We start from the raw sequence: 113,681 nt of genomic DNA on the forward strand, positions 1-113,681 counted from the left end.
TTGAAAAGCTGCAAGATAAAATGCGCGAATTGGCGCGCGAAAAGGGCATGGTTATTCCCGCGTAAAATATTGTCGCATCGGATAGCCCAAAACACACGCCCCCGCAGATATCTGCGGGGGCGTTGTCATCGCAACGGCAGCTCTGCGGGACGAAGCGTGAGAGCTTGCAAAAATTGCAGTAATGGCTGCTGCAATGTAGTCGTTCAACAATCGGTTGTCTTTGGAGGTTGTGCGGAACCCATCGGCGCGTTAATTCAAATACACATAAATTTTAGGAAATGACGGTGTCACTGTCCCATCACGTAAAAATTATAGCTATGACGATGAGTGTATTTTTCATGGCTGCTTGTAAAGATGAACAGCAACGCTCGGGGTTGGCTAATCCTGCGTCCGTTTATTGCCAAAGCCTAGGTGGAGTGCTCGAAATTCGTACCGAAGCCAACGGGCAAACAGGATATTGCACCTTGCCCGATGGTCGCATTGTCGAGGAATGGGAATTGTTCAAAGAAAAATCCTAAAACCCTTGTTTTTGGAACGTCTGACAATCTGCCATTTTCCGCTGCCATAAACCCAGTTCAAAACCAAAGGTGTTGTTGAAGGTTTCAGCCCCTCTTGCGTAGCTGGATGGCCTCGTATCGGGACGCATTCGCCATTACGGGGGCCGGGCGGCCATTGAAACGAACGGACACCACAATTGCGCAGGGCGGCCACTGTTCGCCAGCGCCGCCCCACACCATTTCAAAACCGATACGCCCCGTCCGGCGTTAAACGGTACACCTTGGCCGCCAGTTTGTTGGCCTGCATGAACCGCGCGATGGAACCGAATGTCGCCGTGGCAATCGTTGCCCCGTGGTCGGACGTGGTCAGCGCCGCCGATGCAGCAGGGGCCAGGGCGCGTTTCAGCCCGCCAATCGCAATGACTTGGGGCTTGAAATGCGCCGCCTCGTTCGCCTTGATCTGTGCAATATCGCGGGTGCCATAGAGGGCGGCCATCAGCACATCCAGCGTATGTTCGGTGCAGTTTTGAAACTGTGAAGTGAACGGGTTGGCCAGCACCGAATAGCGCGGGTTGTGCAAGGCGCGGTAGGTGGGGCTTGCGATGACCTTTAGCAGTTTCTTTTGCAGCCGCGCATCGGGAATAATCACCCCTGCATCCAGCCGGTAGGCGCCAGCAAAGAAATCGGCGGGGCTGTCTTGGACCAAATGGCTGCGCGTGCCATTCTTGCCGTCTTGATACAGGTTATAAACGCGGTATCCAGTGCCCGTGCGGCCATCGGCGGCTTTGATCTGCGACAAAACCCAGAAGCTGACATGGGTATAGCGCACACCGTTCGGCAGGCTGGACGGGTTGCGGCCCATGCGCGACACAATCGCCACATGCGCACCGCGAGCGGCGAGATCCTGCTGCACACGGTTGGAAAACGCCGCAACCTGATCTGCGGGCAGTTGCGGTTTGCCCGCTTCGGAACTTCCGGCATGGGCGGGCAGGGCAAGGCATAGGGCCAAAAAGGCAATGATAATATAGCGGTACATGGCTTTTATCCTTTGGATGGGGTTAATCAAGGCGCGGGGCAGGGTTCGGGGCCACGCGGGCCCGCGGCTTGGCCTGACCTGCACGGGCAAGGTCGCTGCCTGCGGCCACCGACCCTGCGCCAACCTCGGCCAGGGCTGCGCCGGAAATGTGGATCCCTGCGCCAAACACGATGATCGGCACGGCCAGCACCGTGGCGGCGCCTTGGGCAATCGCGGCCGACCCGTGGCTTGACGCTTGGCCGCTGTGATAAACGGACTGCCCCGAGTTCTGCGCGCTGCCCCCCGCAAGGGCAGGGGCGGCCATTAGGCCAAGACCGATGGTGGCTGCGATAAGATGTTTAAACATGATGCTCTCCATTTGTGAACGTTGTTCATTGAACATGGTTCATGAATTTCGTTAGGTCAATCGAATTTGTGAACGATGTTCAGTGACGTGGCGTCACGAGGTGGTATTCCCTTGTGGTCACAGCCGCGCTAGGCTGTGCGAAATAGGGGAGAGAACGATGACCAAACCAATCCGCTGGGGTATTCTGGGGGCCGCGAAATTTGCGCGCGAACACATGGCACCGGCCATTCATGCGGCCCAGGGTGCCGAGCTTGCCGCCCTTGCCACATCCGACCCCGCCCGCGCCGATGCGTTCCGCGCCTTTGCCCCCGCAATGGCGGTGCATGCCAGCTATGATGCGCTGTTGGCCGATCCGTCGATCGACGCGGTGTATATTCCGTTGCCGAACCATCTGCATGTGGAATGGACGCTAAAGGCGCTGGCGGCGGGCAAGCATGTGTTGTGCGAAAAGCCGATTTGCCTGAAAGCCGCTGAAATCGCGCAGATTATTGCCGCCCGCGATGCCACAGGTCTGCTCGCCGCTGAGGCCTATATGATCGTGCATCACCCCCAATGGCAGCGCGCGCGTGATCTTGTGCAATCGGGCGCCATTGGCAATTTGACCCATGTGGACGGGGTGTTCACCTATGACAACCGCACCGACCCCGGTAATATCCGCAACAAGGTTGAGACGGGGGGCGGCGGGATTTATGACATTGGTGTCTATACTTACGGGTCGGCGCGGTTTGTGACGGGGGCGGAACCTGTTGAAATGGCCGCCCGTATCCGGCAAGAAAACGGCGTCGATGTCTGGGCGCAGGCCACGGGGATTATGGCGGGGCCTACCGGCCGTTTCACCTATTCCGCCATCACATCCATGCGGCTGCACAACCGGCAGGAAATGACGTTTCACGGCGACAAAGGCGTGATCCGCCTGACAGCACCGTTCAACGCCAATGTCTTTGCCGAGGCGCAGCTGGAACTGCGCCAAGGCATGACCATGACAATGGAGCGCTGGCCCGGCGTGAACCAATATGTCCTGCAAGTGCAGAATTTCGGCGATTCTATCCGTAACGGCACGCCCTATCCTTGCCCGTTGGAATTTACCCACGGCACGGCGGCGATGATTGATATGGTCTTTGCCAATGCCGAAATGATCACGCTGTAACCCTTTATGGCGCGGATATTGTTTCATATGCCGCGCCACATGGCGGCAACGGATGGCAGCGAATTACCGCCGTTTTATCAGCATTTGCGGGATGGTTTCACGGCTTTGGGTGCGCGGGTGGCCGTGGTTCACCGCGATATGGACGCGCTGCAAACCGGCCCCACCGGACCCGATTTCAACTTTGTCCACAATGGCCGGATCGCGCGGGCGGGGCTGCTCAACATCGGTTTGGCCTATATGTACCCGTTTTGGTATGTCGACCCCAAAGGCGTGTTTGCCGATAGCAGCTTGACCGATTTGGCCTTTGACCCTGCGCAAACCCCGCAAAAACCCGCCGCGCGGATGTTTGCGCGATTGCAGGCGCGGCTGAAAGACACCCGCATCTCGCGCTATGCCCAACCCGAAGAGGTGGCGCAGTTCCCCACAGGCGCGATTGCGGTGTTTTTGCAAGACTGGTCCGACCCAGTTGAACGCGCCCGCCATATGACCGCGCGCGACATGCTGGAAACGGTAATTGCAAATGCGGGCGGGCGGTCCGTGATCGTGAAACCGCATCCGCGTGTTAGTGGCTTGGAAACATTCGAGATTCTGGACTGGTTGGCACGCGACCATCCGCAGATCATTGTCACGCAGGCGAATGTGCATGACATTCTGGCCGCGGCTGTCGTGTCGGTGTCCATCTCCTCGGCGGTGTCGGTTGAAGGTATGGTCCACCGCGTACCCGCGATTGTTTTTGGTCGCACCGATTTTCACCACTGCGCCGAAACTGTGCAAACGCCCGCTGCGTTTCCGGCGGCATTGGACCGCGCCCTGACGCGGGATTGGCCGTTCGAGGCTTTTTTGTTCTGGTTTTTCCGAGAAAACTGTATCTCGTCTGGCGGTGATAAAATGATGCCGAACATTCTGGTGCGGATGCAAGGCCAAGGCGCGGATTTCAATGCACTAGGAATTAAGGCGACACATTAACGTCGGCAGCTAATTTCTTACCTCAGCTTGCTTTTTCTTGCTTAGGCCTGCGATCACCATGTCATAAGACGCCTGCAAATGATCGCGCAAACTGTCATCCGACAGGCCCCCGGGTGGCCCGTAATGCTGCAACCACTTCAGGCCCCGAGACGCCATATAAGGGGCCGGGCGAATGCCGGCCTCGGCTTGCAAAATCTCAAACGCCATCGGGCTTGCCTTAAACGTCACCCCTTCATCGCGGACCATGGCGAACACCTTGTCGCCCACCTTCCACACATCGGCCCCGCCCCATTGTACCACATGGGTAACCGCGCGAAGAGAGGCGCAAAAGGCGTTCATCTCTTCGCGCGTCATCCCCTTAGTCCTCCATCGCTTCCAGCTCGTCGATAAAGCCGGAAATCATCGACAGCCCCTTGTCCCAGAACGCGGGGTCGCTGGCATCCAACCCGAATGGGGCAAGCAGTTCCTTATGATGCTTGGACCCGCCGGCTTTCAGCATGTCAAAATATTTCTCCTCAAACCCCGGCAAACCATCGGCATAAGCAGCGTAAAGCGCGTTAACGAGGCCATCACCAAAGGCATAGGCATAGACGTAAAACGGCGAATGCACGAAATGCGGGATATAGGCCCAGAAGGTTTCATACCCGTCCATATATTCGAACACGGGACCAAGGCTTTGCGCCTGAACGCTCATCCACAGCGCGTTGATGTCATCTGGCGTCAGCTCGCCTTCGCGGCGCGCGGCATGCAGCTTGCATTCAAAGTCGTAAAACGCGATCTGGCGGACGACCGTGTTGATCATATCCTCAACCTTGCCTGCCAGCAGGGTCTTACGCTCGGCCTTGGTCTTGGCCCCGTCCAGCAGCTTGCGGAAGGTCAGCATTTCGCCAAATACCGATGCCGTTTCAGCCAAGGTCAGCGGGGTCGAGGACAAAAGCTCCCCTTGATCGGCCGCCAAAACCTGATGCACGCCGTGGCCCAGTTCATGCGCCAAGGTCATGACATCACGGGGTTTTCCCATATAGTTCAGCATGACATAAGGGTGCACTGTGGTCACAGTCGGGTGCGCGAATGCCCCCGGTGCCTTGCCCGGTTTCACGCCTGCATCAATCCAGCCTTTGGTGAAAAACGGCTCGGCCAGTTCGGCCATCTTGGGGCTGAACGCTCCATAAGCCTCGGTCACGGTTTTGCGCGCCTCGTCCCAATCCACCAGACGCGGCGCCTCTTGCGGCAGGGGCGCATTGCGGTCCCAGACCTGCAACGTCTCCAGCCCCATCCACTTGGCCTTGAGCGCATAATAGCGGTGCGAGAGTTTCGGATAGGCCGCCACAACCGCATTGCGCAAGGCTTCAACCACCTCGGGTTCCACATGGTTGGCCAAATGGCGGCCCGATTGCGGGGTCGGCATCTTGCGCCAACGGTCTTCGACCTCTTTTTCCTTGGCCAGCGTGTTATGAACCCGCGCGAACAGCTTGATATGCTTGTCAAATACCACGGCCAGCGCACGCGCCGCCGCTTCGCGCGTATCACGGTTCTGGTCGGTCAACAGGTTCAGCGTCGCCTCAAGGTTCAGCGCCTCGTCCTGCCCCGCCACGTCAAACATCAACCCCGCCATCGTTTCATCAAACAGGCGGTTCCACGCAGCGGACCCAACGGTGGATTGGTCGTGCAAGAACTTTTCCAGCTCATCCGACAGTTGGTGCGGGCGCATGGCGCGCATGCGGTCGAACACGGGCTTATAGCGGGCAAGATCGGCGTTGGCGGCCAAAAGGCCCGACAAATGCGCCTCGTCCAAGCGGTTGAATTCAAGGCTGTAAAACACCAAAGGCGTGGTGAAAGTGGTGATTTTGTCCTGCGCGTCGGCCATAAACTTGGCGCGGTCGCTGTCCATCGTGTTTTGGTAATAGCGCAAGCCCGCATAAGACATCAGCCGCCCCGCGGTCACGTCAATCGCCTCATAGGCATGCACGCAGGCCAGCATTGCGCTTGCATCAAGGCCCGCCAGCTTGCCCTCATATTTGGTGGCAAAATCGGCGCAGGCCGTGTCCAGCCACGTCATATCGCGGGCAAATTCGGGCGCATCGGGGGCGGGGTAGAGGTCGGTCAAATCCCAATCGGGCAGCTTTCCAAACGCCCCCGTCCCGGCAGAATTGGCATCAAACACAGGGGTGCGATTAGAAAGTGTCATGGCAAAAACCTCATAATTCATGTTCCCTTGTATCTAGGGTCACCCCCCCACCCAACGCAACCCCACGCACCACGGGCCCCGCTTTCTTTTCGGTCCAAATATCCCGGGGGGCGTTCCATTGCTTGCAATGGAACCGGGGGGCTGGCCCCCCGCTTGCCCTTCACAACAGCGCGCGCAATTCGTCCAGCGTGCCAATCTCGGCCACGGGTTTATCGCGCCGCCAGCGCAGCATGCGGGGAAACCGCAAGGCGATGCCCGATTTATGGCGCGGGCTTTGCGCAATCCCTTCAAACGCGATTTCAAACACCAATTCGGCCGGCACCGACCGCACGGGGCCAAAACGCTCAATCGTGTTTTTCTTGACCCAATCAGTGATTTGGCGAAACTCGGCATCGGTCAGGCCGGAATAGGCCTTGGTAAACGGCACCAAATCGGGGCCGTCCCAGACCGCAAAGGTGAAATCGGTGAACAGGGTCGCGCGCCGCCCGTGGCCCGATTGCGCATAAATCATCACGGCATCAACGGTATAGGGGTCGAGCTTCCACTTATACCAATCGCCGCGTTTGCGCCCCGTATGATAGGGCGCGGAGAGGCGCTTGAGCATCAGCCCTTCGGCCATTTTGTCCCGTGCGCTGGCCCGCAGACCCGCCAAGCCCACCCAATCGGGTGCGACGACAACGGGCGAGGCGGCGATGGGCAGGCCTGCGGGCAAGGCCGCGATCATGGTGTCCAGCGCCTGTCTGCGCGTGGCCAAGGGGGCCTCGCGCAGGTCGCGGCCCGACAGTTCCAGCAGGTCATAGGCCAGAAAACGAGCAGGGGCATCGGCCAGCAGCTTTTTCGGCACGGTCTTGCGGGTGATCCGCTTTTGCAGCAGGGCAAAGGGTGCTGGCGCGCTGTCGCCCCACACCACCACTTCACCGTCCAAAACGCAGCCTTGCGGCAAGGCGCGGGCCAGCACGTCAAATTCGGGAAAGCGGTCGGTGATCAATTCCTCACCGCGTGACCAGAGCGCAAAAGCGCCGGGGCGATTGATAAGCTGGCCGCGAATCCCGTCCCATTTCCATTCAGCCAGCCAATCGGTCACAGGGCCAAGTTCGGCCACATCCTCGACGCCCGAGGCCAGCGCAAAAGGGTAGGGCCGGGTGCTGGTGGTTTGATCGGCATCCGAAATCAAATCGTCAAAATCGGTTGTCGCGGGGTCCCAATTACCCATCAAACGGTGCGCAAGCTGGCTTTGGTCCACCCCCGTGGCCTGCGCCAGCGCGCGGGTCATCAGGCCGCCGCTCACCCCCATGCGAAACCCGCCGGTGATCAGCTTGTTGAAGAGGAATCGTTCTTCGGTGGCAAGGCTGTTCCACGCGGCCAAAACGCCTGCGCGCCGCGCCTCAATCGATTGCCCCGTGAGGGCGATCAGGGTGTCGATCCAGCCGGTCAGCGAGAGGTTGCTGCGGGTTTGCGTCGGTGGCAGGATAAGGGCAATGGTTTCGGCCAGATCGCCGACGATCGGATAGCTTTCGTCAACCAGCCAATCGGGCAGCCCTGCCGCCTCGGCCGCCCAAGCGCGCAGCTCGGTGGAATTGGCTGCGCGTTTGGGGCGGCGGCCTGATAGTAAGGCGATGGTCCAGACACGGTCGGGTTTGGGCGCATCGCGGAAATACTGCGCCAGCGCCTCGGTTTTGGCGCCGGTTTTTGTCGTGGCGTCGAGCGCGTTGAAAAGCTGGGCGAAGCGGTTCATGGCGTTTCATGCCGATGCGGCGGCGGGGGGCAGTCTGCCCCCCCTTTTTCTTGCGAAAAATTCACCCCCTGAGGATATTTGTGCCGAAAAGAATGCGGAGGATAAGTCATTCGGGGTTGGCCTCTGGTTCGCCCTCGGCTGCCTCACCTTGCCATTCGGTGGCAACGATGCCGGCGTCATAGCCTTGCGCTTCGAGCCAGCGGCGAAATTGTGTGGTGTAGCCGTGGGTTGCAAAGATGCGGGTGGCCCCTGTGGCGCGGATGGCGCTGTTCAGCCCGTCCCAATCGGCGTGGTCGGAAATGACAAACCGTGTGCCCAGGTTCCGGCGGCGGCGCACGCCGCGCAGGGCCATCCAGCCCGAGGCAAACGCCTCAGCATGGGGCCCGAGTTTTGCCGCCCAAGCCGACCCGAGGGCGGAGGGAGGGGCGATGACCAAGGCGTTGGTGGGTACCGGACCTGCGACTTTGGTTGTGGGTGGCAGGCTGTAGCCTTGGGCACGCAAAATCTGCGTAATGGGTTCCACAGCGCCGTGAGTATAAATTGGCCCTTGCAAGCCGTGGTCTGCCAGCATGGCCATGATCCGCTGTGCCTTGCCCAAGCCGTAGGCGCCCATCACCGACACGCGGCCGTTTGCGGCATTCCTGCCCCACCAAGCGGCCATATCGGCGGCGGTTTGCGCTTGTGTCGGCCAGTGAAACACTGGCAGGCCAAAGGTGCATTCGGTGATGAATGTATGACATTTTACCGACTCGAACGGTTCGGACAGCCCATCGGTGGCAAGTTTGTAGTCGCCCGATACCACCCAGACCTCGCCGCCCACCGCCACGCGAATTTGCGCCGACCCCGGCACATGGCCTGCGGGGTGGAATGAGACTTGCGCAGCCCCGATCTGGCGGGGCTCGGCATAGCCTATCCCATCAGCCGTTATTGCGCCCAGCCGGTGCCGTATCACTGGCAAAGCGGCGTGGGTGGCCAAATAAGCGCCATGCCCGGGCCTTGCGTGATCTAAGTGTCCGTGTGTCACCAGCGCACGGGGCACAGGCCGCCACGGGTCAATGTAAAAATCACCTGCAGGGCAGTAAATGCCCTTTTCGGTAAAGCTGAGAACGGGTTTGACTGCCATATCCCAATCTTAGCGCCAGTCGGCAAAAGGGAAAGGGTGCCGCTTTGCCTCATTTATAGGCAGCGTGCGCTGTGTTGCCGACATAAGCCGCGTTCTTTCTTTCCTTTCCGCGTGGCCCCTGTCTAACATGGGCAAAAGCGGAGCGCACACCCGCTGCACCTGACAGGGGGGCTACCAGTACGATGACGACCTATTTTAACGAGATGTACGAAAACGGCGCAGTGCGCGGCCCTTATGGCCAGCTTGACGACTGGATGCGCAATATGCCCGCCGAATTGCGCCAGATGAAACAGGCCGAGGCCGAAGCACTGTTTCGCCGGATCGGGATTACTTTTGCGGTGTACGGCGAAGGCGGCGACCCTGACCGGCTGATCCCGTTTGATATGTTTCCCCGCGTGTTTTCGGCTCTGGAGTGGGGCAAGCTGGACCGTGGTGTTAAGCAACGTGCCCGCGCGCTGAATGCGTTTTTGGCCGATGTTTACGGGCGGGGCGAAATTGTGCGGGCAGGGCGCATTCCGGCCAATCTGGTGTACCGCAATGACGCCTTTGAAAAAGAAGTCGTGGGGATTTTGCCGCCCAAAGGGGTGTATTCCCATATCGTTGGTGTCGATCTGGTACGCACGGGGCCGGATGAGTTTTTCGTGTTGGAAGATAACTGCCGCACCCCGTCCGGCGTGTCCTATATGCTGGAAAACCGCGAGATCATGATGCGGATGTTCCCCGCCCTGTTCCGCGAAAACCGCATTGAACCGGTTGATACCTACCCCGACCTGCTCCGCCGCACGCTTGCATCTGTCGCACCGCCCAAATGCAACGGCGAACCCGTGATCGTGATTCTGACGCCGGGGCATTTCAACTCGGCCTATTATGAACACAGCTTTTTGGCCGATCTGATGGGCGTCGAACTGGTCGAGGGCCAAGATTTGTTTGTCGAAGGCGAATTCGTCTATATGCGCACCACCGAAGGCCCGCGCCGTGTGGATGTGATTTACCGCCGGATTGACGATGATTTCATCGACCCCTTGTGTTTCCGCCCCGATAGCATGCTCGGCGTTCCGGGGTTGATGGATGTCTACCGGTCCGGCGGCGTGGCGATTTGTTCAGCCCCGGGCGCAGGCGTGGCCGATGATAAGGCGGTCTATACCTTTGTGCCCGAAATGATCCGCTTTTATCTGGGCGAGGAACCGATCCTTAACAACGTGCCCACATGGCAATGCGCCAAGCCGGATGATTGCAAATATGTGCTGGAAAACCTGAAAGAACTGGTGGTCAAAGAGGTGCATGGTTCGGGCGGCTATGGCATGTTGGTCGGCCCCAAATGCACCAAGGCCGAGATCGAGGCGTTCGCCCTGCGCATCAAGGCCAAACCGCACAATTACATCGCCCAGCCCACGCTGGCCCTGTCGACCACACCGACCTTCGTGGACCAAGGCATCGCCCCGCGCCATGTCGATTTGCGGCCCTATTGCCTTGTGGGCGAACGGGTTGAACTGGTGCCCGGGGGCCTGACGCGCGTGGCCTTGACCGAAGGGTCGCTGGTTGTGAATTCAAGCCAAGGGGGCGGGGTCAAAGACACTTGGGTTTTGGCGGGGTGATGACATGCTAAGTAGAACCGCAGATAACCTATACTGGATCGCGCGCTATATGGAACGCGCCGAAACGGCAGCACGCCTGTTGCAGGTTGGGGCGCGCAATTCGCTTATCCCCTCATCCAGCGGGCATCGCAGCGAATGGGACAGCTTGTTGCATGCCATCGGCACAGCTAAGGCGTTCAAGGAAAAATACGGCGATCCCGTGCAGCGCAATATCGAAAGCCATTTGTTTTTCGACCGCGATAACCCGTCTTCGGTGGCGTCTTGCATCACTGCGGCGCGCGAAAACGCCCGCATCGTGCGCACGGCCCTGACAAGCCAGGTTTGGGATGCGATCAACGGCGCGTTCGACGAGTTGCGCCAGATGGAACGGATGCCACGCTCGGAACTCGACCTTGCGCGCCTGACCGAATGGACCATGCGCCAAACCGCCATGATGCGCGGCTCGATCGAGGCGACGCAGCTGCGCGGTGATGGCTATCACTTTCTAAACCTTGGTTATTATCTGGAACGCGCCGACAGCACGGCCCGTCTGCTGGATGTGAAATACTACGTGCTGCTGCCGCGCGTCGATTTCGTCGGCTCCGGACTTGATAACTATCAATGGACCACGCTATTGCGCGCCATGTCTTCGCATCGTGCGTTCCACTGGGCCTATGGCGGCGATGTTACGGCCAGAAAAATCGGCCATTTCCTGATCCTTAATCCGCAATGCCCACGCTCCTTGCTGACCTGCGCCGATGGCATGGTCACGCATCTGGAACGGTTGGACCGCGCTTATCACCGCCAAAGCACGGCCCGCACACAAGCGCGGTCTATGCTGGCCGAACTGGCCGAAACCAAAGTCGAGGAAATATTTGACGAAGGCCTGCACGAATTCCTGACCCGCTTTATCCGCGAAACCGGAAAACTAGCCGCCGAAATCCATGAAAGCTATCTGAACGGGGACATCCGCTGATGCTGCTGACCGTCGATCATGTCACCTTGTACCGCTACAGCCAGCCCGTGCGCGGCGTGGTGCAAAGCCACCGCCTAACCCCGTCGGAATTTGATGGCCAGCGCACCCGCAGCTGGCAAGTCACCGTCAGTGACGGGCTGATGGGCGGGCAGTTTCGCGATGGCGCGGGCGATCTGGTTCAGGCCTGGACGGTGCAAGGGCCGGTATCGGAAATTGCCGTTTCGGTGCGGGGCACGGTGGAAACCACTGATCTGGCAGGCATTTTGCGCGGGCATAAGGAACGTGTGCCGCCGCAATGCTATCTGGAATCCACCCCTGTCACGCTGGCCGATCTGGCCTTGTCTGACCTGTCGGACGGGGCGAATGCCACGGGCGGCGGCCTTGATGCCGCGCACCGTTTGGCCACGCTGGTCGCGGATACCATCGCCTACACCCCCGGCAGCACCCAGTCGGCCACAACAGCGGCCGAGGCGCTGGCCATCGGCAAAGGCGTTTGCCAGGATCAGGCCCATGCCCTGCTGGCCATGGCGCGGCGGGCGGGGATTCCGGCGCGCTATGTCTCGGGCTATTTGCATGCGTCCCAAGATGGCAGCTTGCACGAGGCCGCCCATGCCTGGGCCGAGCTGTGGTTGCATGATTTGGGCTGGGTCGGCTTTGACCCCGCCAACCGCTGCTGCCCCGATGACCGCTATATCCGCCTTGGGTCCGGCCTTGATGCGCTGGATGCGGCCCCGATAAAAGGCATCGCGCGGGGTCGTGGGGCGGAATCGATGGATGTTCAGCTTGCAGTCCAGCAAAACGAGCAGTAGCTGTTTGCCAAACCTGATCCATTTGCGGAGCGTCCTATGACCTATTGTGTTGGCCTTTTGCTGGATGCAGGTATCGTGCTGCTGTCTGACACCCGCACCAACGCGGGGCTGGACAATATTTCGACCTACCGCAAAATGTTCGTATTCGAAGAGCCGGGCGAGCGCGTGATCACCTTGCTGACCGCAGGCAGCCTGTCTGTGACCCAAACCACCTTGGCTCGTCTGCGCGAAATCGCCGATGATCCGGAGTCGACCGAGGAAACGTCGATCATGAAAGCGCCGACCATGCTGAAGGTGGCCGATATCGTCGGGGCCAAAATGGCCGAAGTGCGCGCCAGCATCGACAAGAAAATTGGCATGACGCAAGGCACCTCGGCGGCGATGATCGTGGCGGGGCAGCGCAAGGGGGGGGAAATGCGGATGTTTCTGATCTATCCCGAAGGCAATTATATCGAGGCGACCGAGGATACCCCGTTCCTGCAAATCGGCGAGCATAAATACGGAAAACCCATCCTTGACCGCGTTGTGACGCCGAAAACCAGCCTGAAAGACGCGCAAAAAGCCGTGCTGTTGTCGATGGATTCGACGCTGCGGTCGAACTTGTCGGTCGGCATGCCGCTGGATCTGGCCGTGATCCACCGCGACGATTGCCGCGTCACGGAACGCCGCCGGATTGAATCAGGGGATGACGCGTTTCGCGAAATGTCCGAGGCCTGGTCGACCGCATTGCGCGACGGCTTTTCGCAAATCTCGCTCTGATGGGTCGCCGCGTCCTTGTCACCGAGCCGGTCCATGAGGATGCGCTGACGCTGCTGCGCGCCCATGAATTTGAGGTGATCGGGCCTGCGGTCGATCGGGGGGCCGTATTGGAAACCGCCGATGCATTGCTGGTGCGCACCCGCAAGCTGACGGCGGACGAGGTCACACAATTTGCGCTGATTTCCAAGCATGGTGTGGGCGTTGATAATATCCCGATGGATGCCGCTGCGGCGGCTGGCGTAGCGGTTATGAATACACCCGGTGCCAATGCGGGGGCGGTGGCCGAACAGGCGCTGATGCTGATGCTGGCGCTGTCGCGCAACCTTGACGGCCAACGCGCCGCAGTTCCGGGCGATCCCGCCCCCCAGGTGCGTGGGCTGGAAGGGCGGCGTTTGCTGATCATCGGGTTCGGTGCCAGTGGCAAACGCGTGGCCGCACTGGCAAAGGCGCTGGGCATGGCTGTCACGGTGTTTTCCCGCGATTTGAAAGAGGCGCGCAATCTGGGCTATCCGGTGGCCCCCGATTTTTCCCGCGCCTTGGCACATGCCGAAATTGTCAGCCTGCATTGCCCGCTGACGCCGCAAACCGCCAATATGCTGGACGGTGCGGCCCTTGCGCTGTTGCCGCAGGGGGCTTTGGTGGTGAACTGCGCGCGCGGCGGCTTGATTGATGAGGCGGCTTTGATTGCCGCGCTGAACTCTGGCCATTTGGGCGGGGCAGGGTTGGATGTGTCACAGGTCGAACCCCTGCCGCTTGACGCGCCCTTGCGGGCCGCTCCTCGGGTCATCCTGACGCCCCACGCCGCAACTTTGTCGGACGGCGCGTTTCGGCGGATGGGGATGATGGCCGCGCAGAATATTCTGGATTTCTTTGCAGGTAAGCCGGCCGAGAGCCATACCTTATTGCCGAAGGATTGATTGATGCAGTGTGTCTGCGCGTTTGCCTTAGGGCCGCGAGATGACGGCCGAGGGTCTTGGCGCGCAAGTCAGATGGATATTTTTATGGGAAAGAACGAGGGTCAGGCGTTCTTTGAAAACAGGTCAAGTGTCATGTCATAAAACCGCTGCCTGGTGGCGGGGATTTCCATCATAATCTCATGCTCGGCATTTGGCACGATCACCAGCTTGCCCTTGGGCCAGCGCGCCATTCGCGCCTGGATCGGGGCAGGGTCCACCACCTTTTCCTCGGCACCAAGGAAGCACAGACAGGGGATATCGGGCGAAGGTTGGGCGGCCAGATCGGCGCATTCGCGCATCGCCTCATCCAGCCAATGCAGGCCGGGGCCACCAAGCGCCAGTTCGGGGTGCTGCGCCAACTGGGCCTGCATCCACGCATAGGTATCCGCGTCGCGGGTCAGCACATTGCCGACAAAGGGAAAGGTTTTGACATAGGTATCGCCATTAGTGCCGGGCGCATAGCGCTGCCCTTGGCCAAAGGCGCGCGCTGTGCGCGACAAGGCCCGCGCCACAGGGGCCATCCCCGGTGCCATGCGGATGCCCCACATCGGGGCGGAAAAGGATGCGGCCTTTACGTCCAGCCCTTGCAGCAAGGCGCGCAAGCCAATGCAGCCCCCCATCGAATGCGCCACAAGATAGAACGGGCCCTGTTGGCCAAGTTGATTTAACGTCTCAAGAACCGCTGCCAAATCATTCTGATAATTCGAAAAATCCTCAATATGGCCGACCATCCGATCAAGGGCAGGGCGGTCCGATAGCCCTTGCCCCCGCCAGTCAATCGCCACACAAGCATAGCCGCGTGCGCCAAACTCTGCCGCCGCACGCCCGTATTTTTCGATATATTCCGTCCGCCCCGGAAACAGCAAAACGGTTCCCTTTTCGCCTTTCGGCCACAGACCCATGCGAACCTGCACCCCATCGGATGTTGTGACCCAATAGGCGCGGCCCCCGTCAGGGCCCTGCGCCATTTCATTGTGCAATGGGGCGTCGGTCATTTAACCCAGCGCCGAGGCAAGTTTCATCGCCATGCCCATCGACCCGTCAACCGACAGCTTGCCGGTCATAAAGGCCGATGTCGGGTTCATCTCACCGTCCAGAATCGCCTGAAACACATCGGCATCGGCGGTCAGGGTCACATCTGCCTCATCGTCGCCTGCACGTACGCCGTTTTCATCAATCATAATCGTGCCTTCGCCTGTCAGCACAAATTTTGCAACACCGTCAAAGGTTTGCACCTTTTCGCTTAGCACAGCTACCGCAGTTTCAATCACAGCACTCATCGTAAATTCCTTCCCTGATCTCTGGAAAGTGTGGCAGGGTATATGGCTTTTCCTGCGGCACACGCTACACTTTCCTTTATGAAACCATGGGCACCATTAAACAATCGTATCGTTGCGGCACTTTTCCCGATTTTTCTGGGACTTGCCGTGCCTGCCTATGCCGCAAATCTGGACGAGATGTTTGAAAAACTGCAAACGGCCGAGCCGCGCGAGGCGTCACGGCTAGAGCGTCAGATCTGGCGCGAATGGTCGAAATCCGGATCGGCTGCGATGGATCTGTTGCTGGGGCGGGGCCGTGACGCGATGGAGGCGGGCGAAACCGAAGCCGCGATTGAACATTTCACCGCCCTGATCGACCATGCCCCCGATTTTGCCGAAGGCTGGAACGCGCGGGCCACGGCCTATTTCCAAGCGGGCCTCTTTGGCCCCTCGGTAAGTGATATTCAGCATGTATTGGCCCTTAATCCCCGCCATTTCGGGGCCTTATCCGGTTTTGCCCGCATCCTAGAGGATACCGACCAACCCGACCGCGCCTTGCAGCTGTACCGTGCCGCCCTTGCTATACATCCCAATCTTGACGGGGTAAGAGAGGCTATCGAGCGGCTGGAAACCAAGGCCGCCGGTCAAGAAATGTAATTACGGGCAGACACAGGCAATGCGCAGCACCGCGCGGGTGACGGCGGTTCTGGGACCGACGAACACCGGCAAAACCCATTACGCGATTGAACGGATGCTGACCCACCGCACGGGGGTTATCGGCCTGCCGCTGCGTCTGCTTGCGCGCGAGGTCTATGACCGCATCGTCGCCCAACGCGGGCCGAATGTGGTGGCGCTGGTGACGGGCGAAGAACGCATTGTCCCCGACCGCACGCAATATTGGGTTTGCACGGTCGAAGCGATGCCACTGGAAATTGGCGCCGATTTTATTGCCATCGATGAGATCCAGCTGTGCGCCGATGCAGAACGCGGCCATGTCTTTACCGACCGTCTGCTCAAGGCGCGAGGCCTGCATGAAACCCTGTTTTTGGGGGCCGATACCATGCGCCCCGCCATTGCAGCCCTTGTGCCCGGCGTGCAGTTTATGGCGCGGCCCCGATTGTCCGAGCTTACCTATTCAGGTTCGAAAAAGATAAGCCGGATGCCCGAACGCAGCGCGATTGTCGGGTTTTCGGTTGAAAATGTGTATGCCATCGCCGAATGGATCCGCCGCACCAAGGGCGGCTGCGCGGTCGTTATGGGCGCACTTTCGCCGCGCACCCGCAATGCGCAGGTCGAAATGTACCAAAACGGCGATGTCGATTATCTGGTCGCCACCGATGCCATCGGGATGGGCCTGAACCTTGACATCAAACATGTCGCCTTCTCCTCGACCGTCAAATTCGATGGCCGCCGGATGCGCGCCCTATACCCGCAGGAACTGGCCCAAATCGCAGGTCGCGCGGGCCGCCACCTGACCTCGGGCAGCTTTGGCGTCACGGGAGAGGCGCGGCCCCTTAACGACGAAACCGTCGAGGCGATTGAGCAGCACCGCTTTCAGCCCGTGCGCAAACTGACATGGCGCAACGCGGCGCTGGAATTTGGCACCGTCCCCCGCCTTATCGGCTCGCTTGAACGCCAAACCGATAATGACTGGCTGTCGCGCGCCCGCGATGCCGATGATGTCACGGCACTGAAAAACCTGTCGGCTTTGCCCGAAATCAGCGACCGCGTCCGCAGCCCGCAAGACGTGCGCCTGCTGTGGGATGTCTGTCGCATCCCTGATTTTCGCGGTGCATCGACCACCGAACACGCCAATTTGCTGCAAAATATCTATGATCATTTGCGCAAAGGGCAGATTCCCGCCGATTGGTTCGCGCTGCAAATCAAGTTTATTGACCGAACCGAGGGCGATATTGACACTTTATCCAAGCGTTTGGCCTATATCCGCACTTGGACCTATGTTGCCCAACGCAAAAACTGGGTAGCAGACGAATCTCATTGGCGCGACGCGACTCGCGCTGTAGAAGACCGCTTGTCGGATGCGCTTCATGCGCGTTTGACCCAACGATTTGTTGACCGGCGCACCTCTGTGCTCATGCGGCGGTTGAAGCAGAAGGAGAGCCTTGTGGCCGAGGTAAATGACAAAGGCGAAGTGACGGTAGAGGGTGAATTTGTCGGAAAGCTGGAAGGCTTCCGCTTTCGCCAGGATGCTACTGCCACGGCGGACGAAGCGCGCACCTTGCGCATGGCAGCCGTGCAGGCGCTGAAACCCGAATTCCATCTGCGGTCGGACAAGTTTTATAACGCCCCCGACACGGAACTCGACTTTACCGAACAGGGCGGCCTGATGTGGGGCAATTCTGCGATTGGTAAACTGGTCGCCGGTGCCGACGCGCTGCGCCCAAGCGTTGAGGCGTTCGTCGATGAAGACGCAGGCCCCGATATTGCGGAAAAGGTAAAGCGCCGCTTGCAGCACTTTATTGACCGCAAAGTGGCAACCCTGTTTGAGCCCCTGCTGGCGATGAGCCGCGATGAGGCGCTAACGGGCCTTGCCCGTGGTTTTGCGTTCCAGATGGTCGAAGGTCTGGGCATCTTGCCGCGCGAAACCGTCGCGGATGAGGTCAAGGCGCTGGACCAAGAGGCGCGCGGCCAGTTGCGCAAGCATGGCATCCGTTTTGGCCAGTACACCATCTTCCAGCAACTGCTGCTGAAACCCGCGCCAACGCGGCTGCGGCTGGTTTTGTGGTCGCTTGCCAATGGCTTGCAGGAATTTCCAGAAAGCCCGCCCCCCGGTTTGGTGACCATCCCGAACATTCCAGATGTGCCGATGCAGCACTACACCCTTGCAGGCTACCGCCCCGCAGGCACCCGCGCGATCCGCATTGATATGCTGGAACGCTTGGCTGATTTGCTGCGTGGCCAAGACAGCCGTGGCGGGTTTGAGGCTGTTCCCGATATGCTGTCGATCACGGGCATGACGCTGGACCAATTCGCCGATCTGATGGCGGGCTTGGGCTATAAGGGCGAAAAAGCGGAACGGCCAAAGGCCAAACCCGCCGCCCCCAAGGAACTGACCGCCGAGGCGATTGCCGAAGCGGCTGCCGCTGCTGCGGCGGCGTCCAAGATCATCATTGCGGATGAAGTGGAGGCAGAGAAGGGCGCCGATGAGGCACCCGCAGAGGCGACCGAGGCTGTAGTTGAGGCGCCTGTCGATATGGAGGCTTTCTATACTTTCACATGGGCTCCGCGCCCGCGTGTCGACCGCCGCCCACCCCGCCGCGATACCAAGCCAGAAGGCGAGGCAGTCCAGCCGCGTGACGGCGCCAAGCGTGACGGAAATCGTGACGGGCAAAAACGTGACGGCGGCAAGCCGCGCGGTGACAAGCCAGCAGGGCAGGGCGCGCGCACCGATCGTGGCCCACGCCCCGAAGGCGGCTACAAAGGTAAGGGTAAGCCTGCTGGCAAGCCTGCGCAAAACAGCCCGCAGAAATACGAATCGCGCCCTGCACGGCCTGAAAAAAAGATCGACCCCGACAATCCCTTCGCAGCTCTGGCTGCGTTGAAGGGCAAGATCTAACCCTTTGGCACGGCGCAAAGATAAATCGGCGGGCGCACAGCCCGCCGACACAGCCGAAGCAGGCGACACATCGGGGCGCGAGACGATGCGCCTTGATAAATGGCTGTTTTATGCGCGGTTTTTCAAAACCCGCGCCCTCGCCACAACCCTTATCACCAAAGGCCGTGTGCGGCTGAACGGCCAGCGCCAATCCAAACCTGGTCACACGGTTGCGCCTGGCGATGTGCTGACCTTTCCGATGGGCAACTTGACCCGCGTGATCCGCGTCCTTGCCCCCGGCACCCGCCGCGGCCCCGCGGGGGAGGCGCAGACACTTTACCTTGATCTGGATCCCCCCGACCCAAATGCGACCTCTTCGCCGCTTGAATGATACGCGCAGGTGATTTAACCACAGGCGCAACAGATAACGCCTGCCCAAAAACCCGAGGCCGCCATGACCTATATCGTGATCGACAACTGCATCGCCTGCAAATACACTGACTGCGTCGAGGTATGCCCCGTAGACTGTTTCTATGAGGGCGAGAATATGCTGGTCATCCATCCTGATGAGTGCATCGATTGTGGTGTGTGCGAACCCGAGTGTCCCGCCGATGCCATCCGCCCCGATACCGAGCCGGATATGGAAAAATGGGTCGAATTCAACCGCAAGTATTCGGAAAAATGGCCGGTGATCGTGTCGAAAAAAGACCCGCTGCCGGATTACGAGGCGCGCGACGGCGAAACCGGCAAACTGGACAAGTATTTTTCGGAAAACCCGGGCGAGGGCGGTTAGGCCGCGAATCGGCTTACCTAGCGTAAAGTCGCGTAAAAATACGGGACCACAGCAATAGCACCTTGTTTTACAAGCTCCGCTGCGAAAGGCGCCCGATTCCATACCTGTTGGAATCGCACTGATTCTGTGTTATACAATTGATACAAATAACCAAGGACCGCCACGCTTAGCCAACACATCGAACCCAGTGCTGCCAGCCTGTGGGGGGGTATTTCAGGACATACGTATTGATCGTCGGGGCCGTTCGGGCAACGCACGGTTTTTTTGTCCGGAATGGCGCGTGTCCTAGCAAGGAAGTGACCGTATGACAAAGACCAAAAAGCCTGAGTTTCATCCTGACGAGTTTGTTGTGTATCCTGCCCACGGCGTTGGCCGTATCATTTCCATCGAAGAGCAGGAAATCGCAGGCTTGCACATGGAACTCTTCGTCATCTCGTTTGAAAAAGACAAGATGACGCTGCGGGTTCCAACCCATAAGGCCACCGAAATCGGCATGCGCTCCTTGTCCTCGCCCGATCTGATCACCAAGGCACTCGACACGCTTAAGGGCAAAGCCCGCGTGAAACGTGCCATGTGGTCGCGTCGCGCGCAGGAATATGAGCAGAAAATCAATTCGGGCGACCTGTTGTCGATCGCCGAAGTGGTGCGCGATTTGCACCGCACCGATGATCAGCGCGAACAGTCCTATTCCGAGCGTCAGCTGTATGAGGCCGCTTTGGAGCGTTTAACCCGCGAAGTCGCCGCCGTATCGGGCGTCGATGAAAAGGGCGCGCAAAAGACTGTGGATGATGTTTTGACATCCCGCGCCGCGTAATATTCGGTAAAGACTAAACAAACGGCGGTCCTTCGGGGCCGCCGTTTTGCGTTTCGCCTACAGCATCGCTGCCAAAACGCTCAATGCCACAGCCTCGCTCAATTGCTGACTGGCCCCGCAAATATCGCCGGTTTGCCCGCCGATTTTGGCGCGCGCCGTTGCGGCCAGCGCCGCCACCACCACGACAACCGCCAAAACCGCCATAAAGCCCGCCGCGCCAAGCACCAACGCGGCACCCAACCCAATCGCCACAGCGACACCCGCCGCCAGCGCGGGCACCCGCCCCACAGATTGCGCCAATCCAGCCCCGCGCGCATTGGGCAAGGCGGCCATCAGCACCGCCATCGGCGCCCGAGATAGCGCCGCCACAACCACCACGGCCCACCACGCACCAGCGGTCAGCAAAGCGGTCAGCGCCGACCATCGCACCAGCCCCACAACCAACAGCGCCATCACGCCATACGTCCCGATATGGCTGTCTTTCATAATCGCCAACCGCCGCGCGCGGTCCCAGCCGCCCCACAGCCCGTCAAACGTGTCGGCCAACCCGTCTTCGTGCATCGCCCCCGTCATCATGGCTTGCGCCCCCAGCACCAGCGCCGCCGCAACCCCTGCGCCAAGGGGCAAGGCGATCACACCAACAAGTGCCGCCAAGCTGCCCACCACCAACCCCGCTACAGGCCAGGCCCATGCTGCCGCAGGCCCCGGAATCACATCCGATGCAGGCAAAGGCAGCCGTGTCAGCAAGCGCAGCGCGCCTGTCACGTCGCCAATTCCATATCTGTCGCTTTGCGTCACTGTTTCGTCCTTATCAGCACTGGTCAAGCGCCCCTGCCTTCGATAGCCAAGCTGACAGAAAACGACAAGGAGGCCAGCCCCATGACCGCATCTTTCACCGATTTAGCCGGATTTCGTGCCCTTGTGGCGCAGGCCCCAAGCGCTGATGCCACAGCCACCGCAGGCGCGCAGGACCGTAATGGCCAATTGACCAAACCGCCCGGCGCGCTGGGGCGGCTGGAATCACTGGCAATCTGGTATGCAGGCTGGCGGGGCACCCCGCGCCCGCAGATTACCGCGCCGCAGGTCATTATTTTTGCAGGCAATCACGGGGTTGCGGCGCGCGGCGTGTCGGCTTTTCCGCCCGAAGTGACCGTGCAAATGGTCGCCAATTTCCAAGGTGGCGGGGCGGCGATTAACCAACTGTCCAAGGCGTTCGGCGCGCAAATGTCGGTCCATGCGCTGGATCTTGACCGCCCCACTGCCGATTTCACCGTTGAACCCGCGATGACCGAGGCAGACCTTATTGCGGCTTTGCAAACCGGCTGGAACGCGGTGGATACAAAATCTGATCTGCTGGTGACGGGCGAAATGGGGATCGGCAACACAACCCCCGCCGCCGCGATTGCCTGCGCGCTGTTTGGTGGCACGGTGGCCGATTGGGTTGGGCGCGGCACGGGCGTCGATGATGCAGGGCTTGCCCGCAAGGCTGCCGTCGTTAGCGAAGGCTTGGCTTTGCACGTCTCGCGTGACCCGATGGAGGTGCTGCGTTGCCTTGGTGGGCGCGAAATAGCGGCTATGGCAGGTGCCATTGCCCGTGCGCGGATGGAACGGATTCCGGTGATCTTGGACGGGTTTATCTGCTGTGCCGCCGCATCGGTGCTTGCCAAACTGGACGCAGGCGCCCTTGACCATTGCGTAGCGGGTCATGTCAGTGCCGAAGGCGCACACCCGGCACTATTGGCCCATTTGGGCAAGGAACCTTTGCTTAACCTTGGCCTGCGCCTTGGCGAAGGGTCGGGGGCGGCGCTGGCTATTGGCGTGCTGCAAGGGGCCGTTGCTTGCCATTCCGGCATGGCGACCTTTGCCGAAGCCGGGGTTGCTGCCGGGTAAGCAAAGGGGGCGTTCACGCCCCCTCGGGGCGTTGCCCCTCACCCCCTGAGGATACTTGCGCCAAAGAGAAAGGGAAAAGGGGCCGCGTCGGCGTTACTGTGCGGCATCCAGATTGGCGCGGGTTTCATCCAGATCCTCGCTCATTGCTGCCGCCAGATCTTGCTCTAACTGCAAGGCGCGCGCGACATAGGCATCGTTCAGATGCACTGGTTGCCCCGGCACCCAAAGGGCGGCCAGATCGCGCAAGGCGGCGCGCTCAACCTTGAAATAGGTTTTCGCCATTTTTGACGCCTCATAGTTGGTAAACCCAATGTTTTCAAGAACATATCGCCCTGCACGGACCGAGCTGTCATAGGTTTCGCGCACGATGTCATTGGCTCCGGCGCGGTACAGCGCAAAGACATGCGGGCGGTCATAGGCGCGGGCGATGATGTGCAGGTCGGGGCGGTGCTTGCGGGCATGGGTCACGATTTTCAGCGCGTTTTCTGGGTTGTCCACGGCCACAACCAGCACCGATGCTTGGGCGAGGCCTGCGGCATCCAACAGCTCGGGTCGGGTTGGATCGCCAAAAAAGCCCTTGGCCCCAAAGCGCCGCATTTGTTCAATCGCGCCCATATCGCTGTCCAGCACAACCGTGGAACCGCCGCTCATCCGCACAAGGCGGTTCACGGTTTGGCCAAACCGCCCGATACCCGCAATGATCACGCGGCCTTGCTCGTCTATCACATCGGCAGGGCTTTCTGTCTCACGCGATTTCATGCGACGCGCCAACGCCTCATAGCCGATGAACATCGCGGGGGTCAGCAGCATCGACAACCCGATCATCAGCAGTACGATTTCCGAAACCGATGACGGCAGAATCGATTGCTTGCGCGCAAAGCTGACCAGCAGAAACCCGAATTCACCGGCCTGCGCCAGCCCCAAGGCAAACAGCCAGCGATTGTGGCCCCGCACTTTGAAAATAACCGACAGGATCAGCAGCACCCCGACCTTGAGCGCGATCATAGCGAGTGTCAGTGAGACCACCAAGATAGGGTTGGCCAGAAGCACCTCAAAGTTAATCCCAACGCCCACGGTGATGAAAAACAGCCCCATCAGGATGCCTTTGAACGGTTGGATATCCGCCTCTAACTGGTGGCGGAATTCCGAGTTGGCCAGAACCACCCCCGCCATGAATGTACCCAAAGCAGGTGACAGCCCCACCAGCATCATCAAGAAAGCGATGCCCAGCACCATCAGCAAGGAAATAAACGTGCTCATTTCCGGCAAGCGCGAGGCATGGACAAAGCGAAACACCGGACGGGTCAGGAAATGCCCCGCCAGCATGATGCCGACCACAATGCCAAGGGTCATCAGGGTTACGGCCCAACCGGGCAAGGATTGGACCAGCGTCAGCAATGGCTCGGCCGCGCCGGTGGTGGCATGGGTATCGACCGCTCCCGCCGCATCGGTGATGCCAAAGGTCGCCGCCGAAATCCCTTCGGGAAACCCGGCGCCGCTGATCGCCAGCAGCGGGATAATCGCCAGAATCGGCACCACCGCGATATCTTGGGTCAGCAGCACGGCGAATGTCGCCCGCCCGCCGCCCGTCCGCATCAGGTTCTTTTCCGACAGAGTTTGCAGCACGATCGCGGTTGATGACAGCGAAAACAGCATCCCCAGCGTCAACCCGACCTGCCAGCTGAACCCCAGCCAATCGGCCACCAGCGCAATCGCCCCTGTGGTCAGCACCACTTGCAACCCGCCCAGCCCGATCAGCTTGTGCCGCATATCCCACAGCGCGCGGGGTTCCAGTTCCAACCCGATCAGGAACAGCATCATCACCACGCCAAATTCGGCAAAATGCTGCAAATCTTCGGTTTCCGTGCCGGTCAGCCCCAAAATCGGCCCTACCAAAATGCCCGCCGCCAAATACCCCAACACAGACCCAAGCCCAAGCCTGACCGCCAATGGCACGATCAAAACGGCGGCACCAAGGTAGATCGAGGCCTGAAGCAGAAAGCTTTCCATAGATGTCCTTATCTGTCGGGGTCGAATACATTCAAACGGTCAATGCAGCAGGGTCTCCAGCGCCATCCGAACACCGCAGCTCGATGTCCATGCAATGCACAGCCTTCACAATACACTGTCTATAATATGCGCGCAGATTGCATGCCTCGGGGGCAAGCATAGCCAAAAAACCATAACAATGCGATGATTGCTCAGATAAACTTTTGTAACGCAAACAGGAGGATATCGGACACGACTGCCACCCGTCTGGCCGTTTCAGGGTCACATTCGGCAGAAACCGCCGCAGGCAGGCAGCGCCAAGCCGCCAATCCCTAACCCTTGGGCATCGACAACGACAACATCTTGCCGCCCTTTTGATAGCGGACCTCATTGCGGGTAATCGCAGCCACCGTGCCGCCATCCACCTTATCGCCAACCCGCACCTTGGTGTAACGCCCTGACGCGCTGCGGATCAGCGCATAGCGCTTTTTATCAGACCCATAGACCCCGATCAAATTGGTCTTCGACAGGTTGATCGCGCTTTTAAACGTGGCTTGCTTGGCCACATTCGCATGGGTCGGAATGCGGGGGGCCGCCGAAACCTTCAGCTCTGGCTCATGCTCTTCTTCGATATCTGCGGGCGCTTCGGCTTTGGGGGCAGGGGCCGCAGCGGCGGCTGCAACGCGGCGCGGGGCCTCACGCGTGGCGGCGGCAATGGCTGCTTCGACGGCACGGGAAAAATCACGCGGGCGCGCGGCGGGGCGCGGCGACAAGGCAACTGTCAATGCACTGTCTTGCTGGGTTTTTTCTTCGGCGGCAGCGGTTGCGGCCAAGGATGCAGCGACAGCGGCTGTGCGGGCCTCTTCTGCGGCGGCGACAACCGCTTTGGGCCGGGCGCGCGGACGCAGACTGGCCAGCCGCACCAGCGCAGGGTCGGCAACAACCGCATCAGGGGTCACCGCGGCGTCATCTTGGGCGGGCGCAGGGGCAACCGCATCAAGGCTTTCAGGGCGCAGGCGCGGGCGGCGGTTCTCAACCGTGGCATCTTGCTCGAAAGCGAAAGAAGGGCCAGCTGCTGAAACTGTGCCCTCCCCTGTCGTATTCGCCGTTCCTGCAACCGTGCCTTCCATCCGCGACAGTCCAGCGGTACTGGCACCCGCCGGGTCGGTGGGGGCGGGCGGCGGTGTCGCGGCAGCATTTGCATCGGGGGCCACCGTTGGCACATCAGGATCTGAAAGCGCGGCGGGGCGTGCAGGGGGCAGCACAGGCGGGCGGGCGGCGATCAGCCAAAACCCGTCCGGCATGACCACACCATTCGCTGTGGCCTTGATCGTGCCATCGGGTTCAAATTCATATTGCGTGCCAAAGGGCGGCGGCGGCGACACGGCCGCAGGGGCTGCATCGGGGCGTGTTTGCGGGCGGGGCAGGGCCACGGGGTCAAACGCGGGCTGCGCTGCATCAATCGCTGCCAGTATAATCTCGTCTTCGGCACTGCGCGGGGCCGTTGCTGTTTGCGCATTGCTGTCACCCGCCACCGTATCAGGCAGGGCGGGGGCTGCGGCCTCTTCGGCACTTGCGACCGTTTGCACGGGCGGCAACTCGGCCTCGGCATCCGCCACGGCTTCGGCATCAGACACGCCCGAACCCGTAGGCGTGTCTGTCGGCGTATCGGATGGCGCGCCATCCGGCGCTGTCGCATCGGCTTGCTGCACCGTTTGTGGCGCTGTGTCATCGCGTGACAAATAAATCGACGACCACGCTGCCACGCCTGCCAACAGGCCAAGCAAAATCAGCGTCAGGATCAGGCCCAAAAAGCGCGGCTTGCCACGCCGCGGGGTCATTTTTGCGGCGAATTTGTCCAACGAGACATCCGCTGCACTGCCCTTGCGCGCCGCAGATGCGGCGGGTTGTGCCGCTGGTTTGGCCTTCAGTTTGGATTTAAAGCGCGACAAGGCCATCGACGTGCCGGGTATCGTTGCCGCCGTGACCATCGCGCCAACGCTTTTGGCTGCCGGCTTGGCACGGGCCGCGGCATCCGATGTCTTGCCGACTTCGGCCTTGGCACCCGTTGCAAAAGCAGCTGTGCCGTTCAAGGGTTTTCGTGCGACGGCAGGCCCTGCGGCAGGCCCTGCCGTTTCGCCCGAACCGGCTGCGGTGCCGACGGGTTTTGGGCCGCTCGGGGCTGGGGCATCAGGCCCACGCGCCGCGATGGATGTGATCGCCGGGGCAGCTGGTCCTTTGGGATTGCCCGCAGGCCGGTCAATTCTGGCCTCTGGCGCAGGTCCGGCCACGGCGCTGGTGATTTTGGGCAATTGCTGTCCAGCGCCACCTCCAGCAACAGCGCCAGTTGCAGGCCCAAGCGATGGGGCAGACGTGGCGTCGTCGCGCCTGCGGCTGGCAAAAGATGCGGTCGGGGCTGGGGCTGTCTCGTTGGTTTCCGCTATGCCTGGATCGGTAACACCGTTGAACGCGGCGGCGGCCTCTTCGGCGGCTGCTGCTTCGCTAGAGGCGCGTTTGCGCTCGGCTTCAATCAGCGCAGCTTTGGATTTTTCACGTTCCAGCATCGCCGCTTTGTTTTTTTCGGCCTCTTCGACCAAACGCTTCGCTTCGGCCTGTGCAAGCTCTTGCGCGCGCCGTTCCATTTCGGCGCGTGCAATCTCGCCTTTGCGCAGCGCTTCGGCTTCGGCGGCCGCTTCGGCCTCGGCTCTTGCATCTGCGTCCGCCTTGTCCCGCGCCCGCGCTTCGGCCTCGGCCCGCTGCTCATCGGCCAGCCTGCGGACTTCGGCCTTTTCGCGTTCGGCGCGCTGCTGCTCTGCCGCTTTTTCCGCCTCAGCCTGCTGCGCAGCCTCTTCGGCCATATCTTTGCGATCATCCTGTGCAGCCGCCGCCTCGGCCTTTGGCGCGTCAACAGGCTCTGCAATAGGCGCCTCAACAACCGGTGCTACAGTCTCTGGGGCTTTGGTCGTGTCTTTTGGGGCCTCGCGGCTGATTACCACAACCGGATCTTGGTCGCGTGTAACCTTCTCGCCCTCCGGCAAAATCGACGCCGCACCCTTGGTCATGCCAAACCACGGCTCTCCGGCGAATTGCCCCTCAGTCGGCAGCGTCACAAAGGATACCGCGTTAAAGCGATGCGCCTCGGCAAAGGCTTCTGCCTCTTCCAGCGTTTCGCGGGCGACCACGGCCACCTTGACGACAGACCCCGTGCCGCGCCAGTCAAAGACCAGATCTTCGACCGCATAGGGCGTGCGCCCCTCCAGCGCGGCCCTGATTTCCACCTCGCGCGCGGCCTTATCCACGCCCGTTACCTCAACCTCGGTGTACAGAATCTGGCCCGGTGGCAAAATCAGCTTGGTCGTGATCCCGTGCGGCGACAGCCCCAAAGCTGACGCGCGCAAATATCCCAACGCCTCCTCCAGATCGGAGGCGTCAAAATTGGCAGACCCAACCTCAAGCCAGCCGCGCGATGTGCGGTGCAAAAGGCTGATGGCCGTATCGGTGATGTTTAAGGCGAAATTTGGTTTCATTGCACGGGTCTAGCACAAAAGGAAAAGGCGCGTGGAGTCCCGCCCTAGGTTAATCTTGTCCTACAGCAGCTTTTTGCCGAATGAAAGAAAAAGCCCGCGATATTCCTGTCCTTTCGGCCCATTTCCGCCCAGAATCTGGTGGACGGGCGCGCAAATCGACTCGCGACCAACGCAAACCCTAGGAGAACCCGCTATGCGTGTATACCACAGCCTGATTTTCACAGCTCTTTTGGCGCTTTCCCCCGCCGCTTACGCCCAAACGCCCCCCGCCCTGATCACCATCACCGGCGAAGGCGAGGTTTCCGCCGCCCCCGACATGGCAACCCTGTCGCTCGGCGTCACCTCGACGGCCAAAACCGCGAAAGAGGTGATGGACGCGAATGCCGCCCAAATGACCACGGTTCTCGCCAATCTCTCTGCCGCAGGGATCGCGCCGCGCGACTTGCAAACCTCTGCCCTGTCACTGCAGGCCAATTGGACCAACAGCAGCCTGTCCAGCAGCAGCGCCATCGACGGCTACACTGCCAGCAACCAGCTCTCGGTCCGTGTGCATGACCTTGCAGCCCTTGGCACCCTGATCGACGGCGCGATCATTGACGGCGCGAACACTTTCAACAACGTCCAATTCGCCGTCACCGACCCGGCCCCTTTGCTGGATGAGGCCCGCCAACGCGCGGTCGCCGATGCCCGCCACCGCGCCGAAATCTATGCCACCGCCGCAGGCATCACCCTTGGCCCCGTCCTGACCATCACCGAAGGCGGCACCCCCACCCCCGGCCCGCAATTCGCCCGCGCCATGATGGACAGCACCCCGATCGCTGCGGGCGAGGTCACCCTCTCGGCCGCCGTCACCATCACCTGGGCCATCGCCAACTAACCTGCGGTACGTCAGCCTTATTGACTTACCCATAATTCCGCGCCACTTCTTCCCCCGAAACATCTTCGGGGGACGCATCAGATGAATTGGGACCACGTTTTCGCCAGCCGCACCAGCCGCATGAAAGCCTCGGAAATCCGAGAGCTGCTGAAACTGCTAGACCAACCCGATATTATCTCGTTTGCAGGCGGAATCCCCGATCCCGCCTTCTTTCCCGCCGCTGAATTTCAATCCGCGATCAGCGACATCCTGACCGGCCCAAGGGCCGAGGCCGCCCTGCAATATTCCGTGTCCGAAGGCTACAAACCCCTGCGCGACTGGATTGCGGGCCAAATGGCGCGCATCGGCGTGCCCTGTGATGCCGACAATATCCTCATCACCTCTGGTTCCCAACAAGCGCTTGATTACCTTGGCAAACTCATGCTGTCGCCGCGCGATACCGCCCTCGTCGGTTGGCCCACCTACCTCGGCGCTTTAGGCGCGTTCAACGCCTATGAACCCGAATATGACCGCCTTGATCCGCGCGGCAACCGCTCCGCCGCCGACTACGCCCAAACCGCACAGGCCAAAGGCGGCCGCGTCAAATTCGCCTATATGTCGGTCGATTTCGCCAACCCCACTGGCGAAACGCTGGATGCCGCCACCCGCCAAACCATGCTGACCCTCGCCGATGACCTCGACATCGCGATTATCGAAGACGCCGCCTATCAATCCCTGCGCTTTGATGGTGACGCCGTCCCCCCGATCCTCGCCATGGAAATCGAACAAAAAGGCAGTATCGAGGCTTGCCGCACGCTCTATTGCGGCTCCTTCTCCAAAACCCTCGCCCCCGGTCTGCGCGTGGGTTGGATCTGCGGCGCGAAAGAGGTCATCTCTCGCCTCGTCCTGATGAAACAAGCCGCCGATCTGCATTCGTCCACCCTGAACCAAATGGCCATCGCCGATGTTGCGGGCAAAATCTTTGACGAACACGTCGCACGCATCCGCACCGCCTACCGCGCGCGGCGCGATGCAATGCTGGCGGCCCTGACCCAACACATGCCCGCTGGCGTGGAATGGACACGGCCCGAAGGCGGCATGTTCGTCTGGATCACCTTGCCAAAGGGCATGAACGGCGCCGACCTGCTGGCCAAATCCCTAAAAACCCAGCGCGTCGCCTTTGTCCCCGGATCGGCCTTTTTCGCCGATGGTTCCGGCACAAACACCATCCGCCTGTCCTTTTCCCGCGCGGATGAGGCAACGATCGGCGAAGGCATCAAACGGCTGGGCGCTTTGCTGCGGGGGTAGGGGGGCGAAAATGGTGGTGTCAAAGGCCGCTAACATTGGAGACCATTTCAAGTCGTTCCAAAAACGGTCCTTTTTGGAGCGCCCTAATGATAGCTCTCAGCCCAGAGTGGTCATTGCCCAAATCATTGAGATTTGTATAAATAGTTTGTGAACTTGAGGAGAGCCACGTTGTTTTACAGAGCCGCCCTGGACATAAATGAAAAAAATGGCCTTCTGAATAAACGATTCCTAAGTTGCATCAGATTCGTTGCAGATATAGCCACACCAGCCGTTTTTTATCTAAACTCGGAATGGTCAAAACGGGAAACTCTTGGTGCATTGGGTATTGACGTAAAACGTCTTTCGGAGTCGCAGAAACGTATACTTGAAGAAGCTGATCTGTTTCCAGGTGACGCCAAGTCCCTCGAAATGCCAGCCTTAGTATATTTGCAGGAAGGATCATGGGAGCAGTCCCCAGACCCCGAAACTGGCGCTATGCTAGGCCTTACGGTTCCTAAACGGGAATTCGTCCTTTCTTCTTCGGATGCGATTCACCGAGCGTATCTTAGGGACCATGGGTTGAACGCGCAAACTGCAGTCCTTTGTCTTGCGGCAGTAGGCTTGGATATCATGCTTCCCAATGTAACTTTCGACTTTTTCGCAGACGACGAGATCGAGCGGATAAAAGAGAAGTTGCAAGAGGAGCGACATAGCTACCTTGAGGTCGCATCCACGCTGGCCGAACAATCCTATGAGCGTCTAAAGGATGGCCAATACAAGGATGTCCTTCGGTGGGCAGAAAGCGAGGCGGCTTTCAAATTGGCACCAAAGGCAAGAATTCTCGAGGAATCAGTCTCATCATTGGCCTCTAAGCAGTTGCGTCGGGCAGGCTACTCTTTTTGGAAAGATGGCGTCCCTGCGATTGGATCGGCATTCATTGCGGGCGGTTTAGTTCCTGCAGGCACAGTCAGCGCCCAAGCTGCCCTAAAAACTTTAGTTCAGGCAATTGGATCAGCTAGATCGGAGCGTCTCGTACCCGAAGTGGCCTATGCGATGAAAATAAGTAAGGCATTGCAACAAAAAGGCAGCTAACGGCTTTTATGGCTCGACTTTGCAAACCCCGCTCCCTGCGCATAGCAGCCACTCAACGCACGTTCCAGAAACGCTCGTTTTTGGAACATGTCTAAACTACCCCCGTTCGACGCTGCCACAAACCCCGTTCAAAACCTATCCATTTGTTGAAGGTTTTTGGCACGTCTTTCAGTGCAGACCCGTATGGTGTGCTCGCACACCCCGCGCCCACTTTGCCCCACCGCCAAACCCGCCTTACGCTGCCCAACCCCCCGCGAAAGGCCGCACCCATGCCCACAATCACCATCCGCCCCCTCACCGCCGCCGACGAACCCGAATGGCGCCGCCTGTGGACTGCCTATCTTGCATTTTACCAAACCACGGTCCCCGAACAGGTTTATAGAACCTCTTTCGCCCGCCTCCTCTCACCCAACGCAAACGAATACAAATGCCTGATTGCGGAAATGGGTGGCAAACCCGTGGGCCTCGCCCATTTCCTCTATCACCGCTTTATGTGGACGGTGGCCGATACCTGCTATCTGATGGACCTGTTCACCGACCCATCCGCACGCGGCAAAGGGGTCGCGCGGGCGTTGATTGACGCGGTGCATGCGGCGGCCAAACGTGACGGTATTCCCACGACCTATTGGAACACCCAAGACACGAATATCACCGCCCGAAAACTCTATGATCAGGTCGCGACCCTGACCCCGTTTTTAACCTATGAAAAGACCGATTGATCCCCGCGTCCCGTAGGTCGGGGTTCACCCCGACTCTGCCGTAGGGTGGGGTTTCACCCCAACACCCCCGCACCCGCGTCCGCATTAAAATTCAGTTAACAAAAATATCAAAACCGTTATATATCAATGCCATATAAAAATGCCCGCGCGCGGTCATCCTCGCGCGGACACCTGTTTTCAGCCCTTAAAGCGTGGCCAAGGCCTGCTCCAGATCGCCAATAATATCGGCCGCATCCTCAATCCCGATCGACAAACGAAGGGTATTCGGTGCCGCCCCTGCCGCTGTTTGCTGGGCCTCGGAAAGCTGGCGATGCGTGGTCGAGGCGGGGTGAATAACAAGGCTGCGGGTGTCGCCCAGATTGGCCACATGGCTGAACAATTTCAGCTCGGACACCAGCTTGACACAGGCCTCGTACCCGCCCTTCAAAGATACGGTAAACAGCCCGCCAGCCCCTTTCGGGCATACAGTCGCAACCCGTTTTTTATAAGGAGAGCTGTCGAGCCCCGCATAGGTGACCTTTTCGACCTTGGGGTGCTTTTCCAGCCATTCGGAAACCTTTTGCGCGTTTTCCACATGCCGCGCCATCCGCAAGGACAGGGTTTCAATGCCCATCAACGTATAATGCGCGCCTTGGGGGTTCATCGTCATGCCCAAATCCCGCAAACCAATCGCGATGGAATGGAACGTGAAGGCCATGCCGCCCAAAGCCTCATGGAATTTGATGCCGTGATAGGCTGGCTCCGGCTCGGACAAGCTGGGGAATTTGCCCGATGCGGACCAGTCAAACGTGCCACTATCAACCACACAGCCGCCGGTCACCGTGCCGTTCCCGGTCAGATATTTCGTGGTGGAATGGACCACCAAAGTCGCCCCCAGTTTGATCGGCTGGCACAGATAGGGCGTGCCGGTCGTGTTGTCGACGATCAGGGGCAGGCCCGCCTTGTCGGCCACTTTTGCAATCGCCGGAATATCGGTGATATAGCCGCCGGGGTTCGCGATGCTTTCACAGAAAATTGCGCGGGTGTTGTCATCCACCGCCGCCGCGACCGCATCCAGATCGTCAAAATCAACGAACTTGGCCGACCAGCCGAACTTGCGGATCGTGTTGGAAAACTGCTGGATGGTGCCACCATAAAGACGGCTGGACGCGACCACATTGCAGCCCGGCTGCATCAAGGGAAACAACGCCATAAGCTGCGCCGCGTGACCCGACGAGCAGCAAACCGCGCCCACACCGCCCTCCAACGCAGCGATCCGTTCTGCCAAAGCGGCGACGGTCGGGTTGGTCAGGCGGGAGTAGATGTAGCCAACCTCGGCCAGATTGAACAAGGCCGCAGCGTGATCGGCATCGCGGAAAACATAAGCTGTGGTCTGGTAAATCGGGATCTGCCGCGCCCCCGTCGCCGGATCAGGCCGCGCGCCCGCGTGAATTTGCAATGTATCAAAGCCATAGTTTGCTGGATCGGACATGTGTTTTCCCCTGTTTTGCTGGTCAGTATCGCCAATTTCGCGCGACGTTAGGGCAAAGCCCTGCCTAGCACAATTGGCCGATTTCAAAGGCTGCCCCAATCGCTCCGATGATTTTTCCGCGAAACGATGGCTTTCTGGAATACCGTCCCGCTAAACCCTCTCGGCGGGAAAAAGCTGATGCGCAAAACCAGTATTTGCCAGAATTGCAGCACAAAGTTATGCAGATGGCGTCAGGTTCAGGAGAGTTTAATGGTAATGATCAATCGGCGTTTGGCAGTTTTGGGCATGGTTGCATGGGTTTCGGCCTGTGGCAGCGGCGGCAAGCAAGGTGGGGCAAGGGGTTCACTCGGGCAAGCCTTTGCGCCCAATGACGACGCGGCCCTTGATCCGCCGTTGCATGTAAATGAAACGGCAGAGTTACGGCGCTTGATTAACCAATACGCCGATCTTTACGATGTGCCGCGCCCCTTGGTGCACAAGATCATTATCCGCGAAAGCCATCATCGCCCCGCCGCGCGCAATGGCCCCTATTTCGGGTTGATGCAAATTCTGCCAGCTACCGCGCGTGGCGTTGGCTTTTCCGGGCCAAATACCGGCCTGTTGGATGCCGAAACCAATTTGAAATACGGGGTCAAGTATCTGCGTGGCGCATGGCTTTTGGCGGATGGCAGTTATGACACGGCAGTCAAATGGTATTCGCGGGGGTACTATTACGAGGCAAAGCGCCGTGGAATGCTGAAAGAGACGGGCTTGCGCAGCTAAACCAAGGGCCATTTGGCCTAAGTTCGCGCTGCGAACCGTTCGCAACCCTCTTGACTTTGCGAAGCATTCGCAATATGTAGGGGGCATGGAAAACATGTCCCAGATCTCGCGTCGGAGCCTGCTTGCAGCGCTGCCGGCCTTGTTTACGCTTTCGTCTGCCTCATTTGCCAGTGCTGCACCCAGCATTGTGGCGACCACGGGTATGATCGCCGATGCTGCCCGCCGGATCAGCGGGGGCGAAGTTGCGGCGCTAATGGGGCCGGGAGTGGACCCGCACAGCTACCGCCAAACCCGCAGCGATATTGCATCGCTTGTGCGCGCCGACCTTGTGCTGTGGCACGGCTTGCGGCTTGAGGCGCAATTGGTTGAATTTATGGCCGATATTGCACGGCGGGTGACTGTGGTGCCGGTGGCCGAAGCAATTGCCAAGGATAAATTATTGGCATGGGCTGGGTACGCAGATCACCATGATCCGCATGTCTGGATGGACCCGATTTTGTGGCTGGATGCCGTGACAGCGGTTGAGGCGGCGTTGATCGCGTTGGAGCCGGGTAGGGCGGATGAACTGGGCACCAATGCGGCTGTCTATCGAGATGAGATCACCGCGCTGGATACCTATGCCCGCGATGTCTTGGCCGCAGTTGCGCCCGAGGCGCGGGTGCTGGTGACTGCGCATGATGCGTTTTCCTACTTTGGCCGCGCCTACGGGTTTGAAGTGCAGGGCATTCAAGGGATTTCGACCGAAAGCGAAGCAGGCTTGGCGCGGATCGGCGAATTGGTTGATTTGCTGGTCGCGCGTGAGGTGCGTGCGGTATTTGTCGAAAGCTCGGTTCCTGATCGGGCTATGCGTGCCTTGGTCGAAGGGGCAGCGGCGCAGGGACATGAAGTTATCATCGGCGGAGAACTGTTTTCGGACGCGATGGGCGTGGATGGCAGTTATGAAGGCACGTATCCTGGCATGATTGACCATAATGTCACGGTGATTGCCCGCGCCTTGGGGGCGGATGCCCCTGTGCGGGGCTTGTCGGGCAAACTGGCAGCGGGGGCGTAAATGACTGTCGCGTTGGCATTTGAGGATCTGTCGGTGCGCTATGGCGCCGTAACGGCGGTGGACAGCGTTACAGCTGATATTCCTTTGGGCGCGATGACCGCCATTGTCGGGCCGAACGGTGCCGGAAAATCGACTTTGCTAAAGGCAGCATTGGGCGTGGTGTCAAAGGCGGGTGGTGAGGCGCTGTTTTTCGGTACTTCGCTGGATGCCGCGCGCGCCAAGGTTGCCTATATGCCGCAACGCGCTTCGGTGGATTGGGATTTTCCGATCCGTGTGATTGATGTGGTGTTGATGGGGATGCAGCGCGACTTGGGGCTGCTGCGCCCCGTGCGGGCGGCGGATCGGTCCTTTGCGATGGAGTGTCTTGCGCGGGTCGAATTGACGGATTTTGCCAAGCGGCAGATTGGCGCGCTTTCGGGTGGGCAGCAACAACGAGTGTTTTTGGCCCGTGCCTTGGCGCAGCGCGCGCAGCTGTATTTGCTGGACGAGCCCTTTGCTGGCGTTGATGCCAAAACCGAGGCGGCGATTGTAAAGGTATTGCAATCGCTACGCGATGAAGGTGCGGCGGTTGTGGCGGTGCATCATGATCTAGCATCGGTGCCGGTTTGGTTTGACCGTGTGTTGCTGCTGAACCGCCGGTTGATTGCAGTGGGGCCGGTAGGCGAGGTGTTTACGCCCGAACGGTTGCGCGAAACCTATGGCGGGGCCTTGCCTGCTATGCAGATCGCCTGAGGTTTCCAAGCCCTTATGATCCAATCCTTTTTACTGCAATCGGGCTATAACGCCACGCTGGTCACGCTGGGGGCGATGGCGCTGGGGCTGGCCACGGGGGCTGTGGGGGCGTTTTTGTTTTTGCGCAAGCGGTCCTTGGTGCCCGATGCGATGGCCCATGCCACCTTGCCCGGTGTGGGGTTGGCGTTTTTGATTATGGTTGCCTTTGGCGGCGAGGGACGGTTTTTGCCAGGTTTGCTGCTGGGGGCGGGGGTGTCGTCGCTGCTGGGGCTGTGGGTGCTGCAAGGGTTGGTGCGTGGCACACGCCTGCCCGAAGATGCGGCGATCGGGATTGTGCTGTCTACTTTCTACGGGGCGGGCATTGTGCTGCTGACCTTTATCCAAGGGCTTGGGGCAGGGCGACAAGCGGGGTTAGAAGGCTTCTTGCTGGGATCAACCGCAGGCATGTTGCGCGAAGATGTGTATCTGATCGCTGGCGGTGGGGTTTTGGTACTTGTCGCGCTGTTTGTTTTGCGCCGCGTGTTGATCATGGTCGCCTTCGATCCGAGCTATGCGACCGTGATGGGGGTGCGGCCCGCGTGGGTGGATGCGGCTTTGATGGCGCTGGTTTTGGCTGTTGTGTTGCTGGGCATTCGGGTGGTTGGCGCGATTTTGGTGGTGGCTTTGCTGATTACGCCAGCTGTTGCCGCGCGGATGTGGACGGACCGTGTGGGCGTGATGGTGCTGATCGCGGCAGGCATTGGCGGTGCGGCGGGCTATGGCGGCGCTGCGCTGTCGGCGGCGGTGTCGGGACTGCCCACGGGCGCTGTGATTGTGGCGCTGGTGTTTTTGGCCTTTGCCATTTCGGCGGTAATCGCACCCAAACGCGGGCTGATTGGCCGCCTGCGGAGGGCCGCGTGATGGGGGCTGATTTCGTTGTTCTGTCGCTGGTGCCTATTCTAATTGGCGTTTTGGCGGCGGTGTCTTGCGCGCTGCCTGGCAATTTCTTGTTGCTGCGCAGGCAGGCGATGATGGGCGATATGATGGCGCATTCGGTGTTGCCAGGGCTGATCATGGGGTTTTTGCTGACGGGGCAGGTGTCGGGCTGGGTGATGTTTGCTGGGGCTGGGGTGGCGGCGCTGATCTCGGCCTTGATGGTCGAGGCGGTGGTGCGGCTGGCGCGGGTTGATCCTGGGGCGGCGATGGGAATGACCTTCACCACCATGTTTGCCAGCGGGGTGTTGCTGTTGGAACTGACGGGCGCGTCTGGGGTGCATCTGGATGTCGAACACGCGCTGTATGGCAATTTGGAAAGCCTCATCTGGCTGGATGCGCAGGGCTGGTCATCGCTGATCGATCCCGTGGCCTTGGCGGGCCTGCCGCCGGAACTGGCGCAGCTTGGCGTGGTTTTGGCTGTGCTGTCCGTGTTGATGTGGGTGTTTTGGCGGCCCTTGGTGATGGCGTCTTTTGATGCTGGCCATGCGGCGGTTCTGGGCCTGCCTGTGGGCGGCATTTCATTGGGGGTTGTTGCTGCCACGGCGATGGCCTCGGTCGCGGCCTTTACCGCCGTTGGGTCCATTCTGACTATCGCCATGCTGATTTGTCCACCCGCCACCGCGCGGCTGCTGACCAACCGTTTGGGCGTACAGGTGTTTTTAAGCATCGGGGTGGCCGTCTTGTCTGCTGTCATCGGCTATGTGATGGCTGGGTTTGGGCCAGAGTGGCTGGGCCTGTCCGGCGCTGTTTCGGCGGCGGGGATGATCGCAGTGACCTCGGGGATCCTGCTGGCCTTGGCCGCCGTGTTCGGCCCGCACCGCAAAGCTGGCTAAGCCCTTCCCAAGCCCCCCTGTGCCGCCTATAACCGCTCCAACCGTATAAAACAGACCGGAGCATGCGATGCGCAAGGCCAGCCTTTCCCGCACTACCAATGAGACCAAGATCACCGTGGCGATCAATTTGGATGGCACGGGCCAATCAGATATCCAAACAGGCGTCGGGTTCTTTGATCATATGCTGGACCAACTGGCCCGCCATTCCCTGATTGATATCACCGTCAAGGCCACAGGCGATCTGCACATCGACGATCACCACACGGTCGAAGATGTGGGCATTGCACTGGGCCAAGCGCTTGCGCAGGCCCTTGGCGACAAGCGGGGTATCCGCCGCTATGGCAGCTTTCACCTCGCGATGGATGACGCGCTGATCCGTTGCGCGCTGGACCTGTCGGCGCGGCCGTTTTTGGTGTGGAACATGCCGTTCCCGACCGCGAAAATTGGCACGTTTGATACCGAATTGGTGCGCGAGTTTTTTCAGGCTCTGGCGATCCATGGCGGCATCACCCTGCATGTCGATATGATCCACGGCTTCAACAGCCACCACATCGCCGAGGCGGGGTTCAAGGCCGTGGCCCGTGCGCTGCGCGAGGCGGTAGAACCAGATCCACGGCGTTCGGATGCTATTCCTTCGACCAAAGGCAGCCTGTGAATGTTGACGGTTCTGGTGGATTACGACTCTGGTAACCTGCATTCTGCGGAAAAAGCTTTTCAGCGCATGGCGTTAGAGGTGGGCGGCGGGGATGTTCTGGTGTCTTCGCGCCCCGAAGATGTGGTCCGCGCCGACCGCATCGTCTTGCCCGGTGACGGTGCCTTTCCGGCTTGTCGCCGCGCGCTGGGCAGCTATGGCGGATTGTTTGAGGCGATTGAAGACAGCGTGACCCGCCGTGCCGTGCCCTTTTTGGGCATTTGTGTGGGGATGCAGATGATGGCGACATGGGGCCGCGAATATACTGATACCAAGGGCTTTGACTGGATCGCTGGCGAGGTGGTCAAGATTGTGCCAGCGGACCCCACGCTCAAGGTGCCGCATATGGGTTGGAATGACCTGATTGTCAGCGATCAAGGGCAGGCGCATCCGGTTCTGGCGGGATTGGCGACGGGCGATCACACCTATTTCGTCCATTCCTACCATTTCCGCGTGACCAACCCTGCGGAACGCCTTGCCCATGTGGATTATGCCGGTGATATTACGGCGATCATTGGCCGTGATACGATGGTCGGCATGCAGTTCCACCCTGAAAAAAGTCAAGCAAACGGGTTGCGTCTTATCGGTAATTTCCTGCGCTGGGCGCCTTAGGTCGACCTGCGCGCCGTTGTGGATCAGATCTCTGCGGGTGTGGCGCAGGTGTCTGATCGGGGCGGGGCGGGGTGGCCAGCAACATCCCCGAACTGGCAGGAATAGAACCCAACCAATTCGGCATCGCCGTGGCCTTTGCTGATATAAGGTTGTGCACGTGGGCGATGCGCACCCCCCGTTTTCAGTCAAAGTGCTTCCAAGGTGTTTCCCGTTGTTATTGCACGGCGGCAAGGGTGGCGGTATCCCTATCAACGAGGCCGCAGCGCGACCGGAGCAGGTGACAGGGCAATTCTTAGCTGGAGAACAAGGCGATGGAGAAACTGGCCTAGGCGATGGGTCGCTTGGTATTTGACTTACGGCGAAATCTTTGCCGCAAGCGCCCGTCGATCACGGTCAGGCCCAACCCGATCAACGTCATCCCAGCGACATGTCGCAAGGCCAGCGTTTCGCCCAGCACCAGCACGGCCAAACCAATCGCGCTGACGGGAATCAGGAAGGTCACGAGCGCAAGATTCACTGCCCCCGCGCTGGCCAGCAGCCGGAAGTAGATCAGATAGGCGAGTGCAGTGGACAGCAGCGCCAAACCCCCAATTGCTGCCAGTGGCACCCAACCGGGCACAGGCGCTGTCCAAGGCCGGTCGACCACCAAGACCAACGGCAGCAGCATCAGGGTTGACGATGCCAGCATCCCGAACGCTGTGGCCAAAGGCGGCACGCCCAAACGTTTGAACCGCCGCCCCCACACGCCTGCAATTGCATAGCACAGGGCCGCGGCAAGGCAGGCCACCTGAGCCCAAACTGTTGCGGCATTTCCTGCCAACGCCGCCCCGCCCATCATCACCACAACGCCGCCAAAGCCAAGCCCGAGGCCTATCACCTTGGCCCTGTTCAACCGTTCATCCGTCGTGCCAAAATGGGCAACCAGCAGCGTAAACAGCGGCGTAGTAGCGTTCAAAATCGCGGCCAAGGCACTACCAGTTTCACCCTGCGCCAGCACGAAAAAGCTGAACGGCAGGGCGTTGTTCAAAACACCCATTACCAGCAGCGCTTGCCAAACCGGCCACCCCTTTGGAAATGGTGTGCCCGTGGTCCACAGAACCAACCCCAGTGCCGTGGCCGCCAAAGACACCCGCAAAAACACAATCGTAAAGGCAGGCAAGTGCCCCACCGCCAGCTGCACAAAGAAAAACGATCCGCCCCACAACAGGGACAGTGCTGCAAGTAGCAGCCAATCAAAGCCGCTCATCTTCATCTGGTCTTGCACGGGGGTGCTCCTGATCAGGGTTGTCCCCACCTAGCAGTCGCCAAACTGGTCTACGACCCGAATCCTGCGCTTATTTTATGCGGGTCCAAGTTTGTTTCTTGCAAATTGGCCCGAAACATCCCGAAACCTTCAGGACATCACCGTTCAGCGCCATCGTTGACTTGTATTCTTTGCCGGTGGATGGCTGCCAGATTTTGCCGCCCGAATAGGCACCACCCCCATTTGCATCCATGTCCCAAACCAGCTTTTTACCGGTGTTTGGTGACTTGAATTCGCCTTTGTCATTAAAGGATTTCTCGATCACGCCGCAAATCTTACCGGCGCAAGGCACCATTTTGATATGCGCATAGGCCCCGTCATCAACCTGGGTTTTCCATGAGCCCATAACGGGATCTGCGGCCTGCGCCATACCTGCAACCAATGCCAATGCGGCAGCTATCATTAAGGTCTTCATATCTGCTCCTCCCAAAGCCTGTTGCCACAGCAATGCTGCGGAATCGCGTGCCAATCAAGCGTGACGTGGGGTCGAAACGGACGCCCCCCGCATCTTGGCATTTCCGCCCCCCTGTGCCAAAGACGCAGGCAAAAGCCCAAGTCCCGCGAATTGTCACCACACCGGAGCGTAAGATGATCCTATACCCCGCCATCGACCTTAAAGACGGCCAATGCGTGCGCTTGTTGCGCGGTGAAATGGAGGCGGCCACAGTGTTCGGCGATGACCCCGCCGCCCAAGCCGCAGCGTTTGAAGCTGCGGGTTGCGAATGGGTGCATCTGGTCGATCTGAACGGCGCCTTTGCGGGCCAGCCTGTCAACGCTGCGGCGGTCGAGGCGATCCTCAAACGCGTCAAAGTGCCTTGCCAACTGGGCGGCGGTATTCGCGATATGGCCACGATCGAAGGATGGCTGTCCAAAGGCCTGTCGCGCGTCATCCTTGGCACGGTGGCTGTGGAAAACCCTGCATTGGTCCGCGAAGCGGCCTTGGCCTTTCCCGGCAAGGTGGCGGTGGGCATTGATGCCCGAAATGGTCGCGTGGCAACTAAAGGCTGGGCGCATGAAACTGATGTCATGGTCACGGACCTTGCCCGCAGCTTTGAAGATGCGGGCGTTGCGGCCATCATCTACACCGACATCGACCGCGACGGGGCGATGCAAGGCCCCAATATCGCGGCAACTGAGGCATTGGCCCGTGCCGTTACTATCCCCGTAATCGCATCAGGTGGCGTGTCGTCGATGGCCGACCTGACTGCGCTGCGCGACACCAACATTATCTCTGGCGCCATTTCGGGCCGCGCGCTGTACGATGGTGCAATTGACCTCGCTACAGCACTCAACGCGTTGAAATCCTGATTTCATCTTTGTTCAAATACCTTGGGGTGAATTGGCCTTCAGGCCAAGGGGGGCAAAGCCCCCGCCCCGATCCCCACTTGCCCGCCCCCCTATTAAAGGCGTAAAACAAAACCATGCTGAAAACCCGCATCATCCCTTGCCTAGATGTCGCCGATGGCCGTGTGGTCAAAGGTGTGAATTTCGTGGGCCTGCGCGATGCGGGGGATCCGGTCGAGGCGGCACGCGCCTATGACGCCGCTGGCGCGGATGAGCTGTGTTTTTTGGACATCCACGCCACCCACGAAAACCGTGGCACAATGTTCGATCTGGTTACCCGCACCGCTGAACAATGCTTTATGCCGCTGACGGTGGGTGGCGGTGTGCGTACCCACGAAGATGTCCGTGCCTTGCTGCTCGCAGGTGCCGATAAGGTCAGTTTCAATTCGGCCGCCGTCGCAAATCCCGATGTGGTGGCCGAGGCCGCCGACCGGTTTGGCAGCCAATGCATCGTCGTCGCCATTGATGCCAAAACTGTGTCCCCCGGCAAATGGGAGATTTTCACCCATGGAGGGCGCAAGGCCACAGGTATTGATGCCGTGGAATTTGCCCGCACCGTCGCAGCCAAAGGGGCCGGAGAAATCCTGCTCACCTCAATGGACCGTGACGGCACGCGGGCAGGGTTCAACCTGCCGCTAACGCGCGCGATTTCCGATGCGGTGTCGGTGCCGGTCATCGCCTCGGGCGGGGTCGGCACGCTGGATCACTTGGTCGAAGGTGTCACGCTTGGCGGCGCATCTGCAGTCCTTGCCGCTTCTATCTTTCATTTCGGCGATTTCACTGTCGCCCAGGCCAAGGCCCATATGGCCGCTGCTGGCATCCCCATGAGGTTGACATGAGCGCGTTGGACAGGCTTGCCGAAACCATAGCCACCCGCAAAGGTAGCGATGCTGACATAAGCTGGACTGCCAAGCTGTTGGCCAAAGGCCCTGAAAAATGCGCCGAGAAGTTTGGCGAAGAGGCGGTAGAGGCGATCATTGAGGCGGTCAAAGGCGATCGGGCCAAACTGACCGCCGAGGCTGCAGATGTGATCTATCATTTGCTGGTTATGCTCGCTGCGCGGGATGTGACGCTCAAGGATGTGCTGGCCGAATTAGAGCGGCGCGAAGGTACCTCGGGCATCAAGGAAAAGGCCATGCGACCTTAAGTGCTAGAGCCCCAAACGTGGGTATTCGATGGCGGGGCAGCGGTTTTGGACCATTGTGACACCATGTGCCTGCGCCAAATCCGCGCCCGCAGCACTTTGCACGCCCAACTGAAGCCAGATCGTGCGCAACTGAGGTAAATCGGCCAAGGCTTGTTCAACAATCGGCACCACGGCATCCGAGGCGCGAAACACGTCGACCAAATCGACCGCTGCGTCTTTTGGAATGTCCTTGAGCGTGGCATAGATGGTTTGGCCGTGCAAAACCTGCCCTTCATGGCCCGGGTTGACGGGGATCACCCTATGGCCTTTGGATAGCAAAAAACGCATCACACCGTAACTGGGGCGGTCAGGGTTCATAGAGGCCCCAACAAGTGCGATCACTTTGGAGTTCTGCAAAATCGCGCGGATTTGATCATCGGTCTGGGTCATGGAACGTGTCCTTGTGTCAAAAAAAGCGCCCGTGCCCAAAAGGGCCGGGCGCAAGTGCGGAACGAGGGACAGTAAAGGGACATCGGGAGTTCCGAACCCGGCGTCATATTTAACATATGGGGTGCTTTGGCGGCGATAAAAGGTCCGCTCTCGCATTTGTTATTAAGTCCGTGTTGATGCCGCATAGAGAGAGATCGCTGCAGCGTTTGAGACGTTGAGCGAGCCAAACCCGCCTGCGGCCGGAATTCGGGCCAGAACATCGCAGGTCTCGCGGGTTTTTTCGCGCAGACCCGGCCCTTCGGCCCCCAAAACAAGGGCGACGGGTCGGCTGCCGGCTTGGGCCAAGGCGGTCGTAAGATCGGTGTCCGTTTCGCCGGCAAGGCCGATCAGGACATAGCCCATCGCCCGCAACTCTTCCATCGCGTCCGACAGGTTGGGGACGCGAAGATAGGGCTGGCGTTCCAAGGCACCGCTTGCTGTTTTGGCCAGCGCGCCCGTTTCGGGGGCTGAATGGCGGTGCGGGGCGATGACGGCGCGGGCGCCGAAGACTTCGGCCGAGCGGAGGACCGCGCCGACGTTATGAGGGTCGGTTACGCGGTCGAGGAGGACCACCAAGGGCGCGCCGTTACCGGAAATCGCCACCTCATCCAGCTTGCCCCAGTTCAGGGGCTTGGCCTGCAAGGCCGCCCCTTGGTGGACCGAGCCTTCATCAATAGGCACGTCAAATTTGCGCGGGTCTACGATTTCGGGGTCCATCCCGCTGGCCTCGATCGCTTCCATCAACTTGTCAGCCGCGTTTTTTGTAACCACGAGCCGAAGCTTTTCGCGGGCCGGATTCATCAGGGCGTCACGAACAGCATGGAGGCCGAAGAGCCAGACGGTTTCATTCGCTGCTTGCCGTTTGGCGCGTTCTTTATCGATGACCCAGGTGGGTTTTTGGTTCGTCATGTCTTTGTTGCCCCTAAACGGCTGATTGGGGCCAAGAATGGGCATTGCGACGAAGGGGTGCAAGGGGAAAACGGGGTAAGGGGGGGATTGCGATGTTTACCGCAAAAAACCGCAGCTTTACGCTTGACGCCCCCCAAGGGGCGCATTATTGACCCCGCTTAGTGGGCGATAGGCCGCAAGGTGTGGCAGGGGACTGTAACTCCCTCGAGGCGACTCACGCCTGGTTCGATTCCAGGATCGCCCACCATTCTTTCCCAAGGGAAAGGATGATCAGAACAAGGGGTCGGCAGAGCAATCTGCGGCCCTTTTTTCATGTTCTTAGCCGGAATGAGGCCGGATGTCTGCAAGTGTTCGCGCGCGGACATTTATGTAAGTCATTGATATATATTTACAATGCGATTCTTGTTAACCGAATTTTAACGCGGACAGGTGTGGACATAGACGCGGCGGACCAAACCATTTTTCTTGTGCAATGTCCCTGTGTCAGTGCCTTGTGGCAGCAAAGCGCGAGGGCCAGGGCAGATGGATCACAAGGTGTGTCTGGCAGGTTTGCCGCAAGAGACACGCGCGCGGTTGACGCAAACCGCCGATGCGCCGAGGTTACGGCATTTGGCTGGGCATTAGGGGGGCGATTTGCCTGTTGGTGGGATTGATCCTTGCCGCAGCACCGTTTTGGGCGCTGGTTATGCTGTCTTTGGGCATCGCTTTGGTGTTTTTGTTCACGTGTAGCATGAAATCAGCCACAAGACGCTCTTTGCGAGCGACGGACTGAATAGGATTGTCGGGCATGTTTGCAGCTTTGTACTGTTGCTTCCGGCCAATTGGTTTCGATATTTCCACTTTGCTCACCACCGTTTTACCCAAATTCCGGGCAAAGCCCCTAAACTTCACAGCCCCAAGCCCGAGGTATGGCGGGCCCATCTGTGGCACCTGTCGGGGGAGCCGAATTGGGACAGTCATGTAAAAACGCTGGTCAGGACTGCCTTTGGCGGCACGCTTGGGGCCTATGTGCCCGTTGCGCGATATGCGGCCATAAGTTGGGAGACGCGGATCTATCTTTTGGGTTATGCGCTGCTGTTGGGGGTAAGCCTTTGGGTGAAAAGCCCTGTTCTGCTGTCGATCTGGCTTATCCCTTTGACCCTTGGGCAGCCGTTTTTGCGGCTGTATTTGCTGGCCAAACAGGGGCGCTGCGCCTTTGTCGCCAATATGCTGGAAAATTCGCGCACCACCTATACCAACGGCCTGATCCGCGCCTTGGCGTGGACAGGCTCTATCATGCGGAACATCACAGCTTTCCCATGGTGCCGTTTCATCAACTGCCCGCGTTGCATAGGGTGATGCGGCCCCATTTGGCGGTGACGACGCAGGGGTATGGTGGGTTTCACCGCACGTATCACGCGGGGTTAAAGGGGGAAGGTGGTGCGGAGTGGCGGAGCGGTGGGTTGGCACCCACCCTACGCTTGCGGTTGGGGGCAGGGCTGTGCAAGATGCGGCAAAATTGGACCTGACTTAGGAGACTTTACCCATGATGCGCACCCGTGCTGCCGTAGCCGTTGCCCCCGGAAAACCGCTGGAGATTATGGAGGTCAATCTGGAAGGCCCGAAGGCGGGTGAGGTTTTGGTGGAAATCAAGGCCACAGGCCTGTGCCATACGGATGAGTTTACGCGGTCGGGCGATGACCCTGAAGGGATTTTCCCAGCGATTCTGGGGCATGAAGGCGCGGGCATTGTGCTGGCGATTGGCGAGGGTGTGACCACGCTGGAGGTGGGGGACCATGTGATCCCTCTCTATACGCCAGAGTGCCGCGAATGCGAATATTGCCTGTCGGGCAAAACCAACCTGTGCCAGAAAATCCGCCTGACCCAAGGGCGGGGGCAGATGCCGGATGGCACCACGCGGTTTTCGATGCTGGATGGCACGCCGATCCATCACTACATGGGGTGTTCGACCTTTGCCAACCATACGGTGATCCCCGAGATTGCGCTGGCCAAGGTGCGTAAGGACGCGCCGTTCGACAAGATTTGCTATATCGGGTGTGGCGTGACCACCGGCATCGGGGCGGTGATCAACACGGCCAAGGTGGAGATTGGCGCGCGCTGTATTGTGTTTGGGTTGGGCGGGATCGGGTTGAACGTGATTCAGGGGCTGCGCATGGCAGGCGCGGACCAAGTGGTCGGGGTCGATCTGAATGACAGCAAGGAAGAGATTGCGCGGTATTTCGGGCTGACCGATTTTGTGAACCCCAGCAAGGTAGAGGGCGATTTGGTGGCGCATTTGGTGGAGTTGACCAAGGGCGGCGCGGATTACACCTTTGATGCCACGGGCAATACGAAAGTGATGCGCACCGCGCTGGAGGCAGCACACAAAGGCTGGGGCGAAAGCATTATCATCGGCGTGGCACCTGCGGGGGCCGAGATTTCGACGCGGCCGTTCCAACTGGTGACAGGGCGGGTGTGGCGCGGCACGGCCTTTGGCGGGGCCAAGGGGCGCACGGATGTGCCAAAGTTTGTCGATTGGTACATGAACGGCAAAATCGAGATTGACCCGATGATCACCCACAAGCTGACCTTGGACCAGATCAACGAAGGGTTTGAGTTGATGCACCGTGGCGAATCCATTCGGGCCGTGGTTGAGTTTTAAGCATCCGCAACAGGTTTGACGGTATTTGATCGTCGTGAACGGCTGGGGGCAGGCGCCCTTGGCCGTTTTTATGTGACGCTTGGGCCCCCTACGCCATGTTCTTGCCACAAGGGTTTGGCAAGCGTTAACAAAGTTGCTGTAACCGCTTTGGCATGATGGTTGCCATTGGGGTGTTTTTGGGTCGTGTCGATGTCGCAGGTTTGTTGAGGGCGTAAGAGAAGATGAACGGTGAACCCGTGGGGGACGTGCCCCAGCCAGTTGGAATTATGGCGCGTGCGGCCCGTGGGTCGGCGTGGACGGCGCTGTCGTTTTTCGCGGCGCAAGGGTTTCGGCTGTCGTCGAACCTGATTTTGACGCGGTTGCTGTTTCCCGAGGCGTTCGGGATTATGGCCTTGGTGACGGTGCTGTTGGTAGGGCTGACGCTGTTTTCCGATATGGGCACCGGCCCTGCGATCATGCAAAGCAAGCGTGGGGATGATCCGGATTTCCTGAACACGGCTTGGACGTTACAAATTTTGCGCGGCGGGATGTTGTGGCTGACGGCCTGCATTCTGGCCTATCCGGCGGCGCTGTTTTATGACCAACCGTTGATTGCAATGCTGCTGCCGGTGGCCAGCCTGTCCTTGCTGTTTGCTGGGTTTGAACCGACGCGGGTGGATACGGCGAACCGGCATTTGCTGCTGGGGCGGTTGACGGTGTTGGACCTGCTGTCGACGCTGATTGGCATTTTGATCATGCTGTTTTTGGCCTATGAGATGCGGTCGGTTTGGGCTTTGGCCCTTGGCGGGGTGATTACGGCGGCACTGCGGCTGGCGTTGCTGACGCTGTTTTTACCCGGTGAGAGCAACCGTTTGCGCTGGGAAAAAGCCGCGGGGCAAGAGTTGATCCATTTCGGGTTCTGGATTTTTCTGTCGTCCGTGTGCGGGTTTTTGGTGTCACAAGGCGACCGTGCGATTTTGGGGAAATTCCTGTCGATTGAGGGCTTGGGCGTTTACAATATCGGCGCGTTTTTGGCGATGTTTCCCATCATGCTTGGGTCTACGGTCACGGCGCGGGTGTTGATACCCATTTACCGTGAGCATAGTGAAAACGACCCCGTTGCGCGCAAGCGGTTGGAGCGGATCCGGTTTTTCGTGACGGGCGGGTTGATTTTGGCCTTGGCGTTTTTCGCGCTGGCGGGGCCGTGGATTGTGCACCTTCTCTATGACGACCGCTATCTTTCGGCAGGGGGCGTGATGGTGGCGATTTGCGCGGTGCAGATGATTGTAGTGGTGTTTTTGACCTATGATCAGGCAGCGCTGGCACAGGGGGATAGCAAGGGGTTCTTTGTGGTCAGCGCGGCCAAGGCGACGTTGCAAACGGCTGGTTTTTTGGTTGGCGCGTATTACCTTGGGTTGGCGGGTGCGATGGTTGGGCAAGCGGTGGCGATGCTACTGTATCTGCCCTTTATCGCGCGGCTGGCGTGGCGGCATAAGGTTTGGGATGCGCGCCATGATGCGGTGTTTTTGGCGCTGGCCTTTGCGCTGGGGCTGTTCGCGCTGTGGGTGAACTGGGCGCATGTGCTGCTTTTGGTGCCTGGGTCGGGCGGCGGGTTCCACGGCGGGGGGGGGATCGGATGAACGATTTTACCCACGGCACAGGTTTTGCAGTTACGCCCATTCAGGCCGGTATGGTCTATGAAATTAGCGCGCAAGGCGATGGGGCGGTCAACCTTGAGCAGGTTGTGATACATTTGGAGGCCGTGGTTGACGCGGGCCGGATGGCGCAAGCGTGGAGTGCGGCGATTGCGCACCATCCCGCGATGCGTTTGGCGGTGGGCCAAGATGCGGCGGGGCGGGTGCGGCAAACCGTTATGCCCGCCTTTGCCGCGCCCTTGGTCACGCAAGATTTTGGCCTGACCGGATTGGCGGACTGGTTGGCACAAGACCGCGCGCGCGGTGTGGATTTGACGCGCGGCGATGGCTGGCGGTTGACCTTGTTGCAAGGCAGTGGGCGAAATGTTTTGGTCTGGACCTTTTCGCATGTGTGTTTGGATGGGCGCAGCTTTCAGGCGGTGCTGAAAGACGTGTTTGCCGACTATGACGGGCTGGGCACAGGATTTGCCGTGCGGCCAGCCTTTGGGCCGATGTGTGACGCGCTGGCGCAGGTGGATCCGGCCCCTGCGCGGGCGATGTTTGCGAGGTATCTGGCGGGGCTGGATACGCCAACGCGCATCGGGTTTGTCGACCACGCGCCTGAGAACGCGACGAAGGCCACAGGCAACCGGACCCTGCGCGCCGCCCTGACAGAGACGCAATCGGCAGCGTTGATGCAGCGTGCGGCCGATGTGGGGGCAAGTTTTGCCACGATGGTGCAGGCGGCTTGGGGCATTGTGCTGTCGCGGGTATCGGGGCAGGGCGATGTGATGTTCGGTGTCACGCGGTCGGGGCGGTATTTGACGCCCGAGGCGCGCGATATGGTGGGCTGCTTGATCACCACGCAACCGCTGCGCATGGCGATTGGCCCCGCGACCCGTTTGAACGATGTACTGCGTGCGGTTCGTGCCGATTTGCTGGCGCAGCGCCCGCATGAAGGGTTGGGCCTGTCCGACATTGCAGCCGTTTGTGACATTCCCAATGGCACGCCGCTATTTGACAGCCTTGTGATGGTGGAACGCCAAAGCCTGAACGCGGCGATGCGGGCGCAAGGCGGGGCTTGGGCCAAACGGCGGGTCGAGCTGTTTGAACAAGGGGCGATGCCGCTGACGCTGGCCGCCTATAATGATGCGGCGTTGCAGTTGCAGTTGGAATACATGCCAAGCCGGATCGCGGCGCAAGAGGCGCAGCGGTATCTGGACTATACCACCCGCCTTTTGGGCGCGATGGCGGTTGCCGATGACGATGCGGTGTTGGCCGATCTGGATATGTTGGGGCCGGATGAGGCGGCAGACCTTTTGCGCCTTGGCCAGCCAATCATGCCTGTGCCACAGCCACGCCCCGCCTGTGCGGCCACGGCGTTTGAAGCGGTTGCCGCGAACCAACCTTCGGCTGCGGCCCTGGCGATTGCGGGCGAAACGGATGGTTTTGATTTTGCTACATTGGATGCCCGTGCCAACCAGTTGGCCCATTGCCTTGCGCAATCGGGAATTGGGCAAGGCGCGATTATTGGCCTGTGCCTGCCGCGAAGCGCCGAGTTTGTAGCGCTTTTGCTGGCCGCGTCCAAGGTTGGGGCGGCGTTTTTGCCGATGGACCCCGCCTATCCGCCCGAGTCGTTGTTGCACATGGCGCAAGACAGCGGGCTTGCCATGATTTTCACCAAGGCACCTGCGGCTTGGATGGCGGACTTTCCTGTCACGCTGATGTCGGACGGTTTGGGGCGCGATGCGCCTGTACATGTGCCGACGCGGGATGGGATGGCCGCCGACCGGATGGCCTATGTGATCTATACCTCGGGGACGACGGGCAGGCCCAAGGGGGTTGCTGTGTCGCAAAGGGGGCTGGTGGCGCATGCGCTGGCGGCGATTGCGGCCTATGATTTGACGCCAAAAGACCGCGTTTTGCAGTTTGGCGCGCTGAGCTTTGATGTGGCGATTGAGGAAATTGTGCCGACGCTGCTGGCAGGGGCCACGCTGATTTTGCGCGACGATGCGATGATGGCGTCACCGCAAGCCTTTGTGGACCGTGTGGCAAGCGAAGGGATTACGGTTTTGAACCTGCCCACGGGGTTTTGGCAGGTGCTTTTGGCCGCACTTGAGGCGGGGACAGCCACGCTGCCCCAAGCTGTGCGCCTGATGATTGTGGGCGGCGAGCGGATGCCGCCCAATGCCTTGGCGCGCTGGCAGGCTTTGCCGGATATGCCGCGTTTGATGAATGCTTATGGCCCGACCGAGGCGACAATTACCTGCGCGATGTTTGAACCGAATGGACCGGTGGTGGGGCCACAAGTGCCCGTTGGCCGCAGCTTTGGCCATGCCCTGACCTATTTGCGGGCCCCCGATGGCAGCCTTGCGCCGATGGGCGCGCGGGCCGCGTTATGGGTGGGCGGCGATGCGGTGGCGATGGGCTATTTGAGCCAGCCGGATTTGACCGCCCAGCGGTTTGTGCCGGACCCGTTTGTAAAGTCAGATCCGCAGGCCCGCGTTTATTGCAGCGGTGATATGGCGCATTGGAACGAGGACGGGCAGGCGGTTGTCGCGGGGCGGTCGGACCGTCAGATAAAGCTGCGCGGGTTCCGGATTGAGCCGGCCGAGGTGGAGGCTGTATTAGAGGCCATTCCGGGTGTTGCCGAGGCGCATGTGGGGGTGTCTGACCAGCGGTTGATTGGTTGGTTGCGCCCGTCCGATGCGGGTGCCGTGCCGGATGCGGTGGGGGTGGCGGGGTATGTTGCCACGCAACTGCCGCCGTCGAAATGCCCCGAAGTGGTGTTCGTGACCGATTGGCCGCAGACACCCGGGGGCAAAACCGATGTGCGGCGTTTGGCAGCCCCCGTGCGCGGAGTGCAAGCCTTGGCCGATGCCGAGGTGTTTGACCCGCAAGCCGCGAGAATTGCACAGGTTTTCGCTGAAGTGTTGGGTATAGAAGTACCTGCAATCAGCGCGTCTTTTTTTGATCTGGGTGGGCATTCGTTGCAATTGCTGACACTGATCGGGCAGATTGAAGCGGCATTTGACACGCGTTTGTCGGTGGCGCAGGTGCATGCCGCACCAACGCCGCAAGGTTTGGCGGCACTGCTTGGCGCATCTGGGGAAACGGGACCGAACTTGTTTGATTGTTTGATGCCGATCCAGCCGCTTGGCACAGGGATTCCGATTTACGGGGTGCATGTGTTGGGGGTGAATGGCAGTTTCTTTCGGCCTTTGGCCAAGGCAATGGGGCTGGACCAACCGATATTTGGTCTGACGGTCGGGCTGCTGAGCGCGAACACGCCCACCAGTGTGGTGGAGACGGCTGCGCTGTATTTCCGGACCATTCAGTTGCATCGGCCAACCGGCCCTGTGGGGTTGGTTGCGGTGTCGTTGGGCAGTTATATGGCGCTGGAACTGGCGCAACAGCTGCGGGCGGCAGGGCGCGAGGTGCGCTTGCTGGCGATGATGGATGCGGCGGGGCCTGCGGGGCGCGACAAAATTCGCGGGATGGCATGGGTTTGCGCGCATCTTCGGTTGATCCGTGGGGGCGGCATGCCCTATGCGCGCAATTTGATTGCGGGCAAGTTGGACAGTCTGCGCCACCGGCTGGAAAAGCTGCGACTGGCCGTTGAAGAACGGGTTTTGCGCGACACGCGGGTGTTGACATCGGTGGACGGGTTTGTCGCGGCCAATGCGGTGGCGATTGAGAATTATGACCCGCAACCCTATGCGGGGCGGATGATGATTTTCCGGGCCAAGGACAGTTTGTTCGACAGTGACGCGGCGGTGGCGAACGGATTGGGTTGGCATGATGTGGCGCAAGGCGGGTTCGAGGTGGTGGATGTATCGGGCAACCATCTGTCTATCCTTGAGGCGCCCGGGGTGCTGGATGTGGCAGCGGTTTTGGCGGCGGCGATCGGGCGCACAGAGCAGGCTTGAGATATGATCATAAATGCCTCACACTGACCCCGGCGAGATGTTGGTGTTGGGGATAGGATGATGGACAAGCTGCCGGCCCACGAGATTGTGTACAGGCGCATCCGCGATATGGTGTTGTTTGGTGAATTGGCCCCCGGTCAGGCGGTCACCATCCAAGGGCTGAATGCCGCCTTGGACAGCGGGATCACGCCGGTGCGCGAGGCGATCCGCAGGCTGACGGCCGAGGGCGCGTTGGAGTTCAAAGGCAACCGGCGGGTCAGTGTGCCCGAGTTGACGCCAAAGCATTTGGTTGAACTGGGGTTCGCGCGCGTGGCGATAGAGCCGCATTTGGCGGAAATGGCCTGTAAACGGATGGTTTCAAGCGATATTGATGCGTTGGAAACGATTGATGCGCAGGTGAATGCTGCGATCCGGCAAGGTGATATTCGCGCCTATCTGGAACAAAACTATCGTTTTCATACGACGCTTTATGCCCAATCGGGGGCCGATATTCTGGGGGCGATGGTGCAGGGGTTGTGGCTGCGTGTCGGCCCGTCATTGCGGATTGTCTGCGGACGCTACGGCACGGCCAATTTGCCCGACAAACATGCCGAGGCGATTGCGGCCTTGCGCGCGGGGCAGGCCGCCGATGTGGCCGCCGCGATCCGCGACGATATTGTGCAAGGGCAGGATCAGATTATCGCCGCCTTGCAGGAAGGCGGGGTGCGGGGCGGAGCGGATTGACTTTGCATAATTTGATCATATTATGTAGGTAACATGTCCCGCTGTCGTGGCGCGGCCAAACAGGAGCTTTTTATCATGAACGCGATCACCAATCACTTGCCGACCAAAGAGCTTCAGGCCCTCGACGCGGCCCATCACATGCACCCCTTTACCGATGGCAACGCGTTGAACACCGTTGGCGCGCGGATCATCACGCGGGCCAAAGGGGTGACGATCACCGATAGCGAAGGGCTGGATATTCTGGACGCCATGTCGGGGCTGTGGTGCGTTGGCGTAGGCTATGGGCGCAAAGAGCTGGCGGATGTCGCCGCCCGCCAGATGCAAGAACTGCCGTTTTATAACACTTTTTTCATGACCAGCCATGTGCCGGTTATCGCACTTAGCGCCAAGCTGGCCGAGCTTGCGCCGGACAATATCAACCATGTGTTTTATTGCAGTTCGGGGTCTGAGGCGAATGACACCAATATCCGCCTTGTCCGGCATTATTGGGCGATGAAGGGCAAGCCGACCAAGACCACGCTGATCAGCCGCAAGAACGGCTATCACGGGTCGACCATCGGGGGCGGTAGCCTTGGTGGCATGGCGTCGATGCAAAACCAAGGCACGCCCATCATCCCGGGCATTCACCACATCGACCAGCCGCATTGGTGGGCCGAGGGCGGCGATATGACGCCCGAAGAATTCGGGTTGGAGCGTGCGCGCCAGCTGGAAGCGGCGATTCTGGAAATCGGTGAGGACAATGTTGCGGCCTTTATCGGCGAGCCAATCCAAGGCGCAGGCGGCGTGATCATTCCGCCAAGCACCTATTGGCCGGAAATTCAGCGCATCTGCGATAAGTACGAGATTTTGCTGATCGCGGATGAGGTGATTACAGGGTTTGGCCGGACCGGAAATTGGTTCGGGTCGACCACGATGGGCATTCGCCCTGATATCATCACCGTCGCCAAGACGTTGACATCGGGCTATATTCCGATGGGTGGGTCGCTGGTAAGTGACGAGATTGCCAATACGGTCGCGGCAGGGGATTTCAACCACGGCTATACCTATTCCGGCCATCCGGTTGCGGCGGCTGTAGCGTTGGAAAACCTGCGGATCATCGAGGATGAGGCCTTGGTAGCGCGGGTGCGTGACGATGTCGGGCCGTATCTGGCGGCCAAGTGGAAAACGCTTTTGGACCATCCGCTGGTCGGAGAGGCCAATTCCGTAGGGTTGATGGGCACGCTGGCGCTGACCCCTGACAAGGCCAAGCGTGCCAAGTTCAAGGGCAACGAAGGCGATGTTGGTTTGCGCTGCCGGACCCGTTGTTTTGCCAATGGTTTGGTGATGCGACATGTTGGCGACCGTATGATCATTGCGCCGCCGTTTATCATCACGCATGACGAGATTGATACGTTGGTTGAACGCGCGCGTAAGTCGCTGGACGAAACCTATGATGGGTTGCTCCGCGACGGGTTGTTCGTTTCAGCCTGAGTTGGTTTTTACCTAAAGCGTTTCGACATAAACCTGAATCACATATCGCTGCCTGAAATCAGAGATTTCAACGCGTTATGTGATGCGTCGTGTTTCAAGTTAAAGTCGAAACGCTCTAACCAAAAGGCCCGGCGCAGTGCCGGGCCTTTTGCGTTTGTGCTGTACTCGGAATGGTTTAGGCCAGTGTGCTGACTTGATGTGTGCTGCGGGCCAGCCAGTCGGGGTTGATATCAACGCCCCAACCCGGGCCTTGGGGGATTTGGAGTTTACCATCCGTGACAGCAAAAGGATTGCCCAGAAACAGACCCTCTTGCCACGGATAGTAATCTTCGCCCTCGATCGAGAATTCGAGGTATTTGCCCGCATTGGGAATGGCCCCCAAAAGGTGCATGGTGCAAATGGTGACAAGCGACAGGTTGGCGGAATGCGGCGTGCAAGGGATGCCTGCGGCGTGGGCCATATCCGCCACCAAAAGGGTGCGCGACAGGCCGCCCATATACATTACATCGGGTTGCACGATATCGACGGCGCGCATGTCGATCATGCGTTTCCAAGTGGACAGGTCCCAGTCTTGTTCGCCGCCGGTGACGTCGATATCCAAGGCGGCCGTGACCTGCCGCGTTTGGTCAAGGTCCCAATAGGGCGTGGGTTCTTCAAAGTGGCTGATGCCGTTGTCGGCGAGGAGATGGCCGACCGCGATGGCGCGTTTTGGGGAAAAGCCTGAATTGCCATCGACGAGCTTTGCTATGGTATCGCCAAGGGCGTTTGATACGACGGGGATCACCTCTTCGGTCCGTCCCTGCCATTCGTCGATGTCGCGGCCACATTCGGCCCCGACCCGCCATTTGAAGGCGTCATAGCCGTAGGTATCGCGCAGTTTGACGAAACGGGCCGCCTCATCTTGCGGGGTGATGTCGCGTTTCATGGAACTGGCATAGGCGCGGATGGGGCGCGCAGTGCCGCCGAGAAGTTCGACCACCGGCTTTTGCGCGCGCCGCCCTTCCATATCCCACAAAGCGGTATCAAGGCCTGCATTGGCGCGGCAGCGGTAGGAGCCGGGGAATTTATGTTCCCGCTCCTCGATCCGTTGGATCAGGGGGAGGATGTCATCTGTGCCGTTGATATCGGCCCCCAGCGCCCAAGGGGCGATTTGGCGGTGCAGGATTTGGGCGGTGATATCGGCGTTATAGGTCGAGGTTTGGCCCCAGCCAATCGCGCCGTCTTGGGCCGTGAGTTTGGTGAAGCAGACGAATTCGTTCGAGAAGGTTTCGATTTGGGTGAGTTTGGGCATGGGACGCTCCGCTGGGTTTGGCGCGAGTTTGGGGGAGATTTGGGGATTGGGCAAGCGGTAGCGGGGGCGTTGCCCCCCTTCGCCTTGAGGCGAATTCCCCCCAGGATATTTGGATCAAAGAGAAAGCGGGGACTGGGCGCTTTACCTGATTGGGTGTTGCGCAGTAGAAGGGGCCTAATAGAGGAGTGCTGCCCCATGACATTCGACCGCCAGATCAAGATTGCCCCGTCCATCCTTGCCGCTGATTTTGCCAATTTCGGGGCGGAATGCCGCGCGATAGAGGCGGAGGGCGCGGATTGGGTGCATGTCGATGTGATGGACGGGCATTTTGTGCCCAATATCACCTTTGGCCCAGCGACTTGTGCGGCCATCCGGCCCCATATCAAGGGTGTGATGGATGTGCATTTGATGATAGCCCCCGTCGACAGCTATATCGAGGCGTTTGCGGATGCGGGGGCCGATGTGATTTCGGCGCATCTGGAGGCGGGGCCGCATATTCACCGGACCTTGCAGGCCATTCGCGGGGCAGGGGCGAAGGCGGGGTTGGCGATCAATCCCGGTACGCCTGTGGAGGCTGTGGCGTATTTGTTGGATATGGTGGATTTGATTTGCGTGATGACGGTGAACCCTGGGTTTGGCGGGCAAAAATTTATTCATTCCCAAGTGGATAAGGTCGCGCGGCTGCGGGCCATGATCGGGGATCGGCCTGTGCATATTGAGATTGACGGCGGGGTGACGGTGGAGACCGCGCCCTTGGTGGCGGCTGCGGGGGCGGATGTGTTGGTGGCGGGATCGGCTGTGTTCAAAGGGGGATCGGTTTCGAATACCGCACCTTATGGCGCCAATATTGCGGCCATTCGGGCGGCGGCTAAGGCTGCGCAATGACGGCGGTTGTTTTTGATCTGGACGGGACGCTGATTGATAGCGCGCCCGATATTGCCGCCAATGCCAATGCGGTTTTGGAAGAAATGGGCATGTCGCCGTTGCCAGAGGCGCAGCTGCGCGGGTTCATTGGCAAAGGGGTCGGGCATCTGATCGGGCAGGTCTTGGCGGCATCAGGGCAGGCGGCCGATGGGCCGTTTCATGCGCCGATGGTGCAGCGGTTCAACGCGCGCTATGATACAGCGTTTGAGAATACGGTGATTTACCCCAGTGTTGTGCCGGCGCTGGAGGCATTGATTGATGCGGGCTGTGTTTTGGGGATTTGCACAAACAAACCAATTGCGCCGACCCATGCGGTCCTGCGCCATTTGCGGTTGGACGGGTATTTCGGGGTGGTTTACGGCGGCGACAGTTTGTCCCAGCGCAAGCCTGACCCAGCACCTTTGCTGGCCGCCGCAAAGGATCTGGGTCACGCACAGGTGATCTATGTCGGCGATAGCGAGGTGGATGCCGAAACGGCGGCCAATGCCAAGGTGCCGTTCCTGATCTATACCGAAGGTTATCGCAAGACGCCTGTGCATGACTTGCCGCATGATGCCGCATTCAATGATTTCAAACAGTTGTCGGGCTTGGTTGCCGCCCTGATGAAAGGCTAGACTATGACTGCATCTTACTGCTTTACCCATGCAATCACCCGCAAACCCGCTGTCAGCATCACCGCGGGGCTGCGCGCAGTTGATATAGGCACCCCTGATTTGGCCCGAATGCTTGCGCATCACGCTGACTACATCGCCGCGCTGCGCAGCACAGGGGCCGAGGTGGTGGAGCTAGAGGCGCTGGAGGCGTTTCCCGATTCGGTGTTCGTTGAAGATACGGCGCTGTGCTTGCCGCAAGGGGCCGTGGTCATGCGCCCCGGTGCGCCCAGCCGCTTGGGCGAGGCGGCCAGAATGGCCCCGCATCTGCGCGCGCTTTACGCCGATGTGCCGCAGATTTCGGGGCCTGACAGCTTTATCGAAGGCGGCGATATTCTGACGACTGAAACCGAGATTTTGGTGGGCCGTTCTGCGCGGACCAATGCAGCAGGCATAGTGGAATTGACGGCGCTCGTTAAGGACTGGGGCCACACGGTGCGTGAGGTCTTTACCCCTCCGGGCGTGCTGCATTTCAAAACCGATTGCTCGCTTTTGGATGCAGAGACCATCTTGTCCACCAAACGCCTCGCGGCATCGGGCTGTTTTGACGGCTATAAGGTCATCTATACGGCCGAGGGGGAAGAAGCCTGCGCCAACACCATCCGCTTTAACGATCTGGTGATCATGCCGTCAGGCTTTGCCAAGACCCGTGACGCTTTGGACGCGGCAGGGTTTAAGGTGCTCGAAGTCGGCAACAGCGAATGCGCCAAGCTCGATGGCGGCATGTCTTGCCTTAGCTTGCGGTTCACACCGCGCGGCTGATTGCGTTCATCTTTGCAAAAATACTCCGGGGGGGACGCATTGCATCACAATGCGTTTGGGGGGGGGGCAGCGCCCCCCTTCTTTCAGCCATCCCGACATGGATCAGAACACCAAATTCGTGGCACGCTCGGCCACAAATTCAGCTACGGTCCCATCTTCATAAATCACACGTAATGATACCGATTGCGCTGACCCTTTGGGGACAGTGATATACATCGGATAGGTCTGATCACGGAACTTCGACTGGTTGGGCTGGCGCAAATCGCGGTTGCACGGCTCAAGCGGCAAGGCGGTGACGATGGGCGCGTCGTTCAGGCCGTAGTAAATTTCTTGCACGCCGCAGCGCCATGCAAGGATTGCGGTGAAATAGATCAGATCCTGATCGCCATTTTCGGTGAAAGAGACGATCTGATCCTTGATCTGTTGGTGGATATAGGCCGCCCCTTGCGGCGTCGTAAAATCACTTGGCGGGGCGGTTTGGGCAAAAAGGGGCAGCGACAGCGCCAGAAAGGTCACGGCTGCGGTGGATTTGATCCTCATGTGTGTCCTCATGTTTTCAAATGGAATGGGTCGCCGTATAATGGTCGAAAAATAAGATCGGGCAGGAATAGGACGGGGCAGGACCAGCATGACGCAAGCGAGTGTGAAAAACCAACAGTTTAACATTGTGGCCGTGGCGCAAGCGGGGCGTTTGCAATACGAGGCGGTTTTGCTCGCGGCCAGTTTGCGCGCAACCAACCCCGATTTCGCGGGGCGTTTGTTCATCGCGGTGCCGCAAAACGGGCCGTTGTGGAATGGCGACCCGATGATCTATGACACCGGCATTCTGGGCCTGCTGGCCGATTTCGGGGCCGAGGTCGTGTCGTTCGAGACCAAGCTGTTCGGGTCGACCTATCCTTATGGCAATAAGATCGAATGTTTGGCCGCCTTGCCGGATGAGCCGTTTTTGTTTGTGGATACCGACACCATTTTCACCGGACCGCTGGATACGGTGGGGTTCGATTTCATGCGCCCCTCGGCGTCGATGAAGCGCGAAGGCACATGGCCGGTGCTAGAGCTGTACGGGCCGGGGTATAACCAGATCTGGAAATCGCTTTACGACCGCTTTGGTTTGGATTTCGAGACGAGCCTCGATACATCGCAGCCCGATGAATATTGGCAGCGGTATTTGTATTTCAACGCGGGGTGGTTCTTTTATCAAAGCCCCAAGGTGTTCGGGCAGCGCTTTGCCGAATATGCGCAGGTGATCCGTGATGACGCCCCGCGCGAATTGGTGTGCCAGCCGTTGAACCCTTGGCTGGACCAAGTGGCGCTGCCGTTGGCCATCCATTCGCTCGGCGGCGGGCGGCCGGGCCCGGAACTGGCGGGGTTGGACGGGGATGTGACCTGCCATTGGCGCACCCTGCCGCTGTTTTATGCGCGCGAAAGTGATGCGGCGGTCGCGGTGCTAGAGCAGGTTTTGGCCCCGAACCAAGTGAAAAAGGTGTTAAAAGAGTATTTGCCATTCAAGAAGATGGTCTATCAAGGCAAGGGTGCCGAGGTGCGGGCGATGTTTGACCGCACTGATTTGCCGCGCAAAGAGCAGATGATCCGCAACCGGATCAAGCGCGAAGGGCTTTGGGTGCGCTAAACGCGCGTTGAACCCAAGGGTGTCTTACCGATCCCTGAGCTTGCGGACATGATCGGAAATCGCGGGCTGTGTTGGAAAAATCGCTTTCACGCTGCGGGAAAAGCCGCCACACATAGCAACGTAGGAAAAGACGCTGCGCTGGACATAGCGCCTAAGCGCAACCTTATATAGGGTGGTCTTATATGTACATTAAAACTACCGATTTGTTTTATGGGCTGTAAGCGCGCTGAATAGGCTATAGGGCCGCGAGGGACCAAGGAAATTATATGCTGCCAGTTGCTTTTCTGATCCATCTTGCCGGTGCTGTGATGCTGTTGCTTTGGGCTGTGCGGATGGTGCGGACTGGCGTTGAACGCGCGCATGGCACGCGGCTGAAAGCGGCCTTGCGGGGCGCTAAGGGCGGTACGGTGCAGATGGCTGTGGTTGGCATGGTGCTGGCGGTGGTTTTGCAAAGTTCGACTGCGGTCGGGATATTGGCAGCCGGGTTTGTGACCAGTGGAATTTTGACGGTCAGCACCGGGATCGCGGCGCTGCTGGGGGCGGATCTGGGATCGGCGCTGGTGGTCAAAATTTTGTCGTTTGATCTGTCGGGGTTGATCCCGCTGCTGTTGTTGGTCGGTGCCACGATGTTTTTGAAATTTGAAGCGCGGTCGGTGCGGCAATCAGGACGGATTGTTCTGGGGATTGCGTTTATTTTATTGTCTTTGCAGATGGTTGGGCAAGCGACGGAACCATTGCGCGACTCTGCGCTGTTGCCGGGCTTGATGGGCTATTTGCGCGGCGATCCGTTGACGGCGTTCTTGGTGGCGGGGGCGATTGCCTGGGTTGTGCATTCGTCGGTGGCAACGGTTTTGCTGTTGGTGACGTTTGCCACGGGGGGGATGTTGCCGCTGGAGGTGGCCTTGCCGATGGTACTGGGGGCGAACCTTGGCGGCGGGATTGTTGCGGTGTGGTTGACGCGGGGGATGGAGTTGCAGGCGCGGCGTATTCCGGTGGGTAACTTGATTTTTCGGGGTGTGGCGGCGCTGTTGGTGCTGACGCTGTTACAGGTGGTGGACCTGCCCATCCACTATTTGGGCGGCAGTGAGGCGGTGCAACTGGTGAACTTTCATCTGGCGTTCAATCTCGTTTTGGTTGTGGTGGCCTTGCCTTTTGTGCGCCCGATGGAACGTCTGGCCACGTTAATCTTGCCCGATCTTGTGGTGGAGACTGCGGGTACCTTAGAGCCGGTGGCCAGCCTGTTGGACCGTGCGTCAGTCGGCAACCCGACTGTGGCGCTGGCCAGTGCAAAGCGCGAGTTGCTGCATATGGGCGAAACGGTGGCTGCGATGTACCGGCCCGTGATGGAATTAATGGACGGCGGTAATTTCGACAAGATCGGACGGGTGCGGGCGTTGGATATCCAAGTCAACCGCAAGCACAGGGATATCAAGCTGTTCATTGCCGAGGTGCAGCGCGGTAAGGTGAGCGAACGTGAGGCCAAGCTGGGCAAGGAGCTGACCGACTTTTCCATCAATCTGGAATATATAGGCGACATTATTGCCAAAAGCCTTTTGGCTTTGGCCGAGGTGCGGGCGCAGCGGGCTTTGCGATTTTCGCCGGAGGGCTGGGCCGAGATGTGTACGCTGCACGGGCGGGTCGAGGCGAATATGCAGCTGGCGTTGAATGTGCTGGTGTCGGGCGATGTGGAAAGCGCGCGGCAGTTGGTGAAAGAGAAGGAAACGATGCGCAAGCTGGAGCGCGACAGCCATGACCGCCATCTGGAACGGCTGCGCAACGCCCATGCCGATAGTATTGAGACATCGGATATTCATCTGGAAACCGTGAGGGCGTTCAAAGAGATCAATTCGTTGCTGGTGACGGTGGCCTATCCTATTTTGACGGAAAGCGGGCATTTGTTGGAAAGCCGCCTTGCGCAGCCGAGTTAACGATCGGCTGAAGGGATGGTTGGGTGCGAAGTAAGGATGCAGATTATATTTTAGGGCGTGGAAAGCCGGGGACATATCTGGTTCCGAAATGAAGCGTCTGCCCCTATGTTATTCTTGCAAAACGATGCGTTACCGGACCCTGCCAAGGGCGCGCCGTTGGTACTGCCCCCCGGCCTGTTTACGACGGCCTTGTCGGACGAGGAGGCGATGCTGGGCAGGTTTGTACCTTGGGGGGAAAGGTGTTTGATGCTGGCAAATGGCGGGTAGGGTTTGCGTGCGGCGGTCGGGGTTGGCGGGGGGAAGGGACAAAGGCAGAGGGCGCTGCCCCCTATGCGCCTTTGGGCGCATTCACCCCCGAGGTATTTTTGCCAAGATGAATGGGCCTTGGATTGACCGCGTGGTTAGTCGGTCTGTTCCATGATGTCTGCGTAGATTGCGGGGTCGGTGATGCCTTCGGAGCCGATGACGAGGATGCGAGACGTTGGGCCGAGGTTCAAAGCGGTTCGGTGCGCGGGTTGGCGGGCGGCGGCGATGAGGGCGGCAAGGCCCGCGACTCCGCTTTCGCCGCCTTCGATCCTTGGGTCATGGCCCAAGGGGCGGGCGAGCAGGCGCATGGTGGGGCCGATGATGCTGTCGGGGATGGTCAGGTAATCGCGCCCCTCATCTGCCAAGATGTCCCATGCGAGTTCCGAAGGCTCACCGCAAGAGAGGCCTGCCATTATGGTTTCCGAGGCGATGTTAACGCTGGTCGCCGTGTTGGCCCGTGCGCTGGCCATAAGGCAAGGGGCAAGTGTGGGTTCGACCACCACCACGCGTGGCGCGCTGTCACCCCAATATTGGCGCAAATAGGCAGCAACGGCGGCGGCAAGCCCCCCAACCCCGCCTTGCAAGATCACATGGGTTGGGGCAGTGGTCATGGCACGGCACGCCTCATCCGCCATCAGGCCGTAGCCTGCCATCACATCCAAGGGTGGTTGGCGGTAGCCTGGCCAAGAGGTATCGGCGACCATGAACCAGCCGTTTGCATCGGCATCCGCGCGGGCGCGGGCGACCGAGGCGTCATAATTGCCCGCAACGCGGATCACATCTGCCCCGAAATCGCGTATGATCTGGGCGCGGCCTTCGGACACTTCGGCGTGGATGTAGATTTTGCACGCTGCCCCAAAGCGCTGGCAGCCCCATGCGAGCGAGCGGCCGTGATTGCCATCGGTGGCGGAGCATAAGGTCACAGTGCTGGCATCATGAGCGAGGGAGCCGCTGCTGATTGTATCCAACCAGATGGGCCGACCGAGCCTTTTCGAAAGTTCGGTTTGCAGCACGCGCAGGCCCGCATAGGCGGCCCCAAGTGCCTTGAAGCTGCCGATGCCAAAGCGCGGGCCTTCGTGTTTATACAAGATCTCGCCCAGCGACAGGGTTTGGGCGAGGGCGGGCAGGCTGTGCAGCGGAGTTGGGGCATAGCCTTGCCAGCCGGAAATCTCGGCTATGGCGCGGGTGAAATCATCGGGGGTCAGGATGGTCCATGCGCCGTGGCCGCCGTGAGCTGTGGCTACGAAGTGATCGAGAGCGGCGGCGTCAAAGCGGGAAAATTGCATGGCGTGGGCTTTCTGTTCGGCGGGGTCGTGTGGGATGAAGGTGCCTTTAGATTGGCGGTATCGGCGTATTTCACCGCTTGCACCTGCGCAGTCTACGCGGCACCATTCGAGGATGCAAAGGCTTGATCATTTTCCGCAAATTGTGCCGGTCGGTTTGACCGGCCTTTTGGTGCGTTTTGGCGACAGGTTGAGCGAGTCTGCGAACCGCGCAGCCCTGGCGTTTCGCGCGGCGGTTGAGGCGCAAGGCTGGGTTGGGGTGGAGGAGACATCATCGTCGCTGACCTCGACCTATGTACGGTTTGACCCGTTGGATTTTGCCCATGCGGATTTGAAGGCGCGGTTGCAAGGTCTGCTGGCGGCTGGTGATTGGTATGCTGCCGATCCGCCAAAGGGCCGTCGGTTTTGGCGCATTCCCACGGTGTTTGGCGGTCAGGCGGCGCCGCAACTGGCCGAGGCGGCGGCGCTGGCGGGGGTGAGTGAGGCCGAGGCGATTGCGGCGCTGTCGGGCGCGCGGACCCGTGTTTTGACGCTGGGCTTTGCGCCCGGCCAGCCCTATTTGGGCGAGCTGCCCGAGGCGTGGAACATCCCGCGGCAAAGCACGATCACGCCGCAGGTGCCTGCGGGTGCCTTGGTTGTGGCGGTGCGGCAGTTTGTGTTGTTTGCCAATGCGTCGCCGACGGGCTGGCGGCATGTCGGGCAAACGGGGTTTCGGCTGTACCGGCCCGAGGCGGAGGATCCCTTTCCCTTGCGGGCAGGCGATGAGGTACAATTTTACGCCGTCAGCGAGACGGATTATGAGACGATGCAGAGCCGTGACCCATCGGGCAATGGCGGTGCTGTGGTGGAGCCGATCCGATGACCGCGCTGCGCATTCTTAGCATTGGGCCCGGTGTCACCGTCCAAGACCAAGGCAGGCCCGGCTATATTGCGCAGGGTCTGTCGCGGGGCGGGGCGGCGGATGTGTTGGCGCTGGCCGAAGGGGCGGCGTTGTTGCGGCAATCGGCGGGTTTGGCCGCACTGGAAATGGCAGGGTTCGGGGGGTGTTTTTCGGCTGATGCACCGCTGCGCATTGCGCTGACGGGTGCGCCGATGAAAGCGACGATTGATGGGGTGGCGGTGGAGTGGAATGCAAGCCACACGCTGCCAGCGGGTGCTGTTTTACAAATCGGCGGGGCGCAGGCGGGGGTGTACGGCTATCTGTCGGTCGGGGGCGGGATCGATGTGCCAAAGGTGCTGGGCGCGCGGGCCACGCATTTGGCGGCAGGGATTGGGGCGGTGTTGCAGGCGGGGCAGGTCTTGCCTATCGGGGGCGATGGGGGCGGACCTGTGGGCATGGCGCTGGACGTGGCGGACAGGTTTAATGGCGGGCCCGCGCGGGTTTTGGCATCCTTGCAAACGGCGCTGTTTGCCGATGCGGATCTGACCCGTTTCGCCCAGACCGAGTTTCGCCGCGATACCCGCGCCAACCGCCAAGGCGTGCGGCTGGTCCCGCAAGGCGGCGGCTTTGGCCTGAGCGCAGGCCAATCCATTCTGTCCGAAATCATCACGCCAGGTGATATCCAAATCCCTGGGGATGGCGCGCCATATATTTTGCTGCCCGAAGCACAGACCACGGGGGGCTATCCGCGCATTGGCACGGTGATCCCAGCCGATTTGCCACGGCTTGCGCAAACGCCAGCAGGGGCTGCGCTGCGCCTGTCTTTTGTCACGCTGGATGAGGCACTGGATGCGCAGCGCAAATACCTGCAAAGCATCGCCGCTTTGCCCCGCCTATGTGCCCCGCGTCTGCGCGACCCTGCGCTGATGGGTGATTTGCTAAGCTATCAACTTATTTCCGGCATGATCACCGGAGTGGAGGATATATGAGGCTGACTGTCGATTTGAACGCCGATATGGGCGAAAGCTATGGCCCTTGGTCTATGGGCAATGATGCGGCTTTGTTGAAAACCGTCACCTCGGCCAATATCGCCTGCGGGTTCCATGCCAGCGACCCCGATGTGATGGCGGCCACGATGGCGGCGGCTGTGGCACATGGCACAGGGATTGGCGCGCATCCGGGTTTTGCCGATCTGCAAGGCTTTGGCCGCCGCCGCCTGACGCTGACCCATTCCGCATTGCGCCATCTTGTGGCCTATCAACTGGGGGCTGCCCAAGCCATGGCGGCACTGGTAGGGGGCAGCGTACGGCATTTGAAACTGCACGGCGCGTTGGCCAATATGGCGGCCGAAGATGCCTTGATGGCGCAGGCCTGTTATGAGGGCGCGTTGGCGGTGGACCCAGGTATCATCATCATGGTGCTGGCGGCCACGGCGCAGCAAGAGGCGGTGCAGGCGCTGGGCTGCACTTGGGCGGCCGAGATTTTCGCGGATCGCGCCTATAATGACGATGCCACTTTGGTCGATCGCAAATTGCCTGGCGCGGTGATCCATGATCCTGCTTTGGCCGCAAAACGCATGGTTGAAATGGTCAAGGCCGGCGCAATCATCACTGCCAGTGGCACGCATATCCCCACGCCGATTGACACGATCTGCATGCATGGCGATACGCCCGAAGCGGTGGAAATTGCTAAAGCAACCCGCGCGGCTTTAGAAGGGGCGGGCATCGGGATTGCGCAATTTGCCGGGCGAACATAACGCGGCCTGATGTCATCGTAGTAAAAATACCCAAAAACCGGCATTGGCCAAGGTCCCTGCCGATCAAAAGGCCTGAGATACCGCCACCGCGGGCCCAGCGAAAATTTGCCCTTTCAGCGTCAAAGTCGGCTTGTCGTCAAGCGGATAGGTGACAGGGGCCAGCAACGGTTCTGCTTGGCAACTGCAGTTTCGCCTGTGTTCCAGCAGGGAGCAGGCCTAGGGGAGTATAGGCGCGGAGCGGGCGTTGTGCCCAAAAGGGGGGGGGCGCATCGATAAGGCGTTGAGCAGGGCCTTCGCTGCCGTCCCTTTGTCTGGAAAGGTCGGGGCAACGGACGGCGGTGTTGTCCTTCGTGCGTGCTGCCAGCCGCTGATAGGTCGTGATCTTGCCACCAAGGCTGTTGAGCACCGGCGCGCCGGCGGTTGGATTGCATTTAGGTCGTCTCGACTTAAACTTGAGCCAGCTAAGGCCGCCTGAAATTACTGATTTCAACGTTTTATGTGATGCTCTTTGTGTCAAGGTAAGGTCGAAACCCCAAAAGCGGTTGTTATCTTATCATTTTGGATGGACCGATCGCCCTGCCAGCGAAATCCGTTCCTGTCTTTTTGTCGCTATATCGTTAATCTGCCGCGCGGTCGGGGCCCAAGATGCGCTGCGACAACGCAAAGGTTATGTCACCGTGGCGCTTTAATGCGGTGACGGCTGCGGGCTTGTCACGGTCCAATGCGGCGACGACCAATTCGCCGTGGCGCGGGATGGAAAAGGCATCCGTCAACAGCGGCTCCATTGCGTCGGTATTGGACGACACTAAGGACATAATCGCCTGATGGTAGCGCTGCATTTGGTCCAATAATTGAAGGTGGTTTTGTTTAAGCCAAGCCGAGCGGGCACCGGCCAAAAGAGCGGCATGAAAGCTGTCGTGCAATGCGATCCAGGTTTGGCGATAGGCCAGGGTATCGGCGGCACCCAACGGGCGTACGGCCTGCGCAAGTTGAAAATGTGCGGCAAGAAGGTTTGTTTCCCAGTTTTTTGTGCCGTGGTCGATGGCGTCTTCCAGCAGCGCGACTTCGAGTGTCATGCGGGCATGAAGCAAATCTTGAAATTCGGCCAGAGATACCGATGCAACCTGCCAACCACGCGGCGGGGTTGGCACGACGAGCTGCATTTCTGTCAGCTGAGCCAAGGCAACCCGCAAGGCGGCGATGCCAACACCGTAGCGCACGGACAGGTTCGACACGCGCAGCGGTTTCCCTGACGGGTGATTTCCGTTTAAAATATCGCGTCGAAGCAGGTTGAAAGCAATTCCCGCTTTGGTGTCTTGTCCCATTTTAGACTCGTTAATCATTACCAAATTTTACGATACCTACAGCCACGCAAAGGATAATGCGAGCATCCTTTGCGTCATGTGGAGTTTGAAACTTTGGTTGTGAGAATAGAGTCCATTACACGCCCCATTTCGCGCCGCGCGCCTCTATTGCGGCGATGCGTTCGGCGGTTTTGGGGTGGGATCGAAGCCATTGCGGGATATCATGCCCAGATGCGCCCGTCAGGCGGTCGAGCTTTTTGAACAGGCTTTTTTGCGGTTCCAGCCCGATACCTGCCTTGACCAAAAGCGCGCTAGCATAGGCGTCGGCCTCGTTTTCATCCTTGCGCGACAGGCCTGCGCCAAGGACTTTGGTAACATAGGACGCGATGAACACACCGATAATCGGGATCATGCGGCCCAAAAGGCTGGCTATCAGCATGAAAGCCGCGTTTTGGCCTGTGACGTCGATCATCCGGCGCTTGGTGTGGCCAAGGGCGACATGGCCCATTTCATGCGCCACGACGGATGCAATTTCGTCTGCGGTTACAATGCCTTGGCGGTAACGGTCAATAAATCCACGGGTCAGGAAGATGCGACCATCAGGGGCGGCAAGGCCGTTGACGGGGTCGATATCATAGACATGCACTGCGACTTTTGGCACCTCAAGCGCCACAGCAAGGCGGGCCATGACCTGCTCCAGCTCTGGATCGCGCAGGGGTTTGGAGGTTTGATCCAGATGCTTGCCCGTTTGCCACGCCGAAAAGCGGTACATCACATAGGCCATCACAAGGGGCAGGATGAGGGGGACAAGCGCGGTCATGACGTTAATATGGTGTGTTTTGCGGTGCAGGGAAGGGTTGCAATTGAAACTCTATCACCTTTGGCCGTGGCGCTGCCGCCAAAGGGCACGACCCAGCAAGACGGTCATCATGCCAGCGGTCAACGCGCCGATGACGTTGCCAAGCGTGTCTGAAAGCTCTTCGATCTGGGTACCAAACACATAGCCGAGGGTGACATAGACCGCGACCCAAGTCGCCTCACCCGCCAGATCGGCAAGCAGGAAGCGGCGCCACGGCATTTTGGTGGCCCCCGCGATCAGGTTTACATAAGGGCCAAGCGGGCTGAACAGCCAGCGCGTCAGATAGACGGCCCAGCCGCCCCGTCGCTGCAAAAGAGTTTCTGCCTGAGCGAGCAGACGGGCAGAGCCGCGCTGCTTGCGCAAGCGCGCCCAAAGACGGTCGGCGCCATAGTGGCGGGCCAGAAAATAGCCGGTTTGGTCGCCGATCATGGCACCTGTAAAGGCCCCCAAACACACTTGCCACAGCACCAAATCGCCAGCCGCAGCAAAAGCACCGCCTGCCATCATCATCAAAGACGATGGCATCGGCAGGGCGAAACAAGACAGTAAAGTCGCAAGGGTGATGACCACCAAACCGTAGTCGGACACCCAAAGGAGCAGCAGATCCGTCATTGTGGCGGGCGCGCATCCAGCAGCGCGTCGAATTGGTCGATATAGGTTTGCACCGGAACACCGCGTGTGCGGGCCAGTTTATCCAAGGGTTGGCGCGGCGTTTCATCGGGGCCGAGTTCAAGGATGCGCTGCATGTCTGGGCGGGGGATGTCATAGGTGCGGGCGATATAGCGCGGGGTCATCCACGGCTCTATCGGGTGGATTTCGCGGTCGGGGTCCATCCAGAATACGGCGAAAAAGATCGCGCGGACGATGAAGAAGGCGGTGAGAAGGGCGGCAAGCGCAAAGCCTGCCAACATAAATTTGCGTTTCATCGGCTAAGCCCTTTCGTGCCACGGGACAGGCCGTCGAGCGTCATTGGGACCATGCGGTCGCCCAAGGTTTGGCGGATCAGGCGGATCGAATGGCTGTGCGTCCAAAACCGTTCGGGCGTGGGGTTGATCCAGAGGTGTGAGGGCCATTGCTGGCACAGGCGGTCGAGCCAAACTTCCCCCGCTTCGGCATTCCAATGTTCGTTCGCGCCGCCGGGGTGTAGGATTTCATAAGGGCTCATGCTGGCGTCGCCTACGAAAATGCACTTCCAATCAGGGCCATAGGTGCGCAGCACGTCCCATGTGGGGGTTTGCGCGTCCCAGCGGCGGCGATTATCGCGCCAGAGGCCTTCATAGATGCAATTGTGGAAATAGAAATGTTCGAGGTGGCGAAACTCTGACCGTGCGGCGCTGAACAACTCCTCGACCACCTTGACGTAGGGGTCCATTGATCCGCCGACATCAAGGAACAACAGAACCTTGACCGCGTTGCGCCGTTCGGGGCGGGTTTTGACATCAAGATAGCCATGTTCGGCTGTGGCGCGGATGGTGCCGTCGAGGTCCAGCTCCTCAACCGCGCCGTCGCGCGCCCATTTGCGCAGACGTTTGAGGGCAACTTTGATGTTGCGGGTGCCAAGTTCAACGGTGTCATCGAGGTTCTTGAATTCGCGCTTGTCCCAGACCTTGACTGCGCGGCCGTGGCGGCCCTCTTTTTGGCCGATGCGCACGCCTTCGGGGTTATAGCCGTAGGCTCCGAAGGGCGAGGTGCCCGCGGTGCCGATCCATTTGTTGCCGCCTTGATGACGGGCTTTTTGCTCTTCCAGCCGTTGTTTGAGGGTCTCCATCAACTTGTCGAAACCGCCCAAGGCGTTGATCGCCGCGCGCTCCTCGGGCGTAAGGTGCTTTTCGGCCAGCTTGCGCAGCCAGTCCTCGGGCAGGTCAAGCGCGTCGATCACCGATTGCGGCGTGACGGATTCCAATCCTTTGAAACTGGTCGAAAACGCTTGGTCGAAACGGTCAAGGTGACGTTCATCCTTTACCATCGTAAGTCGCGCCAGATAATAGAACCCGTCGACATCATAGGTCACCAATCCGGCGGCCATCCCTTCGAGAAACGACAGATATTCCCGCAGGCTGACGGGAACCCCGTGCCGTCGCAGATTGTCGAAAAACGGCAGGAACATCGGCCTTACGTCATGCGGTCGATGAAAATGGTGATAAACAGGCCCAAAAGTCCAAAGGCAATCATGAATCCTGCGCCATATTGCAGCATATCCAAAGCCTTACCCCCACGCTTGCGCGCGAGGGTTGCACCGATTATTGCGCCAAGCAGCATGCCGCCCAAAACGATCATTCATTCGCCCCCGTAACAGCGGGGCGCGTGCCCGACCGTCAGCTTTTGTTACCGCGCCGCGCGAGGGCCGAGATTTCAGCAGCCCGCGATTTGATTTGCGCATCCGAACCAAAGCCATAGCGCGCCCAGCCGCCACTGTCTATCCGCACCGCCGATGCCTCGCGGTTCAGGCCCCGCATTTCCAACGCTTCGGCCTTGATCAGCATCAAGGTTGCCATGAGAGCTGCATTTTCGGCAGCCGCTACAGCGGGCATGGTGCGGTTACTGATTTCCAGCGCTCTCTCAGACTCGCCGCGCGACAGGGCATAGGCGGCCAGTTGCATGTCAACATGGGCTGCATGGATGGCGCCGCCCGGAAGGCTGCGGTAGATGCGCCCAGCCTCGGCGAAGGCATTAATCGCGGTGGCAGGATCGCGGGCCAGACTGATGCGGCCAAGGGCGAAATAGCTGAAGGCAAGGCGTCCGTCGGTCCAGCCTTGGGCACGGGCCGTCGAGACGGCTTGACGGGCCGCATCTTCGCGCCGTTGTGCGCTGCCGCTTGATCCGAGGGCCGTTTGTACAGCGTTAATCCAAAAGCGCGGGGATTTGGTCTGAGGGCGCATCGGCGCAGAATTGCCCGCCGGATTAACACGCGCCAGAATGCCGGGCAGTTTTGCGGCGACCTGCGCTTGCGTCATGCCAGACCGCAATTCGGGCGAATAATAGGCCCGCAGGATGGTCATATCAAAACCCGTCAGCGAGGTGTTGAAGTTGTCGTCATTAAAGACTGAATCGGTTAGCCGGAACAGGTCGTTCAATGGCCCCATGGCTTGCGCTGTTTCTTCGTGCAGGCAATCGCGGACCTCTTGCGCTGTGCTGTCGGCCGGAATGAAGACCGACACTTGGTCGCGCTGTTGCAAGGTTTGCCACACCAGTGTGCCGTTGTTGCGGCTGGATCGGAATTCATCCCACGACGTAACACGGGGCACAACAAAGCAGGCGACGTTGCTGTAAACGCTTTGAATGGCTTTGCGCGGTACGAATTCAATGTTGATGGAGGCAGGGGCACCCGCCACTTCGCGAATGTTTAAGCCCGCCTCGTTGCGGAAGCGCTGGAGCAGGCGCGCAAGGTCGGTCAAGGCGCTGGGCGGGATCTGACCCGAGGTTCGCACCGTAATTGGGCCTTCAAAACGGGTCAGAATGGGCAGCGTGCGCCCACTTTCCATCGTAAAGGCCAATTCCAGAAAATCGCGCGCGATGTCCGCATTGTTACGCTGTGTCCGTGCAGCGGCCTTGAGGCCAAACTTGTTCGTTACAGACGAGGCGCGACCGCTGGTGGCAGTCGAAGATTTGTTTTGGTTCATCGACACGTCTGCGCCCGGGCTGGGGACGCAAGCAGTCAGAAAACCGATCGCCAAAAGGGAGGCCAAGCGCATCTTATGCGGCCTTTCTGAACTGGAGGAAAGAAGAGGTCGCAGCGGCAGTGTCATTCGTGCCGTAAAGATGTTCGGCGGCCTTCCAATAGACAGCAGGCGCGCCCGTTTGTTGGGCCGCAGCATAGATGGCGCGCATCAAGGTCGCCCCGGCGCGTTGGGCCTGAAACGCAGGAATCACATAGATATCTTGAACGTAGTAGGCGTTTTCAAAGGCGAATCGGGCGTGATGGATCTGGTAATGGGCGATCCCAACGATTTTGCCATCGCATTCAACGATCATTGCGGCGGCATTATCCGTTTGGTGGGCCAGTTGGCGAAACAGGGCTGTCCGATCTGGCCAGCGCATCTTTGTATCATTCTGGGCCAGATACTGGCCCCAAAGCGGAAGCCACGCCTCAAAATCGCTGGGCATTAGGGGTCTTGTGCTCAATATATCGTTTTGGGTCATGACACTTCCGCTTGGTTGTTCTGTCTGTTTGACCAGAGAACAGGGTCGGAGTGTCAGTTTCGCGGCCCGCCTGTGTCAATGATCGGGAATCTTTGAGGCGGCGGGTGATTCAACGGCTAGAGGGGAGAAACAGCGCAAACGCCAGATTTACCCTGTTTTGATCGCTATATGTTTCAATATGTTTCAATAAGTGAATTTTCGTGAAGGGAATGTGGCCTAATTAAGGCAGCATAGGGGCGGAGCGGCCATATTTGTGTCCCGATTCCCCGTCCAGTTATAAGGGGTTACGAAGGGTTCTTAAGGTGTAGAGTCAATCAAATGGCGATGCGCGATGGCTACAAGATATAGGGCTTGGTGATTTAGCGCTGCCCGCGTGCCATGAACGCCAACCGTTCAAACAAATGCACGTCTTGTTCATTCTTCAGGAGTGCACCATGCAGGCGCGGTAAAGATACCTTGTCGCGGGCCAGATCTTCGGGCTGCAAATCCTCGGCCAACAAAAGCTTTAACCAATCGAGGACTTCGCTGGTCGACGGCTTTTTCTTGAGGCCTGGCATGTCGCGCAATTCGTAAAATTGGGTGAGGGCGGTGGTCAGCAGCGCCTCTTTGATGCCCGGGAAATGGACTTCGACGATCTGGCGCAGGGTTGCGATTTCGGGAAAGCGAATGAAGTGGAAGAAACAGCGGCGCAAAAACGCGTCGGGTAGTTCTTTTTCATTGTTGGAGGTGATGATGACGATGGGGCGCTGGCGGGCCTTGATGACTTCGCCGGTTTCATAGACAAAAAATTCCATCCGGTCCAATTCCTGCAACAGGTCATTGGGGAATTCGATATCGGCCTTGTCGATTTCGTCGATCAACAGAACCACACGCTCTTTCGCGTCAAACGCTTGCCACAGCTTGCCCTTGCGGATGTAGTTTTTCACATCATGCACACGCGCGTCGCCAAGTTGGCTGTCGCGCAAACGGCTGACGGCGTCATATTCATAGAGGCCCTGTTGTGCCTTGGTGGTGGATTTAACGTGCCATTCCAGCAGGGGCATGCCCAAGGCCTGCGCAACCTGACGGGCCAATTCGGTCTTACCCGTGCCTGGTTCGCCTTTTACCAATAGCGGGCGTTGCAGGATGACGGCGGCGTTTACGGCAACGGTCAAATCTTCGGTGGCGATATAGCTGTCGGTTGAGGCGAATTTCATCTTTAAGTTGCGGCCCTGTCATAAGTTTCCATAAGACCTTATCGCCGCCATCAAATTGTCGCAACCGCTAGTGACAATGGCGGCAGGTTCCTTTAAAGGACCGCCAACAGGAGCGCGTGCGATGCCGAAAGCCCCCGTTTCAACGGCCCCGAGTCGCGATACACAGCTCATTGTTGGGTGCGACCAAATGGAGATTGATGAGATGAAGGTCGAAACCTTTGTTCCCGACGATTACCGCCCGGCTGAGAATGAGCCATTCATGAATGACCGTCAGCTTGAATACTTCCGCCGCAAGTTGCTGACATGGAAGCAAGACATGCTGGATCAATCGGCCGAAACGATTGAGGGCTTGCAAGGGTCCGCCCGCGCTGTGCCAGACATCGCAGATCGCGCGTCCGAGGAAACCGACCGCGCGCTGGAATTGCGCACACGGGACCGTCAGCGCAAGCTTGTGTCCAAGATAGATGCGGCCCTGCGCCGGATTGAGCATGGCGAGTTTGGCTATTGCGATGTCACCGGCGAGCCTATTTCGTTGAAACGGTTGGATGCGCGCCCGATTGCGACCATGACGCTGGAAGCGCAAGAAAAGCATGAACGCCGTGAGAAGGTGCATCGCGAGGATTGATCGTCAACGATTGAGTGCCGCGCCACAATAGATGATGATAGTGAAGGCCGGACCTGTTATGAGGGGCCGGCCTTGCGCGTTTTATAAGGCCCAAAAGATGACTTTGAAAAATACCGAATTTACTGTTCTTGGTGCAGGTGTGGCGGGGTTGGCTGTTGCCACCGCGCTGGCCCAACGCGGTGCCAAGGTTGTCGTTTTGGAACAGGCCGATGCGATACGCGAAGTTGGGGCGGGTTTGCAAATTAGCCCAAATGGCGCGGCTGTTTTGCGCGCCTTGGGGCTTGAGGGCGCGCTCGTGGCTTTGGCGATGCGAACCCAAGCGATTGAATTGCGCGACGGGTACAGCGGTGATCCGGTCCTGAGGCTGGAGGTGGCAAAGCTGCGGCCTGCGCAGGCGTTTCACCTTGTGCACCGTGCCGACCTGATCGAGGTTTTGCGCAAAGGGGCCGAAGCGGCAGGGGTTGAGCTTCAGCTGTTGCAGCGGATTGAAGCGGTTGATCTGTCGGGCAGCACGCCGCGCCTTGTGACGGCTACGGGGGCGGAACGTGCAGCAGGGTTTGTAATCGGGGCAGACGGGTTGCATTCGAAAGTGCGCGGTGCGCTGAACGGGGCGGTGGCGCCGTTTTTCACCCATCAGATTGCATGGCGCGCGTTGATCCCCGCCACGCCGGGCGATGCTGCGGTGGCCGAGGTGCATATGGGGGCGGGCCGACATTTGGTCAGTTATCCTTTGCGCGGTGGCACACTGCGCAACATCGTGGCCGTCGAGGAACGTCGCCAATGGGTCGAAGAAGGCTGGAACCTGCGTGATGATCCGTTGGAAATGCGGCTGGCCTTTGACGGGTTTTCACCGCGTGTGCAAGGCTGGCTGGAGGCCGCGAGTGATGTTTGGCTGTGGGGGTTGTTCCGCCATCCTGTGGCAAAACAGTGGTTCAGTCAACGCGCGGCCATTCTGGGCGACGCGGCGCATCCAACGCTGCCTTTTCTGGCCCAAGGCGCGAATATGGCGCTGGAAGATGCGTGGGTGCTGGCGGATTGTTTGGATCGGTTGGGGGTTGCCAAGGGCTTGCCTGCCTATCAGGCGCTGCGCCAATTCCGCTGCGCAAAGATTGTGCAGGCCGCGAATAGCAATGCGCGGGCCTATCATCTGCGCGAGCCATTGCGGGCGGTGGCCCATCTGGGGCTGAGGCTGGGCGGTGCCGTTGCCCCCGGTTTGGCGCTGCGAAAGTTCGACTGGATTTACGGCCATGACGTGACGGTGGGCGGGTAAGGCCGTTCAGGCGGCAAGGTCTATCCATACTGGAACATGGTCGGACGGTTTTTCTTCGGCACGCACTTCGCGGTCGATTTGGCAATCGCGCAAAAGGTCAGCGGCTTGGGGCGACAGCAAAAGGTGGTCGATGCGGATGCCGTTGTTTTTCTCCCACGCGCCGGCCTGATAATCCCAAAAGCTGTATTGGCCGGGGTTTTGATTGCGGGCGCGAAAGGCGTCTGTCAGGCCAAGGTTCACGATGCGCCGGAACGCGGCGCGGGTGGCGGGCAGGTAAAGCGCATCCTCGGTCCAAGCCATAGGGTTTGCAGCATCTTCTGGTTGGGGGATGACGTTATAGTCACCCGCGATCACCAAAGGCTCCTCGGATTTCAGCAATTCTGCCACCCGCGCCTCCATCCGTGCCATCCACGCCAGTTTATAGTCGTATTTCGGCCCCGGTGCAGGGTTGCCGTTGGGCAGATAAAGGCCACAAAGGCGCACGGGGCGCTCTCCGATCACGGTTGCCTCGATCCAGCGGGCCTGTTCGTCGGTATCGTCGCCAGGCAAGCCGCGGGTGATATCTTCCAGCGGCAGGCGCGACAGGATGGCGACTCCGTTAAAGCCTTTTTGCCCATGTGTTTCAACGCGGTAGCCCAGATCCTCGAGCATCTCTCGCGGGAAATTTTCATCGACGGATTTTATTTCCTGCAAGGCCACGACATCGGGTTTGGCCGCCGCCAGCCAGCGGGGCAGCGCGTCGATTCGAGCCTTGATACCGTTGATGTTGAATGTCGCAAGTTTCATGTACTGCCCCCATGCCGTTCCCTATGTTCTAGGCGGCAGGGGGGGAAGGGGCAAGCTTACATCGAGAACGACACACCACAGCCACAGGAACTGCTGGCATTCGGGTTCTCGATCACAAAGCGCGCGCCGATCAATTCTTGGGAAAAGTCGATCACGGCGTTGGACAGAAACGGCAATGATACGGCGTCAACCAGCACTTTCATCCCGTCTTTTTCCAAGACCATATCGTCCTCGGTTGGGTCATCAAGCCGGATATCATATTGAAAGCCTGAGCATCCGCCACCATCTACGGCGACACGCAAGGCTTTGATGTCACCGGTTTCCTCGGCAATCTCGGCCAGTCGGGCAAAGGCACGGTCAGTCACGCGCGGGGGCAGGGTCAGGGTCATGTCAGATGCGCCTTTTGTGTAGCTACTAATCTAATATAGGCCCGCGCGCGGGTTGGAACAAGATGCACAGTCTAGGGTGCCATTTGTTAGGGAATCGCCTATAGATGGCAGGAACAGCCGTGGACTGCATGGCGTAACAGGTTTGAATGATGTTTGCACCCTATGCTTGCCTACCCGATGCATCGCGCGGGCGACTACACGAAGAGCGGATGTCGTCATTTCGGTCGCCGTTTCAACGCGATAGGGACCGGATCATCCATTCATCAGCGTTTCGGCGATTGAAGCACAAAACGCAAGTGTTCGTCGAACACGAGGGCGATTATTACCGCACACGCTTGACCCATTCGATTGAGGTCGCGCAGGTGGCGCGGACCATTTCGGGGGTCTTGGGGCTGAACACCGATTTGGCCGAGGCGATTGCGCTGGCGCATGATCTGGGTCACACGCCGTTCGGCCACACGGGCGAGGATGCACTGGCCGAGCTGATGGCGCCGTTCGGTGGGTTTGACCATAACGCCCAAGCGTTGCGGATTGTGACGCAGCTGGAACGCCATTATGCAGATTTTGACGGGTTGAACCTGACATGGGAAGCGTTGGAGGGCATAGCCAAACACAATGGCCCCGTGGTTGCGGGCCTCGGTGAGGCGCTGCCTTATGCGCTGGTCGAGGCCAATGCCGAATGGGATTTGGAACTGCACACCTATGCCAGTGCCGAGGCGCAAGTGGCGGCGATCGCCGATGACATTGCCTATTCGCACCATGATTTGCACGATGGTTTGCGGTCTGGCCTGTTTGACGAGGCGGATTTGATGGAACTGCCTGTCACTGGCCCCGCCTTTGCCGAGGTGGATGCGCTGTATCCGGGGCTGGAAAAGATGCGCCGTCGACATGAGGCGCTGCGCCGTGTTTTTGGCCGGATGGTTGAAGATGTGATCGCTGTGGCGAACATCCGGCTGGATGCGGCCAAACCGCAGTCTGTTCATGATATCAGGGCGATGGAGGGCACTGTAATACGGTTTTCCAAACCGCTCTACCAAGAGCTGAAGGCGATCCGGTCCTTTCTGTTTACGCGCATGTACCGCGCGCCGAGTGTGATGAAGGAACGGACGCGCGTAACAGCCGTGGTGCGTGATCTGTTCCCGTTATTCATGGCACAGCCCGAATTGCTGCCAACGGAATGGGCCGAAGATGTGGCCCGCGCCGACACCCATATGCTGCTGGCCCGTATCGTGGCCGATTATGTGGCGGGCATGACCGACCGTTTTGCCATTCAAGAACACGCGCGGCTGTTTGACGCCGCGCCCAGCCAGCCGGAGTGATACGATATGGCGGCTGAAGGAATGACGCCTGTTGAGGCCTTGGCGCTGGTGGGCGTGATCGGGGTAGGGGCGCAGTGGCTTGCATGGCGCATCCAGATGCCTGCGATTGTGCTGATGCTGCTGGCAGGGCTGATTGTGGGGCCTATCACGGGGATTTTCATCCCTTCGCGCGATATTGGCGATTTGGTCGGGCCGATGATTTCCATCGCGGTGGCGGTGATTTTGTTTGAAGGCGGGCTGACCTTGAACCTGCATGCGCTGCAAGATGCGGCCAAGGGCGTGCGGCGGCTGGTGATCATTGGTGCGCCGATGGGGTGGCTGACCTCGACCTTGGCCGTGCATTATGGTGCGGGCTTGGGGTGGGAGGCGTCTGCCGTATTCGGCGGCATTATGATTGTGACCGGACCCACGGTGATTGCGCCCTTGCTGCGCCAAGCGCGATTGTCGCGCAGGCCTGCGGCGCTGTTGCAATGGGAAGCGATTGTAAACGACCCCGTGGGGGCACTGGCGGCGGTTTTGGCCTTTGGCGTTGTCACGGTGTTAAGCGAGAATGAGGGTGGCGCGGCCGCGGCAGTTCACTTTTTTGGCGGGATCTTCTTTGCGACCTTGGTGGGTTGGCTTGCGGGGCGCGGAATAGCCTTGGCCTTTCAGCGTGCCTTGGTGCCCGAGTATATGAAAGTGCCCGTGCTGTTCGTGGTCTTGCTGGCGGCCTTTACCATTTCCGATCGCGTCTTGCATGAAAGCGGGCTGCTGGCGGTGACGGTGATGGGCCTTGTGATCGCCAATGCGGCCTTGCCCAGCTATGAGGAACTGCGGCGGTTCAAGGAACATGCGACGATTTTGCTGGTGTCGGGGGTTTTCATCTTGTTGGCGGCGGGGCTGGATATGCAGGCCTTGTTGTCGCTGGATTTGCGGGCGGTTTTGTTTGTGGGGCTGGTGGTTTTGGTGGCGCGGCCCTTGTCGGTCATGGTGTCGCTGATTGGCACCACTGTGCCATGGCGCGAACGTGTTCTTGTGGCGCTGACAGGTCCGCGTGGTGTGGTGCTGATGGCCGTTGCAGGCCTGTTTGGCGAACGTCTTGTGGCGATGGGTGTGCCGGACGGGGCCGCGATTGGGCCGCTGGCCTTTGCGCTGGTTGCATCAACTGTGGTGATCAACGGCTTTGGGCTGACACCTTTGGCAAGCCTTTTGGGGTTGCGCGCGGCCGAGGTTCCGGGCGTTTTGCTGGTGGGGGGGACGCGGCTTACGACAGGCCTTGGGGCGGCGCTGAAAAAGGCAGAGGTGCCAGTTTTGGTCACCGATTGGAACCTTGGGCATTTGCGCCATGCGCGTGCGGCGGGGTTGCAGGTTTTTTATGGGGATATTTTATCCGAGGCCGCCGAGAACAAGGTAGAGTTTATCGGGTTTTCGACGATTTTGGCGGCGACAGATAATGATTCCTATAACACGTTGGTAGCCACCGATCTTGCCCCCGAATTTGGCCGCGACAAGGTGTGGCAATTGCCACGGGTCAAAAGCGACAGCCAGCGGCATGCCTTGCCTGTGACACTGGGGGGGCGGCGCTTGGGCGACGGGCGCACCTATGACGAGTTTGAGGCACTGATGATTGAAGGCTGGACAGTGCGCACCACCAAACTAACCGAGGAATACGGGTTTGAGGCGTGGCACGCTGACCGGCCTTTGTCGGTATTACTATGCGTTATCGGCACGAATGGGGATGTGCGTTTTGTGGCTCAAGACAGCAAGCAGGTGCCAGTTGCAGGCGCGCGGCTGATTGCCCTGTCGCCGCCCAAAAGTGACGGGCCTTAGGCGCGGCGGACGGATGACAGCCACAGGGCAACCAGTACCAGAGACAGGATCATGTTCCACGACGCCATCGACAAGGTGAACATTTCCCACGGCACAGCGTCGCAACGCACGGGTGCTGCGACATTCGCGGTTGGGTCCAACAACTCGGCCACGCTTAGGCCTTTGATGGACCCCGCGCTGCACGATGCAAGCCCTTCCCACCAGCCGCGTTCAACGCCGGTGTGAAACATCCCGATACCGGCAGTAGTGGCCGCAGACAGTGCCCCTAAATAACCCCAGTACCGCCCGCCGATTGTCAGCGCCAAAACCCCGATCAGAACCGCCGCCGCATGTGGCCAGCGCTGCCAGATGCACAGGGTGCAGGGGGACATGCCGCCGATGTACTGAAACGCAAAAGCACCCAACAACAAGGCGGCAGAACCGCCCGCAGCAAGGAGCGTCAGGGGGGGGCGTGTCATTATAGATACCTCACTGCAATAAATCCGGCGATCAATAGGGCAATCGCCAAGGTGAACATAAGGCCCAGCTTGCGTTCAATGAAATCACGTATCGGTGCGCCGAATTTGTATAGCAAGGCCGCAATCAGGAAAAACCGCAAGGCACGGGCGATCAGACTGGCAATCATGAACACCGGCAACGAGAGGCCGGTGGCCCCAGAAAGGATAGTGATAACCTTATAGGGAAAGGGTGTGACGCCCGCGATAAGCACGGCCCAAGCGCCGTATTCATTGTAGCGGGCTTCAAAGCCGGCGAAACTTTCTGTCTTGCCGTAAAATTCCAACACGGGCTGACCGATGCTGTCAAAGAAGGCCGCTCCGATGAAATAGCCAAAAGCACCACCTGCGACAGAACAGACCGTGGCAACAAAAGCGATCCAGAAGGCACGGCGCGGGGCGGCGATAATCATCGGGATCATCAAGATGTCAGGTGGAATTGGAAAAACCGAACTTTCGACAAAGGCGACAAAGGCCAAGGCCCAAATTGCATGTCGGGATTGCGCCAAGCCAAGGGTCCAGTCATATAATGCACGGATCATAGCAGTCTTTCCAAATGTTTTCGTCTTGCATCACGCAGGGGGCGGGGCGTCAAGAGGGCATAGATACCGGACGGTCGAGCGCGGTTGGCAGTGTGTTTAACGGGGGTATGCGATGAAATGGCAAGGACGGCGCGAAAGCCGCAATATTGAGGATCGCCGTGGGCGGTCTAAAGCACGGGCCGCAGGCGGGATTGGCGGCGTCGGGTTGATCGCCGTGCTGGTAGTGGGCTATTTTCTTGGCATTGATGTCACACCTTTGCTGCAAGATCAGGGTGGCGGGCAGGTTGTAGCGTCTGGCCCGATGACGGCTGAGGACGAAGCCGCGGGGAAGTTTGTTTCTGTTACGCTGGCCGATACCGAAGATGTCTGGGCGCAGGTGTTCAAAGAACAACTGAACCGGCAATATACACCTGCAACCTTGGTGCTTTTTAAAGGTGCGACCAGTTCGCCCTGTGGCGGCGCATCGGGCGCATCGGGGCCGTTCTACTGCCCTGGTGACAAAAAGGCCTATCTGGACACGGATTTTTTTGTGACGCTGGAGCGCGAGCTTGGCGCAAAGGGCGATTTTGCTGCCGCTTATGTCGTGGCGCATGAAATCGCGCATCACGTCCAGAACGAACTTGGTTTTCTGGCAGCGGCCAATGCTGTCCGCGCCCAGGTGTCACAAGCCAAAAGCAACGCCATTTCGGTACAGATTGAATTGCAAGCCGATTGCTTTGCCGGAATTTGGGCCAGGGCCGCGCAGGAAAAGTTTGCGTCCATTGATCGCGCCGATCTGGAAGAGGCGGTGAATGCCGCACGCAGAATCGGTGACGACACCTTGCAACGCAATGCGGGCAAGCGCCCCAACCCGCATAGCTTTACGCATGGCACATCGGAGCAGCGGTCGCGGTGGTTTGTGACCGGATACCAGTCTGGTGCGCTTGGGTCTTGTGATACTTTCTCATCAAATGAGCTTTAAGCAAAAAAGCAGCTAAGAGGCGATTGACGCGCCGCAAAAGGCGGGTTACATCGCCTTCACTGGGCCCGAGTGGCGGAATGGTAGACGCAGGGGATTCAAAATCCCCCGCTTCACGGCGTGGGAGTTCGAGTCTCCCCTCGGGCACCAGTTATTCTTACAATCAAAATATGTTTCATTTTCGTCAAGTTTTAGACGAGGTGATTCGGTTAAATATATTGAATTGTTTTCACTTCGAGCAGTTTTAAGGTAAACTGCATCGTATTGGTTCTACTTTACGCACAGTCTTTTTGGGTTAACGGTATAGGAGGCGTAAAAATATTTTACGTGGTTAACCAACGAATCGCGTTTCGGATTGTTTCTGATTTCTGAAAAGTGAAGATCAAAATATGGTAGGTTTTTCGAAATTTCCCACCAAAAATCGAACAAAATGTATTGAAGCAGCTATCATTTCATAGGGCTTGGGAAACAATTTACCTTTCAGGACCGGACGTGATGCCTTGTCTTAAGGCTGTTCCAGCAGGTGTTTGATGCCCTTCAATCCTTTGTCACACTTATTTTGCTTTTACGCCGGATAGCGCCGCTGTAATAAGAACATGTCCAATCTGGGTAGGACATGGCCGTGGGGGCGGTCGATTTGAGTGGTGCTTGTTCCGATGAAGATCGGGACTTGTCGCGTGATAGCTGCTGCAAAGAAGGTGGGGGATTTTCCTTTGCTTGGTCTGGTTTAGGGCATTAACCCATCAGGCCTCTTTTAATGCCTAACACTTCCACACTCCATCGAACGGCTTCGTCGTTGCGTAGAGATCGGTTTCGACCGGTTCGCGTTGATCTTGCGGCTGGCTTTGCCGTGTTTGATGGGGCGACCTTGGTGAAAACTCTGGGGTCTCTGCTGAAGTGAGGAATTTGAACTATGCCGGTCTTTGCACTGTATAACTTCGACGATGCTGGGCTTGTTGCCGCAGATTCTGCATTGGCAAATGGTGCTGAAAACGGGGCTTATTTTGATGGCGCGGTGCCAGTTGGCGGGCGTGCCGTTTTGGATGGCGTTGACGACAAGGTCAAAATCTATCCCGACGAAAATTTCCAACTGGCCCGCGGAACGCTCGAGATTCAGTTCTCGCAGTCCGCGCATGTTGGCGTAACGCCGAACACCGTTTTGTCGCGTGATTCGGTCGGTGAAACCCCCGGCGGCTATCGTATTGATGTGATGCCCGATGGTTCGGTCCTTATTTCGCATGAATCAGCAGGGGCGACGACCACGTTCCAGACAGCAGCAGGGTTTGTGAATTCTGGTGATGAGGTCAATGTCACGTATTCATGGGACGTTGCTTCGGGCGGGACGGTTCAAATCTCGAACCTGACAACCGATGGCAGTTTTGAACAGCCGGTGCCTGCGGGTCTGACGATGGACCAGGGTCCGATCAGCCAGCCTTGGATGGTTGGTGCTGGGCAATCGTTGTCCGACGCAGGCGTTTTGAACAACCTAAACAACTACTTTCAGGGTTCGGTAGAGATGTTTTCTCTGTCCGATACTGTTGATAACTTTTCTGGTGTACCTGTCGCCAACCCCGACGTAGCTGAGACAGATGAAGACACGACCATTACGTCGATCCCAGTTCTGACCAACGACACGGACCCGAATGGCGACCCGTTGACCATCACCGGCACCCCGACGGCGGCGAACGGCACGGTTGGTGTGAACCCGGACGGCACGCTGTCTTATACGCCAAATCCAGACTTTAACGGTGTTGATACAATCACTTACACCGTAACTGACCCTGCGGGAAATGAGGCGAGCAGAACGGTGACCGTGACTGTGAACCCGATCAATGATGGCCCTGTTGCGGTTGACGATGTGGACAGCACAGCGCTGAACACACCTGTTGTTGTTGATCTGATCGGCAACGATACCGATGTCGATAACCCGAACGCGGATTTGTCGATCTTTGGCACGCCGACCTCGCCGGATGGCACGGTTGTGGTGAACGCTGATGGTCGCTCGGTCACCTTTACACCGAACACTGGTTTCACAGGTGCGGCCACGATCAATTATACCGTCACAGACCCATCGGGCCTGACCGATGCTGGCGTGACAACGATTACGGTTAGCGACGATGAAGAGAACCCGATCGCCAACCCCGATACGGCAGTGACGGACGAAGATACGCCGATCACCACGATTCCAGTTCTGACCAACGACACGGACCCGAATGGCGACCCGCTGACCATTACGGGCACACCGACGGCTGCGAACGGCACTGTTGGGGTGAACCCTAATGGCACCTTGTCCTATACGCCGAACCTGAACTTTAACGGCACGGATACGATCACCTATACGATCACCGACCCCGATGGGAACGAGGCGACAAGCACCGTCACGGTGACTGTGAACCCGATCAATGATGGCCCTGTTGCGGTTGACGATGTGGACAGCACAGCGCTGAACACACCTGTTGTTGTTGATCTGATCGGCAACGATACCGATGTCGATAACCCGAACGCGGATTTGTCGATCTTTGGCACGCCGACCTCGCCGGATGGCACGGTTGTGGTGAACGCTGATGGTCGCTCGGTCACCTTTACACCGAACACTGGTTTCACAGGTGCGGCCACGATCAATTATACCGTCACAGACCCATCGGGCCTGACCGATGCTGGCGTGGCAACGATTACGGTTAGCGACGATCCGATCCGCGACGGCATTGTGCGCGGCACAGATGGCGGCGACCTGATCAACGGTGCTTACATCGACCCCTTTGATGCGGACCGCGTCGATGCAGGTGATGCGATCTTGGGTGACGACGAACCGAACGATGACCGGATTATTGCGGGCGCGGGCGACGATACCATTCTCGCCGGCCTTGGTGATGACACTGTGTTTGCGGGCATTGGTGACGACTCGGTCGAAGGCGGCGTTGGCGATGACAGTTTGCTTGGTGAAGATGGCGACGACACGCTTAACGGTGGCGATGGCCGTGACACGGTGTTTGGTGGTATTGGCAACGATCTGATCGACACGTCGGGGCCTACTCCTATCCCCGATATAGACTATCCCGGCGTCTATCCTGCCGACCTTGCCCCCGAAAATGACCGCGATTTGGTTTATGGTGGCCTTGGTGACGATACGATCCGTACGGGCGACGATGCCGACACGATCTTTGGCGATGGCGGCGATGACCTGATCTTTTCGGGTGTCGATGCCGATTTGGTCTATGGCGGCGAAGGGGATGATACGATCGTTGGGTCCGAAGGCGCTGATACGATCTTTGGTGAAGCTGGCAACGACCTGATTTATGGCGGTCTTGATACGCCAATCGGTGACGCGTTGGACCTGCCTGATGCTGTCGATTTGCGCCCACTGAACAACCGTGACGAATTGTTTGGGGGTGCGGGCAACGACACGATCTATGGCCGCGACGACAATGATTTGCTGGAAGGCGGCGAAGGCGATGACTTGCTGTTTGGCGGTGTCGACAACGACACGCTGCGCGGTGGTGTTGGCGATGACACGCTGAACGGTGATGAAGGCGATGACACGCTGGAAGGCGGCATTGGCAACGATCTGCTGAACGGCGGCGTGGGCAACGACTCTTTGGTCGGTGGCATCGGTGATGACACGCTGGATGGCGGTGCGGGCGATGACTTTGTCCAAGGCGGTGTTGGCAACGACAGCTTTGTGGTTGGGCCGGGTGCTGACACGCTGGAAGGTGGGGCAGACCGTGACGTGTTCACCATCAATCCGGGCACTGGCGCAGGGACGCAAATCTTTGGCGGGGCTTCCGGCGATGATTTCGACCGCTTGATTATCCAAGGGCCGCCCACGGGATACCGTGTTATTGAAACCGGACCGGATAGCGATGGCAACGGTATTGATGGCCGTGTTGAATACTTGGATGGGGCCGGTAACGTCACGGGCACTGTCACCTTTGAAAATATCGAAGAGATTACCAGCGTCCCTTGCTTTACGCCGGGGACATTGATTGCCACTCCGAAAGGTGAGGTGCCTGTCGAAAGCCTGACGGCCGGCGACCGGATCATCACCCGCGACAGTGGCATTCAGGAATTGCGCTGGATTGGGCAACGCAAGTTTGATTGGGCGCATTTGACCGCCAATCCACATTTGCGCCCCATCATGGTGCGTCGCGGCAGCCTTGGAAACGGTTTGCCAGAGCGTGACATGATGTTGTCTCCGAACCACCGTGTTCTGGTGTCGAACGACCGCACATCGCTATATTTCGATGAGCATGAAGTTCTGGTTTCGGCCAAGCATCTGGTCGGCGGCAAAGGCATCTTTGAAGTGGAAAGCATAGGAACAGCCTATATCCACCTGATGTTCGACCAGCACGAAGTGGTGCTGTCGGACGGGGCGTGGACAGAAAGCTTCCAGCCGGGCGACTATACTTTGAACGGTATGGGCAACGCGCAACGCAATGAAATTCTTGAACTCTTCCCTGAGCTTAAGACCAAAGAAGGTCTTGAGGATTATTCCGCCGCGCGCCGTACATTGAAAAAGCACGAAGCCAAGTTGCTGATGCGCTAAACAGATTTGCATTCAGTCGGTTTCCGATTGGATGCAAACCTGAAATGACTGCTTTGGGCCACGCCGAGGTTTTGCGGGCGGCCCGCGCTGCCAGCCAGATTGCAGAAAGCTGTCAAAGGCGGCGCGCCACAAGATTATGCAGCGACCGCAAGCAATTGCTGTTTGATGAGGGGGGCGAAAGCCCTCTTTATCTTTTTATTTTATAGTCTTCGTCATTTACCCAATTTGTTTGCTTTGAGGGACTGCTCCGCTTTCATCCCGCCGCGCGCCCCCGACTATCACCTGTTTGACGCACCACTGCCGCAAATTTGCCGCCGTTCTTCAGCAAAGTTCAATCACCTAACTTAGTGACCGTGCTGTTTTGCGGGTTTTCAATTGACACGTGCGAGGGACTTATGCCTTTTAATCTTGACTGGACCACCGTCGGAGCCAATGGCAGCTATACGCTGGTGGATGGACCCGATAGCGTCGGCGTAACCGTTGCCACCACCACAAATGCCGTGTCTCAAACAGCAACGGCCTACGCAACCGGCAGTCCGGCCGCCCCTGCTCTTTGGGTGGCAGGCATCTCAGAGCCGATCACCAGTACGCTGACCTTCGCGGCACCCGTTTCCAACTTCAGCTTTGAAATTTACGATATTGATTCAAGCCCCGGGTCTTGGGATGATAAGCTGACGGTTCTGGTGACAGACGCCCAAGGCAATGTGCAGGCTGTAAATTTCGGTGATTTGCTAGCAGATCCTTATCATTCGTCAGCAGGTAACGTGCTGAACGCGGATGGGTCATTCAACGGTGGTGTCGAAACGATCGGCGCCGAGGACAGTGTGTCCATCACCATCGCCGGGCCTGTTTCAAGGATCGAATTCATTTTTGACAATGGCGAAAGCTTCACCAACAGCGGCATGTTCGGTGTTGGCAATATGTCGTTTGAACGGGCAGCACTTGATTTTATCGTCGAAGGCTCGGCTGGGGACGATTTGATTGATGACGTCTATGCGCTTGATCCTGACGGCGACAGTGTCAACGCAAATGATGCGGCGAATGGGTCGAATGATGATGTCATTCAGGCCGGGGCTGGCAATGACACCGTACTGTCGGGTGCAGGGAACGATTCCATCGACGCGGGTCTCGGCAATGATTTGATCAACGCTGGCGCAAATGACGATACTATTTTTTTGTCCAATGGTTTTGGCAATGACGTTATTCTTGGCGGTGAGACTGCCGAGACCAACGGTGATACACTGAATCTTTCGGCCCTAACTGCGGGTGTAACGGTTGATCTGAGTAGCGCCAATGCCGAAACGGGCAGCGTTTCCGATGGCATTTCGATCGCGCAATTCAGCGAGATTGAAAACATCGTCCTAGGCGGCGGCGCTGACACGTTGGTGCTTGCTGACGGATCTGGGGTTGACCGCGTGACGGGGTTCCAAGCGCCGATCGACAATGGCGACGGCACCTTTACGGGTGTCGACCAACTGGACGTAACTGCGCTGCACGACCTTGGCGGTGATTTGGTTAATGCTCTCGACGTGGTTGTAAGCGATACGGTGGGTGATGGGTCCGGCGATGCGATCCTGACCTTTCCAAATGGTGAAAGCCTGACCTTGGTTGGTGTTCTTGCGGCATCCGTTTCGTCGCCTGCGCAACTGGCTGCGATGGGTTTGCCGATGAATGATGGCATCGTCTATGGCACCGCAGGCGATGATACGATTGATGGGGCCTATCTTGGTGACAATGACGGCGATGTCGTTGACGGCGGCGATGCGCTGTTGCCGGGGGCCGCACCAGACGATGATCTGATCTATGCGGGCGCTGGCAATGACAGCGTGAACGCGGGTCTGGGCAATGACTCGGTTGTTGGCGAAGAGGGTGATGACACGCTGAACGGTAATGACGGCGATGACACGCTGGTCGGCGACTTTGAAATTGATGACGACTTTTCCGTGCGCGGCAACCCGATTGCAGGGCCGGGTGGGAACGATGTGCTGTTCGGCGGCTTGGGCAACGATTCAATCTATGGCGGGTCGGGCGATGACAGCCTGTACGGTGGCGATGGTGACGACAGTTTGCTGGGCGGTCACGGCAATGACCTGCTGGAAGGCGGGGCCGGCGATGATGATCTTGAGGGCCTGTACGGCGACGACACAATCTATGGCGGCGATGGCAATGACCACGTCTTTGGCCGCGATGGGGCTGACCTGATCTATGGTGGCGACGGGGTGGATACACTTGTCGGGTCCATCGGGATCGACACGATCTATGGCGGCGCGGGCAACGACATCATCGCAGGCAGTCAGGGCAGTGACCTGATCTATGGCGGCACGGGCGATGACCTTGTGTATATCGGTGTGCCGGCACCGGGCGATATTGCCTATGACAACGAAGGCAGCATCTATCTGGACGAAGGCAACGACTATCTGGATGCAGGCGATGCCACGCTGAGATTCGATGCCTATGGCGGCGACGGCAACGACTATATGGTTGCGGGCGTGGGCGACGATACGTTGTTTGGCGGCACAGGCAATGATCAGATTTTTGCAGGCGCTGGCGATGATCAGCTGACTGGCGATGAAGGCAATGACTACATTGAGGGCCAGTCGGGCGACGACACGTTCTTTTTGGCCGATGGTTTTGGCAATGACACGTTGGTCGGTGGCGAAACCGGCGAAACCAATGGCGATGTGCTGGATGCAAGCGCGCTGACCACCGATAGTGTCCTTGATCTTAGTGCAGGCGATGCGGCCAATCCCGAAGATGGGACATTGACGGTGGACCCAACCGGGGGCGCAGGTGCCAGCCCAGCCATCCACTATGTGCGCATTTTTAAGCCTGATGCGCCCGTCTCTGGTTTCGGGGTTTATCCAAGCGGCGGAATTGATTTCAGCCAGGGCGAATGGTTCTATGTGCCAGTTGCCGACATGGATATCTTTTTGCATGACAGTCAGGGCATCAGCGGCGGCGGTGGCGGGCTGGACTCAACGCAAAACTTTGCCGCAGATTTTGACGGATTGTCTGTCAGCGGCAATGGCATTGGGGCGGCAGGCAAGTCAGAGTATCTGGATGCCAGTGGCAACCCGTTCTTTGTCGGTTGGGTCAGTTCCGATTACAACGGTGCGACAGGCGTTCCTCCAAACACTTATCTGATTGTCACCGATGCTGGTGGCGCAGAACCTGCTGGCACGGCCACGAGTACGGGCCTGCGAGATCCAAATGCGCAGTTTGACTACAGCAGCTTTACTACGCCTGTCCAAATAGCAAATTTCTCGGAAATCGAACGGTTTACGCTTGGGTCCGGCAATGACAGCGTTATCGGGTCATCTGGTGATGACAACGTGTCGACCGGCGCAGGGGCCGATACAGTTAACGGTGGTGCTGGCAATGACATCTTTGACCTTGGCGCCGGTGACGGTGCCGTGGATTTGGTGGTCATGGCCGATGGCGATGGCAATGACACGATCAGCGCGTTCGAGGCGCCGATTGATAATGGCGATGGTACCTACACGGGCCATGACCAGCTGGACGTATCCAGCCTTACATCGGATGGCGGAACGACATCGGTAAATACAGGCGACGTTGTTGTCACCGATACCAACGGCGATGGCACGGGCGATGCGATCCTGACCTTCCCGGGCGGGGAGAGCCTTACGCTTGTTGGTGTTCTGGCCAGCCAGGTAGATACCCCGGCTGAACTGGCCGCGATGGGCATTCCGCTGCCCGCCCAGAATTACATCGTCGAGGGCACTGCCGCGGGTGATCTTATCGACACAGCTTATCTGGGCGATCCGGAAGGTGACCGCGTCGATGCCAATGACAATTTGGCGGGCACGAACGACGACCTTATTCAGGCTGGCGATGGCAATGACACGGTCATAGGCGGCGCTGGGAATGATACTATTTTTGGCGATGGCGGCAATGACAGCCTGTATGGCGGTGTTGGCGATGATACCATTTGGACCGGCGAAGGCGCAGATGCGGCTTATGGCGGCGATGGTAACGACCTGATCAATGGCGGCGGCACAGGGATTGATGCGCTGTTCGGCGATGATGGCAATGACACAATCCTTGGCAGCTTGGTCGAAAGCACGCTGGCCTATGGTGGTGCAGGCAATGACAGCATCATCGGCGGAAACCTGACGGATCAACTTATAGGCGAAGACGGCGATGATTACATCGACGGTGGCGCGGGTAACGACTTCATCGACGGTGAAGCGGGTAATGACAATCTTTTCGGTGGCGATGGTGCCGATGTCATAACCGGCGGCGCAGGCGCTGATACGCTGACCGGCGGGGCAGGGGCGGACAGCCTGTTTGGCGGCGATGATCGTGATCTATTCTTTGGTGGCATCGGCGATGTCATCGATGGCGGCGACGGCGGCGACAATTTTGACGTCTTGAACTTGACGGCCCTTGGTGGCGCTGCGATGACCAACGTCATTTATGGCGGTGGCAACAACGAGGCAGGCACCGTTCAGGTTTTGGACGGCGCAGGCGCGGTCGTCGGCAGCTTTACCTTTTCAAACATCGAAAGCGTTGTGCCATGTTTTACCCCCGGCACGATGATCCTGACCAACAAAGGCGAAAAACCTGTCGAGGACGTGATCGCAGGCGACCGTGTTTTGACCCGCGATAACGGTTATCAAACCATTCGCTGGGTCGGTTCGCGCAGCTTGTCTGGCGTTGATCTGGCAGCAAAGCCAAACTTCCGCCCCGTTTGCATTCAGGCAGGCGCACTGGGCGGTGGCCTGCCGCAGCGGGATATGACCGTATCACCGCAGCATCGTATGCTTATGACAGGGGCGCGGGCTGAAATGCTGTTTGGCGATGCCGAAGTTTTGGTTGCGGCGGCGCATTTGCTTAATGACAGCACCATTCGACAGATTACGCCATCCTCGGTGACTTACATCCACTTGCTGTTCGACCAGCACGAAATCATTCGCGGTGACGGGGCATGGACGGAGAGTTTTCAGCCAGGCGATCAAACCCTGCAAGGCATGGACAGCCCGCAGCGGGATGAGCTTTTGGCCCTATTTCCGGCGCTGCAATACGGCGACACCTATCCAGCGGCGCGCCAGACCCTTAAAGCCTTTGAGGCAAAGGTCCTATTAGAGATGTAATCGGCAAAGCGCGGCGCCATTCCGAGGAGCTGGTCTTTGAAATCAGGTTTGCACGGCGCGCCAACGCGCCCAGTCTTCTGGCGTGTCCAGATCGGTCAGCGCGTGTCGCTCCGGCAATGTCACCGGCACCGTCAGATTTGCAACCTCGCGCAAAACGGATCTTGCCCCGACATCGCCATGCAGGCCAATAAGGTGCGCCCGCAGCCACGCAGGGAAAAGCACGGGATGGCCTGGAGTGCCGTCCGCGGTGGCGCCGCGATGCACCATATCGGGCGCCTGCCGATAAGAGGCGATCATGGCGGCCAAATCCTGCGCGTCAATCTCGGGCATGTCTGCCAGCAATATCAAAATCGCAGACCCCACGGGGATTGCCGCCACACCGGCACGCAAGGATGCGGCCATGCCCTGTGATGCGTCACCAACCCGCAAGCGCTGCAGCCCTAACCCGTCTAGGGCGGCCTCTCGGGCGGGGCGGTCATCGGACAATGTCACCATAACCGGTAAACCCGTTGCCAGCGCAATCTGAGCCACGCGCCGCAACAGCGGTTGCCCTGCGACCGGTTCCAGCAATTTGTCCGCCCCGCGCATCCGCGAAGAAGCCCCAGCTGCCAGAATCAAAACCGTGACAGCGGTCGCCTTGCCTTTATCGTGCATCGTACATTTTTCCTTGGCCCTGACCGTGCAGGTGATGAAGCAAGTGTACTGACCAATGTCTCTGTGGAAAGCGAAAACGCCTGCCCGATGTCTATCCAAATCCGCATTGTACGCAAATTGACCATTGTCTTATGGCCCGTCCTGCCCTTATTGTCATATAACGCGGGTCAGGGTTTGCAACAAACTCGGCGCGCGCGATACATTTACGCTAAGGCGCATTGGGTGGACAGGTCGTTCGCCGATGCAGGCCAAAGCTGGATCACCGGCCGAAAGGCCCCTTATTTGCCCGTTAAGTCACTGACAAAAACGGGTTTTCATATGGATGCAGTAATGCATTCGGGATAAACCGCGATGAGCCGCGCCGAGTTAACAACCAATCTTGACGGGGGGCCTCAACGGCTAACCCTGCCATTTTTGATGCGCAGCCTCGCCTGTACAAGTCACCTTTTGCGCGCAAAACGCCCTACCGGATCGTGTCCGGCACGGCCTATGCTGCCGGGTGCAATGGAACAAAATGGCCAAGAAAATGCTAATAGATGCCACGCATGCCGAGGAAACTCGGGTTGTCGTGGTGGATGGAAACAAGGTCGAGGAATTTGATTTTGAAACCATCAACAAGCGCCAGCTGGCTGGCAATATCTACCTCGCAAAGGTAACACGTGTCGAGCCCTCGCTTCAGGCGGCGTTTGTTGATTACGGCGGAAATCGCCACGGATTTTTGGCTTTTGCCGAAATTCATCCCGATTATTACCAGATTCCAATGGCGGACCGTCAGGCGCTGCTGGATGAAGAACGCGCTTTGGCCCGTGCCGAAGACGAGGATGAAAAAGAAAAAGACAGCGGCAAGGGCCGCCGCCGCCGCGTCCCGCGTGCGCAGTCATTGAAATCCAATGACGCGGTGAAAACCGCCGAAATCGGTTCGATGGATGTGGTTGATCTGGATGATGACACGGCACAGGATGCGGATGCACAAGCCGTTGAACCAGTAGCTGTGACCGCAGTGGTCGAGATCCAGACAGCCGCAGCCGCATCTGCCGATCAAAACAACGCTTCTGATGGTGATGAAGACACGCCAGAAGAGCCGTACCGCGCGATGAACACCGCATCTGAAACAGATGACGAGATTGAGTCGGTCGCAGATGAAGATGTGACCGAGGAAATCCGCGCGCCCCGCCGCCCACGCGCGCGTCGCTACAAGATTCAAGAAGTGGTCAAGGTGCGCCAGATCATGCTGGTGCAGGTGGTCAAGGAAGAACGCGGCAACAAGGGTGCTGCGCTGACGACTTACCTGTCGCTGGCAGGCCGTTATTGCGTGCTTATGCCCAATACCGCCCGCGGTGGTGGCATTTCGCGCAAGATCACCCAAGCAAATGACCGCAAAAAGCTGAAAGAAATTGCGTCTGAAATCACCGTGCCCGAAGGCGCCGGCCTGATTATCCGCACCGCTGGTGCAAAGCGCACCAAGCCGGAAATCAAGCGCGATTACGAATATCTGATGCGCCTGTGGGAACAGATCCGTGAGCTGACGCTGAAATCCATCGCACCAGCCGCGATCTATGAAGAGGGCAATCTGATCAAGCGTTCGATCCGCGATCTGTATAGCCGCGAGATTGACGAAGTGCTGGTCGAAGGTGCCGAAGGTTACCGCGTCGCCAAAGACTTTATGCGCATGATCATGCCAAGCCATGCCAAGGCCGTGCAGCCCTATAATGACCCGACCCCGCTGTTCGCGCGCTTTCAGGTTGAAAGCTATCTGGGCGGGATGTTTAACCCGACCGTGCAGCTGAAATCTGGGGGTTACATCGTTATCGGTATCACCGAAGCGCTGGTTGCGATTGACGTAAACTCGGGCCGTGCCACCAAAGAAGGCTCGATCGAAGAGACGGCGACCAAGACCAACCTTGAGGCCGCCGAAGAGGTTGCTCGCCAGTTGCGCCTGCGCGACTTGGCCGGTCTGATCGTGATCGACTTTATCGACATGGAAGACCGACGCAATAACGCCGCCGTGGAAAAACGCTTGAAAGACAAGCTGAAAACCGACCGTGCGCGCATTCAGGTTGGCCGCATTTCGGGCTTTGGCCTGTTGGAAATGTCGCGCCAGCGCCTGCGTCCTGGCATGTTGGAAAGCACGACCCAGCCTTGTGCACATTGCCACGGCACGGGTCTGATCCGGTCCGACGACAGCATGGCGCTGCAAATCCTGCGCGCGCTGGAAGAAGAGGGCACGCGCAAACGGTCGCGCGAAGTTCTGCTGCGCGCGCCTATCGCGGTCGTCAACTTCCTGATGAACCAAAAGCGCGAACATATCGCGATGATCGAGGCACGCTATGGCATGTCGGTGCGCATCGAATGCGATCCGGCGATGATCAGCCCCGATTACACGATTGAAAAGTTCAAAACCGCGACCCGTGTGGTGGTTGAGGTGTCTTCGGCCATTTCTGGTAACTCGTCCTTGATGGGCGTGGCTGTGGCAGATGATATCGAAGATCCTGATATTCCGACCGAGGAAGAAGAAAACGCCGAAGCGCCGTCTGACGATCAGGCCTCGGAAGGGCCGGCCGCAAACAATGAAGACGATCAAAAAGACGGGAACGGCCGCAAAAAGCGTCGTCGTCGTCGGCGTCGTCGTGGCAATGGCGGGTCGGATGAAAACGGATCTGATAGCAATGATCAGGACGGATCGGATGACGACAGCGACGCGGACGCGGCAGATGCACCTGTAGCGGCACAACCCAGCGACACACCCGATGTGTCCGAAGCTGCCGCAGAAGAGGCCCCGAAAAAGCGCAGCCGCGCGCGGACGCGCAAGCCAAAAGTCACGGCAGATGCTGCGACCGAGACGGCAGATGCACCGGTCGCTGATGCAGCTCCTGAGGTCTCCGAGCCTGCGGCCGAAAAGCCCAAAGCCCGCCGCACCCGCAAACCAAAGGCCGATCCAAAGGTTGATGCCCCGGCCAGCTCGGCACCCGCCGCCGACGCTGCGCCAAATCAGGCTGCGCCCGAACCAGCAGCAGCACCTGTGCCCGAGCCAGAAGTCGAGCAAAAACCTGCTGAGGCAGCGGAACCGGTTGCGGTTGTCGCCGATTATCCCGCGCCAGCCGAAGCGCAAGCAGATGCAGTCGAGGACGCCAAGCCTAAGCGGCGTGGCTGGTGGAACCTTGGGCGCTGATTTTCACCACTCATAATTTCAAAAGGCGCAGGGTCATTCCTGCGCCTTTTTTCGCTGGCACCAAAACCACGCGAACGTGACCTTTTGGCGTGGTGACAATCCGCTATCGAACGCGCTAAGACGACAGGGCAATCAAGGGAAGACAGATGATCGGCATTGACCTTATTGACGCGGCCTTACTGCCTGCGATGCTTGTGGCGCTTTTGGCTGGTGTCCTGTCCTTTTTGTCACCCTGTGTCTTGCCAATTGTCCCGCCATATCTGGCCTATATGGGTGGCATCAGCATGGGCGAGATGCAGGGCGGCACCGCCCGCCGCCGCGTCCTGATTCCTGCGACTTTCTTCGTCTTTGGCCTGTCGACGGTCTTTTTGTTCCTTGGCTTTACGGCCTCCATTTTTGGCACGTTTTTTCTTCAATATCAGGATATTCTGTCCAAAATTTCCGGTGCAGTCGTCATCATTTTTGGCCTGCATTTTCTTGGAATTTTCCGCATCGGTATTCTTGACCGCGAGGCGCGGCTGGATGCGGGTGACCGCGGTGGTTCGGCATTCGGTGCCTACCTTTTGGGTCTGGCGTTTGCTTTTGGCTGGACGCCTTGCATAGGCCCGCAACTGGGCGCAATTTTGTCGCTTGCCGCATCCGAGGCCAACATCACGCGGGGCACTGCATTGCTTGGCGTCTATGCTTTGGGGCTGGGCTTGCCGTTCATCCTTGCCGCCGTCTTTATTGAACGTGCTATTGGGGTGATGTCGCGCCTGAAACGTCATATGAAAACCATCGAACGCGCTATGGGTGTTTTGCTGATTATTGTTGGCGTGGCCTTGCTAACCGGTGCGTTTTCGGCCTTTTCTTTCTGGCTGTTGGAAACCTTTCCCGCGCTCAGCACTTTGGGGTAATTCGGCGTTAATCCCCATAGTTTTGCCCAAATTTATCGGCATACTGTGATCGGATTATGAAGGACGGCCCGATGCCAGACGACACATCGAAACCCCAGAGCACCGCACAGGTGGTGCGGCGCCGCGTGTTTTATCTTCCCGGTTATGACCCGTTTCACCCCCGCCGTTACCGTGAACTTTACCGCAAGGAAGGGGCCGCGCAGGCCAAAATTTCCGGCTATACTCTTGCCTTGTCGCCTAAACAATCAGGCGGGGCCTATGGCTGGGATGTGGCGGCAAGAATAGATGGGACAGATGTGCGGGCGCAGGTAGATGTGTTGGTCTGGTCCGATATTGTCAAAAGCTCGATGGAGACGGGGATTTTTGGCACTTATCATCAAATGTTGCAAACCGCATGGATTTACATTGGCTCTGGCGCGTTGTGGCGTTTGATGCGGCTGCGCAAGGGGCCAGTGATTGCGGCTCTCTATCCCGTGGTTTTTTTGGTCGCGCAGGCCTTGGTTGCCGCCCTGTTGGTCTGGCTGATCGCAGCAGCTGGCTCGGCCGTGTTGGTGCAGCTTTTGGGTGGGCTTGGCCGCGTGGTTGCGGTTAGTCTTGGGCTTGGTGCTGCGGCCTTGGTGCTGCGCTGGTTTAGGCGCATCGACAACAAGCTGTTCGCCTATTACCTTATGCACGACTATGCTTATTCCGCGCAATTAAAAGGGACCAACCCGCCCGAACTGGAAGCAAGGATGGCCAGTTTTGGTAATGTGATTGCTGCGTCGTTGGCTGAAGATGTGGATGAGGTTTTGATCATCGGCCATTCTTCGGGCGCACATTTGGCCGTCTCGGTTCTAAGCGACCTCATTCGCGCAGGGCGTGTGCCTGCGATGGGGCCCGCGCTGTCTTTGCTGACCTTGGGGCAGGTGGTTCCGATGGTTTCCTTCTTGCCAAAGGCCCAGCGTTTGCGGGCCGATCTGGCCTTTTTGTGCACCACGGATGCGCTGGTTTGGGTGGATGTGACAGCCCCCGGCGATGGCTGCGCCTTTGCACTTTGTGACCCAGTGGCAGTGACGGGCGTGGCCCCGGCTGCGGGCAAGAGATGGCCTTTGGTGTTTTCGGCGGCCTTTACCCAAACCCTGTCACCCGAACGCTGGCGAGAGCTGCGGTGGCGGTTCTTTCGGCTGCATTTCCAGTATCTCTGTGCCTTTGATCGGCCGCGTGATTATGACTATTTCCAGATCACGGCTGGTCCGATGACCCTGAGCGCGCGCTATGCCGGGCGGTCGGCGTCGCAGTCGCGGATAGAGGTGGCGGTGAACAAATTCACTTCGGTGGCGCCATGACCCCGCCCAAGCCTGTGCCGCGCCCTGACAAGGTCTCATTGTGGCGTTATCTGAAACTGTTTCGCATCGATATCTTGTCGGCCCAGCCCGCACGGCTGTATCGGGCGTGGATGGCCGAGTTTCGGACACCGTTTTTCCGCAGCTATATGTGTAATGAGCCGGCCCTGATCCGGTTGGTTTTGGATGAACGCCCCGATGATTTTCCAAAATCCGACCGGATCGGCGAAGGGTTGCGACCCTTGCTGGGAGCCTCTGTTTTCATGACAAATGGCGAGGTTTGGAAACGCCAGCGCCGGATTATTGACCCAGCCTTTGAAGGGGGGCGGATCCGTGAAACCTTTCCAGCTATGGTGGCCGCAGGACAGGCGGCGGTGGCGCGGATGGATGCAGGCGTTCAGGATATTGAACCCGAAATGAGCCATGCGGCGGCGGATGTGATCTTCCGCACGCTGTTTTCCATACCGATTGAACACGAAATTGCAGGTGAGGTGTTTGACCAGTTTCGTGCCTATCAACGCGAGCAGCCGATCTTGAATTTGGCCGCGTTCTTGCCGTTACCGCGTTGGTTTCCGCGGTTTCATTCGGGCCGGACAAAGGAAACGGCGGCGCGGATCAGGGGGTTGATCCGGCAACTGACCGAAAGTCGGGCCAAAGCGATTGCGGCGGGGACGGCGCCGGATGATCTGGCGACGAAAATCATGACCACGGCTGATCCGGTCACGGGCGAGCGGTTTGAGACGGAGGAAATGATCGATCAGGTCGCGATTTTCTTTCTTGCAGGACATGAAACCAGTGCCTCGGCGCTTGGCTGGGCTTTGTATTTGCTGGGCATGTATCCCGAGGTTCAAGACAGGGTCGCGGCCGAGGCTGGGGCCTTGGAAGGAGCCACGGATTTCGCGGTGATGGGTAAGCTGAAATTCGCCCGCGATGTGTTTCGTGAGGCGTTGCGGCTGTATCCACCCGTGCCAATGATGGTGCGGGAAAATAGCTGTCCTGAAGAGTTTCGGGGCCGCAAAGTTGCGGCTGGCGGGCAGGTGGTTTTGAGCCCTTGGCATCTTCACCGCCATGAACGGCTTTGGCCGCGCGGGGATGAATTTGACCCGGATCGCTGGCAAACCGAAGAAGGGCGGGGCTGTGCCCGTGAGGCGTTTATTCCGTTTTCAAGCGGGGCGCGGGTGTGCCCCGGGGCCGGGTTTGCGATGGTGGAAGGGCCGCTTTTATTGGCGATGCTGGTGCGGGCGTTTCGGTTTGATCTGGTGGCCGGAAAAGAGCCGGTTCCGGTGGCCCATTTGACGGTGCGGGCGAAGGACGGGATTTGGCTGAATGTGACGCCGAGGGAGTAAGGCCCGCAGATGTTCGCGCGCGGACATATTTTCAACCAATTGTTTTTAAATGGATTTGCAGTTTTTGTTAACCTGAAATTAACCCGTGGATGCGGACGATTTTGCGCCACACTGCCCACTTTACAACACCATTTTTAGAATTGCGTTGCATGAAATGGCGTTGGCGACCTATGCTTGTTGAAACCGACACGGCAGGGGTGAGAGTAAAAATGACTGTGATTTTTCGCCTGATCCGGCACCAAGTATCGGCTGCAATGGCGCTGTTTGCTTTGCTGGTTTTCGCAGGATGTACGGCGACTGTTCCGGCCGCAGATCAAAGTGTCGAGGCCCTTACCGCTGCGACGTCAGAGGTTGCGGAGGCGCGAGGCGCGCCCCAGCCTGAGCCTCTCTCTGCGGTCAAGCGGATTGCCGGACCTGCCAAGCTGGGCACCAAATGGGGCGAAGGGGTTGCCTCCTCTGTCTCGACCGTGAATTTGAAGCGCGTCAGCCAGAAGCCCGTCGACGTGGGCACGTTGCGCTATGGCGCGGTGCAAGGCGGTGGCGCAGCGGCTCAAGAGGTATTGATTGCCGAAGTGCGCGTGGGGCTGCGGGTGCTGCGGGCGAATGGCAAGGCCTGGCCGATGTTTGGCAGCGGTGATGCGGCACGGTTGCAGGGGCAAAGCGGCGAACGATATATTTTGGCATATCAGAACTATTCGCGGTCCAAGACCTATGAGCTGGTTGTGACGGTGGATGGTTTGGATGTGTTGAGCGGCAAGCCTGGCAGTTTGCGGGGCAACGGGTATGTGCTGCGTCCGGGAGAAACCTTGCGAATTGAAGGGTTTAGAAAAAGCCGTGCCGAAGTGGCCGCGTTTCGGTTTTCATCTGCGGCCGAGTCCTATGCGGCCAATATCGGTAGCCGGTCGACGCGCAATATTGGCGTGATCGGGACGGCGGTGTTTGAGTTGCGGGCAAAGCGGCCTGTGCCCGAATGTTCGCAGCCGCCTTGTGCCTTTCCGGCCGATACGGGAACACGGGGCAGGTATGCGCCGGCACCTACCTATGATTGACGTTTGACAGGGTGGGATTGGGTGGAAGGGTGAGTATTTGGGCAAAGATGAAAGGGTTTGTGCCGGGGTTTGGTTTCGCAGCGGCGGGCGCGGTGATGGAGACGGCACAGTAGGTATTTGAACCAAGATGAAAGGCAGTGGCCTTAGCGCAGGCTGCGGTAGTGGTTCAGCACAAAAACGCGGATTGCGGAGGCGAGGCCTGCATCAGTGGTGCGGGCCTCGTCTATGTCAATCGCCAGGGCGTTAATGGTTTTGCCTTTGCTGTCAGCGATTTGGCGGAAGGCGTGCCAGAATTCGGATTCTAGCGATACCGAGGTGCGGTGGCCGCGCAAGGTGAGGGAGTGTTTGACGGGGCGGTCGGTCATTTGGTTGGATCGCCGTGTGGGTTCTCGCTGTCTGATTTTTCGTCATCGGGTTCGCGTTTGTGGAGATCGAGGGAGTGGCGGGCCTTGTTGGCGCGCGATTGGTCCAATGTGCGTTCGGCTTTGGTGCGGCCGAATTTGGTGGCGTTGGCATCGGCCTGCGCGCGGGCCTCGGCTTTTGACCGGGCCTTTTTGGCGGCGCGCAGGTTGATGATTTCGGCTGCCAAGATCTTAGCCTTTCGGGCCGATCATATCTTCGGGGCGGACCACGCGGTCAAAGGTTTCGCCGTCGACAAGGCCTAAGGCGATTGCCTCTTCGCGCAGGGTGGTGCCGTTTTTATGCGCGGTTTTGGCGACTTTCGTTGCGTTGTCATAGCCGATAGTGGGTGCCAGAGCCGTGACCAGCATCAGCGATTCCTTCATCAGCTTGTCGATGCGGGGGATATTGGCCTGGGTGCCTGTGACCATATTATCGGTGAAACTGGCTGCCGCGTCGCCCAAAAGCTGCATGGATTGCAACAGGTTATAGGACATCATGGGGTTGTAGACGTTGAGTTCAAAATGGCCTTGGGAGCCTGCGAAACCGATGGCGGCATCATTGCCCATGACATGGGCGCAAACCATGGTCAGCGCCTCGGCTTGGGTCGGGTTCACCTTGCCCGGCATGATCGAGGAGCCTGGTTCGTTTTCGGGCAGGATCAATTCGCCAAGGCCCGAGCGGGGGCCGGAGCCAAGGAGGCGCATGTCGTTGGCGATTTTAAAAAGGCTGCCTGCGACGGTTTTGAGCGCACCGGAGAACATGACCATGGCGTCATGGGCGGCCAGCGATTCGAATTTATTGGGGGCGGTCACGAAGGGGAGGCTCGTGATGGCGGCGATTTCCGCCGCGACGCGTTTGTCCCAGCCGACGCGGGTGTTGAGGCCGGTGCCGACGGCGGTGCCGCCTTGGGCCAGCTCATAAATATCGGGCAGGCAGGCGTTGACGCGCTGGATGCCTTTGGCGACTTGATGGGCATAGCCGCCGAATTCCTGACCAAGCGTCAGGGGGGTTGCGTCCTGGGTATGGGTGCGGCCGATTTTGATGATGTCTTTGAATTCAATGGATTTTGCCAGCAGCGCTGCGTGCAGTTTATGCAGGCCGGGCAGCAGGACATCGCGGGCCATCATGCCTGTGGCCACGTGCATTGCGGTGGGGAAAGTGTCGTTCGAGGACTGACCCATGTTGACGTGATCATTGGGGTGGACAGGTTTTTTGGAGCCCATCACGCCGCCGAGCATTTCAATCGCGCGGTTTGAGATCACCTCATTCGCGTTCATGTTGGACTGGGTGCCCGAGCCGGTTTGCCAGACGACGAGGGGGAAATTATCGTCAAACTTGCCGTCGATGACTTCTTGTGCCGCTGCTGCGATGGTTTTTCCCAGATCTGCGGGCATGTCGCCTTGGGCCACGTTAACGAGCGCGCAGGCTTTTTTGATGACGCCGAGCGCGCGGATGATGGCGACGGGCTGGCGTTCCCAGCCGATGGGGAAGTTGATGATGGAGCGTTGGGTTTGTGCGCCCCAATATTTATCTGCGGGAACCTCAAGAGGGCCAAAGCTGTCGGTTTCGGTGCGGAATGCGGTCATGGGATGCTCCTGCAAAATTTGGCCCCTTTTAGGGCGGTGGGGGCAGGAAATCAATCGGTATACAGCGGCATACCGCCGCAATCTGTGTCAGATTTTAGCGCGTTTGAGGATGTAGACCTGTGCCGGCGGGAAGTTGGCCCAGACTTTTCTGGCCTTTTTGGCGATCAAGCCGAGGGTATTGAGCCCTTCGACAGACAGTGGCGCGTTATGGCCATAGGTGAATTGGATGAAAATGCCGTCGGGACGCATGACCTGAAAGGCGGCGGCGATGATTTCGCGGCGCAGGTCGCGGGGCATGGAAAGGAGCGGCAGGCCTGAGACGACGGCGCCTGCGGCGTGGGGCATCAGGTTGGGGGCATTTTGGGCGCCGGCGGTGTGGATGGTGGTGCCGGGGAAGCGGGTGGCAAGGGTTGCGGCAAAGGCCGGGTTCATTTCAAACAGGGTCAGGTTTGACGGGGTCACGCCGCGGTTCAAGATCGCCTCGGTTATGATGCCGGTGCCGGGGCCGAATTCGATTACGGGGCCTGATGCGGGGCCAACATGGGCGGCCATTGCGGCGGCCAATGCACGTGAGGACGGCACAAGCGACGAGGTTTGTTTGGGTTCCAGAAGGGCTTGTTTGAGGAAAAATCTGAGGTCAGAAAACATGGATTTCCCCGGTCGAGGCCGCGTCACTTGCGGAATTTATCAAGCGAGAGAACCTCGGCTTCGTGGTGCGGCTTCTCGGGTGTGGTTTCGTCATCGTCAAGTGGAGCGTCGTCGTCGCCTTCGTCGTCATCCTCATCGTCTTCGTGCTGTTCGAACCGCAGGCCGAATTCGACTGACGGGTCGACGAAGGTGCGCAGGGCGTCGAAGGGCACGACCATCGGTTCGGGGTTATTGCCGAAATTCAGGGTGATGGAAAAGCCGGTATCGGTGACATCGAAGTTTTCGAACCAGTTCTGGATGACGATGGTCATTTCAGTCGGATAGCGCGCGCGCAGCCAGTCGGCGATGAGGACATCGGGGTGCGTGGTGTCAAAGGTTATGAAAAAATGATGGTTGCCGGGCAGGCCGTGCCGCGACACATCGGTCAAGACGGACTGGATCAGCCCGCGCATCGCGTTGTGCATCAGGTTGCCGTAGTCGATGGTCCGCGCCATGCCGATATCCTTTCCTCGAATCCGGTTAGCATAGGGGATTTGGGTTTGAAGGGAAGGGGCGGGGGTGGTGAAATTGCAGGCTGTTACAACAAGTTTGGCAGCGCGCCCAAGACAGCACACAGCGCGAGCGTGGCGGTGAGGCCCCAGTGCCGCGCAAAGATGAGGTAGATGGCAAGCACGGTGAGGGTGGTGGCCAAGGGGTCAACGCTGGTTGGATGTGGGGCGATGAGGGTGACGGGGCCAATCGACCATTGGCCCAGCGTCGCAAAGAGGACGTGGAGCGCGAACCACAGCGACAGATTGGCGATAACGCCGACCACGGCGGCGGTGATTGCGGCGAAGGCCGCAGATAGTCGGGGGGCGTGTTCCAAGCGTTCAATCAACGGCGCGCCGGCGAATATCCATAGGAAACACGGCGCAAAGGTCATCCACAGCGCAACCCCTGCGGCGGCAAGGCCAAGCCAGACGCCGCCAAGCCCGTGGCCTGCAAGGTAGGCCACAAACTCGGTGACGAGGATCAAGGGCCCGGGGGTGGTTTCGGCCAGTCGTGGCCTTCGTCAAAGCCGTCGCGCGCCCAGCGGTAGAGGGCGTCATAGAGGGGCATTGCGGCGTTTAGTTGGTCGAGGTCGTCTTTGTATTGGCGCGACAGGCCGACCGAGAGGGCGAGGAGGCCCGCTGCTTGGGGGGACAGGTCGTGGCGGTCGGTATCGGCGGCGCGGATGACGAGTGAGAGGCGGTCAAGGGCTGGTGAGGTGAGGCCGAATTCTGTGACCATCGTGTCGAAGGTGCATTGGTCGTTTCGGTGGGACCAGAATGTGTTTGGCACGTCAAAGGGGATGGCGGTAAAGCGGTCGGCCACGTCCAGTACGTCGGAGGGGGGAACATACAGAATTTGCGCGTTTGGGTTGACAAAGCGACGGACCAGCCAGGGGCAGGCGATGCGGTCGATTTTAGGGCGGTGGCGGGTGACCCAGCGGTCTGTGGCCATCAAGATTGCGGCAGGGGTGAGGGGGAGTTTCGCCTTGGCCCACGCAGCAAAGCCGCCCGCAAGGGTTTCAGCCGCGATGCCGCGCAGGCGTAGCAGGGCTGCCGAGCCTTCGGATAGTTTTTTGCCCTGTTGGCACAGCACCACGCAGCGTTTGGACGGGATCGGGGTGGTGGCGATGTCGGTGTGGGAGACGCGCTGCGATGTGGGCAGGACGCGGGGATCGAGGGCAAAATCATCGGCGATACGGACGTCGATGATATAGGGCGCATCGGGGGTGCCGATCAGGCGGTCAAGCTGGGCAGGGTTGATTTGATTCGGGCCGGGCATGGTGCATCCTTTGTTGCGATTGGGATGCGATCCTTGGGCGCGTGGCCTCACGGGGCGTTCGCGGGCCCCATCGGTTTAGGGTAAGTGGCTGGGAAGGGTGGGTCAAGCGTTGAGTTTCAGGCGACTTTAGCCCGTGGGTTTGATCAGTTCGCGCAACAATTTGGCGCGCAGAGCGCGGGGTAATCGTCGACCCCGCGGGCGGTCATGACAAAGCCTTTTGGGGTGATAACCCAGTTTTTGTAGAAGTTTGTAGTGGGGGCGGAGGCGCCCATATCCTCGATCGCGATGGCGTTGATTTCGATGTTTTGGCTGACGGCAATGCTGCGGGCACGGGCGACTGTGTTGCCGGCATTTTCAGGGCCATCGCCAGAGATATCAATGACATGGCGCTTGCAATCGGGGACGTCTTTGAACTGTTCGATGGAAAAGGTCAGCGCCTCGCCGACCGCCGTGTCCGAGCCATGAAAGCTGCGGGGCAAGGCGCGGGCGCGATCTGCAAAGCGTGTGAGGGCTTGGGGGGACAGCATGCGTTGCCAAGGAAGCACGAGGGCCTGGCTGCCCAAGCCGGACCATTGGACCACGGCAAGGGCGACCTGGCCTTGCAGCAAGACATCGGCCACTTCGGGGTCGCGCAGGGCGTCATAAAGCCCGCCGATTTGCAGCGCATATTCGCCGCGGTCGATGGAGCCTGACACGTCGATGGCAAGGAGCAGTGCGGTTTCGCAGGCCGCTGCAGGGGTTGTGAGGGCAATTGTGAGGGCGAGGGTGCGCAGCATAGGGGCGAGCGTGGCGCGGAACGGGTGCAAAAACAAGCGGATTATTGGGAGAAAAGTGGAGGATTCTGTTGCCAGGCTCCTCCGGGCCCCGCCTTACGCTGCTAGGCGCAAGGGCTTAGTTTTCGATAGTTCCGGTCGCTTACGCGGCCATTGCCATCGGAGCACGGTTGTCATTTGCAACTGTACGTTTCGGACCGATAACGGTGGTACCTCACCGAGCAAAAGCTGGCCTCTTTAGACGTTCGTCGATCCTATTTCGACCCCTTACCCCCGAAATGAGCGGGTGGAATGGTGGAGTCGCCGGGTACCGCCCCCGGGTCCGAGCCGTGTATTACAGGTGCGTTTATCGCCATAGTCCGAGCAAGCCCGAACAAATTGAATATAGGGGCGGGGGCGGGCGTGTGCAAGGGGAGTGGTTCAGCGCAGGGTATAGGTCGCTGCGGGGCCGAGGCCGGGGTGGGCGGTGACGCGGTTTTGGGCTGCGAGATCAAGGAGATGGGCCAAAACGTTGCGGGCCGCGGCGGGGTGCAAGGCGGGGGGCGTGTCGGTGTAAAGCGTTGTGGTCAGGGCCGCGATTGTGGTGGGGCCGTGGGCGAGTTCGCGCAGAATTGCGGCTTCGCGCGCCTCGCGGTGCTGGATGAGAAAGGCGAGGCGGGTGGCGGGGTCGGTTATCGGCGCGCCGTGGCCGGAGTGGATGATGGACCAATCGCTTGCCGCGAGTTTGCGGGTGGAGGCCATGTAGGCGCCCATATCGCCATCGGGTGGCGACACCAGCGACGAGGCCCAGCCCATCACATGGTCGCCGGACAAGAGCACATCGCCGCCCGCCTCTTGAAGGGCAAAGCACAGATGATTGCTGAGGTGGCCCGGTGTGTGGATGGCTGTTAGCGACCAATCGCCATGGGCAAGGGTTTCGCCATCTGCGAGCCAAACGTCAGGGGTGAAATCTGCGTCAATCCCTTCGCCGCCTGCGATCAGCCCGGTGTCAGCCAGCGCCTGCATTTGCGGGCTGCGGCCTGCGGAGGTGGGACCGTAAGCATAGACCTGCACGCCCAAGGCCTGCGCCATCGGGGCGGCGAGGGGTGAGTGATCAATATGGCTGTGAGTCACAAGGATATGGCTGATCCGTTCGCCTTTATCGAGCGCCGCCAGAAGGGCATCGCCGTGGGCGGAAAGGTTGGGGCCCGGGTCGATCAGGGCCACATCGCCTGTACCGATCAGATAGCTGTTCGTGCCGTGAAGGGTCATTGGCGAGGGATTTGGCGCGAGGACGCGGCGGATGCCGGGGGACAGGCGGGCGCAAAGGCCGGGGGGGGGGGGCATGGTGGGTCCTTTGCATTGGTGGGGCGGGTCATTGGCGGGCTTTGGGCGGGGTGTTGCGGGCAAATCAATCTGGGGCTTTTGTAATCAATGCAGCAACGCTAGTCTGCAATCATGTTGAGCAAGTTAAAATACCTTATGCCGCGCAGCCTTTACGGGCGGGCGGCGCTTATTTTGATCGTGCCAGTGGTGACGATCCAGCTTGTGGTGTCGATCGCCTTTATCCAGCGGCATTTTGAACGCGTGACGCGGCAGATGACAACCAGCGTGGCGATTGAGATAAGTTATTTGACCTTGCAGATGGACAATGCGCCGAGCGTGGCCGAGGCACGCGCGCGGCTGGCGGAGATTGCGCCTGCGATGGGATTTGAAACCACCTTTCCCAGCGACAAGACCGAGGGCGAAGATGTGCGCAGCGCGTTTGACCTTGCCGGCAAAGAGGTGATTGCGACCTTGCGCGAGACGCTGCCAGAAGTGCGTCAAATTGAGCTGTTGAGCAATCCGCAGCGGGTTGAGATGTTGATCGACACCGCGCAAGGGCCGTTATGGCTGGTGGTCGATCGGGGGCGGGTGTCAGCATCAAACCCGCATCAGTTGCTGGTCTTGATGATTTTGACCTCGGTTTTGATGACGCTTATCGCCTACGGCTTTTTACGCAACCAGTTGCGGCCGATTACCAAGCTCGCCGATGCGGCGGCGGCCTTTGGCAAGGGTCAGCCTATTCGCTATCGCCCACGCGGAGCGCTGGAAGTGCGGGCGGCGGGTAAGGCGTTTTTGGACATGCGCGGCCGGATTGAGCGGCAGATTGAACAACGCACGATGATGTTGTCGGGGATCAGCCATGATTTGCGCACGCCCCTGACGCGGTTGCGGTTGGGCCTGTCACTGTTGCCCGAGGATGAAGAGACCGAGGCGCTGCTGGGCGATGTTGCGGATATGGAGCGGCTGATCGACGGGTTTTTGTCTTTTGCGCGTGGGGATGCTGTTGAAGAGGCAGAGCTGACCAACCCGCAGGAATTGATAAACCGCGTTGTGGGCAATGCGGTGCGCGCGGGACTGCCTGTGACGTTGGGGGCCACACTGGGGGCGGGTGAGGTGATGTTGCGGCCTGTATCGGTGACGCGGGCGGTTGAAAACCTGATCAGCAACGCTGTGCGGTTTGGAAGCATTGTGCGGGTTGGGTACGCATTGACGGGGCGGTCTTTGCGCATCAGCGTCGAAGATAACGGGTCGGGGATTGCCGAAAACCTGCGCGATGAGGCGATGCAGCCTTTTGCGCGGCTGGATGCGGCGCGCAACCCCAACAAAGGCGGCGGTGTGGGCCTTGGACTTGCGATTACCCAAGATATTGCGCGCAATCATGGCGGCAAATTGCTGTTGTCGCGCAGCGAGGATTTGGGCGGGTTGCGGGCGGATTTGGTCATTGCCTGTTAGGGCGTGCCCTGCGCGCGCGATTGCCGCTTATCGCTATTTCGACCGCCCGCCGACCATCACCCAATAGTGACGGTTCCCTGCCCCCAAGGCGAGGCCGAGGCCAAGGTCGGTGATGCCACGGTCCAGTATATTAGCCTTGTGGCCGGGCGAGGCAAACCACATGGGGCCGATCGCCGCGTTGGGGGTGATGTCACCCACATTTTCATTGATAACGCGAAAGCGGTAGCCTTGGGCCTTGACCCTTTGGGGCAGGGTCGAGCCGTTGCTGCCCTTGTGCGAGAGTTTACGCATTTGCGCCATATCGCAGGCATGGGCTGTGGCGGCCTGCGCCAGTTTTGGGTTCGGCGCCAATGCGGGCAGGCCTGCGGACTGGCGGTAGCCGTTGATTTGGGTCATGGTTTGGGCGATGCGCTGGTCAGTCCCTGCGGGTTTGGTGCAGGCGGCCCAAGCGGGCAGGGCGATGACGCATAGGGCAAAGCACAGCGAAATGAAGCGTTTCACGGTGGGGCATGGCCTTTCGGTTGCTAGGTTTTGGGGGTATTTTAGGGGCAATCTGGGGGTATGACCAAGCGTTTTCGGGGCAGCGTTGTTGGGATGGGGGTTTAAACGGCGGATTTGCGGGCTATTTCATACCTGGTTGGACAGGTCTTAAGGGTTTCCTAACCCTGATTTGCCAAGACAGAGGCAGAAAAGAGTGAGCCCAAGCGGCAAGACGTTTGGGCGGATTGGCGTTTGATTTGCCTGCGGCCCTTGCGGGGGGCGGCACGCACAACTAAGACTTAGGCAATCCTTTGGTGATTACGTTACTTTAGATAAACAGGCAGGCGCAGATGCAAGATCCGATTGACCACTATATGAACACCCTTGTTCCCATGGTTGTGGAACAAACAAGTCGCGGCGAACGCGCCTATGACATCTTTAGCCGGATGTTGAAGGAACGGATTATTTTCATGTCCGGCCCTGTGCATGACGGCATGTCGAGCCTGATCTGCGCGCAGCTTTTGTTTCTTGAGGCGGAGAATCCGTCCAAGGAAATTTCGATGTATATCAACAGCCCGGGCGGCGTTGTGACCAGCGGCTTGTCGATTTATGACACGATGCAATACATCAAACCCAAGGTTTCGACCTTGGTAATCGGTCAGGCGGCGTCGATGGGCAGCTTGCTGTTGACGGCGGGCGAAAAGGGTATGCGGTTTAGTTTGCCGAACTCTCGCGTCATGGTGCACCAGCCTTCGGGCGGGTATCAGGGGCAGGCGACGGACATTATGATTCATGCGCGCGAAACGGAAAAGTTGAAGCGCCGTTTGAACGAGATTTACGTGCGCCACACCGGAAATGACTATGAAACCGTCGAGGCGGCGCTGGAGCGTGACAACTTTATGTCGGCCGAAGATGCCAAGGCCTGGGGCCTGATCGACGAGATTTTGGAAAACCGTGGCAAGGCAGAGCCGGAAGCGAAGTAAAAGAACCGCCCCCTGACGAGGTTGTGTTGGGGGGCGATTTGACATTGTGAAGGTTGGGGGCTTGGCCTAGACTTGGGCCACCAGCTTTTAAGTTAAGCAATTTAGGCTATGCGGGGCAGAGGATCATAATGGCGACAAATTCGGGCAGCGACAGCAAAAACACCCTCTATTGTTCGTTCTGCGGCAAGAGCCAGCATGAGGTACGCAAGCTTATCGCGGGGCCGACTGTGTTTATCTGCGATGAATGCGTCGAGCTGTGCATGGACATTATCCGCGAGGAAACCAAATCCAGCGGACTTAAATCGACAGAAGGCGTGCCAACGCCGCGCGATATTGCCAAGGTGCTGGATGATTATGTCATCGGGCAAGAGCATGCAAAGCGGGTGTTGGCGGTGGCGGTGCATAACCATTACAAGCGCCTGAACCATTCGTCGAAATCGGATATCGAACTGGCGAAATCCAACATTTTGCTGATTGGGCCTACGGGCTGCGGCAAGACTTTGCTGGCGCAAACGCTGGCGCGGATTTTGGACGTGCCGTTCACAATGGCAGATGCAACCACGCTGACCGAAGCAGGTTACGTGGGCGAGGATGTGGAAAACATCATCCTGAAACTGCTGCAAGCGTCTGAATACAATGTGGAACGGGCGCAGCGCGGCATTGTTTACATAGACGAAGTCGATAAAATTACGCGCAAGTCGGACAATCCGTCGATAACCCGCGATGTTTCGGGCGAAGGCGTGCAGCAAGCGCTGTTGAAGATTATGGAAGGCACGGTTGCATCCGTTCCGCCGCAAGGGGGGCGCAAGCATCCGCAGCAGGAATTCCTGCAAGTGGACACGACGAACATTTTGTTCATCTGTGGCGGTGCTTTTGCAGGGCTGGAAAAGATCATTGCGCAGCGCAACAAGGGTTCGGGCATCGGCTTTGGCGCCGAGGTCAAAGACCCCGATGCGCGCGGCGTGGGCGAGATGTTCCAGGAATTGGAGCCGGAAGACTTGCTGAAATTCGGGCTTATCCCTGAATTTGTCGGGCGTTTGCCGGTTTTGGCCACGCTGACGGACTTGGATGAGGCTGCGCTGATCACGATTTTGACCGCACCGAAAAACGCTTTGGTTAAACAGTATCAGCGCTTGTTTGATATTGAGGGTACAACGCTGACCTTTACCACCGATGCGCTGACCGCGATTGCGAAACGCGCGATCAAGCGGAAGACCGGCGCGCGGGGCTTGCGGTCGATCATGGAAGACATCCTGCTGGATACCATGTTTGAACTGCCTGGCCTTGATGACGTGCAAGAGGTTGTGGTGAACGAAGAGGCGGTGAATTCGGGGGCCAAGCCGTTGCTGGTTCATACCGATCGCAAGAAGAAAGAGCCTGCAACAGCGGGTTGATGCACAGGGGCGGGCCGCATTGGCCCGCCCTTTGTTTTTGCCCCTTGGCTGCGCTGGATCGGGCTGGACGTTTGACGCCATTTACGCCATACCAGCCCGCGTAAGACCCCCTTTCGCGAATTGAGAACTGGAGCCCTGTGATGTATTTCCTTAAGCGCTTGTTGACGTGGTGGAACAGCCAAACGATCAGCACCCAGATTTTCACGTGGCGCAAAGGCATCAAGGTGGGTGAGGATGCGCAAGGTAACATCTATTACAAAACCGCCGATGCCAAACGCCGCTGGGTGATTTACAACGGAGAGATTGAGGCGACGCGGGTTGATGCAGATTGGCATGGCTGGCTGCATTTCACATGGGATGAAACACCAAGCGACAAGCCTTTGGTGCATAAAACATGGCAAAAACCGCATCAGGAAAACCTGACAGGCACCGATGCCGCCTATGCGCCGACGGGGTCCATCCGCCGCCCTGCGCCCGTTGCGCGCACGGATTACGAGGCATGGCAGCCCGAGTGATCGGGACGTCTGGAATGTGATCATGACCCGCAGCTTAGTGCTTTTCCTGTCGTTGCTATGCGCGACACCGTTGCAGGCCGAACCGGCTGTCAGCGCCCAAGGCGCGGTGGTGCGGTGGCTTGATAAAGTATCGGGCGCTACGGGTGATCTGGAGCTGTCACGCGGGCAATCGGCGCAGAACGGGCGGCTGACGATCCAGTTGGATGAATGCCGCTATCCCGAAGGGGACGCCCCGACCGAGGCCTATGCCCATCTGACCATTCTGGACAAGTTGATGGATAAACCCGCCTTTACCGGCTGGATGATTGCGAGCAGCCCCGCGCTGTCGGCGATGGACCATTCGCGCTATGACGTGTGGGTTTTGCGCTGTCTGACCAAATAAGGCGTTGGCGCGTAGTTCCGCGGATCAAAGCTGGCGGGCGTGGAAAGCGCCGTGTTTAGCCGTTTGTGGTAGGCATTGCGCGGGATTTCCACAGCGCCCAGTGAGGCGAGGTGTGGCGTGATGAACTGCGTGTCAAACAGGGTAAAGCCGCCCGCGCGCAGACGGTGCACTAACCAAGCCAGCGCCACTTTGGATGCATCGGTCCGGCGCGAAAACATGCTTTCGCCAAAAAACGCCGCGCCAAGCGTCACGCCGTAAACGCCACCGACCATTTCGCCCTCTTCCCAGACCTCTAGGCTATGGGCGTAGCCCATGTTGTGCAGCGCTTGGTAAAGGTCAAAAATTTCAGCATTGATCCAAGTTTCGGGGCGGTTGGCGCAGGCCGTGACGGTGGCGGCAAAATCGCTATTTGTTCGAATTGTATAATTCCACTGCGAAATTCGCTGCGAAAGACTGCGGGAAATGTGGAATTTGTCTAAGTCAAAGATGCCGCGATGTTGCGGGTCGACCCAATGCATGCCCTTGGAACCGGCACTTTCCGCCATGGGAAAGACGCCAGAGGCATAGGCCGAAAGAAGCAGTTCGGGGGTTATCTGATCAGGCATGAAAACAGGGGGGCAACGCTGCCCCCCGAAAGGTTAGTTTTTGCCAAACTTCGCATCCAGCCATTTTTCAAGCCAATGGATGTTATAGTCGCCGTTTTGCACATCGGGTTCGGCAAGCAGCGCGTGGAAGAGCGGCACGGTCGTATCAATCCCGTCGATGATCAATTCACCCAAAGCGCGGTGCAAACGGGCCAATGCCTCGGGGCGGTCGCGGCCATGCACAATCAGCTTGCCGATCAAGCTGTCATAATAGGGGGGGATCGAATAGCCGCCATAAAGGGCGCTGTCCATCCGCACACCCAAACCGCCAGGCGCGTGGAACGTACGCACCTTGCCGGGGCAAGGCGAAAAGTTGGGCAGTTTTTCCGCGTTGATCCGGACCTCGATGGCGTGGCCGTTGATTTCCAGCTCGTCTTGAGTAAAGGACATGCCAAGGCCTGCCGCGACACGGATTTGTTCGCGTACCAGATCGACACCGAAAATCGCTTCGGTTACGGGGTGTTCGACCTGAAGGCGGGTGTTCATTTCGATGAAGAAAAATTCGCCGTCTTCATAGAGGAATTCGACCGTGCCTGCGCCGATATAGTTGATCTTGGCCACAGCCTCGGCGCAGATTTTGCCGATTTTCGCCCGCAGTTCGGGGGTGATGGCGGGGCCGGGGGCCTCTTCAAACACTTTTTGGTGGCGGCGCTGAAGCGAGCAATCGCGTTCGCCCAAATGCACCGCATTGCCTTTGCCATCGCCGAACACCTGAATTTCGATGTGGCGGGGCTTTTGCAGGTACTTTTCAATATACACTTCGTCATTTCCAAACGCGGCCTTGGATTCGGACCGTGCGGTGCGAAACGCCACTTCAAGATCTTTGGCGTTCTTGGCGACCTTCATGCCGCGCCCGCCGCCGCCTGCTGTCGCCTTGATGATGACCGGAAAGCCGATGCTTTCCGCGGCAATGATAGCGTCTTCATAGGTGGCCACGCCGCCTTCAGACCCCGGAACAACCGGAATACCAAGGGCTTTGGCAGTTTCCTTGGCGGTGATTTTATCGCCCATAATGCGGATATGTTCCGCCGAGGGGCCGATGAACGTGATGTCGTGATCCTCAAGCGCTTGGGCAAAGGCCTCATTTTCCGACAGAAAACCGTAGCCGGGGTGGACCGCTTGGGCGCCGGTGATTTCGCAGGCCGAAATGATCGCCGCCTTGTTCAGATAGCTGTCGGTGGACGATGCAGGGCCGATGCAAATCGACTCGTCCGCCATGCGTACATGCATTGCGTCGCTATCGGCGGTGGAATGCACCGCGACCGAGGCGATCCCCATTTCACGGCAAGCGCGAATGACGCGCAGGGCAATTTCGCCCCGATTTGCGATTAGGATCTTTGTAAACATTACCTGCCCCTTATTCGATGATCATCAAAGGCGCGCCGTATTCGACGGCACTTCCATCCTCGAACAAGATGCGCTTGATGGTGCCCGCGCGGGTGGCAGGGATGTGGTTCATGGTTTTCATCGCTTCGATGATCATCACGGTATCGCCTTCGGCCACCTTGTCACCAATGACAACAAATGGTTTTGCGCCCGGTTCAGC

The 113,681-nt window shown here is 59.0% G+C and carries 106 protein-coding genes, 2 tRNA genes, 1 other RNA gene and 1 pseudogene (2 of these 110 cut by a window edge); 63 read left to right on the forward strand and 47 right to left on the reverse strand.

Annotated elements, in window-relative coordinates:
• On the forward strand, window positions 1-65 hold the end of the coding sequence (gene rpoH, locus G560_RS0104095; RefSeq protein WP_022703040.1) for an RNA polymerase sigma factor RpoH. It extends 832 nt beyond the left edge of the window; only the last 65 of its 897 coding nucleotides appear in the window; its start codon lies beyond the left edge, outside the window; it ends in the stop codon at window positions 63-65.
• A 273-nt stretch (window positions 66-338) separates the two neighbouring features.
• Window positions 339-518 carry a putative hemolysin gene (locus G560_RS21580; RefSeq protein WP_280513715.1) on the forward strand — a complete coding sequence of 60 codons (180 nt, stop codon included), beginning with the start codon at window positions 339-341 and terminating at the stop codon, window positions 516-518.
• A gap of 220 nt (window positions 519-738) precedes the next feature.
• Here the strand turns inward: G560_RS21580 and G560_RS0104105 are convergent, their stop codons facing one another.
• Window positions 739-1,533 carry a DUF2145 domain-containing protein gene (locus G560_RS0104105; protein WP_022703042.1) on the reverse strand — a complete coding sequence of 265 codons (795 nt, stop codon included), beginning with the start codon at window positions 1,531-1,533 and terminating at the stop codon, window positions 739-741.
• 22 nt (window positions 1,534-1,555) lie between these two features.
• On the reverse strand, window positions 1,556-1,879 hold the full coding sequence (locus G560_RS0104110; RefSeq protein ID WP_155947139.1) for a hypothetical protein: 324 nt from the start codon (window positions 1,877-1,879) through the stop codon (window positions 1,556-1,558).
• 157 nt (window positions 1,880-2,036) lie between these two features.
• Here G560_RS0104110 and G560_RS0104115 point away from each other — a divergent pair, with 157 nt between their 5' ends.
• Window positions 2,037-3,026, forward strand: a complete 990-nt coding sequence (locus G560_RS0104115) for a Gfo/Idh/MocA family protein (protein ID WP_022703044.1) — start codon at window positions 2,037-2,039, stop codon at window positions 3,024-3,026.
• Window positions 3,027-3,032: 6 nt separating this feature from the next.
• Window positions 3,033-3,992, forward strand: a complete 960-nt coding sequence (locus G560_RS0104120; protein ID WP_022703045.1) for a capsular polysaccharide export protein, LipB/KpsS family — start codon at window positions 3,033-3,035, stop codon at window positions 3,990-3,992.
• Between the two features lie 9 nt (window positions 3,993-4,001).
• Here the strand turns inward: G560_RS0104120 and G560_RS0104125 are convergent, their stop codons facing one another.
• The 4 genes from G560_RS0104125 to G560_RS18490 all read right to left on the reverse strand — a co-directional run bounded on the left by G560_RS0104125 (window position 4,002) and on the right by G560_RS18490 (window position 9,038).
• Entirely contained in the window at window positions 4,002-4,346 is a 345-nt protein-coding gene (locus G560_RS0104125) for an MmcQ/YjbR family DNA-binding protein (RefSeq protein WP_022703046.1), read from the reverse strand.
• A 4-nt stretch (window positions 4,347-4,350) separates the two neighbouring features.
• Window positions 4,351-6,180 (reverse strand): M3 family oligoendopeptidase, encoded by a 1,830-nt coding sequence (locus G560_RS0104130; protein ID WP_028913711.1) that lies wholly within the window; start codon window positions 6,178-6,180, stop codon window positions 4,351-4,353.
• Window positions 6,181-6,340: 160 nt separating this feature from the next.
• Window positions 6,341-7,915 (reverse strand): ATP-dependent DNA ligase, encoded by a 1,575-nt coding sequence (locus tag G560_RS0104135; RefSeq protein WP_022703048.1) that lies wholly within the window; start codon window positions 7,913-7,915, stop codon window positions 6,341-6,343.
• Window positions 7,916-8,021: 106 nt separating this feature from the next.
• Entirely contained in the window at window positions 8,022-9,038 is a 1,017-nt protein-coding gene (locus G560_RS18490; RefSeq protein WP_022703049.1) for a ligase-associated DNA damage response exonuclease, read from the reverse strand.
• 182 nt (window positions 9,039-9,220) lie between these two features.
• Here G560_RS18490 and G560_RS0104145 point away from each other — a divergent pair, with 182 nt between their 5' ends.
• The 5 genes from G560_RS0104145 to G560_RS18495 are packed head-to-tail and all read left to right on the forward strand — an operon-like array spanning window position 9,221 to window position 14,073.
• A complete protein-coding gene (locus G560_RS0104145) occupies window positions 9,221-10,633 on the forward strand; it encodes a circularly permuted type 2 ATP-grasp protein (protein WP_022703050.1) in 1,413 nt (470 codons plus the stop codon).
• Window positions 10,634-10,637: 4 nt separating this feature from the next.
• Complete coding sequence (locus G560_RS0104150; protein ID WP_022703051.1) at window positions 10,638-11,588, forward strand: alpha-E domain-containing protein; 951 nt, start codon at window positions 10,638-10,640, stop codon at window positions 11,586-11,588.
• Entirely contained in the window at window positions 11,588-12,397 is an 810-nt protein-coding gene (locus G560_RS0104155; protein WP_022703052.1) for a transglutaminase family protein, read from the forward strand. The genes G560_RS0104150 and G560_RS0104155 overlap by 1 nt, the downstream gene beginning before the upstream one ends.
• 36 nt (window positions 12,398-12,433) lie before the next feature.
• Window positions 12,434-13,156 (forward strand): proteasome-type protease, encoded by a 723-nt coding sequence (locus tag G560_RS0104160; RefSeq protein ID WP_022703053.1) that lies wholly within the window; start codon window positions 12,434-12,436, stop codon window positions 13,154-13,156.
• Window positions 13,156-14,073: an NAD(P)-dependent oxidoreductase gene (locus tag G560_RS18495; RefSeq protein ID WP_022703054.1), complete on the forward strand. Its 918-nt coding sequence runs from the start codon at window positions 13,156-13,158 to the stop codon at window positions 14,071-14,073. The genes G560_RS0104160 and G560_RS18495 overlap by 1 nt, the downstream gene beginning before the upstream one ends.
• Before the next feature lie 101 nt (window positions 14,074-14,174).
• Here G560_RS18495 and G560_RS0104170 read toward each other — a convergent pair whose 3' ends face one another.
• Both G560_RS0104170 and G560_RS0104175 read right to left on the reverse strand, forming a co-directional pair.
• Window positions 14,175-15,107 (reverse strand): alpha/beta hydrolase, encoded by a 933-nt coding sequence (locus G560_RS0104170; protein ID WP_022703055.1) that lies wholly within the window; start codon window positions 15,105-15,107, stop codon window positions 14,175-14,177.
• Entirely contained in the window at window positions 15,108-15,392 is a 285-nt protein-coding gene (locus G560_RS0104175; protein ID WP_022703056.1) for an SCP2 sterol-binding domain-containing protein, read from the reverse strand. It lies immediately after the preceding gene.
• A 78-nt stretch (window positions 15,393-15,470) separates the two neighbouring features.
• On the opposite strand from G560_RS0104175, the gene G560_RS0104180 reads away from it, so the two are divergent.
• The 5 genes from G560_RS0104180 to G560_RS0104200 all read left to right on the forward strand — a co-directional run bounded on the left by G560_RS0104180 (window position 15,471) and on the right by G560_RS0104200 (window position 20,534).
• Window positions 15,471-16,028 (forward strand): tetratricopeptide repeat protein, encoded by a 558-nt coding sequence (locus G560_RS0104180; protein WP_028913712.1) that lies wholly within the window; start codon window positions 15,471-15,473, stop codon window positions 16,026-16,028.
• Between the two features lie 19 nt (window positions 16,029-16,047).
• On the forward strand, window positions 16,048-18,948 hold the full coding sequence (locus G560_RS0104185; protein WP_022703058.1) for a helicase-related protein: 2,901 nt from the start codon (window positions 16,048-16,050) through the stop codon (window positions 18,946-18,948).
• 4 nt (window positions 18,949-18,952) lie between these two features.
• Complete coding sequence (locus G560_RS0104190) at window positions 18,953-19,318, forward strand: RNA-binding S4 domain-containing protein (RefSeq protein WP_022703059.1); 366 nt, start codon at window positions 18,953-18,955, stop codon at window positions 19,316-19,318.
• Between the two features lie 63 nt (window positions 19,319-19,381).
• Entirely contained in the window at window positions 19,382-19,720 is a 339-nt protein-coding gene (fdxA, locus tag G560_RS0104195) for a ferredoxin FdxA (protein WP_022703060.1), read from the forward strand.
• A 304-nt stretch (window positions 19,721-20,024) separates the two neighbouring features.
• Window positions 20,025-20,534 carry a CarD family transcriptional regulator gene (locus G560_RS0104200; RefSeq protein WP_022703061.1) on the forward strand — a complete coding sequence of 170 codons (510 nt, stop codon included), beginning with the start codon at window positions 20,025-20,027 and terminating at the stop codon, window positions 20,532-20,534.
• A 57-nt stretch (window positions 20,535-20,591) separates the two neighbouring features.
• Here G560_RS0104200 and cobS read toward each other — a convergent pair whose 3' ends face one another.
• The gene (cobS, locus tag G560_RS0104205; RefSeq protein WP_231575904.1) at window positions 20,592-21,359 is read right to left on the reverse strand and encodes an adenosylcobinamide-GDP ribazoletransferase; all 768 of its coding nucleotides are present in this window, start codon (window positions 21,357-21,359) and stop codon (window positions 20,592-20,594) included.
• Window positions 21,360-21,413: 54 nt separating this feature from the next.
• Between cobS and cobT the strand changes: the two genes are divergently transcribed.
• Window positions 21,414-22,424 (forward strand): nicotinate-nucleotide--dimethylbenzimidazole phosphoribosyltransferase, encoded by a 1,011-nt coding sequence (gene cobT / locus G560_RS0104210; protein ID WP_022703063.1) that lies wholly within the window; start codon window positions 21,414-21,416, stop codon window positions 22,422-22,424.
• Between the two features lie 93 nt (window positions 22,425-22,517).
• On the opposite strand, the gene G560_RS0104215 is transcribed toward cobT, so the two are convergent.
• Window positions 22,518-24,434 (reverse strand): cation:proton antiporter domain-containing protein, encoded by a 1,917-nt coding sequence (locus G560_RS0104215; RefSeq protein WP_022703064.1) that lies wholly within the window; start codon window positions 24,432-24,434, stop codon window positions 22,518-22,520.
• 311 nt (window positions 24,435-24,745) lie between these two features.
• Window positions 24,746-27,940: a hypothetical protein gene (locus G560_RS20235; protein WP_022703065.1), complete on the reverse strand. Its 3,195-nt coding sequence runs from the start codon at window positions 27,938-27,940 to the stop codon at window positions 24,746-24,748.
• A 193-nt stretch (window positions 27,941-28,133) separates the two neighbouring features.
• Between G560_RS20235 and G560_RS0104225 the strand changes: the two genes are divergently transcribed.
• The 4 genes from G560_RS0104225 to G560_RS0104240 all read left to right on the forward strand — a co-directional run bounded on the left by G560_RS0104225 (window position 28,134) and on the right by G560_RS0104240 (window position 31,894).
• Window positions 28,134-28,817 (forward strand): SIMPL domain-containing protein, encoded by a 684-nt coding sequence (locus G560_RS0104225; RefSeq protein WP_022703066.1) that lies wholly within the window; start codon window positions 28,134-28,136, stop codon window positions 28,815-28,817.
• A gap of 81 nt (window positions 28,818-28,898) precedes the next feature.
• Window positions 28,899-30,104, forward strand: a complete 1,206-nt coding sequence (locus tag G560_RS0104230) for an aminotransferase-like domain-containing protein (protein WP_022703067.1) — start codon at window positions 28,899-28,901, stop codon at window positions 30,102-30,104.
• 168 nt (window positions 30,105-30,272) lie between these two features.
• Window positions 30,273-31,175: a hypothetical protein gene (locus tag G560_RS0104235; protein ID WP_155947141.1), complete on the forward strand. Its 903-nt coding sequence runs from the start codon at window positions 30,273-30,275 to the stop codon at window positions 31,173-31,175.
• Window positions 31,176-31,444: 269 nt separating this feature from the next.
• Window positions 31,445-31,894: a GNAT family N-acetyltransferase gene (locus tag G560_RS0104240; RefSeq protein WP_028913716.1), complete on the forward strand. Its 450-nt coding sequence runs from the start codon at window positions 31,445-31,447 to the stop codon at window positions 31,892-31,894.
• A gap of 184 nt (window positions 31,895-32,078) precedes the next feature.
• Here G560_RS0104240 and G560_RS0104245 read toward each other — a convergent pair whose 3' ends face one another.
• The gene (locus tag G560_RS0104245) at window positions 32,079-33,365 is read right to left on the reverse strand and encodes an O-acetylhomoserine aminocarboxypropyltransferase/cysteine synthase family protein (protein ID WP_022703070.1); all 1,287 of its coding nucleotides are present in this window, start codon (window positions 33,363-33,365) and stop codon (window positions 32,079-32,081) included.
• A 249-nt stretch (window positions 33,366-33,614) separates the two neighbouring features.
• Between G560_RS0104245 and G560_RS0104250 the strand changes: the two genes are divergently transcribed.
• From G560_RS0104250 to hisH, 7 genes are all read left to right on the forward strand, one after another.
• Window positions 33,615-34,127 (forward strand): transglycosylase SLT domain-containing protein, encoded by a 513-nt coding sequence (locus G560_RS0104250; RefSeq protein WP_022703071.1) that lies wholly within the window; start codon window positions 33,615-33,617, stop codon window positions 34,125-34,127.
• 85 nt (window positions 34,128-34,212) lie between these two features.
• The gene (locus G560_RS0104255) at window positions 34,213-35,178 is read left to right on the forward strand and encodes a metal ABC transporter solute-binding protein, Zn/Mn family (RefSeq protein ID WP_022703072.1); all 966 of its coding nucleotides are present in this window, start codon (window positions 34,213-34,215) and stop codon (window positions 35,176-35,178) included.
• Window positions 35,179-35,910, forward strand: coding sequence for a metal ABC transporter ATP-binding protein (locus G560_RS18505; protein WP_022703073.1), 732 nt, complete (start codon window positions 35,179-35,181; stop codon window positions 35,908-35,910). It begins immediately after the preceding gene.
• Window positions 35,911-35,925: 15 nt separating this feature from the next.
• A complete protein-coding gene (locus G560_RS18510; RefSeq protein ID WP_022703074.1) occupies window positions 35,926-36,810 on the forward strand; it encodes a metal ABC transporter permease in 885 nt (294 codons plus the stop codon).
• The gene (locus G560_RS0104270) at window positions 36,810-37,718 is read left to right on the forward strand and encodes a metal ABC transporter permease (RefSeq protein WP_022703075.1); all 909 of its coding nucleotides are present in this window, start codon (window positions 36,810-36,812) and stop codon (window positions 37,716-37,718) included. The genes G560_RS18510 and G560_RS0104270 overlap by 1 nt, the downstream gene beginning before the upstream one ends.
• A 67-nt stretch (window positions 37,719-37,785) precedes the next feature.
• Window positions 37,786-38,373, forward strand: coding sequence for an imidazoleglycerol-phosphate dehydratase HisB (hisB, locus tag G560_RS0104275; RefSeq protein WP_022703076.1), 588 nt, complete (start codon window positions 37,786-37,788; stop codon window positions 38,371-38,373).
• Window positions 38,374-39,021 (forward strand): imidazole glycerol phosphate synthase subunit HisH, encoded by a 648-nt coding sequence (gene hisH, locus G560_RS0104280; protein ID WP_022703077.1) that lies wholly within the window; start codon window positions 38,374-38,376, stop codon window positions 39,019-39,021.
• A 325-nt stretch (window positions 39,022-39,346) separates the two neighbouring features.
• Here the strand turns inward: hisH and G560_RS0104285 are convergent, their stop codons facing one another.
• Together G560_RS0104285 and G560_RS0104290 are read right to left on the reverse strand one after the other, a co-directional pair.
• The gene (locus tag G560_RS0104285) at window positions 39,347-40,267 is read right to left on the reverse strand and encodes a DMT family transporter (protein ID WP_022703078.1); all 921 of its coding nucleotides are present in this window, start codon (window positions 40,265-40,267) and stop codon (window positions 39,347-39,349) included.
• An 88-nt stretch (window positions 40,268-40,355) separates the two neighbouring features.
• Window positions 40,356-40,739 (reverse strand): DUF2147 domain-containing protein, encoded by a 384-nt coding sequence (locus tag G560_RS0104290; protein WP_022703079.1) that lies wholly within the window; start codon window positions 40,737-40,739, stop codon window positions 40,356-40,358.
• 173 nt (window positions 40,740-40,912) lie between these two features.
• Here G560_RS0104290 and hisA point away from each other — a divergent pair, with 173 nt between their 5' ends.
• From hisA to G560_RS0104305, 3 genes are all read left to right on the forward strand, one after another.
• Window positions 40,913-41,632: a 1-(5-phosphoribosyl)-5-[(5-phosphoribosylamino)methylideneamino]imidazole-4-carboxamide isomerase gene (gene hisA / locus G560_RS0104295; protein ID WP_028913717.1), complete on the forward strand. Its 720-nt coding sequence runs from the start codon at window positions 40,913-40,915 to the stop codon at window positions 41,630-41,632.
• A gap of 113 nt (window positions 41,633-41,745) precedes the next feature.
• Complete coding sequence (gene hisF, locus G560_RS0104300; RefSeq protein ID WP_022703081.1) at window positions 41,746-42,507, forward strand: imidazole glycerol phosphate synthase subunit HisF; 762 nt, start codon at window positions 41,746-41,748, stop codon at window positions 42,505-42,507.
• Complete coding sequence (locus G560_RS0104305; protein ID WP_022703082.1) at window positions 42,504-42,815, forward strand: phosphoribosyl-ATP diphosphatase; 312 nt, start codon at window positions 42,504-42,506, stop codon at window positions 42,813-42,815. Before hisF ends, G560_RS0104305 begins: the two co-directional genes overlap by 4 nt.
• A gap of 3 nt (window positions 42,816-42,818) precedes the next feature.
• Here the strand turns inward: G560_RS0104305 and G560_RS0104310 are convergent, their stop codons facing one another.
• Together G560_RS0104310 and rlmB are read right to left on the reverse strand one after the other, a co-directional pair.
• Window positions 42,819-43,244, reverse strand: a complete 426-nt coding sequence (locus tag G560_RS0104310; RefSeq protein WP_022703083.1) for a CoA-binding protein — start codon at window positions 43,242-43,244, stop codon at window positions 42,819-42,821.
• A gap of 162 nt (window positions 43,245-43,406) precedes the next feature.
• Window positions 43,407-44,192, reverse strand: a complete 786-nt coding sequence (gene rlmB, locus G560_RS0104315) for a 23S rRNA (guanosine(2251)-2'-O)-methyltransferase RlmB (RefSeq protein ID WP_022703084.1) — start codon at window positions 44,190-44,192, stop codon at window positions 43,407-43,409.
• Between the two features lie 163 nt (window positions 44,193-44,355).
• On the opposite strand from rlmB, the gene G560_RS0104320 reads away from it, so the two are divergent.
• From G560_RS0104320 to G560_RS0104355, 7 genes are all read left to right on the forward strand, one after another.
• A tRNA-Tyr gene (locus G560_RS0104320) sits at window positions 44,356-44,439 on the forward strand.
• Window positions 44,440-44,969: 530 nt separating this feature from the next.
• Window positions 44,970-45,530, forward strand: a complete 561-nt coding sequence (locus G560_RS21340; protein WP_231575909.1) for a fatty acid desaturase — start codon at window positions 44,970-44,972, stop codon at window positions 45,528-45,530.
• Window positions 45,531-45,720: 190 nt separating this feature from the next.
• Window positions 45,721-46,833: an S-(hydroxymethyl)glutathione dehydrogenase/class III alcohol dehydrogenase gene (locus tag G560_RS0104335; RefSeq protein ID WP_028913720.1), complete on the forward strand. Its 1,113-nt coding sequence runs from the start codon at window positions 45,721-45,723 to the stop codon at window positions 46,831-46,833.
• Window positions 46,834-47,054: 221 nt separating this feature from the next.
• Window positions 47,055-48,452, forward strand: a complete 1,398-nt coding sequence (locus tag G560_RS18520) for an oligosaccharide flippase family protein (protein ID WP_050525267.1) — start codon at window positions 47,055-47,057, stop codon at window positions 48,450-48,452.
• On the forward strand, window positions 48,449-52,375 hold the full coding sequence (locus tag G560_RS18525) for a non-ribosomal peptide synthetase (protein ID WP_050525268.1): 3,927 nt from the start codon (window positions 48,449-48,451) through the stop codon (window positions 52,373-52,375). Before G560_RS18520 ends, G560_RS18525 begins: the two co-directional genes overlap by 4 nt.
• 57 nt (window positions 52,376-52,432) lie before the next feature.
• The gene (locus G560_RS18530; protein WP_022703087.1) at window positions 52,433-53,098 is read left to right on the forward strand and encodes a GntR family transcriptional regulator; all 666 of its coding nucleotides are present in this window, start codon (window positions 52,433-52,435) and stop codon (window positions 53,096-53,098) included.
• A 75-nt stretch (window positions 53,099-53,173) separates the two neighbouring features.
• Window positions 53,174-54,568: an aspartate aminotransferase family protein gene (locus G560_RS0104355; protein WP_028913721.1), complete on the forward strand. Its 1,395-nt coding sequence runs from the start codon at window positions 53,174-53,176 to the stop codon at window positions 54,566-54,568.
• Between the two features lie 175 nt (window positions 54,569-54,743).
• On the opposite strand, the gene G560_RS0104360 is transcribed toward G560_RS0104355, so the two are convergent.
• Complete coding sequence (locus tag G560_RS0104360) at window positions 54,744-55,859, reverse strand: mandelate racemase/muconate lactonizing enzyme family protein (protein ID WP_022703089.1); 1,116 nt, start codon at window positions 55,857-55,859, stop codon at window positions 54,744-54,746.
• Window positions 55,860-56,054: 195 nt separating this feature from the next.
• On the opposite strand from G560_RS0104360, the gene rpe reads away from it, so the two are divergent.
• From rpe to G560_RS0104375, 3 genes are read left to right on the forward strand one after another with little or no spacing between them, the layout of a single operon-like run.
• The gene (rpe, locus tag G560_RS0104365) at window positions 56,055-56,744 is read left to right on the forward strand and encodes a ribulose-phosphate 3-epimerase (RefSeq protein WP_022703090.1); all 690 of its coding nucleotides are present in this window, start codon (window positions 56,055-56,057) and stop codon (window positions 56,742-56,744) included.
• Window positions 56,741-57,397: a phosphoglycolate phosphatase gene (gph, locus tag G560_RS0104370; RefSeq protein WP_022703091.1), complete on the forward strand. Its 657-nt coding sequence runs from the start codon at window positions 56,741-56,743 to the stop codon at window positions 57,395-57,397. Before rpe ends, gph begins: the two co-directional genes overlap by 4 nt.
• A gap of 3 nt (window positions 57,398-57,400) precedes the next feature.
• Entirely contained in the window at window positions 57,401-58,195 is a 795-nt protein-coding gene (locus G560_RS0104375) for a dimethylarginine dimethylaminohydrolase family protein (protein WP_022703092.1), read from the forward strand.
• A 102-nt stretch (window positions 58,196-58,297) separates the two neighbouring features.
• Here G560_RS0104375 and G560_RS20240 read toward each other — a convergent pair whose 3' ends face one another.
• Window positions 58,298-58,735, reverse strand: a complete 438-nt coding sequence (locus tag G560_RS20240) for a hypothetical protein (protein ID WP_022703093.1) — start codon at window positions 58,733-58,735, stop codon at window positions 58,298-58,300.
• An 88-nt stretch (window positions 58,736-58,823) separates the two neighbouring features.
• Between G560_RS20240 and G560_RS0104385 the strand changes: the two genes are divergently transcribed.
• The 3 genes from G560_RS0104385 to G560_RS21190 all read left to right on the forward strand — a co-directional run bounded on the left by G560_RS0104385 (window position 58,824) and on the right by G560_RS21190 (window position 62,020).
• A complete protein-coding gene (locus tag G560_RS0104385; protein ID WP_022703094.1) occupies window positions 58,824-59,825 on the forward strand; it encodes a hypothetical protein in 1,002 nt (333 codons plus the stop codon).
• A 266-nt stretch (window positions 59,826-60,091) separates the two neighbouring features.
• A complete protein-coding gene (locus G560_RS0104390) occupies window positions 60,092-61,753 on the forward strand; it encodes a Na/Pi cotransporter family protein (protein WP_022703095.1) in 1,662 nt (553 codons plus the stop codon).
• A 105-nt stretch (window positions 61,754-61,858) separates the two neighbouring features.
• Window positions 61,859-62,020: a hypothetical protein gene (locus tag G560_RS21190; protein ID WP_022703096.1), complete on the forward strand. Its 162-nt coding sequence runs from the start codon at window positions 61,859-61,861 to the stop codon at window positions 62,018-62,020.
• A 134-nt stretch (window positions 62,021-62,154) separates the two neighbouring features.
• On the opposite strand, the gene G560_RS18540 is transcribed toward G560_RS21190, so the two are convergent.
• Window positions 62,155-63,345, reverse strand: coding sequence for a diaminopropionate ammonia-lyase (locus G560_RS18540; protein ID WP_022703097.1), 1,191 nt, complete (start codon window positions 63,343-63,345; stop codon window positions 62,155-62,157).
• Window positions 63,346-63,457: 112 nt separating this feature from the next.
• Here G560_RS18540 and G560_RS0104405 point away from each other — a divergent pair, with 112 nt between their 5' ends.
• From G560_RS0104405 to G560_RS0104415, 3 genes are read left to right on the forward strand one after another with little or no spacing between them, the layout of a single operon-like run.
• Window positions 63,458-64,204 carry a 5-oxoprolinase subunit B family protein gene (locus G560_RS0104405; RefSeq protein WP_022703098.1) on the forward strand — a complete coding sequence of 249 codons (747 nt, stop codon included), beginning with the start codon at window positions 63,458-63,460 and terminating at the stop codon, window positions 64,202-64,204.
• A complete protein-coding gene (locus tag G560_RS0104410; RefSeq protein WP_022703099.1) occupies window positions 64,201-65,211 on the forward strand; it encodes a 5-oxoprolinase subunit C family protein in 1,011 nt (336 codons plus the stop codon). The genes G560_RS0104405 and G560_RS0104410 overlap by 4 nt, the downstream gene beginning before the upstream one ends.
• Complete coding sequence (locus tag G560_RS0104415) at window positions 65,208-65,978, forward strand: LamB/YcsF family protein (RefSeq protein WP_022703100.1); 771 nt, start codon at window positions 65,208-65,210, stop codon at window positions 65,976-65,978. Before G560_RS0104410 ends, G560_RS0104415 begins: the two co-directional genes overlap by 4 nt.
• A gap of 617 nt (window positions 65,979-66,595) precedes the next feature.
• On the opposite strand, the gene G560_RS18545 is transcribed toward G560_RS0104415, so the two are convergent.
• The 9 genes from G560_RS18545 to G560_RS0104465 all read right to left on the reverse strand — a co-directional run bounded on the left by G560_RS18545 (window position 66,596) and on the right by G560_RS0104465 (window position 73,477).
• Window positions 66,596-67,303 carry a GntR family transcriptional regulator gene (locus tag G560_RS18545; RefSeq protein ID WP_022703102.1) on the reverse strand — a complete coding sequence of 236 codons (708 nt, stop codon included), beginning with the start codon at window positions 67,301-67,303 and terminating at the stop codon, window positions 66,596-66,598.
• A 115-nt stretch (window positions 67,304-67,418) separates the two neighbouring features.
• Window positions 67,419-68,102: a M48 family metallopeptidase gene (locus G560_RS0104430; RefSeq protein WP_022703103.1), complete on the reverse strand. Its 684-nt coding sequence runs from the start codon at window positions 68,100-68,102 to the stop codon at window positions 67,419-67,421.
• Between the two features lie 54 nt (window positions 68,103-68,156).
• Window positions 68,157-68,753 (reverse strand): DedA family protein, encoded by a 597-nt coding sequence (locus G560_RS18550; RefSeq protein WP_022703104.1) that lies wholly within the window; start codon window positions 68,751-68,753, stop codon window positions 68,157-68,159.
• On the reverse strand, window positions 68,750-69,067 hold the full coding sequence (locus G560_RS0104440; protein ID WP_022703105.1) for a hypothetical protein: 318 nt from the start codon (window positions 69,065-69,067) through the stop codon (window positions 68,750-68,752). Before G560_RS0104440 ends, G560_RS18550 begins: the two co-directional genes overlap by 4 nt.
• A complete protein-coding gene (locus G560_RS0104445) occupies window positions 69,064-70,248 on the reverse strand; it encodes a vWA domain-containing protein (protein WP_022703106.1) in 1,185 nt (394 codons plus the stop codon). Before G560_RS0104445 ends, G560_RS0104440 begins: the two co-directional genes overlap by 4 nt.
• Window positions 70,249-70,253: 5 nt before the next feature.
• Window positions 70,254-70,418 carry a hypothetical protein gene (locus G560_RS21285; RefSeq protein WP_022703107.1) on the reverse strand — a complete coding sequence of 55 codons (165 nt, stop codon included), beginning with the start codon at window positions 70,416-70,418 and terminating at the stop codon, window positions 70,254-70,256.
• A gap of 38 nt (window positions 70,419-70,456) precedes the next feature.
• Window positions 70,457-71,833 (reverse strand): DUF2927 domain-containing protein, encoded by a 1,377-nt coding sequence (locus tag G560_RS0104455; protein ID WP_022703108.1) that lies wholly within the window; start codon window positions 71,831-71,833, stop codon window positions 70,457-70,459.
• Between the two features lies 1 nt (window position 71,834).
• Window positions 71,835-72,245, reverse strand: a complete 411-nt coding sequence (locus G560_RS20245; RefSeq protein ID WP_022703109.1) for a GNAT family N-acetyltransferase — start codon at window positions 72,243-72,245, stop codon at window positions 71,835-71,837.
• A 395-nt stretch (window positions 72,246-72,640) separates the two neighbouring features.
• Window positions 72,641-73,477, reverse strand: coding sequence for an AAA family ATPase (locus G560_RS0104465; protein ID WP_022703110.1), 837 nt, complete (start codon window positions 73,475-73,477; stop codon window positions 72,641-72,643).
• 202 nt (window positions 73,478-73,679) lie between these two features.
• On the opposite strand from G560_RS0104465, the gene dksA reads away from it, so the two are divergent.
• Window positions 73,680-74,102, forward strand: coding sequence for an RNA polymerase-binding protein DksA (gene dksA, locus G560_RS0104470; protein ID WP_028913722.1), 423 nt, complete (start codon window positions 73,680-73,682; stop codon window positions 74,100-74,102).
• Window positions 74,103-74,199: 97 nt separating this feature from the next.
• Window positions 74,200-75,372 (forward strand): FAD-dependent monooxygenase, encoded by a 1,173-nt coding sequence (locus tag G560_RS0104475; RefSeq protein WP_022703112.1) that lies wholly within the window; start codon window positions 74,200-74,202, stop codon window positions 75,370-75,372.
• Between the two features lie 6 nt (window positions 75,373-75,378).
• Here the strand turns inward: G560_RS0104475 and xth are convergent, their stop codons facing one another.
• On the reverse strand, window positions 75,379-76,158 hold the full coding sequence (gene xth, locus G560_RS0104480) for an exodeoxyribonuclease III (RefSeq protein WP_022703113.1): 780 nt from the start codon (window positions 76,156-76,158) through the stop codon (window positions 75,379-75,381).
• Between the two features lie 56 nt (window positions 76,159-76,214).
• Window positions 76,215-76,541, reverse strand: coding sequence for a HesB/IscA family protein (locus G560_RS0104485; protein WP_028913723.1), 327 nt, complete (start codon window positions 76,539-76,541; stop codon window positions 76,215-76,217).
• Between the two features lie 155 nt (window positions 76,542-76,696).
• Between G560_RS0104485 and G560_RS0104490 the strand changes: the two genes are divergently transcribed.
• Both G560_RS0104490 and G560_RS0104495 read left to right on the forward strand, forming a co-directional pair.
• Entirely contained in the window at window positions 76,697-77,866 is a 1,170-nt protein-coding gene (locus G560_RS0104490; RefSeq protein ID WP_028913724.1) for a deoxyguanosinetriphosphate triphosphohydrolase, read from the forward strand.
• 6 nt (window positions 77,867-77,872) lie between these two features.
• Entirely contained in the window at window positions 77,873-79,675 is a 1,803-nt protein-coding gene (locus G560_RS0104495; RefSeq protein ID WP_022703116.1) for a cation:proton antiporter, read from the forward strand.
• On the opposite strand, the gene G560_RS0104500 is transcribed toward G560_RS0104495, so the two are convergent.
• Both G560_RS0104500 and G560_RS0104505 read right to left on the reverse strand, forming a co-directional pair.
• Window positions 79,672-80,133, reverse strand: coding sequence for a disulfide bond formation protein B (locus G560_RS0104500; RefSeq protein WP_022703117.1), 462 nt, complete (start codon window positions 80,131-80,133; stop codon window positions 79,672-79,674). The genes G560_RS0104495 and G560_RS0104500 overlap by 4 nt on opposite strands.
• Window positions 80,133-80,711: a YqaA family protein gene (locus tag G560_RS0104505; protein ID WP_022703118.1), complete on the reverse strand. Its 579-nt coding sequence runs from the start codon at window positions 80,709-80,711 to the stop codon at window positions 80,133-80,135. The genes G560_RS0104500 and G560_RS0104505 overlap by 1 nt, the downstream gene beginning before the upstream one ends.
• 112 nt (window positions 80,712-80,823) lie before the next feature.
• On the opposite strand from G560_RS0104505, the gene ypfJ reads away from it, so the two are divergent.
• From ypfJ to G560_RS20945, 4 genes are all read left to right on the forward strand, one after another.
• Window positions 80,824-81,672, forward strand: a complete 849-nt coding sequence (gene ypfJ, locus G560_RS0104510; protein WP_022703119.1) for a KPN_02809 family neutral zinc metallopeptidase — start codon at window positions 80,824-80,826, stop codon at window positions 81,670-81,672.
• Between the two features lie 63 nt (window positions 81,673-81,735).
• Window positions 81,736-81,819, forward strand: a tRNA-Leu gene (locus tag G560_RS0104515).
• A gap of 763 nt (window positions 81,820-82,582) precedes the next feature.
• Complete coding sequence (locus G560_RS20550) at window positions 82,583-86,212, forward strand: Ig-like domain-containing protein (RefSeq protein WP_022703120.1); 3,630 nt, start codon at window positions 82,583-82,585, stop codon at window positions 86,210-86,212.
• A 395-nt stretch (window positions 86,213-86,607) separates the two neighbouring features.
• On the forward strand, window positions 86,608-91,326 hold the full coding sequence (locus G560_RS20945) for a Hint domain-containing protein (protein ID WP_155947142.1): 4,719 nt from the start codon (window positions 86,608-86,610) through the stop codon (window positions 91,324-91,326).
• A gap of 42 nt (window positions 91,327-91,368) precedes the next feature.
• Here the strand turns inward: G560_RS20945 and G560_RS0104535 are convergent, their stop codons facing one another.
• On the reverse strand, window positions 91,369-91,980 hold the full coding sequence (locus G560_RS0104535) for a nucleotidyltransferase family protein (protein ID WP_022703122.1): 612 nt from the start codon (window positions 91,978-91,980) through the stop codon (window positions 91,369-91,371).
• Between the two features lie 514 nt (window positions 91,981-92,494).
• Between G560_RS0104535 and G560_RS0104545 the strand changes: the two genes are divergently transcribed.
• The 5 genes from G560_RS0104545 (at window position 92,495) to G560_RS18565 (ending at window position 99,762) form a co-directional block, all read left to right on the forward strand.
• Window positions 92,495-95,149 carry an Rne/Rng family ribonuclease gene (locus tag G560_RS0104545; protein ID WP_022703124.1) on the forward strand — a complete coding sequence of 885 codons (2,655 nt, stop codon included), beginning with the start codon at window positions 92,495-92,497 and terminating at the stop codon, window positions 95,147-95,149.
• A gap of 146 nt (window positions 95,150-95,295) precedes the next feature.
• Window positions 95,296-96,045, forward strand: coding sequence for a cytochrome c biogenesis CcdA family protein (locus G560_RS0104550; RefSeq protein ID WP_022703125.1), 750 nt, complete (start codon window positions 95,296-95,298; stop codon window positions 96,043-96,045).
• Window positions 96,046-96,116: 71 nt separating this feature from the next.
• Window positions 96,117-97,370: a hypothetical protein gene (locus G560_RS0104555; RefSeq protein ID WP_033419252.1), complete on the forward strand. Its 1,254-nt coding sequence runs from the start codon at window positions 96,117-96,119 to the stop codon at window positions 97,368-97,370.
• On the forward strand, window positions 97,367-98,713 hold the full coding sequence (locus G560_RS0104560) for a cytochrome P450 (protein WP_022703127.1): 1,347 nt from the start codon (window positions 97,367-97,369) through the stop codon (window positions 98,711-98,713). The genes G560_RS0104555 and G560_RS0104560 overlap by 4 nt, the downstream gene beginning before the upstream one ends.
• Window positions 98,714-98,922: 209 nt before the next feature.
• Entirely contained in the window at window positions 98,923-99,762 is an 840-nt protein-coding gene (locus G560_RS18565; protein WP_081647599.1) for a hypothetical protein, read from the forward strand.
• A 143-nt stretch (window positions 99,763-99,905) separates the two neighbouring features.
• Here G560_RS18565 and G560_RS0104570 read toward each other — a convergent pair whose 3' ends face one another.
• From G560_RS0104570 to G560_RS0104610, 10 genes and pseudogenes are all read right to left on the reverse strand, one after another.
• On the reverse strand, window positions 99,906-100,127 hold the full coding sequence (locus tag G560_RS0104570; RefSeq protein ID WP_022703129.1) for a ribbon-helix-helix domain-containing protein: 222 nt from the start codon (window positions 100,125-100,127) through the stop codon (window positions 99,906-99,908).
• Window positions 100,124-100,351 (reverse strand): DUF4169 family protein, encoded by a 228-nt coding sequence (locus G560_RS0104575; RefSeq protein ID WP_022703130.1) that lies wholly within the window; start codon window positions 100,349-100,351, stop codon window positions 100,124-100,126. The genes G560_RS0104570 and G560_RS0104575 overlap by 4 nt, the downstream gene beginning before the upstream one ends.
• A 4-nt stretch (window positions 100,352-100,355) precedes the next feature.
• On the reverse strand, window positions 100,356-101,750 hold the full coding sequence (gene fumC, locus G560_RS0104580) for a class II fumarate hydratase (RefSeq protein WP_022703131.1): 1,395 nt from the start codon (window positions 101,748-101,750) through the stop codon (window positions 100,356-100,358).
• A gap of 87 nt (window positions 101,751-101,837) precedes the next feature.
• Window positions 101,838-102,398, reverse strand: a complete 561-nt coding sequence (locus tag G560_RS0104585; RefSeq protein WP_022703132.1) for a class I SAM-dependent methyltransferase — start codon at window positions 102,396-102,398, stop codon at window positions 101,838-101,840.
• A gap of 23 nt (window positions 102,399-102,421) precedes the next feature.
• A complete protein-coding gene (locus G560_RS0104590) occupies window positions 102,422-102,892 on the reverse strand; it encodes an SspB family protein (protein WP_022703133.1) in 471 nt (156 codons plus the stop codon).
• Window positions 102,893-102,975: 83 nt separating this feature from the next.
• Entirely contained in the window at window positions 102,976-103,413 is a 438-nt protein-coding gene (locus G560_RS0104595) for a chromate transporter (RefSeq protein ID WP_022703134.1), read from the reverse strand.
• Window positions 103,410-104,207: a chromate resistance protein ChrB domain-containing protein gene (locus tag G560_RS0104600; RefSeq protein ID WP_022703135.1), complete on the reverse strand. Its 798-nt coding sequence runs from the start codon at window positions 104,205-104,207 to the stop codon at window positions 103,410-103,412. Before G560_RS0104600 ends, G560_RS0104595 begins: the two co-directional genes overlap by 4 nt.
• A gap of 126 nt (window positions 104,208-104,333) precedes the next feature.
• A pseudogene (locus G560_RS19910) lies at window positions 104,334-104,983 on the reverse strand (DUF1194 domain-containing protein).
• A 54-nt stretch (window positions 104,984-105,037) separates the two neighbouring features.
• Window positions 105,038-105,394, reverse strand: a transfer-messenger RNA (tmRNA) gene (ssrA, locus tag G560_RS20560).
• A gap of 6 nt (window positions 105,395-105,400) precedes the next feature.
• A complete protein-coding gene (locus G560_RS0104610) occupies window positions 105,401-106,306 on the reverse strand; it encodes an MBL fold metallo-hydrolase (RefSeq protein WP_022703136.1) in 906 nt (301 codons plus the stop codon).
• A gap of 111 nt (window positions 106,307-106,417) precedes the next feature.
• Between G560_RS0104610 and G560_RS0104615 the strand changes: the two genes are divergently transcribed.
• Window positions 106,418-107,737 (forward strand): ATP-binding protein, encoded by a 1,320-nt coding sequence (locus G560_RS0104615; protein ID WP_028913730.1) that lies wholly within the window; start codon window positions 106,418-106,420, stop codon window positions 107,735-107,737.
• Window positions 107,738-107,770: 33 nt separating this feature from the next.
• Here the strand turns inward: G560_RS0104615 and G560_RS0104620 are convergent, their stop codons facing one another.
• Window positions 107,771-108,238, reverse strand: a complete 468-nt coding sequence (locus G560_RS0104620; RefSeq protein WP_022703138.1) for a CAP domain-containing protein — start codon at window positions 108,236-108,238, stop codon at window positions 107,771-107,773.
• A gap of 329 nt (window positions 108,239-108,567) precedes the next feature.
• On the opposite strand from G560_RS0104620, the gene G560_RS0104630 reads away from it, so the two are divergent.
• The 4 genes from G560_RS0104630 to G560_RS0104645 all read left to right on the forward strand — a co-directional run bounded on the left by G560_RS0104630 (window position 108,568) and on the right by G560_RS0104645 (window position 111,491).
• Window positions 108,568-109,200, forward strand: a complete 633-nt coding sequence (locus G560_RS0104630; protein ID WP_022703140.1) for an ATP-dependent Clp protease proteolytic subunit — start codon at window positions 108,568-108,570, stop codon at window positions 109,198-109,200.
• A gap of 128 nt (window positions 109,201-109,328) precedes the next feature.
• A complete protein-coding gene (gene clpX, locus G560_RS0104635; RefSeq protein ID WP_022703141.1) occupies window positions 109,329-110,594 on the forward strand; it encodes an ATP-dependent Clp protease ATP-binding subunit ClpX in 1,266 nt (421 codons plus the stop codon).
• Window positions 110,595-110,734: 140 nt separating this feature from the next.
• A complete protein-coding gene (locus G560_RS0104640; RefSeq protein WP_022703142.1) occupies window positions 110,735-111,109 on the forward strand; it encodes an NADH:ubiquinone oxidoreductase subunit NDUFA12 in 375 nt (124 codons plus the stop codon).
• 22 nt (window positions 111,110-111,131) lie between these two features.
• Window positions 111,132-111,491 carry a DUF2155 domain-containing protein gene (locus tag G560_RS0104645; protein ID WP_028913732.1) on the forward strand — a complete coding sequence of 120 codons (360 nt, stop codon included), beginning with the start codon at window positions 111,132-111,134 and terminating at the stop codon, window positions 111,489-111,491.
• Here the strand turns inward: G560_RS0104645 and aat are convergent.
• The 3 genes in view from aat to accB are tightly spaced (at most 33 nt apart) and all read right to left on the reverse strand, a layout consistent with a single transcriptional unit that may run on beyond the window.
• Window positions 111,455-112,096, reverse strand: a complete 642-nt coding sequence (aat, locus tag G560_RS0104650) for a leucyl/phenylalanyl-tRNA--protein transferase (protein ID WP_022703143.1) — start codon at window positions 112,094-112,096, stop codon at window positions 111,455-111,457. The two genes, G560_RS0104645 and aat, sit on opposite strands and share 37 nt — an antisense overlap.
• A 33-nt stretch (window positions 112,097-112,129) precedes the next feature.
• Entirely contained in the window at window positions 112,130-113,482 is a 1,353-nt protein-coding gene (accC, locus tag G560_RS0104655) for an acetyl-CoA carboxylase biotin carboxylase subunit (protein WP_022703144.1), read from the reverse strand.
• A 10-nt stretch (window positions 113,483-113,492) separates the two neighbouring features.
• Window positions 113,493-113,681, reverse strand: the 3' end of a protein-coding gene (accB, locus tag G560_RS0104660) for an acetyl-CoA carboxylase biotin carboxyl carrier protein (RefSeq protein WP_022703145.1). The gene runs 288 nt beyond the window's last position; 189 of the gene's 477 nt are visible here — the last part of the coding sequence; its start codon lies beyond the right edge, outside the window; its stop codon occupies window positions 113,493-113,495.

Origin of the sequence: Pseudorhodobacter ferrugineus DSM 5888 (genome assembly GCF_000420745.1) — a bacterium.
Classification (GTDB): Bacteria; Pseudomonadota; Alphaproteobacteria; order Rhodobacterales; family Rhodobacteraceae; genus Pseudorhodobacter; species Pseudorhodobacter ferrugineus.

Bases quoted from the DNA above. Each gene is read 5' to 3' on its own strand.
- G560_RS0104645 (WP_028913732.1), top strand. From the start codon at position 111,132: ATGACCCGCAGCTTAGTGCTTTTCCTGTCGTTGCTATGCGCGACACCG.
- G560_RS0104610 (WP_022703136.1), bottom strand. From the start codon at position 106,306: ATGCCCCCCCCCCCCGGCCTTTGCGCCCGCCTGTCCCCCGGCATCCGC.
- dksA (WP_028913722.1), top strand. From the start codon at position 73,680: ATGAAGGTCGAAACCTTTGTTCCCGACGATTACCGCCCGGCTGAGAAT.
- gph (WP_022703091.1), top strand. From the start codon at position 56,741: ATGACGGCGGTTGTTTTTGATCTGGACGGGACGCTGATTGATAGCGCG.
- fdxA (WP_022703060.1), top strand. From the start codon at position 19,382: ATGACCTATATCGTGATCGACAACTGCATCGCCTGCAAATACACTGAC.
- G560_RS0104170 (WP_022703055.1), bottom strand. From the start codon at position 15,107: ATGACCGACGCCCCATTGCACAATGAAATGGCGCAGGGCCCTGACGGG.
- G560_RS0104105 (WP_022703042.1), bottom strand. From the start codon at position 1,533: ATGTACCGCTATATTATCATTGCCTTTTTGGCCCTATGCCTTGCCCTG.
- hisF (WP_022703081.1), top strand. From the start codon at position 41,746: ATGCTGAAAACCCGCATCATCCCTTGCCTAGATGTCGCCGATGGCCGT.
- G560_RS0104245 (WP_022703070.1), bottom strand. From the start codon at position 33,365: ATGTCCGATCCAGCAAACTATGGCTTTGATACATTGCAAATTCACGCG.
- G560_RS0104490 (WP_028913724.1), top strand. From the start codon at position 76,697: ATGTTTGCACCCTATGCTTGCCTACCCGATGCATCGCGCGGGCGACTA.
- G560_RS0104285 (WP_022703078.1), bottom strand. From the start codon at position 40,267: ATGAGCGGCTTTGATTGGCTGCTACTTGCAGCACTGTCCCTGTTGTGG.
- clpX (WP_022703141.1), top strand. From the start codon at position 109,329: ATGGCGACAAATTCGGGCAGCGACAGCAAAAACACCCTCTATTGTTCG.
- accC (WP_022703144.1), bottom strand. From the start codon at position 113,482: ATGTTTACAAAGATCCTAATCGCAAATCGGGGCGAAATTGCCCTGCGC.
- G560_RS0104355 (WP_028913721.1), top strand. From the start codon at position 53,174: ATGAACGCGATCACCAATCACTTGCCGACCAAAGAGCTTCAGGCCCTC.
- ypfJ (WP_022703119.1), top strand. From the start codon at position 80,824: ATGAAATGGCAAGGACGGCGCGAAAGCCGCAATATTGAGGATCGCCGT.
- cobT (WP_022703063.1), top strand. From the start codon at position 21,414: ATGACCGCATCTTTCACCGATTTAGCCGGATTTCGTGCCCTTGTGGCG.
- G560_RS18540 (WP_022703097.1), bottom strand. From the start codon at position 63,345: ATGCAATTTTCCCGCTTTGACGCCGCCGCTCTCGATCACTTCGTAGCC.
- xth (WP_022703113.1), bottom strand. From the start codon at position 76,158: ATGAAACTTGCGACATTCAACATCAACGGTATCAAGGCTCGAATCGAC.
- G560_RS0104360 (WP_022703089.1), bottom strand. From the start codon at position 55,859: ATGCCCAAACTCACCCAAATCGAAACCTTCTCGAACGAATTCGTCTGC.
- G560_RS0104500 (WP_022703117.1), bottom strand. From the start codon at position 80,133: ATGACACGCCCCCCCCTGACGCTCCTTGCTGCGGGCGGTTCTGCCGCC.
- G560_RS0104630 (WP_022703140.1), top strand. From the start codon at position 108,568: ATGCAAGATCCGATTGACCACTATATGAACACCCTTGTTCCCATGGTT.
- G560_RS21580 (WP_280513715.1), top strand. From the start codon at position 339: ATGGCTGCTTGTAAAGATGAACAGCAACGCTCGGGGTTGGCTAATCCT.
- G560_RS0104375 (WP_022703092.1), top strand. From the start codon at position 57,401: ATGACTGCATCTTACTGCTTTACCCATGCAATCACCCGCAAACCCGCT.
- G560_RS0104215 (WP_022703064.1), bottom strand. From the start codon at position 24,434: ATGGAAAGCTTTCTGCTTCAGGCCTCGATCTACCTTGGTGCCGCCGTT.
- G560_RS0104255 (WP_022703072.1), top strand. From the start codon at position 34,213: ATGGAAAACATGTCCCAGATCTCGCGTCGGAGCCTGCTTGCAGCGCTG.
- G560_RS20550 (WP_022703120.1), top strand. From the start codon at position 82,583: ATGCCGGTCTTTGCACTGTATAACTTCGACGATGCTGGGCTTGTTGCC.
- G560_RS0104455 (WP_022703108.1), bottom strand. From the start codon at position 71,833: ATGCGCTTGGCCTCCCTTTTGGCGATCGGTTTTCTGACTGCTTGCGTC.
- G560_RS18510 (WP_022703074.1), top strand. From the start codon at position 35,926: ATGATCCAATCCTTTTTACTGCAATCGGGCTATAACGCCACGCTGGTC.
- G560_RS0104125 (WP_022703046.1), bottom strand. From the start codon at position 4,346: ATGACGCGCGAAGAGATGAACGCCTTTTGCGCCTCTCTTCGCGCGGTT.
- G560_RS20235 (WP_022703065.1), bottom strand. From the start codon at position 27,940: ATGAAACCAAATTTCGCCTTAAACATCACCGATACGGCCATCAGCCTT.
- G560_RS0104560 (WP_022703127.1), top strand. From the start codon at position 97,367: ATGACCCCGCCCAAGCCTGTGCCGCGCCCTGACAAGGTCTCATTGTGG.
- G560_RS0104550 (WP_022703125.1), top strand. From the start codon at position 95,296: ATGATCGGCATTGACCTTATTGACGCGGCCTTACTGCCTGCGATGCTT.
- G560_RS18565 (WP_081647599.1), top strand. From the start codon at position 98,923: ATGACTGTGATTTTTCGCCTGATCCGGCACCAAGTATCGGCTGCAATG.
- G560_RS0104475 (WP_022703112.1), top strand. From the start codon at position 74,200: ATGACTTTGAAAAATACCGAATTTACTGTTCTTGGTGCAGGTGTGGCG.
- G560_RS18490 (WP_022703049.1), bottom strand. From the start codon at position 9,038: ATGGCAGTCAAACCCGTTCTCAGCTTTACCGAAAAGGGCATTTACTGC.
- G560_RS0104155 (WP_022703052.1), top strand. From the start codon at position 11,588: ATGCTGCTGACCGTCGATCATGTCACCTTGTACCGCTACAGCCAGCCC.
- G560_RS0104180 (WP_028913712.1), top strand. From the start codon at position 15,471: ATGAAACCATGGGCACCATTAAACAATCGTATCGTTGCGGCACTTTTC.
- G560_RS0104200 (WP_022703061.1), top strand. From the start codon at position 20,025: ATGACAAAGACCAAAAAGCCTGAGTTTCATCCTGACGAGTTTGTTGTG.
- G560_RS0104115 (WP_022703044.1), top strand. From the start codon at position 2,037: ATGACCAAACCAATCCGCTGGGGTATTCTGGGGGCCGCGAAATTTGCG.
- G560_RS0104445 (WP_022703106.1), bottom strand. From the start codon at position 70,248: ATGTTCCTGCCGTTTTTCGACAATCTGCGACGGCACGGGGTTCCCGTC.
- G560_RS0104570 (WP_022703129.1), bottom strand. From the start codon at position 100,127: ATGACCGACCGCCCCGTCAAACACTCCCTCACCTTGCGCGGCCACCGC.
- rpe (WP_022703090.1), top strand. From the start codon at position 56,055: ATGACATTCGACCGCCAGATCAAGATTGCCCCGTCCATCCTTGCCGCT.
- hisA (WP_028913717.1), top strand. From the start codon at position 40,913: ATGATCCTATACCCCGCCATCGACCTTAAAGACGGCCAATGCGTGCGC.
- G560_RS21285 (WP_022703107.1), bottom strand. From the start codon at position 70,418: ATGATCGTTTTGGGCGGCATGCTGCTTGGCGCAATAATCGGTGCAACC.
- G560_RS20245 (WP_022703109.1), bottom strand. From the start codon at position 72,245: ATGCCCAGCGATTTTGAGGCGTGGCTTCCGCTTTGGGGCCAGTATCTG.
- G560_RS18520 (WP_050525267.1), top strand. From the start codon at position 47,055: ATGAACGGTGAACCCGTGGGGGACGTGCCCCAGCCAGTTGGAATTATG.
- G560_RS18545 (WP_022703102.1), bottom strand. From the start codon at position 67,303: ATGGGACAAGACACCAAAGCGGGAATTGCTTTCAACCTGCTTCGACGC.
- G560_RS0104335 (WP_028913720.1), top strand. From the start codon at position 45,721: ATGCGCACCCGTGCTGCCGTAGCCGTTGCCCCCGGAAAACCGCTGGAG.
- G560_RS0104135 (WP_022703048.1), bottom strand. From the start codon at position 7,915: ATGAACCGCTTCGCCCAGCTTTTCAACGCGCTCGACGCCACGACAAAA.
- G560_RS0104240 (WP_028913716.1), top strand. From the start codon at position 31,445: ATGCCCACAATCACCATCCGCCCCCTCACCGCCGCCGACGAACCCGAA.
- G560_RS0104405 (WP_022703098.1), top strand. From the start codon at position 63,458: ATGCAAAGGCTTGATCATTTTCCGCAAATTGTGCCGGTCGGTTTGACC.
- G560_RS0104415 (WP_022703100.1), top strand. From the start codon at position 65,208: ATGAGGCTGACTGTCGATTTGAACGCCGATATGGGCGAAAGCTATGGC.
- G560_RS0104250 (WP_022703071.1), top strand. From the start codon at position 33,615: ATGGTAATGATCAATCGGCGTTTGGCAGTTTTGGGCATGGTTGCATGG.
- G560_RS18505 (WP_022703073.1), top strand. From the start codon at position 35,179: ATGACTGTCGCGTTGGCATTTGAGGATCTGTCGGTGCGCTATGGCGCC.
- G560_RS0104185 (WP_022703058.1), top strand. From the start codon at position 16,048: ATGCGCAGCACCGCGCGGGTGACGGCGGTTCTGGGACCGACGAACACC.
- G560_RS0104590 (WP_022703133.1), bottom strand. From the start codon at position 102,892: ATGGCGCGGACCATCGACTACGGCAACCTGATGCACAACGCGATGCGC.
- G560_RS0104120 (WP_022703045.1), top strand. From the start codon at position 3,033: ATGGCGCGGATATTGTTTCATATGCCGCGCCACATGGCGGCAACGGAT.
- G560_RS0104600 (WP_022703135.1), bottom strand. From the start codon at position 104,207: ATGCCCGGCCCGAATCAAATCAACCCTGCCCAGCTTGACCGCCTGATC.
- G560_RS0104230 (WP_022703067.1), top strand. From the start codon at position 28,899: ATGAATTGGGACCACGTTTTCGCCAGCCGCACCAGCCGCATGAAAGCC.
- G560_RS18550 (WP_022703104.1), bottom strand. From the start codon at position 68,753: ATGACGGATCTGCTGCTCCTTTGGGTGTCCGACTACGGTTTGGTGGTC.
- G560_RS0104385 (WP_022703094.1), top strand. From the start codon at position 58,824: ATGACGCAAGCGAGTGTGAAAAACCAACAGTTTAACATTGTGGCCGTG.
- G560_RS0104175 (WP_022703056.1), bottom strand. From the start codon at position 15,392: ATGAGTGCTGTGATTGAAACTGCGGTAGCTGTGCTAAGCGAAAAGGTG.
- G560_RS0104430 (WP_022703103.1), bottom strand. From the start codon at position 68,102: ATGACCGCGCTTGTCCCCCTCATCCTGCCCCTTGTGATGGCCTATGTG.
- G560_RS18495 (WP_022703054.1), top strand. From the start codon at position 13,156: ATGGGTCGCCGCGTCCTTGTCACCGAGCCGGTCCATGAGGATGCGCTG.
- G560_RS20945 (WP_155947142.1), top strand. From the start codon at position 86,608: ATGCCTTTTAATCTTGACTGGACCACCGTCGGAGCCAATGGCAGCTAT.
- fumC (WP_022703131.1), bottom strand. From the start codon at position 101,750: ATGACCGCATTCCGCACCGAAACCGACAGCTTTGGCCCTCTTGAGGTT.
- G560_RS21190 (WP_022703096.1), top strand. From the start codon at position 61,859: ATGTTATTCTTGCAAAACGATGCGTTACCGGACCCTGCCAAGGGCGCG.
- hisH (WP_022703077.1), top strand. From the start codon at position 38,374: ATGTTGACGGTTCTGGTGGATTACGACTCTGGTAACCTGCATTCTGCG.
- G560_RS0104495 (WP_022703116.1), top strand. From the start codon at position 77,873: ATGGCGGCTGAAGGAATGACGCCTGTTGAGGCCTTGGCGCTGGTGGGC.
- G560_RS0104465 (WP_022703110.1), bottom strand. From the start codon at position 73,477: ATGAAATTCGCCTCAACCGACAGCTATATCGCCACCGAAGATTTGACC.
- G560_RS0104110 (WP_155947139.1), bottom strand. From the start codon at position 1,879: ATGTTTAAACATCTTATCGCAGCCACCATCGGTCTTGGCCTAATGGCC.
- G560_RS0104535 (WP_022703122.1), bottom strand. From the start codon at position 91,980: ATGCACGATAAAGGCAAGGCGACCGCTGTCACGGTTTTGATTCTGGCA.
- G560_RS0104160 (WP_022703053.1), top strand. From the start codon at position 12,434: ATGACCTATTGTGTTGGCCTTTTGCTGGATGCAGGTATCGTGCTGCTG.
- G560_RS0104555 (WP_033419252.1), top strand. From the start codon at position 96,117: ATGCCAGACGACACATCGAAACCCCAGAGCACCGCACAGGTGGTGCGG.
- G560_RS0104390 (WP_022703095.1), top strand. From the start codon at position 60,092: ATGCTGCCAGTTGCTTTTCTGATCCATCTTGCCGGTGCTGTGATGCTG.
- hisB (WP_022703076.1), top strand. From the start codon at position 37,786: ATGCGCAAGGCCAGCCTTTCCCGCACTACCAATGAGACCAAGATCACC.
- G560_RS0104225 (WP_022703066.1), top strand. From the start codon at position 28,134: ATGCGTGTATACCACAGCCTGATTTTCACAGCTCTTTTGGCGCTTTCC.
- rlmB (WP_022703084.1), bottom strand. From the start codon at position 44,192: ATGACGAACCAAAAACCCACCTGGGTCATCGATAAAGAACGCGCCAAA.
- G560_RS0104410 (WP_022703099.1), top strand. From the start codon at position 64,201: ATGACCGCGCTGCGCATTCTTAGCATTGGGCCCGGTGTCACCGTCCAA.
- G560_RS0104270 (WP_022703075.1), top strand. From the start codon at position 36,810: ATGGGGGCTGATTTCGTTGTTCTGTCGCTGGTGCCTATTCTAATTGGC.
- G560_RS0104310 (WP_022703083.1), bottom strand. From the start codon at position 43,244: ATGACCCAGACCGATGATCAAATCCGCGCGATTTTGCAGAACTCCAAA.
- G560_RS0104150 (WP_022703051.1), top strand. From the start codon at position 10,638: ATGCTAAGTAGAACCGCAGATAACCTATACTGGATCGCGCGCTATATG.
- G560_RS0104585 (WP_022703132.1), bottom strand. From the start codon at position 102,398: ATGTTTTCTGACCTCAGATTTTTCCTCAAACAAGCCCTTCTGGAACCC.
- G560_RS0104505 (WP_022703118.1), bottom strand. From the start codon at position 80,711: ATGATCCGTGCATTATATGACTGGACCCTTGGCTTGGCGCAATCCCGA.
- G560_RS18525 (WP_050525268.1), top strand. From the start codon at position 48,449: ATGAACGATTTTACCCACGGCACAGGTTTTGCAGTTACGCCCATTCAG.
- G560_RS0104615 (WP_028913730.1), top strand. From the start codon at position 106,418: ATGTTGAGCAAGTTAAAATACCTTATGCCGCGCAGCCTTTACGGGCGG.
- G560_RS0104130 (WP_028913711.1), bottom strand. From the start codon at position 6,180: ATGACACTTTCTAATCGCACCCCTGTGTTTGATGCCAATTCTGCCGGG.
- G560_RS18530 (WP_022703087.1), top strand. From the start codon at position 52,433: ATGATGGACAAGCTGCCGGCCCACGAGATTGTGTACAGGCGCATCCGC.
- G560_RS0104290 (WP_022703079.1), bottom strand. From the start codon at position 40,739: ATGAAGACCTTAATGATAGCTGCCGCATTGGCATTGGTTGCAGGTATG.
- G560_RS20240 (WP_022703093.1), bottom strand. From the start codon at position 58,735: ATGAGGATCAAATCCACCGCAGCCGTGACCTTTCTGGCGCTGTCGCTG.
- G560_RS0104440 (WP_022703105.1), bottom strand. From the start codon at position 69,067: ATGAAACGCAAATTTATGTTGGCAGGCTTTGCGCTTGCCGCCCTTCTC.
- G560_RS0104305 (WP_022703082.1), top strand. From the start codon at position 42,504: ATGAGCGCGTTGGACAGGCTTGCCGAAACCATAGCCACCCGCAAAGGT.
- G560_RS0104640 (WP_022703142.1), top strand. From the start codon at position 110,735: ATGTATTTCCTTAAGCGCTTGTTGACGTGGTGGAACAGCCAAACGATC.
- G560_RS0104145 (WP_022703050.1), top strand. From the start codon at position 9,221: ATGACGACCTATTTTAACGAGATGTACGAAAACGGCGCAGTGCGCGGC.
- aat (WP_022703143.1), bottom strand. From the start codon at position 112,096: ATGCCTGATCAGATAACCCCCGAACTGCTTCTTTCGGCCTATGCCTCT.
- G560_RS0104545 (WP_022703124.1), top strand. From the start codon at position 92,495: ATGGCCAAGAAAATGCTAATAGATGCCACGCATGCCGAGGAAACTCGG.